Genomic DNA, 115,343 nt, shown 5'->3' with positions numbered 1-115,343 from the left:
CCCGGCTTGCCCGGACGTCCGCCGCCGCCTGGTACCCCGTGTTCGAGGAAGAAGGCATGGTCATGGACGTCGGTGTGCCGGAGCATCCCGTATACTGGAAGGCCGATCCCCAGTGGATGAACCGGATTCTGGACAATCTGTTCCAGAATGTGCTCCGGCATGCCAAGTCGGGCGGGTATATCGGCCTGCGTACCGAAGAAAGGGACGGCCGGACCGCGCTGGTGATCGAGGACAAGGGCCCTGGCATGAAGGCGCCGTCGGCGGAGAAAGGGGCGGGAATCGGCCTCACGATCGTCGCGCTGATGGTGAAAGACATGCATCTGGGCTGGGATGTCGTCAGCTCGCCGGAAGGAACGGCAATCTATTTATTCCCGCGCGACCGGTGATTTTAAACGAATCTTAAACTATCCGCACCCTGGGATTAACCTTCGCTCTTTAACATAAGGAGCGAGGTGATTTTCCATGAACGAAATGATTATTCAAACCTTCGGGTTGTCCAAACAATACAAATTGAGATCTGCCGTGGACAACGTGAATCTCCAAATCCGCAAAGGAGATATTTACGGCTTTCTGGGACCCAACGGCGCCGGGAAAACGACGACCATCCGGATGCTGCTCGGCCTGATCCGCCCGACGAAAGGGACGGTTCAGCTGTTCGGCAAAGATCTGCGCAAGGAAAAGCTGGCGATCCTGCGCAAGGTCGGCTCCTTGGTAGAGTACCCTTCCTATTACGGCCATCTGACGGCTTACGAAAATCTGGAGGCTATCCGCCGCATTCTCGACGTGCCGAAACAGCGGATCGACGAAGTGCTGGCGATTGTCCGCCTGACGAAGGAAGCGAAACGCCCGGTGAAGGGTTACTCGCTCGGCATGAAGCAGCGTCTGGGCATCGCCGCCGCGCTGCTGGGCAGCCCGGAGCTGCTCGTGCTCGACGAGCCCACGAACGGGCTCGACCCGTCCGGCATCCTGGAGATCCGGGAGCTGATCAAAAGCATGCCGCAGCAGTACGGCGTGACGGTTCTCGTATCGAGCCACCTGCTGAGCGAGGTGGATCAGATGGCCAGCCGCGTGGGCATTATCCGCGGCGGTTCGATGATCTTCGAAGACACGATCGAGAGTCTTCGAAGAAAGGCGGGCGGCCAGATCCGCATTGCGGTGGACGCGCCCCAGCAGGCGCTGCGCACCGCCGCCTCGGCCGGCTGCTTCGCGGTGGCCGACGAGTCTTCGCTTCTTCTCGAAGAAGCTCCCGACGAGAAGATCGCGCAGGTTGTGGCCGGTCTGGTCCAGGCGGGACACTCCGTCTACCGGGTGGAAGAGAAGAAGAAATCGCTGGAAGATTTCTTCCTGGACCTGGTAGGGGAGGGAGACAGCTTATGATCGGCAGAGTACTGGCCGCGGATTTCCTGAAAATCCGCCGGACGCTTGTCTGGTTCCTCGTGCTGCTGGGTCCCGTGGGCGTGGTCGGCCTCCAGGCCGTCAACTTCGGGCTGCGTTACGATTATCTGATCAAGCAGTACGCGAACGATCTCTGGTACGGGCTGCTCTCGAACGTCCAGTTCCTTGCGGCCCCGGCCCTGCTGCTCGGCATGACGCTGCTGACGTCGATGATCGCGGGCTACGAGCATCAGAGAAATTCCTGGAAGCAGCTGCTGGCCCTGCCGGTTTCCCGCTTCAGCGTCTTCACGTCGAAGCTGCTCCTTGTGCTCATCCTGCTGCTGGTGTCGTGCCTCTTGCTGGCGGCGGGGTCCGTGCTTCTCGGCTTCCTGCTCGGCTTCGGGATGAACGTTCCCGTTCTGCAGGTCATCCGCATCAGCCTGTTCCCGCTTCTAGCCGGCACACCCATCCTGGCCGTCCAGCTGTGGCTGTCGGTAGCGGTCCGGAATCAGGCCATCCCGCTGACGGCCGGAATTTTGGGAACCGTCCTGAGCCTCTTTTCGATCCGGCTGCCGGACTGGTTCCTGTGGAAATGGCCCCTGCTCGTGAACGAGGCCGGACGGCCCGAGCTTAACGTATGGCTTGGGATCGCCGCGGGCATCGTCGTGTTCCTGATCGGGCTGACTCACTTTACAAGACAGGATGTGAACTGAGATGGCCGCTTTCTTTAACATACTGGGTGCCGAATGGCTGAAGCTGCGCAAAACGAACATTTGGCTGCTGATTTTCATCTCTCCGCTGCTCGCTTTCGCGGCCGGGCTGGCCATGACCGTGCCGGCGAATGAACCCTTGATCGCATGGGCGCTTCTGCTTAGCACGATGGCCGTTATTCATGCGATGCTGTTTCTCCCGCTGCTCACCGGCGTCTTCGCGGCTTTCGTGTGCCGCTACGAGCACACGGGCGGAGGCTGGAAGCAGGTGCTGGCGCTGCCGGTGTCGCGTTCCCACCTGTTCATAGCCAAGTTCCTGCTCGTCACCGGGCTGCTCGCCGTCACTCAGCTGCTGTTCCTCGGCGGCTTGCTCGGAGCTGGCTTTATCAAAGGACTCGGCGCAAGCATCCCCTGGAGCCACCTGCTGTGGCCCGTCTTGGGAGGCTGGCTCGCTACTCTGCCGCTGGCGGCTCTGCAGCTCTCGGTATCCGTAGCCTGGGTGAGCTTCGCCGCCCCGCTTGCGCTCAACGTTATCTTCACGCTGCCGAACATTCTCGTAGCCAATTCCGAGACGTACGGCCCGTTCTACCCGTGGGCGCAGCCATTCCTGGCGATGCTTCCGGCGACGGAAGACAGCTTCGGATCTCTCCACGTTTCTTTCGAAACGCTCATTTACGTCATTCTGGGAGGTTTCGTCGTTTTCTTCCTGTCAGGACTGAGTTATTTTAAAAGAAAAGAAATTTGATGAGTTTTTACGGATTTCTTCCCATTTTCTGGATAAATGATAGAATGAGAGAAGGTGCCTCGAAGGTGCATCTTCTCTTTTTTTCGTTAAGGAAAGCGGAGGCGCACGAGGTAGAAAATTTTCGGAAAAGCTCCGCAAGGTGTGATTCGATTAAAGAGGTGTTGGCAGTTGAACGGGTTAATCGGACTTTTATGCCTCATTTGGGGCTACAACTGGGTGATCATGAAGCTCGCGAACGGCGTATTTCCTCCGGTGCTGTTCGCCGGGTACCGTTTCGGAGTAGGGGCGGCCGCTCTGCTGCTGTTCTGTCTGTTCAAAAAGGTCCCAGTTCCGTCACGGAAGGATTTGAAATGGTTTATCCTGTGCGGAATTCTTCAGACGGCTTATTTCAATCTCGCGATCCAGATTTCGCTGGAGGATATCAGTGCGGGGCTTACCTCCGTGCTGACGTACAGTATGCCGCTCTGGCTGACGCTGATGGCGCACTTTCTCATTCCGGGGGAAAAGCTTACGACCCGCAAAACGATCGGGCTGATCGCGGGAATCATCGGCATGTTCTTCGCTTTGGACGTGCGTCTCGGAGGCAGCTTCTGGGCCATGCTGCTGGCTCTGTCGTCGGGACTTGCCTGGGCCGTCTCCAACGTGATCATCAAGCGCAAGCTGGCCCACTGCGACAACCTGCAGTTTACGACCTGGCAGATGGTAGCGGGAGCGGCGGGTCTGTTTCTGTATTCGGCCGTTTTTGAACACGGGGAGAGCCACTGGGGACTTATGCCCGCGGTTTATGTCGGCTTTGCCGGGATTGTCGCTTCCGCGTTCGCTTTCGTCCTGTGGTTCCATATTTTATCGCGGGCCGAAGCGGGCAAAGCGTCCGTTTCCCTGCTGCTGGTGCCGGTCATAGGCGTTCTGTCGGGCGTTCTTTTTCTCGGGGAAACTTTGAGGGCGGGCACTGTGACGGGCATCGTTTTCGTGCTGATCGGCATCTGGTTTGTCAATTCAAAAAAGCCGGTCTCCCGGGAAAGACGTGCGGCCGGATAAGGGACTGCGTGCAAACGGAGCGAATGCGGGGAAAGCGGGATGGGGAAACCGGAGCGGGTTTTCCGGAAAAGGTGACTTGAATTTCCGCAGCGGGGTAAGTACAGGCTAGAGATGGAAATTGGCGTAAGCGGAGGAGGCGGAGAGCATGTTCAAAAAAGCGATTCTGATTCATAACGGCAGCGCCGGACAGGCGGAGACGGGCAGCAGGCTGGAAGCGGTGATCGGTCCGCTTGCGGCGGAGATTGATGAACTCACGCTGATGCAGACGAAGGAACCGGGAGATGCGGAGCGGATCTGCAGGGAACGCGGCGGGGAGACGGATCTTCTCCTCGTGCTGGGCGGCGACGGAACTGTCCATGAATGCGTGAACGGGCTGGCCCCGCTGGAAGATCCGCCTGTCGTCGGCATTCTGCCCGGCGGGACATGCAACGACTTCTCCCGGGCGCTTCATATTCCCCAAGAGCTGGAGCGGGCCGCGGAGACCCTTATGCGGGGGAAGACACAGCCGGTAGATATCGGACGGGCGAATGACCGGTATTTCTCGAATTTCTTCGGTATCGGCCTTATTACCGACGCTTCGGTCAACATCAATCCGCAGCTGAAAGGAACGATCGGCAAGCTGAGTTATTTTATCAGCACGCTCCAGACGGTAACGTCCGCCAATCCTTTCCGGTTTACGCTGGAACACGACAGCGGGCGGACGGGCGGGGAAGCGGTGATGCTCTTCGTCGCCAACGGCCGGTTTCTCGGCACAAGGCCGCTGCCGCTGGCTTCGGATGCTCTTTACGACGGTGTTCTGGATGTGGCGATTATCCGTGAAGGAGGTCTGCCGCTTCTGAAGGAGCTGTTCAAAATCAAAAACTTCCAGGAATGGGATTCGGAGAAAAGCAGCTTCGAGTTCGTCCGCACGACTTCTTTGAAGCTGACTACGGATCAGCCTATGCAGGCGGATATGGACGGGGAAATTTATGTGCAGACTCCGGCGGATATCTCGGTTCTAGGGAAAAAGCTGACGTTCCTCGTCGGGGAAGAACAGCCGTAAAAACAAGCGGCATCCGGAAGAAAAAACGCCTGTATCTCCTCCAAGAGACGGGCGTTTTCCCTTTTTTCAATGGGCATCCGGAAACTTCTTCGTTCCGTTTCGTATGAATGGTGTATAAGAAAGAAATCTCATGATTACGGAGGCTGCCATGGAATCGAAGAAGAAGTCCGGTACAGGTTCTACACTGCTGAGCAGTCTGGGCGTTCTGATGCTTGTCGGGAGCTACCTGATTTCGGAGAGCCCTGCGGGTGACGAGTCGGCGGGCATTCGGCTGCTTTTTTATACCGCCATCGGTTCGCTTGCCGCCAGCCTTGTGCTGGGTTATGCGGGCATGCTGAAAGAGAAGCCGGGCTTTCTGAAATTTGCCGCAGCGGGGAGCATCTTCCTGGTCGCCGGGGCTCTGATCGGGGCTCTGCTGCTGACGGTTTTCGCCGGGGTCCGGGAGCCCTAGTGCAGTTTGCTATTCTCCGGGGTTCCCTGCTGTCCCGCTGCTGAATAGCTTTTTCCCGGCCCAAAATGCGAAGGTAGCCCTCCGCCGGAAGAGCGGCCAAGAGCCCGCTTCTTTTATTCCGGTTGTATATGACTCAGATGCCGGAGTTTATCCGGATTGATTACGATATAGATAGCCGCGATATGGTCCTCTTCACAATGAAAAGAGACGACGGACGACAGCTTCCCGTTCGAATAGCTTGCCAATCCCGGCAGTCCGTTTACGTGTACGATGTCGAGCCGGGAGAACTCCCGGCCGAATTTCTGAATAAGACCGGCGAAGAAACGGGCTATCCGGTCCGCGCCGATAATGGGTCGCACGGCCGCCGAGACTTTACCGCCGCCGTCGGAATAAAGCACGGCTTCATCCGCCAGCGCTGCCAGCAGTCCCGCCGTGTCTCCGGCTTTCAGCGCGTTCACGAACCTGTCGACCAGGCGTCCGGTTTGCTGCCGGAAGGCAAGCAGGTTCGGAACGCCCGGCACTGCCGGTTCCTCCGGCGGAAGGGCGTGGCTTCCCAGGCTGCGTTTCGCCCGGTGAAAAATCTGGCGGCAGTTCGTGCTGCTCTTGCCGACGATGGAGGCGATCTCGTCGTAGTCGTACTGCAGCGACTCGCGAAGGAGGAATACGACTCTCTCCACCCAGGTAAGCTGATGCAGCAAAAGCAGGTAAGCGGTGGAGAGAGACTCGCGGAGCACGAGGCTCTCCGCCGGGTCGTCCGCTCCGGGGGCTCCTTCCACGAGGGGCTCCGGCAGCCACGGCCCGATATACGCTTCCCGCCTGTAACTTGGGGAGCGGAGGCGGTCGATGCAGAGGTTCGTGGCGATTTTGCACAAGTACGCTTTGGGATTCTCGATCGGTTTGGCGGCGGACGCTCCGTTCATGGAAAGAAAGGCTTCCTGCACGATATCCTCCGCGTCCATGACGCTTCCCAGCAGCCGGTACGCCAATGAAAAGAGAAGGGGCTTGTAAGCCGTGTACAGCTGTTCGGTCGATAATCTCTCCGTTTCCATAGAAGCAAGGCACCTCTCTTTTTTTCTTTCCCGATAGAACGGGAAGGATAATAACCGCTGGATATCCAAGCCGGCATACCTTCATAACCCCAGTGTATACCGGCTCTTCTTTTATGAACATAAGCAAATCGGGAAGAGCTTCCCGGCAATAGACAGGCTCAAAACGCGACGGTTTCCCGGGCGCCGTTTACGAATTGTTCGGCACGAAGCGCTTCAAGCACGGCGGAAGCTGCCCTGACGGCACTAGCCGCCGAAGCGTCGGCCAGCATTTCACGATGGCCCGCCCAGTCGCCGGCCGCGTAAAGTCCGCTCAGTCCGGGAACGGCAGGGCCCGCGCAGGCGGAAGACCGGCCTGTATGGAACGTATCGGGCACGACCGTAATGTTCGGCAGGAACTGCCGGCCGGCAAGCTCTTTCCGCCAGCCGGGATGAATCAGGTCCATCGTTTCTTCGAGTATACGTTCGTCGGCGCGGGGGCTGCTTTCGCCGGGCCCGTTATACTTGATCAGATGGACCACTTGTTTGCCGTCTTCACTCAGGCTCGCGACCCTCGAATGATGCGAGAAAAAGACCGGCCGGTCCAGCCCCATCACAAAATGACGGCCTTCCACCGGCAGGCGGTTCAGGCTCAGATCCAGGCAAGCCGTCATGGCGGGACGGGCTTCTTCTTTCCAGCTCCGCAGTACGGTCCTCTCCGCCCCGGGAACAAGGCGGAAAAGATCGGCGGGTGCGGACGTGGCGATCACATGGGATACGTCCAGGCGATCCCCGTCCGCTAACCGCAGCCCTTGTATCCGGGAACCGTCATGGATAATTTCGGCGGCCGCTTTGCCCGTCCGTATATCCGCGCCCGCCCGCACCGCCAGATCCCGCAGCTGATCGACCAGTGTCTGCCAGCCTCCGTGAAGATACCGCACACCCTTCAGGGAAGTGTGCACCTGACGGAGCACCGGGCCCGCAAGCTGGCTGTCCGGGTCTGCGGCATATGTGGCCGTCCGGCAGAGGGCATAGAAGAAATGACGGACCATCGGATCGCTTATTTCCCGCTCGGTCCATTCCCGGAGGCTGATGCCGGGGAGAGAGCCGCCGTCATATTTGCGGAGAGCCGTCATCAGACGGACGAGCTGAATTTTTCCTGTCCAGCCAAGGAGCTTGGAGGAGAGGAGTTTCATCGGTTCGACGGGCAGCGGAACGAGCCGGTTGTTCCAAATGCCGTACCCGTTGATCGGCGGCGATCCTCCCTCCATCTTGACACCCATTTCCTTCATGACGGAATAAGCTTCTCCGCCCAGGTATAAGGCATGCCCGCCCAGGTTGAAAAGACTTCCGTTCTTGAGGTTCGTTATGGCCCGGCCCCCGAGCCGGTGCGATTTTTCCAGGACAACGACCGATTTCCCTGCCTGAGCGAGCTTTGCCGCGGCAATCAGCCCTGCCAGACCGGCGCCGATTACGGCTGCATCATAGGTTTTTTCCATCTTTCTCATCCTCCGTTTGGGTGTGATGCCATCAAGACGGGGAAGGGTCCGTTTTTGTGACAGAGCGGCGGCGCGAATTGCATCCGATTATGGTACAATACAGGCATATAAATCGGTGGGTACTCACAACCTAACAGGCAAAAGAAGGGGACAGCAGCTTCATGCGGATCAATAAATTCATTAGCGAAACGGGCATTTGCTCCAGACGAAAAGCGGACGAGCTTGTTCAAGCCGGACGTGTGACCATCAACGGTGCTCCGGCGGAGCTGGGCAGTACGGCCGAGCCGGGGGACGATGTGAGAATCGACGGCAAACCGCTGGGGACCAAGAAGAAGTCCGTCTATATAGCGTTGAACAAACCGGTTGGCATCACGTGCACGACGGAGCGCCACATTCAAGGCAATATCGTCGATTTTGTGCGGCACCCGGAGAGAATTTTCCCAATCGGCCGTCTGGATAAGGACTCGGAAGGACTTATCCTCATGACCAATGACGGGGATATCGTCAATAAAATTTTGCGTGCGGAAAATAACCATGAGAAGGAATATATCGTCACCGTGAACCAGCCGATTACGAACTCTTTCGTGCAGGGCATGTCCACGGGCGTCCGCATTATGGGAACGAAGACGAAACCGTGCAAAGTGACCCGGATCAACGACCATACTTTCCGGATCATCCTGACGCAGGGACTGAACCGGCAAATCCGGCGCATGTGTCAGGCGTTCGGGTATCAGGTGCACCGGCTGCAGCGGGTGCGCATCATGAATATCAAGCTGGACGGACTCCCCAAAGGAAAATGGAGAGACCTGAGCGAATCCGAGTTCAGGCGGCTGATGGAGCTGCTGGATTGAGAACGGCGGCAGTGAAGGGCAGCATCTTATCTACACCACAGGAAGAGGTGCGCAATGGAACAGGCGTCCAGTCCCGGTCAGACCTATAAAATCGTAGATGTGTGCCTGCTTGCGGGAAAAATCATGCTCCAGAACGGAGCGGAAACGTATCGGGTGGAAGATACGATGGCCCGCATCGCGGCCTCTTACGGCCTTCATCATACCCACAGCTTCGTGACCCCGACGGGCATCATCTTCTCCGTAGACGGCAGCGACCCGACCAAGCTGGTCCGGATCTCCACGCGGTCCACCGATTTGCACAAAGTGACGCTGGTCAACGGGCTCTCCCGCAAAATCAGCGACGGACAGCTTGATCTTCAGGAAGCCCACCGGCTGCTTCTCAAGGTGGATAAAGCCAATCTGGCCTATCCCGTGGCCCTCCAGATTGCGGCGGCGGCCGTGTCCAGCGGCTGTTTTACGATCATGTTTAACGGCGGGTGGCCCGATTTTATTCCGGCCGTCGTCACGGGGGGGCTTGGTTTTATCGGGTTTCTTATTTTTCACCGCTATGTGCTGTTCAAGTTCGTAGCCGAGTTTCTGGCTTCTTTCATTATCGGCATGCTGGCTTCTCTGTTTATATGGACAGGACTCGGACAGGAGCTCGACAAAATTATTATCGGCTCCGTCATGCCGCTTGTACCGGGTCTGCTGATCACGAATGCCGTGAGGGATTTGATAGCGGGGCATCTCGTATCCGGCTTGTCCAAGGGCGCGGAAGCTTTTTTGACGGCGTTCGCCATCGGAGCCGGTATCGCGGTCGTCTTTTCATTTTATTAACGGAGGAGTCCCTCAATGATTGCACAGCTCGTGACGAGTTATATCGCCTCCGCCGCTTTCGGCATTATTTTTAACGTTCCCCGGAACACCTTGATCCAGTGCGGCTTCGTCGGGATGATGGGCTGGCTCGTGTACGTCGCTCTCGTGCGGAACGATACCAACGCCATCGTGGCCACTTTGGCCGCGGCGTTCTTCGTGACGGTCATTTCCCGCGTATTCGCCCGTGTCTACAAGACCCCCATTATCGTTTTCAGCGTAGCGGGGATCATCCCCCTCGTTCCGGGAGGCATGGCCTACGACGCGATGCGTTCTTTCGTGGAAAACGACTACAATCTTGCCGTCCAGCTCGCGGCCAAAGCGTTTATGATTTCCGGTTCGATTGCCGCCGGTCTTATTTTCTCCGAGGTGATGAACCAGCTTTTTAAAAGGCCGCCCAGGGCATAGCCTTGTCATAAAATACAAAGATACGGCACTTTTGACGCCGCTGCCACGACCATCCGCCGAGTCCACGCGGGTGGTTTTTTAATTGCCGGATGAGGGATCGGAAAAAAGCCGTTTTCGGACGAACACTCCGTTACGGGGGCCGCTTGTCTCACTATGAGCTTGCCGGCGGTTTGCAGCCGTAAACTTGGACGGTGAAACGGGTAGTAAAGCAAGAAGGGCAGGGCCATACTACTTCCAAAACCGAGTGAAAGGACGGTGCGGTCCCATGGCGATTTTTACCCCCTCCATCCTGCCGGAAGAAAAAGCCCCGGTCCATGCGGCCGAATGCAGGTTGTGCGAGCTGGCGGATCAGCGGCAGCGGGTCGTCTGGGGAGAAGGAGACCCGGCTGCGAAAATCGTGCTGATCCTGGACAATCCGGGTGCCCGGGAGAACCGGGAAGGCGATCCGTTCCTCTGCGGAACGAGGGAAACTCTGCAGGCCGGCCTGCATGAAGCCGGGCTGGATATCCGCTCCGTGTATGTCACGTATCTGCTCAAGTGCCGTCCGGTCAGAGCGTATGACAAGCCTGCGGCAAGGGCCGCGTGTTTTCCTCATCTAAAGGCCCAGCTCGGAGCCAAAAATCCGCGAATTTTGTTCGGATTTGGCAACACGGTCGTCCAAACCTTGTTCGCGGACGAAGAGAAAGACGTCAAAGGATTGAGGGGCGGATGGCATACCGTACTGGGGCTGCCGATAGCTTTTTCCTATCATCCTTTAGCGGTCCGGCGGAGGCCGGTTTTGATGAAGTATTTTATCGAAGACTTGATGCTGCTGGCAATAAAATCCGAGGAAGTACTGGAATAAACAAGCATGTATCCCTGCTTTAGGTGCGGGGGTGAAAAAAGTAGTGATTTTTGTCACAAATTATTCACATGTGTAAAAAATTGTTTTTCTCTTGTCCGCAAGACGGAGGTATAATAGAGGTACATAGGGTTCCGTTTCGACCTGTTCGACATTTTTCCCGAACTTGCAAGTAATGGACACGCAGCCAAGAAAAACCTTCTTCCTTTTATGTGAAAAATGTTACAATCTTATCAGGCCGCGCGGTTTCATTTATCACGAATAGGGAAACTTATGCGAAGACAGAAGACGTCTCGATGGCTAGGCAGGGATCGAAAAATAAACGGGCTTCTATTTCAAAGCAAAGGAGGACGTTAGCTTATGTCAGAAACATCCAATCCAACCCCAAGCACTACCGAAAAAAGGGAACCCCAGGATGTCCTTGATCAGTTGATGAAGCCAGAGGTTCAGGAGTCTTTAACCGTTCTCGTGGAGAATCTGCCGAAATTGGCGGAAATGGTTACGATTCTTACCAAAGCTTATGATTTGGCTCAAAGCGTTGCGAGCGACCAAGTTCTGATCGACGACCTCAAAGGCGGTATGAACGAATTCGTTAAACCGATCACCGAGAAAGCGAAAGGCGTGGCTGCTTCCGTAATCGAAGCAAACGACCGCGCTCAAGCGGAGCACTCCACAATCGGTCTGTTCGGACTGCTCAAAATGCTGAAAGACCCGCAAGTACAAAAGACATTCCGTTTCGTACAGGCATTCTTGGATGTTCAAGCCGAACGGCAGCAACAGCGTTAATCATAAGGTAAGCTGAAACAAGAATGGAGGATGAGTATGTCCAAGCATATTTTGATCTTAGGTGGCGGTTACGGCGGCTTGCTCAGCGCACTGACGGCCCGTCAACACTTGACTGCGGAAGAAGCTACGATTACGGTTGTCAACCGTTTTCCTACGCACCAAATCATTACCGAGCTGCACAGACTGGCCGTAGGTAACCTGCACGAGAAAGCAGTTGCCCTGCCTCTGGAGAAGCTCCTGCGCGGCAAAGACATCAACCTGGAAATCGGCACGGTCGAAACGATTTCCGCGGACAGCAAGCGCGTCATCCTGTCGAACGGCAAATCGTTCGATTACGATAAGCTCGTCGTTGCCCTGGGCAGCGAAACGGCGTTCTTCGGCATTCCCGGCCTCCAGGAGCACAGCTTCACGCTGAAATCCGTTAACGACGCCAACCGCATCCGCGAGCACGTGGAAGCACGCATCGAAGCTTACAGCCAGACCAAGAACAAAGCGGACGCGACATTCGTGGTCGGCGGCGGCGGTCTGACCGGCATCGAGCTTGTGGGCGAACTCGCCGACATGCTTCCGGGCCTGTGCCGCAGCAAAGGCGTCGATTTCAACGACGTCTCCCTGTACTGCGTAGAGGCGGCTCCTTCGATCCTGATGGGCTTCCATCCGGAACTGATCGAGCGCGCTACGACAAGCCTGCAGAAGCGCGGCGTAACGTTCCTGACGGGCGTTGCCATCACCGAAATGCAGGAATCCGTCGTTTCCCTGAAAGACGGAAGCACAATCGAAACGAGCACGCTCGTCTGGACAGGCGGCGTACAAGGTACGCCGGTTGTCGCTAACTCCGGCATCGAAGTGAACCGCGGCCGCGCGACGGTCAACGAGTTCATGCAGTCCACGTCCCACCCGGACGTATTCCTCGCAGGCGACTGCGCGGTTGTATTCCCGGCCGGCGCAGAGCGTCCGTATCCGCCGACCGCACAACTGGCTTGGCAGATGGGCGAAGTGGTCGGTTACAACCTCTTCGCGGCACTGAAAGGCGCTCCGATGGATGTCTTCACACCTGTATTCTCCGGTACGCTCGGAAGTCTGGGCCGCAAAGACGGAATCGGTTCGATCGGCGGCAACCAAACCCGCCTGAAAGGCCTGCCTGCAACGCTCATGAAAGAAGCAAGTAACATCCGTTACCTGTCTCATATTCACGGCCTGTTTGCACTGGCTTACTAATAGCGGTCCGGAATCCTTTTCGGAATCAACCGGTCTAATCCTAAGTCCCGGCATTCTCCTTCGGGGGAGTGGCGGGGCTTTTTTATGTCCTTTTAAGGGAAAGAGACAGACCGGCCGCGCAAAAAAGCCCGCTTAAAGAGCGAAACCGCTTCTTTAAACAGGCTATAAAGGGAATTTAGATGATCCGGGTCCGGCTGCCGTGAAGGCCCGCCCGCTTTATTTGATTACAAGCTGATCGCCGTCTACGGTTACGTCGGCCTTCAGCACCTTTGAGAAGAAAGAGGCCGGCACGTACATGTTGCCGTCTTCTTTAATGACAGCCGCTTCGCCAAGTGAGAAAGGCGCCATTTTATTGATGGTGTACGCATCCTTTCCCTTGTAGACGCTTGTCCATACCGCGCCTTTGGACAGCTCGGCTGCCCATTGCTCCTGGTTCCATTTTAGCTGGAAGCCCAGCTTCTCTGCCGTAATGCGGAGAGGAACCATGGTGGTGCCTGCCGCTGTAGTGTAGAGAGCACCCTGCTTCTCTGACAGCACTTCGCCGCCCACTACGAGACTGGTAGGTGCGGAGGAACTGCCTCCTTGGGAGATAGGGATGGAGAACTCCTGGATGCCTGCGGCATAAGGAGCGATTTCGTAAGGCGAGAACACGATTACCGCTTTACCGTCCTTGATCTGGAAAGACTGCGTGTCGGTAATGCCGGAGAACGCGTCTTCGAAGAAATCATCCGGATGTTTGGCGATTTCCTGACCGATCTGCTTGTCGATAATCGCTTTATAATTGTCCCCGAATAAATCTTTCAGCTCAACTAGCTGAGCTTCCTCCTCATTCAGGACATTATAGGTATCCACACGCGGCATTCCGTGAGCGCCTCCCGTAAAAACGGAAGTTACCACCCGCAGCGACAGGCGGTTCGCGTCTTTCTGACCACCCGATGCGCTTACTTCAAATACCGAATCGACCGAATAAGGCATGGCCAGCTCGCTTGCGGAACCGTTGGCGGCTGCCAGGTCACCTTGAGCTTGTTTGCGTACGGCCTCGACATCTTTCATGGCATGCCGGTAAATAATATCGTTAAGCTCGTCCTGATACTGTTTATCTTTCATTCCCTCAATAACGGGAATCTGGAGATTGACGCTTAGTTCAGGGGATTCTTCCTTGATTTCTTTGGTTGTTACCTGCACAGTTCCGTTTATAACCGGAGCGGCTGCGGGTTCCGCCGCGGCGGAGACGGAAGCGGCTGCAGACGGCTGTACCGCGCTATTCGCATAAGAAGTTCCGGCTGAGGCCGCAAGCAGACAGGAGCCTGCCAGGCCGAGTGTCAGAAGCTTGAATGATTTTTTCATAATAAGTATCCCTCCTAGGTTGTCCGGTTTTATTATAGGCACCCTTTGCATCAAGGTGGGTTACAGAGAGGTAACATTACCCATCCCGGGCCAAACTGTAACCGGATTTTAACTTTTTAAATTCCAGAACAAGCGAAAAAACCACCGCTAAGTAGGTTGGGAGACCTCATCGGTGGTTTTCGCTTGCATTACATTTAGTTGTGCTTGCGCGCCGTGGTGTTCCACAGCCTTTCGGGTCCTAAAGAGTTTTCACCGCGCCAACGGTGAAGGCTCTTTTTTAGTATAGATAGCAAGAAGTAACTTCATACGATAAACCTAAATGAGAATACTACATATACGTGTTCTTATACGTAGTATAGCATAATTTTTGGAACGGGAGAAGTTGGTCAGGTGTATCGTTCGTCTAAAATATTGTCCTATGGAGGGCATGAAGTATCTTGAGCGAGATGTTTAATATCCCCCGCCATTGCGGATTTCGAAAAGAGCCGGTTCAAGCCGCAGTTGACAAAACCGACATCCTGTAACTATAATGGTTACATGTAAGAGACAAACTAATTCGAAATTATCATCCGGGAGGAATCCGTTATGAAAATAGCTATTATCGGGGCAAGCGGCAAAGCCGGCAGCCGAATTTTGAAAGAAGCGCAGGACAGAGGACATGAAGTTACGGCAATCGTGAGAGACGCGTCTAAAGTAAGCGCGGAAGGCACGGCCCTTTTGGAAAAGGACGTTTTCTCTCTGACCGCGTCCGATCTGAAAGCTTTCGATATCGTCGTCAACGCTTTCGGAGCGGCTCCGGGACAGGAGCATCTCCATGTTGACGCGGGCAACGTGCTGATCGAAGCGCTGAAAGGCGCACCGGAGACGAAACTGATCGTCGTCGGGGGAGCGGGCAGCCTGTTCGTGGATGAAGCGAAAACGACGCGTGTGCTGGAAACGCCGGATTTCCCGGCCGCCTATTTTGCAACCGCATCGAATCAGGGCAAAAACCTGGAAATCCTGCAAAGCACCGAGGGGATCAGATGGACGTTCGTCAGCCCGTCCGCGATTTTCGCGCTCGGCGAGAGAACAGGGCAGTACCGTACGGGCAAAGATAACCTGCTCGTTAACTCCACAGGTAAAAGTTACGTGAGCTATGAAGATTTTGCAGCCGCCGTTTTGGACGAGATCGAACAGCCGAAGCATGAAAATGAGCGTTTTACCGTCGTTTCCGAATCTTAATGGTACGGAAGAGCCGCCAGTGCCCCGCGCACCGGCGGTTCTTTTTGCTTTTGCCGGATATCGCGTAAAAAAGAGAAGCTCGTGACTTTTGAAAAGGAGCGGAGTATGGTGGATAATAGAACTATTCCATAGCGGTTTACTTACAGTTTACGAGGACGGACAGGTGAGACAGGATGCCCATTTCGCGAAAATACATAAGGAAATACTGGAAGCCCTTTAGCGCCGCTGTCGCTTTTCTGACGCTGGAAGCCTTGTGCGACCTCATGCTGCCCACGCTGATGTCCAAAATCATTGATGTGGGCGTAGCCGGGAAACAGATGGACTACGTCTGGCGGGTCGGGGGGATCATGCTGCTGGTGACGGCGCTGGGGGCCCTGTCGGCATCGGTCCGCAACGTGATTTCGAGCCATGTTTCGCAGAAATTCGGAGCCGAGCTGAGATCGGATTTGTTCCGGAAAATCCAGTCCCTGTCTTTTGAAAATATCGACCGGTTCGACCGCGCCTCGCTGGTCACCCGGTTAACCAATGACGTTACGCAGGTTCAGATGTTCGTGAACGGCCTGATGCGCGTATTCGTCAAAGCGCCGCTGCTCTGCATCGGAAGCTTGATTATGGCGGCCCGTCTGAACCCGCCTCTCTCCGTTATCCTGGCCGTTGTCGTTCCCGTCGTCGGTATTCTTATCGCGATCAATATGAAGGTCGGTTTTCCTTATTTCATCAAGGTGCAGCAGGCACTTGACCGGGTTAACGGGATTATGCGGGAATATTTGTCCGGAGTCCGGGTCGTTAAAGCGTTCAACCGGTTCGATTACGAAGTCGGCAAATTCGGCGGGGCGAACGAGGAGTATCGTTCCCGGTCGGTTAAGGCGATGAGGATTATGTCGGCCTTCAACCCGGGCATTACGCTCACGGTCAATTTCGGGATTGTGGCGGTGCTGTGGCTCGGCGGGCTCCGTGTAGACCAAGGCCAGATGCAGGCCGGCCATATTATCGCTTTCGTCAATTACATGACGCAGATTTTGTTCTCGCTTATGCTGATTTCCATGGTGTTCAACATGTTTGTGCGTGCGCGGGCTTCCGCGGGCAGGATCGGCGAAATTTTCGCGGAGGACAACACGATGACGGTGCAAATTCCGGCCTCCGCTGCAGCCGGCAGTGCCACGGCAAGCTCCGCGGATGAGCCGGTATCCGGTACGCAACCGGGTACCCGGTCCGGAGGCGCGCATTCGGGGGCGCAGCCAAGCCCCCAACCCGGCACGCAGTCCGGCACGATAACGGCCGGGCAGGATGCCGCACCGTCCGGGGCCTTCGCCGACCCGGCGGCTTGTCCGGGAGGCTTCACGGCCGTCGGTACGAACCCGGATGCGGCAGCTTCGTCCGCCCCGCCTGCCGGAGGCAGCGTCGAGTTCGAGAACGTCACGTTCTCGTACGAGGGAACATCGGGTGAGCCCGTGCTCAAAGGGATCACCTTCTCCTGCGGGCCGGGCCAGACGGTCGGCATTATCGGCTCCACGGGCTCCGGCAAAAGCACGCTCGTCAGCCTCATTCCCCGGTTCTACGACGCGGTGTCCGGAACCGTCCGGGTGAACGGCGCCGATGTCCGCGAGCTGGAGCCGAGCCGTCTGCGCGAGAAGATCGCCGTCGTGCCCCAGAAAACCGTGCTGTTCACCGGCACGGTGGCCGACAATCTCCGCTGGGGCAAAGAAGACGCCTCGCCGGAGGAGATGGAGCAAGCGTCCCGGACGGCCGAGGCCCACGAGTTCATAGCCGCTTCGCCCGAAGGCTATGAAACCAGGCTCGGGCAGGGAGGCGTGAACTTCTCCGGCGGCCAGAAACAACGGCTTTCGATTGCGCGGGCCATCGTGAGAAAGCCGGAGATCCTTATTCTCGACGACTGCACCAGCGCCGTCGATGCCGCAACGGAAGCGCGGATCAAGGACGCGCTCAAGAAATACGCCGAGGGGCTCACCTGTCTGCTGATCGCCCAGCGGATCACGTCCGTCATGGACGCGGACAAAATCGTCGTGCTGGATCACGGCGAGATTGTAGGTTCCGGCACGCATGACGAGCTGCTCGGAGAGCTGCCGGGTCTACCGGGAGATTTTCCAGTCGCAAATGGGAAAGGAGGTAGGCTGACATGGCAGCTTCCCAAGAACGGCCGGGCGGGCAGACTCCTCCCGGCCGCCCCGTGACGGTTTCGCCCAGAGGAGGGCCGGGACACGGGGGAATGCGCGGCCGGGGACCGGTCGTGAAGCCGAAGAACTTCAAAGGAACACTGCGAAGGCTGTGGGCTTATTTCGGCAGCGAGCGGAAGCTGCTGACGGTCATTTTCGGCCTGATTCTGGCCGGGGCGGCGCTCACTCTGGTGGGGCCCTATCTGATCGGGGTCTCTGTGGATGCGATGTCTCATCCGGAACAAGGCGTCGATTTCGGCCTTCTGCGGACGATGGTACTCGTACTCCTTCTGGCGTATCTCATTGACGCGGTGTTCACCTTCCTGCAGAGCTGGCTTATGGCCGGCGTATCCCAGCGGATTGTGATGCGGCTGCGGGGAGCGCTTTTCGCCAAGCTTCAGAAACTGCCGGTCGCTTACTTCGATACCCGGCCTCACGGGGAAGTGATGAGCCGTCTCTCCAACGACATCGACAATGTGAGCAGCACGATATCACAGTCCACCACGCAGCTTATGAGCGGTGTCATCGCGATTGCCGGCTCTCTGGTCATGATGCTCGTACTCAGTCCCACGCTGACGCTGGCCAGCCTGGTTACCGTGCCGATCCTGTTCGTGCTGACGAGGACCATTACGAAGAAAACGAGCGTACTGTTCAAAAACCAGCAGATCCAGCTCGGCAAACTGAACGGACATATCGAAGAGACCATTTCGGGTCTCCAGGTCGTCAAAGCGTTCAATCACGAAGAAAAGGCAATCGCCGAGTTCGAAAAGGTCAATGCCGAACTGTGCGAGGTGGGGCTTAAGGCGCAAATCCGTTCGGGTTTCCTTATGCCGCTGCTTAACGTCATTAATAATATCGGTTTTGCCGCCGTGGCCCTCGTCGGAGGGATTCTCGCCGTGCGCGGAGATATTACCGTCGGGGTTATCGCCAGTTTTCTAAGCTATTCGCGGCAGTTCGTCCGGCCGCTGAACGACCTCGCCAACATCTTCAACATTCTCCAGTCGGGTGTGGCGGGGGCGGAGCGGGTGTTCGAGGTCATCGACGAGAAAGAGGAGCCGTCCGATTCCCCTGAGGCCGCCGAGCTTCTTCATCCGAAGGGACACGTCGTTTTTGAAAATGTAAGCTTCGGCTACCGTCCGGATGTGCCCATTCTGAAAAACGTAAGCTTCGACTCCGCTCAAGGCAGCTCCACGGCGCTTGTCGGCCCTACGGGGGCGGGCAAAACGACCATCGTCAACCTGCTGACGAGGTTTTACGACGTGACAGAGGGCCGTATTCTGATCGACGGGCGAGATATACGGGAGTATACGCGCGACAGTCTGCGTAAAACGTTCGGAATCGTGCTTCAGGATACGTACCTGTTTTCCGGAACAATTAAGGAAAATATCAAATACGGCAGGCCGGACGCTTCGGATGCCGAGGTTGAAGCCGCAGCGGCCATGGCTAACGCGGATGTGTTCATTAACCGCCTGCCGGCGAAATACGAGACTATGCTGACGGAGAACGGCGGCAACCTCAGCCAGGGCCAGCGGCAGCTTTTGGCGATTGCCCGGGTTATTCTGGCAAAGCCGTCTATCCTCATCCTGGACGAAGCCACAAGCAGCATCGACACGCGAACGGAACTTCACATCCAGGATGCGCTGCTCAAGGTTATGCAGGACCGGACCAGCTTTATTATCGCGCACAGGCTGAACACGATTCGTGATGCCGATACGATTATGGTTATCGACCATGGCGAAATAGTGGAGAAAGGCGCCCACGATTTCCTGATCGGACAGCAGGGCGTCTATTACCGGATGTTCTACAATCAGTTTAAAAATATAGAAGGCGCCGTTTAATACGATGCCTGAATCCATGGTCTGAAACGATCGAGGGACGGTGAAATTGTTCCTTGTGGAACAATTTATGCCATTAACCATCCCGAAAGCTTGCCGTACGGAAAGGAGAGAGCTGCTATGCTGTTTTATTTCACCGCCGCCTTGGTTGCAGTTGTCGACCAGTTTGCCAAAGCTTTGATCCGCGCCACGATGGCGGTCGGGGAATCCGTCCCGTTTTGGGGGGATATGGCGCTTACGCATTACGAAAACAGCGGGATGGCCGGAAGCAGGTTTCAAGGGTACGCGCGCGTATTTGCCGTCCTGGCCGTCGTGTTCATCGCTATTGTGCTCTATTATCGCCGGAAAGGGGAAGTCCAAGGGCCGCTGATGAATATGAGCATGGGATTCCTGACGGGCGGTGCCGCCGGCAATGCCATCGACCGCTTCCGGTTCGGTAAAGTGACCGACTTTCTTGAATTCCGTCCTGGCGGGGGCATTCTGAATTTGGCCGATATCGCTATCAACATCGGTGTTATTCTTTTCCTGATCGCGGGCGTTCTGGACTATTGCCGCAAAAAGCAGAACCCGGTGGCGGCCGGGGAAGAACAGGGGTAGCATGGTCTGCCCTCGGTCCGGCTTTGACGGTAAGGTGTATAAGTGGCCGTCTTCATGCGATGCCAAACGGGTTCAGGAGCTGCGTGCGGTGACAAAGTATCCTACAAAAGCGGGGTCAGTAAAACGGTGACCGGCAGGTGGTGTCCCCGTTCTTTTCAGGCAGGTTAATCGTCTCAGATGATCAGGGTCACTTTCCGCGAGAAAATGAAGCTTTCCCGCACCGCACCTGCACGAAGCTCCCGGCGCGGTGCCCGGCGTCACATGACGTTGGGCAATGTGGAGAACCGAGACTTTCAGACTTTTCCGATCCCCGGAGGAGTCTTTTTTTTGCGGCCGGTCCGGTGTCATGATTGAAGGTCCTTACTCCGGCGGTTCCGGCAAAGTCAAGATTCGTGGAGCAGGCGGTTTGACGGTTATTAGGGCCGTTAAAGCTGAAGTCTCTCGGCGCTATCGGGTTTCCTCTGGTTGGGAAATAACCTCGTGAATGATATAATCGTAGGATAGAACGAACGTTCGCGATCGGGTATTGAAAAAAGGGCGGTGAATGTATGACCGGTGAAGTGAAAATTTCAGTCCGTGCCCTGGTGGAATATGCTTACCGGAGCGGAAGTATCGAATCCGGTTTCCGGACCGCCACGGCTTTAACCGAAGGGACCAAGGCTCACCAGAAAGTGCAGAAAACTTACGGGGACAGCGACCAGAAGGAGGTTTTCCTGCAAACGGAGATTCTCCGGGACGGGATCGTGTTTGTGTTGGAGGGCCGCTGCGACGGGCTGCTTTTCGGCCCTGACGGCGACGAGGTTACGATCGACGAGATCAAGTCTTCGACGGGCGACCCCCGGCTAGTGGAGGAGAACCGCCACCCCGTCCACTGGGCCCAGGCGGTCTGTTACGCCTATATATACGCGAAGCAGAACTCGCGGAGCCGCATGAAAGTGCAGCTTACGTACGTCCAGGTCGGAACGGAGGAGCAGCAGAGGTACGTCAGGGAATACACCTATGAAGAACTGGAGGCCGCCGTGCTGGAAGCCGTCCGGCTTTATGCTCCTTATGCGGTGATGCAGCTTCATAACCGCCGGGAACGGGACGCCAGCATCAGGGAGCTGCCTTTTCCGTATCCGGCCTACCGGGAAGGACAGCGGCAGTTCGCCGGATCGGTTTACAAAACGATCAAAGACGGCCACAAGCTGTTCGCGAATGCGCCTACCGGTACAGGAAAAACCATTTCGACTCTGTTTCCGTCCGTCAAAGCGGTAGGCGAAGGGCTCCTTCAACGTATTTTCTACCTGACGGCGAAGACGCTGACGCGCACGGCCGCGGAGGAAGCTTTTTCCCTTATGATCGAGCGGGGGCTTCATATGCGCACCGTCACGCTGACGGCGAAAGATAAGATTTGCTTCCGTGAAGAAGTGGACTGCAGGAAGGAAATGTGCGAGTATGCCGACGGGTATTACGACCGGGTGAACGGAGCGGTTTTGGACATGCTGTCGCATGAAAAGCTGATGAACCGGAGTGTCATCGAGACATACGCGCGCAAGCATAAGGTCTGTCCGTTCGAGTTTTCGCTCGATGCCGCTTATGCGGCCGACGCCGTGATCTGTGACTATAATTATATTTTCGATCCGAAGGTATACCTCAAACGGCTGCCGGAGGAAGTGAAAAAGGGGACGGCGCTCCTGATCGACGAGGCGCACAATCTGGTGGACCGCGGCAGAGAAATGTTTTCCGCGGAGCTGACGAAAGCCCCTTTTTTGCAGCTGAAAAGGGATTTCAAGGGGCGGAACTCCGCCGTGGAAGCCGCTGCGAAGGCCGTGAACGACTATTTTATTGCCTTCCGCAAGGAGCAAGGCGGAGCAGGCAGCTTCGTGCTGCGGGAAGTGCCGGAAGAGCTGCCGGTCCTGCTGGAGGCGTTCACGCAGCAGGCGGAACGGGAGCTCTCCGTTCCCGGACAAGGCGGCGGGGAGCAGCAGCTTCTGCTCGACACCTACTTCGCGGCGCAGAGCTTCCTGCGCACGGCGAAGTACTACGACGAGCGGTATGTCACTTTCGCCGAGGTACAGCGCAGCGATGTGCGGCTCAAGCTGCTCTGTCTGGACCCTTCCGCCCTGCTGGCGCAGATGGGGAAAGGTTACCGCGCGCATGTGTTTTTTTCCGCGACGCTCTCGCCCTTTTCCTATTACATGGATATGCTGGGCGGCGGCGAAGACGATTTCACGGTGTCGATCCCGTGGCCTTTCCGGCAGGAGCAGCTCGACGTATGGATCGAGCCGCTTTCTACCCGCTACAAGGACCGGAACAAGACGAAGCGGCCCATCGCCCGGCTTCTGGGAAAGCTTGTCCGCGAGAAACCGGGCAATTATCTCGTCTTCTTTCCTTCTTACGAATACATGCGGGAAGTAGCTTCTCTTTTCCTGGAACAGGAGAGGGGGCCGCAATCGGCCGCTCCGGTCGACGGAGGAGCGGAAGGCACGGAAACGGCTGCGGCGGCAGCCGAGGATGTCGATGCCCGGCCTAGCGAAGCGGCACCAGAAGAGCTAGCCGCTAATACTGCCGGTGGAGCCGCTGCAGACACGGCGGGACAAGGCCTTTTCGAAGCGGTGGAAGTCGCGCTTCGAGACCGGCTGCCCGCTGGGGATGAGAATCAAGACGCTGGCAGCCTCGCGGAGACGCCGGGTTCCGGCCGCTCCGTCAATAAAGCCGGAACCTGGGAGCAAGGCAGCCGGATGCTTCGCATTCTGGTCCAGCAGCCGTCGATGCCGGAGGAGGAGAGGGAATCTTTCCTCGCTTCCTTCCGGGCGGACTCTCCCCATACGCTTATCGGCTTTGCCGTCATGGGCGGGATTTTTTCCGAGGGAATCGATCTGAGGGGGGACCGCCTTACGGGCGTGGTCGTGGTGGGTGTCGGACTGCCCCAGGTGGGACCGGAACGGAATATCATCAAAGACCACTTTGACCGGGATGGCCGCAGCGGCTTCGATTACGCGTATGTGTTTCCCGGCATCAACAAAGTCATGCAGGCCGGCGGCCGTCTCATCCGGACGGAGAACGATTACGGGACGCTGGTCCTTATCGACGACCGGTTCCTGCAAAGACGCTATCAGTCTCTGCTCCCGCCGGAATGGCGCCATTTTACGATTCCCGGACAGGATGAAGCAAGGAATCTTTAATCTTCCGGAGACTGCCTTTTGTCTTCTTTCTCATATTTATTCTGGTGTTCTTTCTTCATGCGGAGATATTCCTCGTCCGTTTTTGCGATTTCCCACTGGGCCTTGAATATAGCGGCGGACTCCGCTTTTACGGGATCGTTCTGGTAGGGCAGGATCGAACCGTCTTCTTTGGAATATTTCCGGCCGCCCTTGTGGTTCGTATAACGCCTGGCGCGCGTGTAACCCATCTGGAGAAACTTTCTCGCCATATCCATCCCGATGAAATCACCTGATTTTTTATAATCCAGAAACATGGCATATATTTTTTCGGAGGATTCCTTCGCGATTTCCGGCGTCTTGAACCGCCAATGCGGCAAAATTTCGCCCTTGTAGGGCTCGACGAGCAGGACGCCTTGTTCTCCGCGGCCCACCGTGTACAGTTCCGGTTGTTTACGGAGATCCAGATGTTCATAATCCAGCGAATAGTCGAACTTTTTAGCCAAGAGTAACAGCCTCCTTCTCGTCTTCGGACAGATTGGGGATATGTCTTATCCTTACCCCGACAGCCGCATATTGCCGCGAAAAAATCCCCTTCAAGTAAACTTTCGGCGCCGCGTTTCTCGGCACTGTTCACTTGAAGGGGATAAATTCATTCAGCCGGAAGGCTCAAGTCTTCCATTCATTTTCGAGGCTTAATTCAATTCGAACCTACTTGGCGGGCTCGGCGGAATTAAGCTTAACTTTGACGGATTTATAGCCGGTGAGATCGCCTTTGCCCGCCGTTTCGAACGTGGTAGCCGAGACGCTGTCTCCCGTGGCTCCGGTGCCCGTGCCTTTTACAGCGGCAGTGCCCAGTCTCCCGGCCTTCCGCATCATAAAACTGGAGAGTCGCGTCGAAGCGGAGCGTGCCCGGTTTCTTCACGCCGATCCAGCCGCTGACTTTGGTGAAATCGTCTTGTTTGATCAGCTTCAGCGTTCCGATTCCCAGTGTGCCGCTCTCGTCGGAAACCGATAAATTCGGAGGAACGGGGAGCGGATGCGGCACGGGACCGGCTTGAAGAGAAGCGAAGGCATAGCCGCTTACGTTGTGATCGGCAACCGCTTTGAAGGGTTTGATTTGATCGCCTTCAGCCGTAAACTTGGTCTTAAGCGGGGCTTGGCCCAGCGGTTTTCCTTGAGCGTCAAAAAACAGAATAGTTCCCTCCACGTCCACTTCCGAGCCCGGCTCAATGCTGTTCCGTGCTTGCGCCATACGGTCCCAGTGGTCCTGACCTATGTAAAGCTGTCCTTCCACCGTGCTGGCGGCGGCATCGGATACTTTCAAATGGCCGGCGCGGATAGTGCTGTCCATAGTGGTCACGTTGAACCCGTTATCGATGGAAATGGTGTTTGTTTTGCCTTCATAAGCCACTACGGCGCCCAGGCTTTCCGCCGCGAAGCGGATCGGCACGTAAGCGTGTCCGTCTACGTTTAATGTTTTATAGTCGTCCGGTAATGTTTTCGACTCGCCGTTTACCTGATATTTTGCGGGAAAAAGTACGGCTTGAATCGTGTTGCCCGCGTAAGCCACCGTAGAGGCGGACACAATTGCTCCGACGGCAAAACCGATTACATATTTTTTCATGAAAGTCAGCTCTCCTTATGGTCTCATTTGGAATATTTATCTATATTTACAACGTATGAGAATTTCTGAATGTTGCAGAAGGCCGCAAAAAACGCTCAAAAATCAAAATGCGCAAGCAGCAAACGGGTTCAAACCTGTCCAACCACCAAACTATTGGCGATTTATGTGCGGCACAGTTAGGATACACGCAAAAAAAGACCACGCGAATGTTTCGCGTGGTCTTTTTTATCCTGGAATACAGGTTAGCTTACGGTTATGCCCGTTTGCTTCCCATGGAACGCAGGATGAGGCTCACGATGAATACCAGTACGATACCACCGATCAAAGCAGGGAAGAAGTAGAAACCTCCGACTTCAGGACCCCAGTTGCCAAGCAGCAGTCCGCCGAGCCATGCGCCCAGGAAACCTGCGATAATGTTGCCGATAATGCCGCCGGGAATATCTTTACCGATAATCATGCCGGCTAACCAACCGATAATACCACCGATAATTAAGGACCATAAGAAACTCATCTAGATTACCTCCTAAATGTTTATGTTTTAGTTTGTGTTACGTGGTTGCTTAGTATTAACCTCATTGCTTTTTCTTTAATCAGGTTTGCAAAAGTTACCTCAAAAAATGTTTTCCGAAAAGAATTGGAAAATAACTTGCACTTGGAAATTGCCTATGGTAAGATGAAGTCAATCGAGTATTTGAAACCTGGAATTCACTTATTATAAAGGGTTATCATTTGTGAGATGGAGCCTTTTATAATATGTGAATTTTTATTTGCTTCAAGAGTAAAAAGAACATGTTAAATTTAAATTTCTAGGAGGTACCACACATGCAAACTGGTACAGTTAAATGGTTCAACGCTGAAAAAGGCTTTGGTTTTATCGAAGTTGAAGGCGGCAACGATGTATTCGTACACTTCTCCGCAATCCAAGGCGAAGGCTTCAAGTCCCTGGACGAAGGCCAACGCGTTGAGTTCAACGTAGTTCAAGGCAACCGCGGACCGCAAGCTGAGAACGTTGTTAAGCTGTAATTTCAGCTAAACGAGAGAAGCTGTTCACAACCTTATGTTGTGAACAGCTTCTTTGTTTTATCCAGACAATTGCTGGGACATTATTTGATTTTGCCGATGGATAAGCTGACTTTATAATTGCCGTATTTGAGTAAATCGTCGAGGAAGGCATTGAGATCCTCGTTGTTTCCGACCTGCACACGCAGCCAGTAACAGCCTTCTCCGCTTACGCGGTGGGCTTCCAGAATGCGGGAGTCCCGGGAGACGAACGTTTGCAGATCGCCGTGTGCGTTCTGGGATTTCAGAAATACCGTGATCATGGCGTGCACCGCAAGGCCGAGCTTCTCCGGATTCCACTTGAGGGTCCGCCCTTCGATAACGCCCCAATCCTCCAGCTTCCGGATTCTTGCGCCTACCGCCTGGCCGGTCAAATGAACTTTGAGGCCGATCTCTTTATTCGAGCGGGTCGCGTCTTCCAGCAGATACTGCAAAATCTTGTGATCCGTCTCATCAATGCTGAACATGTCCATCCGCCCTCCGAATACTTTCATGGTGAAAAAGGGATGACCTCCGATCTTTCACGGGGTCCTTTCCGGAGCCGCTCCTCTTTTTATAAAATTGTATCAAATGCTCCTATAAAAAGATATTGGCGATTACGGAGGCGATTCGATGAAGATCCGATTGATACGCAACGCAACGCTGTGGCTGGAATACGCAGGCCGGCACATTCTCGTGGATCCGATGCTGAGTGCGGCCGAGGCCAACCCGGCCATCCCGAACACGGCCAACGGCCGGCGCAATCCGCTCGTGCCGCTCCCGGTACCGGCGGAAGAGCTGCTGAAGCCGGATCTGGTGCTGGTCACGCATCTGCACCGCGATCACTGGGACGGGGAAGCTGCCGAGAGGCTGCCCAAAGATACGCCCGTCCTCTGCCAGCCGGGGGATGCAAAGACGCTTGCGGAGCAGGGCTTCACGGCTGCGGCGGCCGTGGAAGAAGAGACGGCCTGGGGCGGCCTGCATATCGCGCGCACATCTGGCCGGCACGGAACGGGCGACATCGGCGCGGCGATGGGTCCCGTGTCGGGCTTCGTGCTCCGCGCGGAAGGGGAGCCGGCGGTATATATCGCCGGCGATACGATCTACTGCGCCGAAGTGGCGGAGGCGCTGGAGAGACACCGGCCTGCGGTAACGGTCGTGAACGCGGGCGGAGCCGTTTTTACGGCCGGCGATCCGATCACGATGACGGCCGACGATGTGGTCTCCGTTTGCCGCAAGGCGCAGCAAACGCGGGTGATCGCCGTGCACATGGAGGCGATCAACCACTGTCTCCTGACGCGCGAGGCTCTTCTCGCGCGCCTGGAGCAGGAGGGGTTGTCGGAACGGACGGACGTTCCGGCGGACGGGCAGTGGCTTGAATTCGCGGCGGCGCACTAAAAAGAAGGTTCCGGTCTATAGGCCGGAACCTTCTTTGGCTTTTGCCGCTTTCGCGAATAAGGCGAGCAGCCTGCGATAGTCGTGACGCCGTGACAAACGGCACATGGGCGTTTTTCTTTTCCGGTGATGCCTTTATAAATGCGGCAAGATGATGCCTGAGACGTGACCGCATGGCTGTGTCTAATAGGTTACAATCCCAAAGCGGGGCGCAGGGAAGCCCTTATTGAAGGGCTGTAGAACCGCGGAAGTTCAACTCACCCTTCAAGCCCCTTATAGTGCGGTGAAGGTATACCGGTACGTGGAGAATGTGCTCGATGTGTAGTAGTTGTCGAGCTTTTTTTTCTCGCCCGGTACAAGGATGACGTTGTCATAGGATTTTTCATGAACGATTCTTCCCTGGGCATCATAGGTAGTGACGGTCAGACTGCCCTGGAACGTGTACGAGGAACTATAGTTCCCGGCATAGACCCGGATATCGTAGGTATTGTCATCTTCAAAAGCGCCTGCGGCAACGGCCAAGCGGTCGATATCTTCCCGGACCTCGGATTTATTCACCCGCTCCTGATAATGCCGGTCGAGATCCAAACGCATCGATTCGTCGATTTTATGAGCTCCATGGGTGATGGCAGCGATCGGAATGGTCGAAACGATATACAAAAGAAGCATGGCTCCGCCGCCGCTGCGGAGGATCGTCCGCCTGTCGTAACCGCCCGCGAAGAGGGCAATCCAGGCGATGAGAATAAGAGCGAGTGTAATCAAATGCCACTTTGAAATAAACATATCGGCATACAGGCTCATAAGGTGACCTCCTCTTCTTCGTTAAGACCGAACTGTCTACGGAGCCACCAGACCATGCCGAAGGGAAGCCAGATCGTCAGAGGCAGCAGGATCGTCGCGCCGATAGCCGTGGTGTAAAACTCTCCTCCGGCCCCCGTATCCGTCAGAGGCATGAAAGCACCGACTAGCACCCACCCGATAAAGGCGGTAAGCGTAAACCGGACGGTATGCCAGAAGGTCAGGCGGTCGGCCATGACGAAGTAGGAAGCCGCAGCGGCCAAGAAGCAGCCGATGCAGAGCCACATGTTATCCTGGGATACCCGGCCGTCGACAACGAAACCGGTCAGCACATACAGGGCGGCGAAAAGCAGCGCGAAGATCACGACGGTAGACATGCGCGGTTTCTTGGAGCTTTCCCGCCCCGGCCCTTGACCGGAGCCGTTTTCTCTGACGGTCATTGCTCCCGCTCCTCCGCGATAAAAAGGCCGCTGAGGCTGAAGCCGGGTGCTTGCGGACCGCGGAGCTTTTGAGCCTCCCGGGTTCACCGCAGCGGACTCCTGCCCCGCGCGTTCCCGCTCGCCGCGCTTGCGGCCGAGCTCGTAAAGCAGGTTGTCGAGCCGCTTCTTGAAGCCCTTTCTTTCGATGTCGAAAGGAGCGGTATCAAGTGGCTCGCCCAGGGCGGAGAGCAGCTCGGCTTCGGTTTTCTGCTCCAGCAGAAGATCCGTTACCCAAATTTCAACAGCCCCCCGCTGTTTGAGGTGCTTCAGCCATTTTTTTATTTCCGACAGTTCGTAGAAAGGAACTTTCAATATCCGCTCCCGTGCATCTCTCCGGTAACGGACATACAGCATGGGGAGGAGGTGGAAGACGGACTGGCGTTCGAACCATTTCGTTTTTTTGTAAGCGTAATGGTATTGAGCGACGTAGTACGCTATGTATACCCGGTCGGCTTCATCCAAGCGGACGGAGCCTTCTTCTTTTTCACCATGCTCATAATGCAGATAGCGGATTTCGTCTTTATACAGGCTGTAGCGGTCCAGGTGCCGGTTTTTCCAGATATAAGCCCTTAACGTGAGGATGGAAAACCGGATGAGCCACAGGCCCGGAGCAATAAGAAGGAGTGACACATAGGCCCAGAAATGACGGAAAGTGACGGCCAGGTACACCGGACCGGCCGCGAGGGCAAGAGCGAGCAGCAGGAGCAGAGTCAGAGCCTCGAAAGTAAGAATCCAGTAAAAAGGCTCCATGCGCCGGCCGGAACGTTCATGAATCAAAGACGGATTTGAAAAATGTTCGTCTGTTCGCACAGGTGTAAACCTCCTCGATGGCAGGTATGGGGTGGAGTCATGTAAAGTTCTAGTACGGGGAAGTGTTTTTTACGGTTTCATTTGGAAAAAATATTCCAGTGTATAGACTTCTGAGTTGCCATACCCTCTCTATTAAAGTTTGAAACAGGATAATATAGGAATTTTTCTGAATAAACCGCGAAGGGGAAATTTCAATGGCTGTTTTAAGACCTTATTTGTACAGTGAAAATGCAAGAGAGCAGGGAGAGTTTTATGCCCGGGCCCTGAAGGGGGAAATTGTGAGCATCCAAACTTTCGGGGAGGCACCCGCCCAATACGGGCAGGACAGCGACCGGGTGATGCATCTGGTGCTGAAAGCCTGCGGGCTAACGTTCTACATGGCGGACAGTGACCGGGTAGAGAGGGGCGGCGGTCTGGACCTTACGCTTGAATTCGGCACCGATGCCGAAGCGGAGCAAGTCTTCTCCGCATTGTCGGAGGGCGGCAAAGTCCTGATGCCACTGCAGCGGATGTTCTGGGGAACGATGTTCGGCAGGATCGAGGATGCCTACGGCGTTCGTTGGCAGATTGCGACGGAGTCCGCGGTTCATCAGGCCGAGGCTTGACAGGAAAACTAAAGTCAGCTAGACTAACTTATATAACAAGGTAGTTATCGGACTATAACACCTTGTTTTCTTATTAGATAACTATATTGCAATACAATATAGTCGTGCAAATGAATAGGTACCTGTTGAGGGGATGATTTACATTTCTACGTATACGCAGATGTTAAAAGGGATCTTGGAGGGGTGTATTCTCGCTATCATCTCGCAGAATGAAGTCTACGGTTACGAACTGTCCCGGAAGCTTCAGGAAAGCGGATTCGACTATGTCAGCGAAGGAAGCATCTATCCGCTGCTGCTCCGTATGCAGAAGGAAAAATGGATCGAGGGTTATATGAAGGCCGACTCACGCTCCGGAGGACCCCCAAGGAAATATTACCGGCTTACGGAGGACGGCGGGGAGGTGCTGACTCAGTTCCACGACAACTGGAGCGCCATGAAGCGGAGTGTGGACCATATTTTAGAAGGGGGCAATTCCGATGAATACAAGTCAAATGAGTGCTGAAAATGCCAAGCTGCAGCAGCAGCTCAATGAGGAAAATAAAAAGTACTACGGAGGCATGCTTGTTTATATCCGCACGAGCGATATCGATGAGAGACAGGGGGAAGAGCTGCTCCTTGAAATACTGCAGCACTTGCTGCAGGCGCAGAAGGAAGGACGCAGCGCCCGCGTCGTATTCGGACCCGATCCTCTCGCATACTGTAAGGATCTTGTTTCCCAGCTTCCTTCCCGGGGCCGCGCGGAGCGGTTCCGCACGGTTGTTATGATCCCCTGGATCACCCTTACCTGGATGTTCCTGGCCTACGCCGTTACCGGCTTTCTGACGATAATGTGGGGTGCCGGGAACGGACGGATGAACGAAGTCAGCCCGGCTTTTCTGCTTGCTGCCGCCGTTGACTCCGTCCTTGTGGTAAAGTTGGTTCTCGCTCTGATGAATAAAACCGCCTTTAACGAGAGCGAGCGTAAATTTCGTCTGCTTTTCCTGCTGCTGTACATCGTAAGTATCGGAGCCGTGATTGCCGGCGGGATCCTGTTAAAGCCGTACCTGCCTGTCTTTACGGTATCGCCGTGGATTTCCTTGCTGATTTTTGCGGCGGGATATGCCGGACAGAAGGTGATGTTTGAGGGCGGAGGAAAACGGGGAGCGGGGGCTGCGGGATAAATTCCGTTCCCTGGATGAAATAAACCATAACGGAGTTACCTGTCTCAAGGACGATTTCGTTATTTCTTTAGTAAAAAAATGGTCTGTAAGCGTTGACATAACCCATTCCAGCCTTTATGATATGAAATAAGTTAATAATTTGTGACGGAGATGTGGAGATTCACGTAAGTTGCAAGGTCCCGGCGGCCTTGCAATTTATGTGAATCTTTTTTCTGTCGAATTATAACGGCTATCCGCCGCTTTGCCTGGTGCGTTCTTCCTGAGAATGCCGACGGTGAAACCGGGAACCAGTTCAAGCTGCAGATGAACCTCCGGACGGGTAGGGTATAAAGCACGATTGAGAGAGAGGGGTATGCCGCTTGCCAAGTCATGAAAGCGTTTTATCAAAAAAGAAAAGATGGCGGGAAAACGCGCTTGCGTATTTCTTTCTGGCGCCGTCCCTGATTATTTTCGCCACTTTTTTGTTCTATCCGATGCTGAGATCGGTTTACCTGAGTATGACGCTCACCGATCCGAGAGGGCGTGTCGCTGAATTTGTATGGTTTGATAACTTCGTCGAATTGTTCCAGTCGGGCCAGTTTTATTCGGATCTTAAAGTGACGCTGCTCTTTATTTTATATACCGTACCGACGAGTATTATCTGGGCCCTGCTCCTGGCGGCCATTACACACAACAAGCTGAAAGGGATGAAGATTTTCCAGTTCGTGTTTTCCCTGCCCCTCGTCATTTCGGTAGGTACGGGCTCGATCATCTGGCTGCTCCTGTTCCACCCTACGGCCGGCATGCTTAACTATTTCCTGAGCCTGGTTCACATCCAGGCCATTCCGTGGCTTACCGATCCCGCGTGGGCGCTGATCTCCGTTTCCCTCATGACCGTCTGGATGAACATGGGCTTCCTGTTTATCGTTCTGTCCAGCGGTATGCAAGGAGTACCGGAGGAAATTTACGAGAGCGCCAAAATCGACGGATCGGGTCCGGTGCGCACCTTCCTCCAGATCGTTCTGCCGCTGTTGTCGCCGACGCTGTTCTTCGCTCTTATCGTGTCGGTGATCGGAGCTTTCCAGGCGTTCGGACAGATCAACATTCTGACTAAAGGCGGACCGATGGACTCGACGAATGTGGTCGTTTACTCCATCTACCAGGAAGCTTTCGTCAACTTCCGTTTCGGAACGGGAAGCGCCGAGGCGCTCATTCTCTTCTTTATCATTCTGATATTGACCGTTCTGCAGTTTACGGTTCTGGAAAAGAAGGTGCATTATCAATGATCGCACGGAGACTGAACAATACGCTGCTCTATCTGCTTCTTATCGTGCTTGCCCTGGTGGTCCTGTACCCGCTGCTGTTTACGGTGTTCTCTTCGTTCATGACGGAGCAGGAGGTTTCCAAATTTCCGCCGGCGATTGTGCCGAGCCAGCTTTACTGGGGGAATTTTAAAGCCGCTATCGACAACGTTCCCGTCTTTCAGTTCATCCTGAACAGCTTTATCGTATCGTCCGCGATTATGGTCAGCCAGGTGATTACATCCGCCATGGCGGCCTACGCGTTCTCTTTCTTGAATTTCACCGGTAAAAACGCCCTGTTCATGGTTTTCCTGGCGACCATGATGATCCCTTGGGAAGTCACCATCATCCCGAACTATCTGACGATTAAGTCCTGGGGATGGATGGACAGTTATCCGGGGCTGATCGTGCCTTTCATGGCGGCGGCTTTCGGCGTGTTCCTGCTCCGCCAGTTTTTCCTTCAAGCTGCCGCACGAATTGTTCGATGCGGCGAAGATTGACGGATGCGGACACTGGCGGAACTTCTTCTCCATCGTGCTGCCGCTTTCCAAGCCGGCCTTGTCCACGCTTGCCGTCTATGAGTTCCTGACGCACTGGAACAGTTACCTCTGGCCTTTGCTCATCACGAACAAGGTGTCCATGCGGACCGTTCAAATCGGCGTCGCCATGCTCCAGCATGCGGAAGTCATGTCATGGAACATGATTCTCGCGGGTATCACCATCGTCCTTCTGCCGTCCTTCCTGCTGCTTGCGCTGGGCGTCAAACAGCTCGTAAGAGGCATTACGGCGGGTGCGGTCAAAGGCTGACATAAGCTTTACTCTGATGTTTGATCTGCCGCCGGTCTCCGGCGGCGGATGATTCATAAATAAAAACCAACCAATCTTGTTTAACTAGGGGGAAGAAATAGCTATGAATAAAAAGGGAATGGCTGCTTCTTTATTGACGGCTGTTATGCTCGTCTCCGCCGGCTGCGGCGCATCGGATACCGGTACGGGAGACAAAGGAAGCGCGGACGGCGGCTCCGGCAGCGGACCGAAGAAAGTCGTCTTCTGGCACGCCATGGGCGGAGCCAACACGAAAGTCGTCGACCAGCTCGTGGCCGACTACAACGCTTCCCAAGACAAAATTAAAGTGGAAGCGGTATTCCAAGGCTCCTACGACGATCTGCTCAGCAAGCTGAAAGCTTCGATGGGCACGAAAGAGGGTCCGTCCGTCGTGCAAATGTACGAAATCGGAAGCCGCTTTATGATCGACTCCAAGATGGTCACCCCTATGCAAAATTTCATAGATGCGGACAAATACGATCTGACGCAGCTGGAGCCGAACATTACCGGCTACTACACGTTTAACGACAAGCTGTTCTCCATGCCGTTCAACACGTCCAATCCGGTTCTCTACTATAATAAGGACTTGTTTAAAGCGGCCGGACTCGATCCGGAAAAACCGCCGGCCACCTACGAGGAATTCCAGAAAGCGGCCGAGGCTATTTCGAAGACGGGCAAGGCGACAGGCGGCAACTTCGCGATTTACGGCTGGTTTATGGAGCAGTTTTTCGCCAATCAAGGGGCGGAATACATCAACAACGGCAACGGCCGCAAAGAGCTGGCGACCCAGTCGCTCGTCAATTCCGAAGCGGGCGTCCAGACGCTCACCTGGTGGAAGAACATGGTCGACAGCAAAGCGATGAACAACCTCGGCCGCAAAACGGACGATTCGAAGAAAGCTTTCTCCGCCGGTCAAGTCGGCATGATTCTCGATTCCACGGCAGCCCTGAAGGGCCTTGTGGACAGCTCCAAAGGCAAGTTCGAAGTCGGAACCGGCTTCCTGCCGAAACCGGCTAACGCCAAAGACGGAGGCGTCGTTGTAGGCGGAGCGAGCCTGTGGATCATGAACGACCGTGCGGACGACGAGCAGAAAGCGACCTGGGACTTCATCAAGTTCCTGACTTCGCCCAAAGAGCAGGCGTACTGGCACATCAACACGGGCTACTTCCCGATCACGAAGAAGGCGTACGACGAGCAGAGCGTCAAGGACAACATGAAAAACTTCCCGCAGTTCCAGACCGCTGTCGATCAGCTGCACCAGACGAAGCTGAACACGGCTACCCAGGGCGCCGTTATGGGCGTATTCCCGGAAGCCAGACAGATTGTCGAGGGAGCGATTGAAGAAGTGCTCAACAACAAGAAGTCTCCGCAGGAGGCCTTGGATGCGGCCGCGAAGGACATTACATCGAAGATCGAGAAGTATAACAAAACCGTCAAGTAAAAGACGGGATAAAGTCCGGACGATTTCCAATTGTTTGTTAAAAATAGGCCGGAATTCCGTTGACAGATGCAGCGGACCGAACTATGATAGGGTACAAGTTAATACTATGTGACGGAGAACAGGAGACTCACATAAGTTGCTTGTCTAGCGACAGGTGGCTTATGTGTTTTTTCTATTCGGCGCCGGCAGTTTAACGATTTTGTAAAACCGTATGGAAACGCCTGTGAAAGGATATTTTATCCGGGAAAGAGAAGTACACTTAGGAAGACGGCCGGATTACGTCCGGGATTCACCACAACGACGCTTCGGAGGGAGTAGGGAATTTATCATGACAGCTAACAAACCGATGATTATCGCGCATCGGGGTGCCAAAGGGATGGCGCCCGAAAATACGCTCGGCGCTTTTAAGCTGGGGCTTGAGCAGGGCTGCGAGGGCATTGAGCTTGACGTCCATCTGTCCGCCGACGGTGAATTGATCGTGATCCATGACCATACGCTGGACCGGACCACGGACAGACAGGGAGCCATCGCGGAGAAAACGCTGGCCGAGATTAAGGAAGCCGATGCCGGCTCCTGGTACTCGGAAGCCTACAAAGGGGAGAAAGTTCCCACTTTGGGGGAAGTTTTCGATCTCGTGCCCGACTCGATCATGATCAATGTCGAGATCAAGGCGCCCGGCAGCGGCATGGAACAGAAGCTGGCGGATTTTCTGAACGAACGCGGGCGGATCGACAACGTGGTGACTTCTTCTTTCGATCATAAAAGCCTCAGACGCCTTAAATTGATCGAGCCCAAGGCGAAAATCGGCCTGCTCTATGCCAACAACCTGCTGGACCCGACCGCTTACGCGCGCAGCTTCGATGTGGAAGTCTATTCCCTGCATCCCCATTACAAGGCGATTGACGCGGAAGACGTCGTGAAGGCGGCGGAGAACGGACTCCAAGTGTATCCGTACACGGCGAACGAAATCCAAGATTTAAAGGAATTGACGGACAAAGGGGTGTCGGGTATCATCACCAACTATCCCGGCCGACTGAAAGATTTGCTCCAAGGCGGAGCGGCGGAGTGAGCACAGCATGAGTTACGTATTTCTTCAAAAGCTTTTTATGGCGCTGATTCTCGGAGCCTTTATCGGGATCGACCGCCAGCTCAAGCATAAACCGCTGGGCCTCAAGACAAGTATGGTCATCTCGGTGGCCAGCTGTCTTATCACCATCGTGTCCATCGAATCCGTCCATAAGTACGCCATTCCCGGCACGACGACTATGGACCCGATGCGTCTGGCCGCGCAGATCATCAGCGGCGTCGGTTTTATCGGCGCGGGGGTTATTCTGCGGCGCAGCAACGAGATCATCTCCGGCCTGACAACCGCGGCGATGGTATGGGCGGCTTCGGCGCTCGGCATCGCCGCGGGCGCGGGCTTTTACAAGGAAGCGGCGACGGCGGTCGTGCTGATCATTATGGCGATCAACCTGATCCCGCTCTTCTTCAAATGGTTCGGACCCCGCAAGCTGAGCGAGCGGAACCTGGCCATTCTCATCATTGTAAGCCCCGGCGCCGACTTGTCCTATGTTATCGATGAGCTTCATCAGGAATTCCTGAAAGTGAAGCACATCAAGATCAAGGACTTGAAGGACGAACTGAGGCAAATCCAGCTGGTCGTTTCCGCGCCGGAAAAGCACCGGACCACGGTCATTTACTCGAAGATCAAGCACATCACGGACGTGGTGGCCGTCGAGGTCGAAACGATCAGCTCGTAAGTCCGCAGCAAAGGAGTTAAGCCCATGTCGTTTAACAACCAGAGGGTACTGCCCGCTGTTCGCAAAATCAAGGATCTGGAGAAGCTGCTGACGTCTCCGTTCCAGTACGTCGTGCTGCTCGACTGCCATATCGGCATGCTGAAAAGCCTTGTGGACCTGGCGAAATCCCACGGCAAAAAGCCGCTTCTGCACGTGGATCTTGTGGAGGGGCTGAAAAACGACGAGTACGCGACGGAATACCTCTGCCAATACATCAAGCCCACCGGCCTGATCTCAACGCGTGCGAGCGTTATCATGAAGACGAAGGAGAACGGCCTGCTGGCGATCCAGCGGCTCTTTCTCCTCGACTCCAGCGCCCTGCGCAAAAGCTACACGCTTCTGGAGAGGACGAAGCCGGATTACATCGAGGTCCTACCGGGAGTCATGCCCCATATTATCAAGGAGGTCGGGGAGGCTACGGGCATTCCGATCGTTGCAGGGGGCTTGATCCGGACCGTAAGCGATGTCGAAAACGCGCTGGAGGCGGGAGCCACGGCCGTGACGACCTCGGACAGCTCGCTCTGGAAACACTATCAGGCGTGAGCCCGTTTTGTTCCTCTTTGCTTTCAAGTTTATAAGACATATGGTAAAATGATTGTATAAGTTCATACATTTGGTTGGAGATCAGGAGAAACCACGACAGCCGTTACGTTCAGACGTAGCCGGCATGTTTGTGGTTTTTTTGTTTATCTCAGAGGGGAGAGCAACATGGACACAGCTTTTTCGGGAGATACAAGAAAAGAAAGCCTATGGAGAATGGAAGACCGGATATTTGACGTTCTCGTGATCGGAGGAGGCATTACGGGGGCGGGGATCGCACTGGATGCCCAGTCCCGCGGACTGAAAACGGCGCTGGTCGATATGCAGGACTTCGCGCAGGGCACATCGAGCCGCTCGACCAAGCTTGTCCACGGAGGGCTGCGTTACCTGAAGCAGCTGGAAGTCAAGGTTGTGGCGGAGGTCGGCAAGGAGCGGGCCATCGTATACGAGAACGGCCCGCACGTGACGACACCCGAATGGATGCTGCTGCCCTTCTATCAGGGCGGAACGTTCGGAGCCTTCTCGACGTCCATCGGCCTGCGGGTATACGATTTCCTGGCCGGCGTGAAAAAGAGCGAGCGCCGCAGCATGCTGAGCCCGCAGGAGACGCTGGATAAAGAGCCGCTGCTCAAGGAGAAACACCTGAAAGGCGGCGGCTACTATGTCGAATACCGCACGGACGATGCGCGGCTGACGATCGAAGTGATGAAGAAAGCCGTCGAGTTCGGCGTGCAGGCCGTGTCTTATGCGAAAGTCGAAGCTTTCGAGTACGAGAACGGACGGGTCACCGGCGTGCGCGTAGCCGATCAGCTCTCCGGCGAAACGCACCTGATCCGGGCAAAACGGATCGTCAACGCGGCCGGACCGTGGGTGGACACTCTCCGCGAGCGCGACGGCTCGAAGAAAGGGAAGACGCTCCGTCTGACGAAGGGCGTCCACCTTGTCTTCGACGGGGAGCGGTTCCCGCTGCGGCAGGCGATTTACTTCGATACGCCGGACGGCCGGATGCTGTTTGCCATTCCGAGAGACGGCAAAACGTACATCGGCACGACCGATACGAACTATAAGGAGGATATCGCTCATCCGGTCATGACAACGGAAGACCGGACGTATATCATCCGTGCGGCCAACGAGATGTTCCCGAGCCTACGGCTGACGGAGCAGGATGTCGAGTCCAGACTGGGCGGGGCTTCGTCCGCTCATTCATCAGGAGGGCAAGGACCCTTCGGAGATCTCGCGCAAAGACGAGATATTCGTTTCGGACTCCGGCCTGATCTCCATTGCGGGCGGCAAACTGACCGGATACCGGAAAATGGCCGAAACCGTCGTGGACCTGGTCGTCCGCCAGCTTCAGGAAGCGGGGGGCATCCAGGTGTCCGAATGCCAGACGAGAACGCTCCCCATCTCGGGCGGTGATGTGGGCGGCTCTGCCCGCTACCCGCAGTTTGTGGAGCAGAAAGTCGCGGACGGGCAGAAGATCGGCCTGACGGTAATGGAAGCCCGTCTGCTTGCCCAGCGCTACGGCTCCAACATCGATAAAGTTTATCGTCTGATCGAAACGAAGCGGGGAGAAGCGGAAACGTTCCGCATGCCGGCCTCGCTGTTCGGTTCGCTCGTGTATTCGATCGAGCAGGAAATGACCGTCAAGCCCTCGGACTTCTTCGTCCGCCGGACGGGCGCGGTGTTTTTCAACATCAAGTGGGTGAGAACGTGGAAAGAGCCTGTAATCCATTACATGGCGTCCCGGTTCAACTGGACGGAGGAGCAGCGCGCCGCTTATACGGCGGAGCTGGAGCGGGATCTGCATGACGCGGTCGTGCCGGTTGACGAGAAAACCCCTGAGCTTGTGCGCTGATAGTACGTATGAGTACGTATGGATTGGAAACGATGATAGGGATCAATTGTAGAGAGCAATACTAGAGAGCATTGATAGAAAGCATTGATAGAAAACATTGATAGAAAACATTGATAGAAAACATTGATAGAAAGCACTGATAGAACTATCAACAGAATTACTAGTAGAATATAGGTCTGCGCATTGTGGAAAATCAACGGAACGGATTGCCCCTGTGAAATAAAGGTGGGATAGAGACTCTTTGCCCGGAAAAGGACTGTCGAACAGATGCCTTTCGGGTGAAGGGTCTTTTTTTTCGCCGGCTAAAATAAGGAGGATACCCCGGCAGCCCCTCGCCCGGGCTTTTGTTGACGGGGCAGGCAATATTTGTTATAGTTCTTTCATCAAATAATTCTACAGGTGAACTATATGATTGTAGAACTATGTAGGATACAGCGTAGACATACGGGAAAGGGGTTATTATGGACGAAACATTGCTGGCACAAATTATCGACAGATATGAGAGCACGTCCTTCACGGTAAACCGCCGGCTTAACGCCATGATCAAGGACCGGATGCCGGAAGAGCTGACTCAGGAGCAGTACTCTACCCTCCGTTATATGCAGAGCCGGGATAAATGCACGTCCTCCGAGCTGGCGGACATTTTTTGTGTGGGCAAAAGCTCCATTACGGCGATTATCACCCGGCTTGTCGACAAGGAACTTATTACCCGGCTGCCGGACGAAAAGGACCGCAGAGTGACTTATTTGGCGCTCACCGATAAAGGAACGGCGGCCGTCAACGAAATGCGGCTCCGCATTCAGGAACTGCTGGCGGGCGTTATCAAACATTTTGACGGGCAGGAAGCAATAGTGTTTATAGAGACCTTTGAAAAACTTGCGAACGTCTTGATGCAGACGGATGAGGGGAGCAGACACAAGGGATGAGAACCGTATTGAAGCTCAGATGGCTCATATTGGTGCTGTGGATCGCCGTGGCGGCGGGGCTGATGCTCACTGCGCCGAACATGGAATCGCTGGTCCGGGAGAAAGGCCAGATTACCGTACCGGAAGGGTATTCCTCCACGAAGGCGTCCAAACTGATCGAGGAAATGAAGAAAGGATCTCCCGAAGCGGAGGGGGAAGAATCGTCCGTGCTGGTATTTCACGGCACGGAGAAACTGACGCAAGCTCAGCTTGACGAAGTCAAGCGCGGAGTCGACAAACTCAAGAACGCCAAGGATTCCGCGGGCGTTACGAGCGTGATGACGCATTTTGACAATAAGGAACTGGAAAAGCAGATGGTATCCGCGGACGGGAAAACCGTGCTCGTGCTCGTGAATACGGCCAAAGACGGCCGGGAAGCCAAAGAAATCCGCGATGCGTTGTATAGTACCGTTTCCGACATTAAAGTGGAGCACTATTACACCGGAAACTGGCTGATCCAGGAGGATGTGATGGCAAGCTCGCAGGACGGGCTCAAGAAAACGGAGTATATCACCGTTATTTTCATTCTGGCCATCCTGTTCATCGTATTCCGCTCGGCGGTTGCGCCTTTTATTCCGCTTCTGACGGTGGGCTTCAGCTATCTGGTCTCGCAATCCGTCGTGGCTTTTCTCGTGAAGTATGCGGATTTTCCGCTGTCGAACTTTACGCAGATCTTCCTCGTCGCCGTCTTATTCGGGATCGGGACCGACTACTGCATCCTGCTGATCTCCCGGTTCAAGGAAGAGCTTGCCCGTTCGGGTGATAAAACGGAGGCGATCCTCGCCACGTACCGTACGGCGGGACGGACCGTATTCTTCTCGGGACTGGCGGTTCTGGTCGGATTCGCTTCCATCGGTCTCTCGACCTTCGTCTTGTACCGTTCGGCGGTTGCCGTAGCGGTCGGCGTAGCCGTCATGCTGCTTGCGCTGGTTACGCTCGTGCCGTTCTTTATGGCCGTTCTGGGCAAGGTGATTTTCTGGCCGGCCAAAGGCTCTCTGGAGCACAAACCGAGCCGTCTGTGGGGCGCCGTAGGATCTTTTTCGTTGAAAAAGCCGCTCTGGTCCCTGGTGATCCTCGCGGTCATTATCGTTCCTTTCCTGGTCGCGTACAAGGGATCGACCTCGTTCAACTCCCTGGATGAAATCGGGGAAAAATACGATTCGGTCAAAGCGTTTAACCTGATCTCCTCCAGCTTCGGCCCCGGAGATACGCTGCCTTCGACGGTCGTCGTGAAAACCGACAAGGCGCTCGACAATTCGGAAGGGCTGGCGGCTGTCGAGCAGATCACGCGCGAGCTGGCGAAGGTCGACGGCGTGAAGAGCGTCCGCAGCGTAACCCGTCCGACGGGAGAGACGCTTGACGATCTGCAGGTAGCCAATCAGGTCGACAAGCTTGAAGGCGGCATCGGCCAAAGCGGCGACGGTCTCGGAGAGATCGGCAAAGGCCTCTCCGAAGCAAGCAGTGCGCTCAGCGCCAATGCGCCGAAGCTGAACCAGGCCGCGGACGGCGCGAAGCAGCTGGTCGACGGCACGAACGCCCTCAAGACGGGCGTTGTTCAGCTCGGCGACGGGCTGGAGCGCCTGGAGGCGGGCCTGCGCAGCGGCTCCGCAGGTGCGGGAGAGCTCCGCGCGGGGCTCGCGCAGGCCAAGGCAAGCGCAGATCAGCTCGCCGCGGCGAGCAATGACCTGCTTGCCGGTTACAAGCAGGTCGGCGGCGGCATCGGCCAGCTGACCAAAGCTTACGGCGACGTCGCCTCGCAGGCTTCCGGGCTCGCCCAAGGGCTCGGCGACGTCGGCCAGGGGCTGGGCGGACTCGCGCAGAAGTACCCCGAGCTGAAGTCGGACCCCGACTTCCTTAAGACGCAGGGCGCGGTGACCCAGCTCCAGACGGGCGCGGCGCAGCTCGGCGAAGGGCTGAAGCAGCTCAACCAGCAGCTTGCCGGAGCGAATCAGGGTCTCCAGCAGGCGAACGCCGGCTTCGAGAAGGCCGCAGGCGGCCAGACCGCGCTGGCGCAGGGGCTGGCTCAGCTCTCCGACGGCATCGCCAAGCTGCAGGCAGGCATCGATCAAGCGGCCGACGGCCAAGGCCAGATCGTGGCGAAGCTGCCCGAGCTGACCAAGGGCTTCGACAAGCTGAGCAGCGGGCAGAAGGAGCTGCAGCAGGGCTTCGCCCAACTGAACGGCCAGCTCGGCGAGCTGACGGGCGGCCTCGACAAGAGCGTAAACGGCTTGTCGCAAGTGTCCGGCGGCCTGAAATCCGCGCAGGACTACCTGAAAGAACTTTCGGCTGCGCCGAATAAACAGATCAGCGGCTGGTTTATGCCGCAGGACGTTATCTCGGGGGCGGACTTCCAGCCTTCGCTGGATGCGTATATGTCCAAGGACCGCAAAATCGCGAAGTTCGAAGTCATCTTCGAGGGCAACCCGTACGAAGTCGAAACGCTCGAACAGTCCGGAGAGCTTACGGCCGCGGTAGATCGCGCCGTCAAAGGCACTCCGCTCCAGAATGCGACTTATGCCGTTGACGGCGTCACGAGCATGAACAACGATTTGAAAAACATCTCCGCAGCGGATTATTCGCGTACCGCGATGCTCATGCTGATCGGAATCGCGCTTATCCTGATCGTCTTGTTCCGTTCGGTTGTCATTCCGATTTATCTGATTCTATCGCTTCTTCTGACGTACTACACGTCAATGGCGATTACGGAAGTGATTTTCGTTCGGATGCTCGGGTACTCGGGTATCTCCTGGGCCGTTCCGTTCTTCGGTTTCGTGATGCTGATGGCGCTCGGAATCGACTACAGCATTTTCCTCATGGACCGGTTCAAGGAATACCGCCATCTGTCTCCGCAGCAGGCGATTCTGGAAGCGATGAAAAACATGGGGACGGTCATTATGTCTGCCGCCCTCATTCTGGGCGGAACGTTCGCGGCAATGCTGCCGTCGGGCGTCATGTCTCTGCTGCAGATTGCGACAATTGTATTGTGCGGACTTTTCCTGTACGCGCTCATCATGCTGCCGCTGTTTATTCCGGTCATGGTGCGGATGTTCGGTCCGGCCAACTGGTGGCCGTTTATGGGCCGCAAAGAACGTGGAGAAGACGCTTCTTACAGCGCCGACTCGGCTTCGCGCAGCCTGCATTAAACAGACGGAAAATTGAAAAGAACCTCCGGATTCGCTCTATTTGAAGCGGTCCGGAGGTTCTTTTATTCATTTAAACCACGTACCACTAGGTTGTAGTCGAGAGTCGATCCGTCATCGTTGTACATGTACACGATGTAAGCCCCGTGTACTCCAGGTAAGTCGGGACTGATTTTCCGATAGGTAAAAGAATGGGATTCTCCGGGTTGAAGAATCGTCTTCTCTACCTGAGTTTGCCCACTTGGGTATTTCACGCGATAAAACAGTCGTCGGTCGCCTTTGTTCTCCAGATAAAACCGGAATCCGTCTCCCGTTTTGAAGTCGAAAGGAAACCCGCCCTCCCCGGCTGCTGAGCCGCTTTGGTCGGCTAGTCTGACGGAAGCTTTCTTTTCCTCCTCGGTCGGAGGCTTTGACGGAATGGAAGATACCGGGGTGACGATTGGAAGCTCCGTGGATGCTGGAGTGCGCCTTTCAATATATTGGCGAAAAAAATCCGTTTTTTTATGCCCAGGAAATGAAACCATAAGGCAAGAGTCCACGTAATGAATGGTTATCTTTATATTAAGGGAGTAGATTACCGAAATGGAAAGTGACAGTTATTTGTTAAACCTTTTTATGATTGCTTTATTGATTGGACTCTCCGCGTTTTTCGTGGCAGTGGAATTCGCCGTTGTACGGCTCCGGGGCAGCCGGGTGGATCAGTTGATCGCCGAAGGCAAAAGCAACGCGAGAGCCGTGAAGCAGGTGCTTGCCAATCTGGACGGATATTTGTCCGCGTGTCAGCTCGGCATTACCATTACGTCTCTGGGTTTAGGCTGGTTGGGTGAACCGACGGTCGAGAAAATTTTGCATCCCGTTTTCGAATCCCTGCATCTGCACGAATCGTTAACCGGACTGCTTTCGTTTCTTATCGCGTTCATTATTATTACCTTCCTTCACGTCGTAATCGGGGAATTGGCTCCGAAAACGATCGCTATCCGCAAAACGGAGGCCGTGGCGCTGTTGACCGCTCGTCCGATCATCTGGTTTAACAAAGTCATGTATCCTTTCATCTGGGTGCTGAACGGTTCCGCCAACCAGCTTGTGAAGCTTTTCGGCATTAAGCCGGCATCGGAGCATGAAGAAGCGCACTCGGAAGAAGAGCTTCAGATTATTATTAACGAAAGTTTTGAAAGCGGTAAAATTAACCAGGCCGAGTACGGTTATGTCAGCCGTATCTTCGCTTTTGACAATATGCTGGCCAAAGATATTATGGTGCCCCGTACCGATATGATCTGCCTGTACGCGAACAAGTCCAGAGAAGAAAATCTGGCGATTATCAAAGAACAGCAGTATACCCGTTTTCCCGTTGTCGAAGAGAGCAAGGATAACGTGATCGGGATTGTGAATACGAAGAAATTTTTCCTGGCTTACGAGGATGACGAGGAGCTTGATGTCACCACGCTCATCCAGCCGGTTATGGCGGTTTCCGAAGTCATTCCCGTGAATGCACTCCTCAAAAGGATGCAGAAAGAAGGCACGCACATCGCCATTCTTATCGATGAATACGGCGGCACCTCGGGTATGGTTACGATTGAGGACATTTTGGAGGAAATCGTCGGCGAAATTCGGGATGAATTCGATATGAAAGAAGAGCCGGAAATTCTTGTAAAAGGCGAGGGTCATCTCGTTTTGGACGGCAAAGTATCCGTGCCTATCGTAAACGACCGCTTGCTTGTGGACCTGGAAACCGAAAGGTGGGATACGATCGGAGGGTGGCTGTACGGTCACCGGGACGATCTTTCCGAAGGGGAATCCCTGACTTACGAGAACGTGAAATTTACCGTGCTGGAACGGGAGAAAAACCGGTACCTGAAGCTCGAAGTGATGCGTATCGACGATTAACGGCAGCCATCGGACAAAAAGCGGGCAGACGGCCCGTGACCGGAGTGAGCGGATACAACCGAAGAAGCTCTACCCGTTACCGGAGTGATGTTTAGAAGCAATTCTCATCTCTGCGGCTGGAAATATAGGAAACCCCCGGGCTCGTTCTTAAGAGCGAACCCGGGGGTTTTTGTTGTTTTGACGTGCTCGCGGTTATCCCACTTCGCGGAATTGGCTGCTGTACAGCTCGTAATAAAATCCTCCGGCGGCCAAAAGTTCTTCATGCGTTCCGCGCTCAAGGATCTTACCGCCGTTCAGGACGAGGATAAGATCGGCGTCGCGTATCGTGCTGAGGCGGTGCGCAATGACGAAGCTGGTCCGCCCTTTCATGAGCAGATTCATGGCTTCCTGGATATGCATCTCCGTCCGGGTATCGACGCTGCTGGTAGCTTCGTCGAGAACGAGGACGGCCGGATCGGCGAGAATGGCGCGGGCAATCGTGATCAGCTGCCGCTGACCGTGGCTTAGATTGCCGCCTTCGGAGGACATCGGCGTGTCGTAGCCGTGAGGAAGCTTGCGGATGAAACCGTCCGCGTTCGCCAGTCTGGCCGCGGCCTCCACTTCCTCGTCGGTGGCGTCGAGCCGGCCGTACCGGATGTTCTCGCGGAGCGTGTCCGAGAACAGGTAGGCGTCCTGGAGAACGATGCCGAGCTGTCCGCGGAGGCTGTCCTTGTCGAGCTCCCGGATATCGGTTCCGTCGATCCGGATAGCTCCTCCGTCAATCTCGTAGAACCGGGTGAGCAGGTTGACGATGGTCGTTTTACCGGCTCCGGTCGGTCCTACGAGAGCGATCGTATCCCCCGGCTTCGCGGTAAAGGAGATATCCGAAAGAATCGGGGAACCCGGCTTGTAAGAGAAGGAAACATCTTCGAAAATGACCTCACCCGCAACTTTCAGAGGACGACTGTCAGCGTCATTGTCCTTTTTCGAATGAGGGATGTCGGGATATTCCGTTTTGGCATCAAGTACTTCGAATACCCGTTCGGCGCCGGCAATTCCGGACTGGATCAGGTTGTACTGATTCGCCAGATCGTTGATCGGGCGGGTGAACTGCTTGGAATAATTCAGGAAGCTGACGATGACCCCGAGAGTTGTCCATCCTCTGATTACGAGCCATCCGCCGATTGCGGCGATAAGAGCGAAGCTGAAGTTATTGACCACGTTGTTGAATGGGCCAACCATGCCGGAGTAAATCTGGGCCTTCGCTCCGGCTTCACGCAGCTCGCCGTTGATTTCCTTGAAACGGTCGGCTGTCTGGCGCTCCCGGCGGAGCACTTGAACGACTTTCTGGCCCGATATCGTCTCCTGGATAAATCCGTTCAGCTCTCCCAGGCTTTTCTGCTGGCCCTTGAAATGAGTGCGGGTCCTCCGGGAGATTTGTCCGGTTAAATAAATGGTCACCGGCACGGAAAGCAGCGTGACCAGCGTGAGCCAGATGTTCATGGTCAACATAAGCACAAGGGAGCCTGCAATTGTGACCACGCTGGTCATAAGCTGAATGACACTTTGATTCAACGTGTTCGAGACGTTCTCGATATCATTGGTCGTGCGGCTCATCAGCTCTCCATGCGTCCGGCTGTCGAAAAAATTCAGCGGAAGCTTCTGAAGATGGGCGAACAAGTCATGCCGCAGGTTCTGCACGGTGCGCTGTGAGACGGCAGCCATCACGTAGGCCTGAAACCAGTTCATCACGGAGCTGAACAGATAGATGCCGAGCAGAAGCAGGCAGAGCCTCAGAAGACCGCCGTAATCCCGGGGCAGAATGTAGTCGTCCACAGCCCGTCCGAGCAGGTAAGGGGCGATCAGCCCGGCACCGGCACTGAGCACGGTCAGGATGACGACAGCCGCCAGTCCCTTGCGCTGGCGTCCGAGATACCGGCTCAGCCTGCCGAGTGTGGCGCCCGTGTTCTTGGCACGTACTTTCTGCGTCATGGGCGGGCCTCCGGGACCCGGCCCCCGGCCGGCAGGTCCGCCTAAGCCCATCGGGGGTTGCGGTGCGGAGGAACCGCTGTTTTGGGGCTTATCCGCCATGGATGACTTCCTCCCTTCCCTGTTGGGATTTGTAAATGTCGCGGTAAACCGGGCTGCCGGCGAGAAGCTCGGCGTGGGTGCCGCTTGCGGCGATACGGCCGTCTTCCAGCACGAGAATCTGATCGGCGTCGACGACCGATGAGATGCGCTGTGCGATCAGCAGGCGCGTACTGTGCGCCATCCGCTCCTTCAGCGCCTGCTGGATACGGGCCTCGGTCGCCAGGTCCACCGCGCTCGTAGAATCGTCGAGGATGAGGACCGCCGGCCGGACCAGCAGGGCGCGGGCGATCGAGATGCGCTGCTTCTGGCCCCCGGAGAGATTGACGCCTCTCTGGCCGAGCAGGGTGTCATAGCCTTCCGGCAGACCGGCGATGAAGGCGTGAATTTCGGCCGCGCGGGCTGCCGCTTCGATTTCTTCCTGCGTGGCGTCCGGCTTGCCGTAGGAAATATTTTCGCGGATGGTGCCGCTGAACAGGATGGCCTGCTGGAGTACCATGCCTACACGGCTGCGCAGGTGCTCCAGAGCGATGTCCTTGACGTCCGTTCCGTCAATAAGGACACGTCCGGCCGTCGGGTCGTACAGCCGCGGAATGAGATGGACGAGGGAAGTCTTGCCCGAGCCCGTCGCTCCCAGAATGGCCAGCGTCCGGCCGGGTTCGACCGTGAAACTGATGTCGCTGAGGGCGAGCTCCCGGCCGTCTTCGTCGTAAGCGAAAGAAACCCGGTCGAAGACGACACGGCCCGCAACGACCGCATCGGTGGAAGCGTCCGGCTTGTCCGCGATTTCCGGCTGCGCCTCGAACACTTCATTGATCCGCCCGGCGGAAGCTCTCGCTCTCGTGACAAACATCATCATCATGCCCACGGTAAGCAGGGAAGTGAGAACCTGGGTCACATAGTTGAGGAAAGCGATAAGGTCTCCCACGGGAAAAGAAAGATTCCACGTCTGGGCGCCGCCGTACCAGAGCACGGCTACCAGACTGACGTTCATGATGAACGTCATAACGGGGGCGTTCAAAGCGATCGTCCGCGCCGCTTTCAGGGCGATTTCCGTGAAATCCCGGTTCGCTTCGCCGAAGCGTTTGCGCTCGAAATCCGACCGCACGAAAGCTTTCACCACACGGATGCCGCCAAGATTTTCCTGGAGAACCGTGTTCACCCGGTCGAGCTTCTCCTGTACCTTCAAGAAGAGGGGCTGGGATACGCGGATGAGCAAGTACAGCACGAGAAAAAGAACGGGAATGGCGGCAGCGAGGATCAAAGCAAGCCGCGGATTCAGCATAAACGACATAATGACCCCGCCTATGGCGAGGAAAGGCGCTCTGACGAGGACTCGCAGGGTCATCTGAACCAGGGTCTGAACTTGCACGATGTCTCCCGTCAGACGCGTAATGAGCGACCCCGATGTGAACTTGTCGAGATTCCGGAAAGAGAATGTCTGGGTTTTCCTGAATAGTTCGTCCCTCAGATCGGCCCCGAAATTTTGCGAAGCGATGCTGGAGTATACGGTGCATCCGGCACCGCCGATCAGACCGATCAAGGCCACGCCGAGCATAAGCAGCCCTTTGTCTCTTATCGTGGCAAGATCTCCGGCCGCCACGCCTTGATTGACGATGTCGGCCATCAGCTTGGGCTGGAGCAGATCCATGTATACTTCAAGAAGCATGAGAAGCGGAGCGAGTACGGCCGCTTTCCAGTAAGGTTTTAAGTATCGGCTCAAAGCAAACAGGACAGTCACCTCCTTTTAATTTGCCGGCTAATCGATTTGTTCCTCGATATCTTTCAAGTTTTCATACATTTGGAGCAGGAGACGTCGGAAAAGAAGCTTCTCTTCCGTCAGAAAGCCCTTCAGGCACGTTTCCTCGATTTCGCGGAGGGCCTGCTTGACGGCGGTCGTTGCCCGGTGCCCCTTATCCGTCAGATACACACGCGATACCCGCTGATCCCTGCTGTCGGTTCCCCGCCGGAGAAGTCCGGTTTTCTCCATCCGTGTAATCATGACGGTAAGCGTGGCAGGCTTTACGCGCATTTGAGCGGCCAGTTCGTGCTGGCTCTGGCCGTCTTTCTCGGACAAGCGGATGAGCAGAGGCGGCTGCCCCGGATAGACCTCGTACTCTTGAAGCAGCTCATGCAGGTGGCGGCGGTGCAGCTTGAAAACCCGTGACAGGATCTGCAAGACGGAATCCGATTGGTAAATATCCATACAGGCTTCTGGCTCCCTCCTTTATTAGTTAGTCGGCTAATGATTAGTGTACGGGCATTTCCGGGACGGGTCAATGGACAGAATCCTTCAAAATAAACTGCCCGGGGCACACATACATGAAAAATGTGCTACCGTAGCATACATGAAAAGTCCTGTCAGGTGCATACGTCCGGAGCATGCATGAAAAAAGACCTGCCCGGAGGCAGGTCCCGCTTCTAATGGATAAGCTTACTTTCTTTGGCGCGGCTTATGAATTTGGCGCTGGATTTATTGATGACTTTCTTAAGCGCCAGTCCGATAAGCAGGGTAATGCCGATATACACGGCCATCATGACCAAATCTTCCATAATAATATCCCAGAGGATGCCGCCGACGGCTTCCCGCATCATGCTGATTCCGTACGTGAAGGGCAGATACGGATGGATCGCCTGAAAGAACGGAGGAGTCACCTGGATCGGGAACGTCCCTCCGGAGCCTGCCAGCTGCAGCACGAGAAGCACGATAGCCATCGCTTTGCCTACATTGCCGAATACGGAGACGAGCGTGTACACGATGAGCATGAACACCGCGCTGAGCACCATTCCGAACAGGACGAACCACAATTTGTCGACGACATAGGTTTTCAGGATGAACATGTCGCCCAGCGTGACCATCAGCGACTGCATAACGGCCAGCGTGCCGAACGTCAAATAACGGCCGAAAAACACCTGATAGCTCTTGTAGCCCGGCTCGTGCACTTCTACCGTCAGCAGGGACACGAGAAGCAGAGCGCCGACCCACAGGGAAAGCGTCGTGAAGAACGGTGACATGGCCGACCCGTAATTCGGAATCGGGAACAGCTTGTTTTCTTTGAGCTGCACCGGCTCGGAGAAGAACTCGCTTTCCTTCTCGAAGTTGTTTTTGAGAAGGTCGATCAGCTCCGTCAGGTTGCCTTCTTTCTCGAAGGCACGGATTTTATCGGCCAAATCCTTGATTTTCGTCTCTACCTCCGGCAGGCGGGCCTGGATCTCTTTGAGCTCTTTGTCACCGAGAGCCAGTCCCTTCGCCGCGTCTCCGAGAATTTTTTGAAGATCCGGGATGCTTTTGACAGCTTCGCTCAGTACGGTATGGGCATTCTGGGCGGTCTTCTTCGCCTTGGCGATTCCCTGGAGAATCTGCGGCTGAATTTCGCTGTCGTACCGGCCCAGAATATCGCCGATGAATCCGGCCGCTTCCTTCGAGAGGCGATTCAGGTTGTCGATCAGCTCCTGCGCGGGTTTCTCGCCTTTGTCGATCGCATCCCTGATCTTGCCGACCGTCGTCAGCTGCTGCTGGAAGCGGTCCTTGACGGACTTCAGCCGGTCGATCACGAACGGCATCACTTTGCCGCCCGTGTACTTATTCAATTGTTCGAACAAGCCGATCATCCGGTCCGTCACCTCAACGGCAACCGTGAGACGCTGCGAGGCCCGGTCGAGAGCGGCCTTGGCGACGGCGGGGTCGAAGTTGGCGTCCTGCAGAATGCCGGTCAGCTCCTGCGTAGCCGTCGCCGTCTGCTGGAGCAGCAAGAGGTCCTGCTTGATGTTCGGACCGAGCGCTTCGACGGCCTCCGAGCCTTTGCCCAGGAAGTCGCCCAGCTTGTTGGTGAATGTTTCCCCGTCTTTGGCGAGCTGGGTCACGATCGGCAGGTTGTCCTGTGCCTTTTTTACAATGTCATTCGACTTATGTACATCGTCCAGTGCGACACCGACGGCCTGATTGAGCTCGGGAAACACCGTTTCCAGTTTGAAAACGAGTGTTTTCACTTTCTCGATCGTCGGCAGTTCGTTCTCAAGCTCGACGCCGACCTCGTTGAAGATCTGGAAGATCGTTCCGTTTGCCACCTTGATAAAATTGCGGCTGACTTCGTCGATGACGCCTGTGGCTCCCTTGGACGTGATTTTCGGCGAGACGGCGTTGATTTTCTCGTTCACGAAGTAGAGAATGTCCGCTTTTTGCGGATCATCGGTCAGCACGGTGGCGATTTTGGCGGAGAAATCGGCGGGAATGACGATACTGGCGTAATAATCCCCGTGGTTGACGCCTTTCATCGCTTCTTTCTCGTCGACGAAAGTCCAGCCGATCTTTTCATTTTTTTTGAGGGAGGCTACAATCTCTTCCCCCAGGTTCAGCTGCTTGCCGCGCAGGGCGGCTCCTTCGTCGTTGTTGGCGACCGCGATAGCGATGCCTCCGGTCTGGCCGTACGGATCCCAGGAAGCCTCGATATTAAACCACGCGTAAAGCGAGGGAAGGAATACAAGGCCTAGAATAATGACAGCGGCCACCCAATTGGTCGCGATGTTCCGGATATCACGGGCGTAAATGGACCCAATTTTTCTCATAAGCGTTTCTGTGTCTCCTGTCTCCATACAGAGTTGATGTTAGTATTGCTTAGCTGCCTCCCAGACATACCCATTATCGGTCGCAGGCTCCCTCATTTGTATATTTAAACAGGGAATCACGATGTTAACAACACCGGGCGGTTTTGGCAAGCAGGGAATGGGAACAGAGGCGGGGACAAAAAAAGCGGCCGGATGCAGGCCGGTCCTCTCCCGGTTTCATGCGGTACAGGCAAATAAAAAAGAGCAGACCGGAGTCTGCCCTTTTTAACGTCCCGCTTAGGACGGGTTCAATTCCAATTCATCCTCTTCGTCGCGGTCAAAGGACGCGCGGTCGAATTCGCCTTCGGAGTTGGCCACGATCAGCGTGGACACCGTGGTGCCCGTAGCGTTGATGGCCGTACGGCCCATATCGACGATCGCGTCGATCGCGAGAGTCAGGCCGAGACCTTCGAGCGGCAGACCGAGAGCGGTCAGAACGACCGTCGTCGAGATGGCAGCCGGTCCGGGTACGCCGGCAACGCCGACGGAGGAAATCATGCTGACGAGCACGATCAGAATGTAATCGGACACGCTCAGCGGAATGTGATAGACGCCTGCGACGAAGATCGCAACGACAGCGGGCCATACGCCGCCGCAGCCGTTCATGTTGATCGTCGCGCCGAGCGGAGCCACGAAGCTGGCGATACGCGGAGATACGCGCAGTCTTTTCGTCAGGACTTCCAGGTTAACCGGGAGTGTCGCGTAGCTGCTGCGGGTGGTGAAAGCAACGGCGATCGTCGGGTAAGCCTTGCGGAAGAACTTGAACGGGTTAACCTTGGCCACGAACGTAACCAGACCGCCGAACGTGATGATGAAGTGAAGCAGAAGCGCCGTGTACGTGGCCAGAATGAGCATGATCAGCGGCTTCAGAGTATCCACGCCGTACTTGGCGGACATAGCTGCGATCAGTGCGTATACGCCGTATGGAGTGAGGCGGATAACGTACTTGATCACCTGGTGAAGCACTTGAGCCAGCGAAGCGATCAGGTCTTTCACGGGTTTGACGGCATCGGGCTTCTTGGAACCGATATGAACGATGGCAACCGCCACGAAGATCGCGAAGATCAGAACCGGAACGACTTTGCCGGTCGCCATTTCATTGAAAGGATTCGACGGGACGAGATCCAGGATAACCTGGGAGAACGTCGGGATTTCTTTCGGTTTGAAATCTTTAAGCGTGCCTTGCGGAATACCGGAACCCGGATCGAACACGAGGGCGACAAGCAGCCCGATCAAGGCGGCGATACCGGTTGTCGCCAGGAACAGCCCGATCGTTTTCAGCCCGATTTTGCGGAGCTGTCCGAGGTTGGAAAGACCGGCGATACTGTTGATGACGAGCACGACTACGAGCGGAATCACCATCATTTTGATGAGATTGACGTAGATCGTACCGATCGTGCTGACGCTTTTTGCGTCGATTTTGTAGGTGTTGAAAATAAATCCTACGATAAGGCCGATACCGAGACCGATCAGGACGCGGTAGCCGAAGCTAACGCGTTTTTTGGCCAGGAAATGAAGAAAGACGATAATAACCAGAGAAACAACCAGGGAAATCCAGTTGGTCTCGAAAGCTTTGATCAAGTTGTTATTCATGAAGCCTGTTCCCCCTTAATGCTCATAAGTTTAGTCGGGATTAATGATATGTATCGTACTACCGGAACTCCTAAACGTCAAGCGGCAATTTTCAAGTTATTTTTCAAATCTATGTAAAGGATCGCCGGAATAGAAGAGCGGAAAGAGGGGCGGGCGTGAGAAAATATTCAGCCTGGGGTTGAGGGTGTTTTGGAACCGCGCATAGAAAGACTAGATTTCATTTCATCTTTTGTAAATAAATTCTAGCATCCATTATAATGAAGAAAAGAGTTCAAAGGAGACGATAAGGATGTCCTTTACAGGAGTCGATAAATGGAGAAAAAGCGCGCTGCTCGGCCTGCTCGTCCTCGCGCTGGGAGCGTCCGCTTGCGAATCGGCCGGTTCCCCGGATGGGGCTGCAAAGAAGGCTGCCGAAGAGGCCGGCAAGGAACGGGCTGCAGCCGCAAAGAACGCCGCCATCGTACTGCCCGAAGGCGCCACTTTACAGGAGCGGTTCAAAGTGCCGAAAGGATTCGAACGCACGGAGGCCGGGCCGGGAAGTTTTGCCGCCTTTTTACGGGGACTGAAGCTGAAGCCGGACGGTTCGGTCGTTCATCTGTTCGACGGACGCGAGAAAAACAAGCCGGGGGTCTATGAGGCGGTGGTCGATATTCCGATCGGCAGCCGCGATCTGCATCAGTGCGCCGATGCGGTCATGCTGCTGCGTGCCCAATATTTATTCGAGCGGAAGCAGTACGGGGAGATTCATTTTAACTTTGTGAACGGGTTTAAAGCCGAGTATTCAAAATGGATGAACGGATATCGGATTAAGATGAATGGAAATCAGGCGTCGTGGGTAAAAAATGCTGGAGCCGATAACAGCCAGGAGGGATTCCGCAAGTTTATGGATGTGGTTTTTGCCTATGCGGGAACGTTATCGCTGGAAAAAGAGCTGATACCGGTCAAGAAAAGCGGTGTGAAGCCGGGAGATGTGTTTATTATCGGGGGATCGCCGGGACATGCGGTCATTGTCGTGGATACGGCGGTGAATAAGACGACGGGGGAGACGCTGTTTATGCTGGCTCAAAGCTACACGCCCGCCCAGGAGACGCAAATTTTGGCGAATCCGGAGAATCCCGCTCAGAGCCCTTGGTACACGCTTAAAGAAGGAGGCGGTCTGAAAACGCCGGAGTGGGAATTCGGCGAAAACAGTTTAAGGAGATTTCAGGGGAATTAGGAAGTAAAAACCGTTTTCAAACCTGAAATCCTCAATAAAATGAAATTTTATCCTTAAAGGTTGTAAACTAGAACGTTTATTAAGTAAGATAGACGTAAATCCATCCATTATGTGACATAGGGAGCGCTTGTCATGCAAAACTTTTGTTCGAAATGCTTCGTTGGGGAGCGCGGCTACACGGTCTATTTTGGCGGAAGGGAATCTTCCGTTTTTCTGGATGCCTATTTGCCGGAATACCCGGCGGATCAGTGGGATAAAATCGATTCACGGCTGTATTGGATGCACGAATCCCTGTTCAACGCCATGCTCGATTATGTGACCGCCCATCTGGAATATGCCAATATCCGGGCCGTGCGTGCGGACAAGCATGATCCCTTGCAGGGACTGGACAAGCTCAAGCCCGTCCAATTTTTCAAGGAAGAAAGAGATGCCCATTGGATTGACGATGTCATCACTAACCGTTCTATCCGGACATTTTACCAGCCTATCGTTTCTTTCGACGGGGTGGACAGTTCCATTATCGGCTACGAGCTGCTTTCGCGGGGAACCGCGCAGGACGGCGGGCTGATTCCGCCGGTTCAGCTGTTTCAGGCCGCTAAAGCGAGAGACCGCCTGTTCGCGCTGGACCGCACGTGCCGTCTGGAAGCGGTCCGGAACGCGGGCGGCCTGGATGACGGGCTGATTTTCATCAACTTCCTCCCAACGTCCATCTACAATCCCGTTCATTGTCTTCAATCGACGGTTGAGATGGTGGAGAGAACGGGCGTAAATCCCGAATCGATCGTTTTCGAAGTGGTGGAGAGCGAAGAAATCAACAATATGGATCACCTGAGAAGCATCTTGGCTTTTTACAAAAAACATGGCTTCCGCTATGCACTGGATGATGTCGGAACGGGTTTTAACAGCCTGCAGGTCCTTTCCGAGCTGGAACCGGACGTTGTGAAGCTGGCGCTTGAATTTTGCCGGGGCGTCAGTAAGGACAAAGGAAAACAGCGCGTCGCACGCGCTGTGGCAAGAATGACTCAGGAGCTTAATTCCCGTGCGCTCGCGGAAGGAATCGAGGACCGCGACGATCTGGAATGTCTCCGGGATCTGGGGTACGAATGGTTTCAGGGCTACTACTTCGGCAAGCCGGAGCCGCAGCCGCTGAGGGTTCTGCCGTCCAGGCCTGCATAAATATACAGTCTTTCGTCTAAATAAGCGGGACGACCGCTTAGTCCATCTCGTAAATCGAACCGGATTTGCTCGCGTAGAGCTCGGCGGCGACTTTCTCCGCATAGGCATCGGTCATGCCGGAGATATAGTCGGCGACCAGACGGGGCCAAGACCAGACGGAGCGGTGGCGCTCATAGTTCTCGATCCAGTCGGGGGGAATAATAAGCTGCCCGTGATCGGGAACCTTAAAGCTGTCCCACAGCCGGCGGATGATGATTTCGCTGCGCTTCTGGAGCCGCTGGACGCGGAAGTCCTTGACCAGCGTGACCCAGGCGAGCTTCTTGATGATCTCCATCGTGCGGAGAAGATCAAGGTCCTGACGGCCTTCGCGCACGAACGTGACGCGCTTCCAGCCTTTATCCGGGTCGTCGATGATGCCGACTCTGCCGGCGAAGGAGCTGACCCAGCGGGCTTTCATCTCTCGGCGCGTGCGCGAGGCTTCCCGGTCGCATTGGGCGTAGATGAGCTCCCACTGCTCCAGATACGAGGCGAGCACCTGCTTCACCATCGCGGCGATGTCCACCTGCTCCCAGCCGACTTCAAGGTTGCCCTGATCGTTCACGATTTCCTGGACGAGGTGCCCGATCAGCCGGTCGTCTTCGAAGAAGGAGCGGTTCATCTGGATTTTGCCGGCGCGGATGCCGTCCTCGATATCGTGCGTGGAATAGGCGATATCGTCGCACAAATCCATGAGCTGGGCTTCCAGCGTCGGGCAGCCTTCCGGCATGTTCCACATGTCCCGGAGCTGCCGGATGCCCTCCCATTCCATCCCGTACACGCCCTTGAGCCGTCCCGGCTCTTCCAGGCTGTACGGGTATTTGTTGATGGCCAACAGCACGGCGGCCGTCAAATCGAGGCCGCTGTCGCTGCCGGCGCGCTTCTCCAGAAACGTCAAAATCCTGAAGTTCTGCGCGTTTCCTTCGTAGGAGAGACCGTGCTCCTCCCCAAGGAGATGATTAAGCACTTCCTCGCCTTTATGGCCGAACGGAGGATGTCCCAAATCGTGCGCGAGCGAGGCGCATTCCACGACCGCAGGATCGATCATCAGGCCGGGATGCTCCCCGCCGATGCAAAACGCGTATTGTTTTCTCATACGCCGGGCAACCTCGCGGGCAATCTGCGAAACCTCGATGGAATGAGTGAGCCGCGTCCGGTAATAGTCACCGGTCCCTGCACCGAATACCTGCGATTTGCCCTGCAGCCGGCGGAACACCGGAGACTGGATAAGACGGGCGTAATCGCGCTCGTATTCGTCCCGTTCTTCGCTGAATGTCCCCAGAGCGGGTTCATCCAAACGGTACTTGCGCATATCCATCCACTGCTTCCCCCTTCCTGCTTTCTCTATATGTGAGTAATTCTTACACGTGAAGACGTTTTGCAAATTGTAGCACATCCGCTCCCCGCGGGAAAAGAGGACAAAGATTCAGGGAACCTTCGTCCAGACCGCAGCGGGCGGGGGGAAGGGAGTTATCGGCCGGAATTTCGGGGAAATACCGGGCCCGGCCCGCATCCGTTTTATTTATAAAGGATATCGCCTTTCAGGGATCCCACTTTATCCGTGATTTGACGGATATCGTCCTCCGTAACTCCGAAATGCCGCAAAGAGGCCTGCAGATGACGGACAATGCTGTCGAAATGCTCCGGCTGCAGATTAAGTCCCGTATGGGCTGCGGCCATCGATCTTCCCGTGTAGGGAGCGCCGCCGAGCGCGTAGCTGATGAAAGCCGTCTGATGACGCAGCTGTTTCGCCATATCCGTATCCCTGAAGAAATGATTGACGGATTCGTCCTCCATGACGCGCTTGTAAAAATCCTCCACAACCTTGCCGATTACGTCTTTTCCGCCAAGTTTTTCGTATAAACTGGTTTCCATTATTTATCGCCTCCTAGGTAGGGTCTTGCTCTCTTATATTACCCTCCTGAACATTAAAATCTCAAAAAATCCTGTCCTTCATTGACGGACTCTATCCCCTTGTAACGGAACACGAAAAAGCAGCCCCGTTTCAGAGGCTGCCGTTCAACCCGTACCGTGCGGATTCTGACTAGGTAACGTCTACCGACAAGATGTCCAGAGGCCCCCCTTCTGCCGCAATGGGAAGCAGATCATATACCGAGACAGGGAACATGGGGAAACCGACGTAATAGGGAGTGATTTCAAGAAGATCGAAATAGAGCACCAGCGCTTTGTCCGCCAAATAAAAGTTTTGATCGGGCCAGACGGATTTGAACGGAGGATGGAGCAGGGGCAGTTTCCGCCGTTGAAGCTGGACCCTTACGTGCTGCGAAAGCAGTTCCACGTAGCCGCTTCCGGGCTTGAAAAGCTGTGAGAGGGTGAAAAAACGGCCGGAATTTACATCGCATGTAAGAGATTCCGCAACGGTATAGCCATGGGCCATGGGAGCCGAATAGGCATAATTAGTGGCGATCAGGCTGAGCAGCCCTCTCTCGTTCGTCTTCACCTCATAATGCCCCATCATTTCCCGAAGGGTACCAGTCTGATATTTTTTCTGTTCGTAAACGAGGGAAGACGTAAGATCGGAGAACGCGGCGTTCAATTTTTTCTGCGCGGCGGCATTCGGGAGACCCGAAAGTCTCGGCGTATAGATCGTCACACCCGGGGATACGTCGGTTTCGGTTTCTACCTGCACGGGAAGCTGGAATAAGGAGGTCATGCTCTTCTTCCTTTCCGGATATCGTCTCATGCTAAACCTATTGCGGAAAAAAGGTTTTTAGACGTCCGGTCATGCAAACCGCCTTGAAAGAGGTTCCGCCCGGTTTACGGCGGTACTGGGCAGGGTGTCGGCGATTGCGATGTGGCTATCGGCTAGTTATATGGTGTTTTCTTTTTAATGTTCGTGTTTTGGTCGTTTAATTGAGCTGTTTCTATGTAAAATCGTCTTTTACAAAAAATAAACCGAATATTTAATGGGATTTAGGTTGACTTCGGACATGAATTTCGTTAACCTGTTTAAGGGGCAATTGTCCCGTAAACAACTTAATTTACGTTTTACCTATTCGTATATCTTTGGCAATACGGGCCAGAGGTCTCTACAAGGAACCGGAAATTCCTGGCTACGAATGGACGGTTTTTCCGTACCATTCGAAGGCCGGGATTTTTTTGTGCGCCCGGCTTAAAACCTGATACCTTTCATAACTGACTGGGGGATACGATCATGAGCAACCGTTACGACGTCATTATTGTAGGGGCCGGACCGGCCGGGATATTCGCTGCCTATGAATTTTCATTAAAATCACCGCACCTTAAAGTGCTGCTAGTAGATAAAGGGCATGACATCGACAGCCGCCGCTGTCCGATCCTTGAAGAGAAGATCAAACTGTGTCCGCCTGCCGCGGGACGGAAGGAATTCGCGGGCTGTCTGCCCGCATGCTCGATTACCGCAGGTTTCGGCGGAGCGGGAGCTTACAGTGACGGCAAGTTCAATATCACGACGGAATTCGGAGGCTGGCTGACGGACTATCTGCCGCCTTCCCGCGTGCTGGATCTCATCCGGTATGTGGATGACATCAACCTGAAACACGGCGCCCAGCAGACGCTGACGGACCCGCTAACGGACGTCGTGTCCTCCATTGAGAACCGCGCCTATGCGGCGGGACTCAAGCTTCTCCGGGCGCAAGTCCGCCATCTCGGAACGGAGCAGAATCTTGAAATTCTCCGCTCGATCAATACGTACCTGAAAACGAAAGTGGACATGCGTTTCAAAACAGAAGTAGCCGATCTGCTGACGAGCAAAACGGCCGAAGGCCATAAGATCCGGGGCATTGTGCTCAGCGGCGGGGAAGAGATCGAAGCCGATTCCGTGATCGTGGCGCCCGGCCGGGACGGTTCTGCCTGGCTGACGACCGTTTTGCGCAAGCGCCGCCTGAAAATGTACAACAACCAGGTCGACGTCGGTGTCCGCGTGGAAACGTCCGATGTGGTGATGCAGGAAATCAACAAGCATCTTTACGAAGGCAAATTCATTTTCAACACGTCGGTCGGCACCCGTGTCCGCACCTTCTGCAGCAATCCTTCGGGACATGTTGTCGTGGAAAATCACAGCGGCGTCATGGCGGCCAACGGCCACGCATACAAAGATCCGGCGCTCGGTTCGCGGAACACGAACTTCGCCCTGCTGGTCTCGCATCAGTTTACGGAGCCGTTCGATAAACCGAACGAATACGCCCGGGAGATTTGCAAACGTGCCAACGATCTTTCCAACGGAGGCGTCATCGTACAGAAATACGGCGATATTATCCGCGGCCGCCGCTCTACCGAAGGCCGGATCAAGGAAGGATTCCTGGAGCCTACGTTGAAAGAGGCCGTTCCCGGCGATCTGGGACTCGTTCTTCCTTACAATACGATGAAGAGTCTGGTCGAAATGGTAGAAGCGCTGGAAAAAGTAACGCCCGGCATCGCGTCCGAGCATACGCTGTTTTACGGCGTAGAGGCGAAATTCTATTCCGCCCGTCCGAAGCTCACCGAACAGCTCGAAACCGAAATCGCCGGCTTGTACTGCGGCGGGGACGGAGCGGGCGTAACGCGGGGACTGGCCCAGGCGGGTGCGGCGGGCGTATGGATCGCCCGTGCCGTAGCGGAACGGGCTCAAGGCTAAGCCTGAGCGGGCTTTAAGCGGGGTGAAGATCGCCGGGCTGACCTGCCGCCGGCATACCCTGTGCTGCGATGCGAATCGTACGAGCGGACGCGGGGCGCGTCCTTCGGGTTGCGCGGCTTTCTGGGAATGAGGTAAGCCCTGTAGACGGAATATCGTCTGCAGGGCTTTTTTGGTGCGCATGCCGCCGGCCGGATGGGATAGGAGAGGGCTGTCATAGGGGAGCCGCTCATGTGGGGCACTCTTCTGGAAACAGCCAGCGAAAACAGCGTGCTATAAGGAATAGGCGGAGGGGGCACTGCATCAAGCGGTGCGAAAAACGTTACTCGTCTACGTACCTGCCGGCATATGCAGCCACCAGATTCCGGCGCACTCCGGGAGTGTTACCCATCCGTTGCGCACGGTTTTCGCCGCCAGCTCCTCTCCGAAGAAGAAGCGTGCCATTTCTTCGGCTTCATTCAGGGAGGCAAAGGAGTAGTCCAGGCGGAACGTCTCGTGGGCAAAGCCGTATTTCTGCGTCAGCAGCGCATAGTAAGGCTTCAGGAACGCGGGAGGGTCCGGAACCTCAGTGCCGGTGCCCATCGTTTCCAGCAGAATGAGAGTTCCTCCGGGACGCAGCACCCTTCTCATCTCGGCAAGAGCTTGCGCCACGTTTGCTTCCCAGTCCGGGACGTCCGAGCCTGCAAGGTAGCAGAGGCTCCAGCCGCAGACGAGAAGATCGGCGGAGTCATCCGCCAGAGGGAGGCTGCGGTGGTCGGCGGCCGTGCAGCGCCAGTTCGTCAGCCCTGCCTGCCGGAGCTTGGAGGCGGTGATCTCCAGCATGCCGGAAGAAGCGTCCAGGGCGGTGACCGATGCGGCCTTCGGCGCCAAAACGGCCGTCAGGCGGCCCGTTCCCGCCCCAAGGTCCACGATATCCAGCCCTTCATACGGCCGGATACGTTCTATCCTTTCCGCCAAGCCGGGCTGTCTGGAGATCATCCGGTCGTACAGATGAGTCTGATTGAGGTAAATGTCGGTATGGTCGGGCATGCGGTTCGTTCCTCCATTGCGTAATAAGAATGTGGAATGAGATTCCTACTACACCCTAAGCTTTAACGCAGCGGTAAGGTCAAGGGGGGAGTAGGGAAAATGGAGCATGACGGAGTATAACATAGCATGACATAGCATTGGTGAGAATAAGCGAGCATAAGTGAGCATAAGTGAGCATGACTGTACAAGACGGAAAGCCGCCCGGCCCCCGGTCCTTTCCGGTGAAGCCCCTGTACTACATAAACCCGCGCCGGGCCGCCGCCAGATAAAGCTCGGGTGAAAGCTTGAGACATTTGCTTTCAAACCCGTTTGGAGCAAACCAGTCCAAAAAATCCAATTCACACGCCGTCGAATCCAAACGATCTTGGCCTGCCGGAACTTTTCCGCCGGGACTCCTGGTTATGAATCCCGTGATCGCTAGGCGGCCCTGCGGCTTCAGCACCCTGGCCATTTCGCTCAGCGCCAGTAGCTGCTGCCTGCCGGACAAATGGTGAAACGCAAAGCTGCTTACCACAAAATCGAACTGCCCTTCCGTATAGGGAATAGCGAGGAAATTACCGATTTTGGCCGCCATGTCCGGAAATTTGGAGCGGCAAATACGAAGCATTTCCTTGGATTGGTCGATTCCGTTCATGACCGCTCCGCGTTCCATCAACAATCCGGCGAGATTGCCGGTCCCGGTGCCCAGATCAAGCCCCGTTTCTCCGGGTACCGGATTGATTTCCTCCACGGTCCGTTCCAGTGCCTCCCGGTAACCGGGATAGGCCGAATCTCCGCTCCATACCCGCTTGTCGTGGGAAGAAGCCAGCTCGTCGAAGTTCCAGCGGTCCTCCCAGTTGCGGAGCTCCCGGACTTCGCGGGAATCCTGGGCCAGCCGGTAAAATTCCTCCAGGGGAAGCCCCCGGCTCCGCTGCAAGAGCCCGATCATATGATCGGTCGTCTGCAGGGTTTGCCTGGTCTCCAGCATGCGGGCGTACAGGACCGAGCGCTGCAGCTCCAGATAATGGAGCAGTTCCTCGTGCCCGCCCCGTTCCACCTGCACCAGAGCGGCTTGAATACCGCTTACGGACATGCCGGATTCGCGCAGAGCGACGATCGTCTGCAGCCTCCAGATTTCTTGTTCGGTAAAAGAGCGGTAACCGCTGGAGAGTTCCTTGCGGGGTGCGACCAACCCCTTTTCTTCATAAAAGCGGATAGCCCGAGCCGATATTCCCAGTCGTTTGGCGGCTTCCTTGATATGCATACCGGTTTCCTCCCGTATTTCAACCGGCCGAGCGCCGGAATTTGACCTTTCTCTTCCTCCATCGTAAACCTTCCCGTAACGTTAAAGTAAACCTTTTTTAAAGGAGCAGTCCGTGAAACTGTCAGAAAGTTTAATTTTGCGAGTCGGCCTTTTATACTGTTTAGTAGAGGATTAAATAGAATAAAAGAGTAGACGGGATTTTCTTCCGAACCGAACACACCGTCTAAGGAGGTCCGAGCGATGCGAATCGTATCAGGCGAAGAAATGTATGAAATCGACCGTCAAGCCGTAAACCTTATCGGATTAAGCGCCGACACGCTCATGGAAAGCGCGGGCCGGGCGGCCGCTTCCCTTCTGCTGGAACGGATTCCGCCGGAGGCGAAGGTTGTCGTGCTTTCCGGGGCGGGAAGCAACGGCGGAGACGGAATCGTGATTGCCAGAGTTCTGAAGGCGCACGGCCGGACCGTCTCTCTGTGGCTGATTCCGCCAAGAGACAAAATCAGAGGGGCCGCTGCGGCCGCTTTGTCCGTTTACGAAAAATCAGGCTACGCCGCTTCCGATTACAGAGGCTCCGAGGCCGAGCTGCAACGCGAGCTTGAGCGGGCGGACGCCATTGTCGACGCCCTGCTCGGCATCGGGGTGAACGGCCCTCTCCGCGAGCCGTACGGGAAGCTCATCGGGAAGATCAACGGGCAGCGCGCGGAGATCTACGCGATCGATCTCCCGAGCGGTGTTCCCGCGGACGGCGGGCCCGTCGAAGCGGCCGTCCGGGCGGATGCCACCGTGACCATCCAGTACCCGAAGCTCGGGGCGTTCACGAACCCGTCGGCTTCTTACGTCGGAGAGCTGCTCGTCGCCGACATCGGCATCCCGCCTGCCGCGGCCGCGGGCCTGCCCCGCCGCGCCCTGTGGACGCTGGCGGACGTGCGGCGGACTCTGCCGCGCCGGGAAGCGTCCTCCCACAAGGGGACGCACGGCAGGCTGCTGGTGGCCGGCGGGTCCCTGCCGATGCCCGGAGCCGTCGTGCTTGCTTCACGCGCGGCTCTTCGAAGCGGAGCCGGTCTCGTGACGGCGGCCGTGCCGGACTGCATCCACGCGATTGCGGCAGGGCATTACCCGGAGGCGATGTACCTGCCTTCACCGTCGGAGGACGGTTACTTCCGGGGCGGGCTGCCGCTGGGCGGCGCCTCCTTCGGCCTCATCGCCGCGGGCCCCGGCCTCGGCCGCACGGCGGGCGGCCGGGCTGTCGTGGAAGAGGTGCTGCGCCAGGACGTGCCGGTCCTGCTGGATGCGGACGCCCTGTTCCACGCCGCAGAGCTTCTGCCGCTGCTGCGGAAGCGCACCAGGCCGACGGTGCTGACGCCCCATCCGGGCGAAATGGCCCGGCTCACAGGCAGCACCGCCGCGGCGGTAGAGGACGACAGGTTCGGCGTGTCCGCCCGCTTTGCGGCCGAGACCGGCGCCTATGTCGTCCTGAAGGGGCCGCATACGATCGTGGCGGCCCCGGACGGCACGCAGCACGTCAACACGACGGGCAGCGCCACACTGGCCAAGGGCGGCTCCGGCGATGTGCTCACCGGCATAGCGGCCGCGTTTCTTCTTCAGCACGAGGACGTTCTGGAGGCCGTCAGCAATGCGGTGTTTATCCACGGGCTCGCTGCCAGTCTGCTGACGGAGGAACGCCACTCCCTTGCCGATGTGCTGGCCAGCGACGTAATCGAAAGCATCCCGGGAGCATTCCGGCATATTTACGGTGATGAGGGGGGCGCGGAAGGAAAACGGAAGAGATCCGGTGTCCGCTTCTTTTAGGCGGTATCCGCAGCTTTCGGGGACTTCTCTGCTGCGGATACGTATGCCTCTGATCCGGATGGGCGGCTGAAATAGGCCCAACTGCCGGTTCGAAGGCTGTTTGGTTGCCGGCGTTGTCATGAGTGATCGGCGTACGAGGGGGTGCAGTATGCGTTCCGCGCCGGCTTGCATGACCGCCATGATACGCCGCTACACTGTGTCCTGCCGGTACTGCACAGGTAACAACCGTATGCCGCACCGCACCGCTCTCCGGAAACCGCACTCGACATGAAAGGCGGCGTGTAAGACGAAAACGGGCCGGTGCCGGCCGTTTATCTCGTGCGCCGGAAGATAGGGAAGAACTTTTCATGCAGGATATAATGTGTCTTCGGGAGAATAGCTCCATAATGAGTTCCTGCAACAATTTGCATGTCTTAGAGCGAGATGAAAGAAGAATTCCTTTTCATATATTCCGTTTATTTACAAAAGTGGGGATGAGGCAGGAATTCCGGGACCGGAAGCGAATGCCTATTAAGGATCGCGATGTGAGGTTTGGAGGTTTTTTTGTATGCGAAAAATAAGTCTGCTGGCGCTTGCCGTGTTGTTGGCCCTAAGTCTGTATGTCCCGGCATTCGGAGCGGAGTCCCAACCCGGCTTGAAAAAAAGCGGATCGACTCCCCGTTACGAAAGACCGCAGGCTTTGAAGGAAGCGCTGCCCGGCCAGGTTATCGTCAAATACAAAGAAAAAGCGGATACGATGAGTATGCAAGGTTTGATGGGGCCCGAAAAGAAAGCGGACCTTCCCGATCCGCCGAGTTCGAAATACAAGCAGCGTGCAGGACCGAAAGGTCTGGTCACGATGGAATTTCCCAAATCGGAGCCGGTTTCGGACGTGCTTGAGGAACTGGAGAACGATCCCGAAGTTGATTTCGTCGAACCCGTTTATCCCGTATGGGCCGCCGAAACGAAAACCTCCGGAACGAACGGGGGAGAAGGGCGGGGCGCTGCGTCACGGTCAACGACGGGTTCCGCAAGTGCGGCGGATTCGCCCGCTAAAGCGGCTTTCGTACCGAACGATCCTTATGTGGAGCAGCAGTGGTGGTACCGGGCGATCCAGTCGGATCTCGCGGATACCGGTGCGGCGGAGGCCAAGCTGTCCGGTGTTGTGATCGCTGTTGTCGATACGGGCGTTGACCCGTCCCATGACGATCTGAAAGGCAGTCTCGTGGAAGGATACAATTTCGTCAACAACACGCCGAATACACGGGACGATAACGGTCACGGCACGAATGTGGCGGGGATTGCCGCCGCACCGAAGGACAATGATGTCGGAATTGCCGGAGTGGCCGCCGGGGCCAAAATTATGCCGGTTAAGGTGCTCGACAGCGAGGGATACGGAAGAACGGACGTCATTACCGAGGGCATTTATTGGGCCGTAGATCACGGAGCGGATGTAGTCAATCTCAGCCTGACTTCGGGGAGCTCCTCCCGGGTTATGGAAGAGGCGGTACAATATGCCCTGCAGAGAGGCGTGATCGTCGTTTCCGCCGCAGGCAACGAAAGCAATCACTGGACGGGCAGCGACACGGGAGAACTGGACCAGGTAAAAGGCAGCGAGGATCCGCTGGCCCACCGGTTCGTGAAGGATGTGGCCTTTCCGGCCAAGCTGCCGGGAGTCATTGCGGTAGGTGCCGTCGACTGGTATCCCCAAACGGAATTTATCGTGGCGGATTTCTCCAACTCCGGCAGCAGCCTAAGCGTGACCGCACCGGGCGTGGACATCTACAGCACGGATAAAGGCAACGGCTACACGGGGCGCAACGGCACTTCGATGGCGGCTCCGATGGTGTCCGGACTTGCCGCTCTCATCCTCGCAGGGGATGCCGGTCTGGATGATCTCTCCACTTCCGAAAGGGTGGAGCGCGTAGGCCGTATTATTTCCGAAACGGCCCAGGATCTGGGGCCCCCGGGCTTTGACGATGAATACGGGGCCGGGCTTATCGACGTCAAGAAAGCTATGGAAACACCCCGTGTAAGCATCCAGGCGGTTGACGGAAGCACGAATCTGACCGAAACGGGCGAGCTTAGGGCCGATATCCGGCTTCTTAACAAAGACGGTTCTCTTGCGGCAGGCGCGGGAGGGGCGGGCAAGGCGGATTTGTTCGCTTACACGTCGAACGGCACGGAGCCCCAGTTCGTCAAAACGTTAACGTTTCAAGCCAGTCAAGGAAAAGCTTCTCTTACATACAAGCCGGATAAAGCCGGCAAATATTTGCTTGTTGCTTATAACGATGAGAAGAGTCCGCTCTGGGTGAGCGGCGAGCTTACGTTCCGGAAGAACCCTCAAGCTCCCCAGGCCAGTCTTCGGAGCGGGAGCTACACGGGTACACAGAAAGTCACGCTGACCGCAGCCGATCCCGGCGCCAAAATCTATTACACCCTGACGGGAGCGGCCCCCACCGTGCAGTCAGCCGTTTATACCGGTCCGATCGAGATTTCCCGGACACAAACGCTGAGAGTCATCTCGGCGGCAGGCGGAGCCGTGAGCGAAGTCCGGACCTACCGCTATGATATCGCGATAAGCGGGGGGAATACCGGCGGAGGGGACGGAACCGGACAGCCTTCGCAGGAAACCGCCACGGCTGTGAAGACGGACTCCACCGTGATCCAGGAAAAAGGCTATGCCATGCTGGATGTGAAGGTCGCCGACGAGAATTTGCAGCCGCTGCTTAAAAATCCCGATGTAACTCTAATCGGGGTGGGGGCTCTCTCTTCCGGGAAGGACAACACCGCGGGTGCGAAGGTTCATCTCCCGGCATCCTTCTTCGGAAGCGGCCAGTCCAAAGGGCTGCTCATTACGACCGGCGAAGGAACGCTGAGGATGGACCCGGGTTCTCTGCAAGCGGACGGCAGCGAGGACGTGGTTATTTCACTCCGCCGGACACACGCGACCGAGAGCCTGACAGCGGCTTACCCCGAAGACGCATCGCCTATGTCTTCCATCCTGGAGATTAAAATAACGGCCGGTACCCGGTTGATCGGGAATCTCCAAAAGCCCGCGACCGTCACGCTCGCTCACGCTGCGGCGTCCGATTTGGGGGCCGATCCGGAGAAGATGGGCGCCTTCGTTTACACGGACGACGATTCCGAGTGGAAGTATGTCAAAGGGGCCGACAACGAGAACAGCATGACGTTTGCTGTTGAAGGCCCTTCGTACGCGGCCGTTTTCGCGGTCAGCCGCACGTTTGCGGACATGAGCGCTCATTGGGCGAAAAGACCCGTGGAGGTCCTCGCCGCCCGGCAGATCGTGGACGGAATGGACGCCAGCCGCTTCGTCCCGCAGGCGGGCGTGACACGCGCCCAGTTCGCGGCGATGCTGGCCCGTCTGCTACAGCTCCCCGGAGGCTCCGGAAGGCAAGCAGCAGTTCCGTGACGTCGCGAAAGGCGCCTGGTACGCCGACGTTATCGCCCGCTCTTACAGCGCGGGACTCGTCTCCGGCGTCACGGACGACCGCTTCATGCCGGACGAGCCCATCACGCGCGAGCAGATGGCCGCCATGCTGGTGCGGGCCTTCGCTTACGGCAGCGGCATAGCGCCGGAGGAGCTTCCCGTACCGAAGACGGCGTCTTTCGCGGACGAAAGCACGGCGGGGACCTGGGCGGTGCCGTTTATGCGGAAGGCCGCCGGGCTCGGCCTGATCGACGGCTACGAGGACGGCACCTTCAAGCCGTTGAACGGCGCTACGCGTGCGGAATCGGCAAGCGTGATTTACAAGCTGAGCGCGCGGGAATACTGATTTTTTTGACGAACGCTGAAAGTTTTAACGAACGTTAAAAGTATTACGGAGTTCTCCTTTCTTCCAAAACCGTCCCGGGCTTCGGCTCCGGGCGGTTTTTGGTTTTGGCGCACAAGCGGAAAGCCGGTGCGGTCCGGGTGGCATTTTAAAAAATAAGCGATATTTAAACCGGGGGCAGGCGATACTGATCGGCATAGGAAAAAACGCGGAATATACACGGTACGGTCGTGACAGGGATTGAAAAGAGCTAAAGAGCCCGCAGCGGGATAAATCGTGGACTCTTAGGAGCGCCGGTCGTCTTTTGCAGGTTGAACTCTCCCTTTGTTATGGGTATGATGGAATACAAATACCGAATTGGACTGCGGCAGCGATTTCCGATAAGAAAGAAAGGTTGATCCGGATGGAGAACAAAAGCGGCACTACAAATACAACCAACACCAATTTCATTAAAAACATCGTGATCGAAGATCTTAACGAGGGCCGTGTGGATACGGTCGTTACGCGTTTTCCGCCCGAACCTAACGGGTATCTGCATATCGGGCACGCCAAGTCGATCTGCCTGAACTTCGAGCTCGCGGACGAATTCAAAGGCAAGACAAACCTGCGTTTCGACGATACGAATCCGGCCAAGGAAGACGACGAGTTTGTCCGGGCGATCAAGGAAGACGTGCAGTGGCTGGGCTTCGATTGGGACGGACTCTTTTTCGCCTCCGATTATTTCGATTACATGTATGAAAAAGCGCAACTCCTGATCCGCAAAGGAAAAGCGTACGTGTGCCAGCTTAATGCGGAACAAATCCGCGAAGGCCGCGGAACGCTTACGGAGCCGGGCAAGGAAAGCCCGTACCGGGACCGCCCGGCGGAAGAAAGCCTGGATTTGTTCGAGCGCATGCGTAAAGGCGAGTTTAAGGACGGGGAAATGGTCCTTCGGGCGAAAATCAACATGGCATCGCCGAATATCAATCTGCGCGATCCGGTCATTTACCGCATTTCGCACGCGCATCACCACCGTACGGGAGATGCCTGGTGCATCTATCCGATGTACGCTTTCGCGCATCCGCTGGAGGATGCCCGCGAAGCGGTTACCCACTCCATCTGTACTCTGGAGTTCGAGGACCAGCGTCCCCTTTACGACTGGGTCATCCAGGAGTGCGAGACGGAACATGTGCCTCATCAATACGAATTCGCCAAGCTGAAGCTGACGGATACGATTATGGGCAAGCGCTACCTGAAGCAGATGGTGGACGAAGGAGTTGTGGACGGCTGGGACGATCCCCGTATGCCGACGGTTTCCGGCCTGCGCCGCCGGGGCTTTACGCCGGAATCGATCCGCAATTTCTGCCGCGAAATCGGCGTGACGAAGAGCGACAGCACGGTCGACGTGAAATACCTGGACCATTTTATCCGGGAAGATCTGAAACTGAAGGCTCCGCGGACGATGGGCATTTTGAAACCGCTCAAGGTTGTGATCACGAATTATCCCGAGGGCCAAGTGGAAATGCTGGATGCCGAAATCAACTCGGAGAACCCGGAGATGGGCGTCCGTCAAATTCCGTTTTCACGGGAGATTTATATCGAGCAGGACGATTTTATGGAAAATCCGCCGAGCAAATATTTCCGCTTATTTCCCGGCAACGAAGTGCGCCTGAAGCACGCCTACTTCATCAAATGCGAAGAAGCGGTTAAGGATGAAGCGGGCAACGTGATCGAGCTCCGCTGCACTTACGATCCCGAAACGAAGAGCGGAAGCGGATTTACCGGCCGCAAAGTGAAGGGAACGATTCACTGGGTGGAAGCGAGCCGCGCCGTGCCGGCCGAATTCCGGCTTTACGAGCCGCTGGTCCTGCCGGAACAGGAAGAGAAGGAAGAGGGAAGCACGTTCCTCGACCGGATCAACCCGAATTCCCTGGAGGTTCTGAACGGCTTTGTGGAAGAGAACATGAAGGATGCCGAAGGCGGCGATAAATTCCAGTTCTTCCGCCACGGGTACTTCAATGTCGATCCTAAAGCCTCCACGAAGGATCATCTGGTCTTCAATCTGACCGTATCGCTGAAAAGCTCTTTCGATATCAAGCAGGCTTAAGCCCTGCCGGATGGATAGGGAGCGGGGCCTGCTTAAGGCCCCTTCGCTCTTATGCGCCTCATCTCGCCGGTTGCGGTTTGCGGCCCCATACAAAAAGCAGGTTCAGGAGAGATTCCTGACCTGCTTTTTTTTGTGCCGGCGCAACAAGGCTAGCTCCCGGCGGCCGCCGCTTGAAGCCGGGCCGTGAGCAGCTCGCCGAAGGCGTCGGCGCTCCTCGGCGGTTCGGCGCCTTCCCGCAGCGCGCGGGGAAGGGACTGCCACAGCCGGAGGAGCAGGGGCAGTTCCAGCCCGATGCGTCCGATGGTCTCCGTCTCCGCGAAAACCTGCGCGGGCGGCCCCTGAAGCAGACAAGCGCCCTTGTCCATGACCAGCACCCGGTCCGCCCATGTGTAGGCCAGGTCCATGTCGTGGGTCGCCATGACCACGGTGACGCCGCTCCGCCGGATGTCCGCCAGCTCATCCAGCAGCAGCCGTTCCGACGCGCGGTCGAGATACGCCGTCGGCTCGTCGAGCAGCAGCAGGCTCGGCTCCAGCACGAGAACGCCGGCCAGGGTGACGCGCTTCTTCTGCCCGAGGCTGAGGTGATGGACAGGGGTATGGGCTAGATGTTCCAGGCCCAATCTTTCCAGCACCGCCCCGGTCCGGGCGCGGATTTCCGGCTCGGGAACGCCGGCGTTCCGCAAGCCGTAGGAGACGTCCTCGTACGGCGTACCGAGAATGAGCTGCTGCTCGGGGTCCTGGAAGACGAGTCCCACCTGTCTGCGCAGCTCCTGCAAATCTTTGCGCTTGTAGGACACAGGGATGCCTTTCCAGCGCACGGTCCCCGATTGCGGCCGGTGAATGCCGACGGCATGCAGGAAGAACGTCGATTTGCCGGAGCCGTTATGTCCGCAAAGCGCGATTTGCTGGCCGGCCGGAAGCGTCAGACTAAGTCCGTCCAAGGCTTTAGTACCGGTGCCGGGATAGCTGTAGACGACGTCCGCCAGTTCCAGAATCGGATTCGGATTCTGATTCGGATTCATGCGAATCCCCTCCATTTCAGCCAAATCTGTGCTGCCGTCAGCATGAGGATTCCCGTCACGCCTTCGGCTTTGTAGCGCCGCGGTACGGGGATCGCTTCATAGGGGGCGAGTTCGATCCGTTCCGTGAAGCCGCGGGAAGTAAGCCCGTAGGCCAGTCCCCGGTAACGCTGCATCGTCCGGCCGAACAGATGGACGATCAGCAGCGCGGTATCCCGCAGGCCGCCCGCGAATCCCTTCTGCCCGCCCCGGCAGCGCTGGGCGGTCCGCATGGCGTGAGCCGTATCGGCCAGCAAAAAAATAAAGCGGTACATAATCAGAGTCAGCTCGATCACGATCTGAGGAACGCGGATTTTTTTCATCACTTGAAGAATTTCCAGCAAAGGCGTCGTGAACAGAACAAATTGCAGACAAGCCAGGCAGGCGGAAACCCGCATAAACAGCTCGGCTGTGCGGGTTAAAGATTCCTTCGTGACGTATACGGTCCACGGACCGGCCGTTCCGATGATCCAACCCGAAGCAAGGGCAGTCCGGGGTTCCGCATGTGCTGAGAATTCGAGCAGGAGAGCCGGGAGGCTGGCCGCGAAGAAGAGCAGGGAACCGCCGTAAACGAGCCAGTAAAGATTGGCCGGGACACGCGCGTAAAGCAGAGACCAAAGTGTCATCCATCCGAACACGGCGGCTTGAACAGGCGGTGCCCCGGCATAGGAAAGCAAAAAGAGGCAGGCGGCAAATCCGCACTTCCAGACGGGAGAGACTCCCCGGAATGCGTTGGCGTAAGAAATCGTGTCAATCCGCTTGAGCATCATGCTTTCGGTTTCGGTTTGGAAGCTCTCCCCTTATACAGGCCGATTACATATCCGATAAAACCGGCCCCGAGCGCGGCCTGCAGCGCGAAAAGCATGCTTTCGGTTTCAGCCGGAGGTTCCATCAGCGATGCGAACCAAGGCTCGTAATCGGGAGCGATTTCTTGAATCGCTTCTTCCGCGGCCCCGTCGGCTCCACCGAACTCTCCTTGGACGAAAACGAGCGGCAGGACGGCAAGGAGGACGACTGCGGCCAGAATCCACACATTCTTTTTCCACGTTTTCATGAACGGTCAGCTCCTTTCAAATTTCGCTGCAGAGCGGAAATTTCATGCGGCGTATAGGCCTGCAGCCAGCTCAGAACCAGTACGGTCAGCAGTCCTTCGCTAATCGCGAGCGGAATCTGAGTAACGGCGAAGATTCCCGCAAATTTGGCAAAAGACGCGAGGATGCCGCCTTCAGCCGCGGGGAATGCCACCGCAAGCTGTACGGAAGTGACCAGATAGGTGGTCAGGTCGGCAAGCGCGGCGCCCGTAAAGACGGAGAGCTTCTGTCTGCCCGTCGATTTGATCATGAGCTTGTACACGGCATAGCCGACGAAAGGGCCCGCTACGGCCATCGAGAATGCGTTGGCGCCCAGTGTCGTAAGACCGCCGTGGGCGAGCAGGAGGGCTTGGAAGAGAAGGACGACGGAGCCGAGCACGCTCATGGGCAGCGGTCCGAACAGGATAGCTCCGAGTCCGGTGCCCGTCGGGTGGGAGCTGCTCCCCGTAACGGAAGGAATTTTCAGGGCGGACAAGACGAATGTAAAGGCGCCGGCCAGGCCGAGCATAAGCTTAAGCTCCGGCGTTTCTTTCGTAATCCGGACCAGAGCGCGGACGCCCAGGATGAAGAAAGGCAGGAAGACGACCCACCAGAATAAGGCCCAGAAGGGCGGCAAAAAGCCCTCCATGATATGCATGGCGTAAGCCGATTCGGGCTCGTTTATCAGGAAAAAGCAGACGAATCCGGCTATGAGCAGGAAAGACGCCAGGGGTTTACGGATGTTCATCGGAAATCCTCCTTTATGATGGGGGCCGCCTTAATGGGCGGTGATGCGGCAGCAGGGGTTCTTGCCCCTGCCGCGTTTTCGGACGCTGATTGTTTACACCGGCGGTCAGGCTGCCGGCTCCGCAAGCTCTTTCCGGTGATTCCGATCCGGCGGTTTCCGGTCCATTTTTCCGCACACAAAAAAAGACATCTTTCCCTTCGTAGGGGAACACGATGCCTTATGCACGCAACAAAAAAAGTTTGCGATCTCAAACACCTCCCTATTCCTCGTAGGTCGTATCAGTGCTGTCAAAACAGGCAGGTCTCCTGGCTCGGGGCTTCCATACCGGCGCCTTCCCGGAACGTTCTGGTTCCAGTGGCTTCTTGCCGGATGTGAATGAGAGTGTTTCCCCTTACAGTGGCGGGACCGCGACGGCATTTCACCGTTCTTCCCTTTTAAATTTTAGAGTGTCTCTAAAATACCCGTTTCCACAAATATGCGGTTTTCCGTGATAATACTACAGGATGTCCCAGACCTTGTCAATCGCGGAAAAGGCAAGATTTTCAAGGCCGGAACGCTGCGGAGAGCGGCTTCGCCAGGCTGTTTTTCCGCGGGATTTGAAATCGCTGTCTTTTAATCGGGCAAAAGAAAAACGAGAGGGGGTAGGCCCGCCCTCTCGCGTATAAGCATTTCTATAAAATTGGATCAAAGTCCGAGCGCCAAAATGGTCGGGCTTATAGAACGAAAATGCCGATCACGCCGGTTAAGATGCCCGTCAGGGCGACCATACCGGCCGTGAACCAGAGCACACGCGCGGGAAAAGCCTTGCGCACCATAATCAGGGAAGGCAGGCTGACGGCGGGCAGCGTCATTATAAGCGCGGCTGCCGGTCCCGTGCCGAGCCCCAGGGCCATCATCGTTTTGGCGATCGGAATTTCCGCGGCGGTCGGGATGACGAACAGGGTGCCGGCCAAAGCCAATCCGATCAAAGCGGCAAGGCTGTTGCCGATCGCGGGGTCAAGAGCCGGGAACAGCCAGGCGCGAAGGGCGCCGAGAATAAACACGGCGATGAAGTAGACGGGCACTACGGTCCAGAACATCGTCCAGAGCGCTTTCAGCCAGCGGACGGCCAATGGACCGGATTGCGGCTGCACAGCCTGTGTTTGTGGAAGCTCGCCTGTCACGGCATCATCCTGCTTAACGAGGCGTTCCGCCCAGTAAGAGACGCCGAACACGAGCACGATTCCCGCGGCAATTCTCAGGATGGCGAATTTCCAGCCGAGCACGAAGCCCATGAAGATGATCGTCGCGGGGTTCAATACCGGGTTGCCGATCCAGAAAGCGAGAGCCGACCCGATGGAGCCCGACTGCTTGCGCATGCCGACCGCTACCGGAGCGGCGCAGCAGGAGCACATCATGCCGGGCATGGCGCTGAGGCCGCCGGCTACCGTGCTGCCGAAGGTGCGCTTGCCGAACACCCGCTTCAGCCAGTCCTGCGGGATGAGCACCTGATGGAGAGACCCGAGGACGATGCCGAGAATAGCGGCTTTCCAGACGGCTTTGAAATAGACCACGGAGTAGTCCCAAGCCGCGGCCAGCGAAGGCTCGGCGGTGCCGGCGAGAATCGACTTTCCGATATCATGCTTGGCGGCCGCGGTAAGCGCTTTGTGGAAGTACGGCTCCCACTTTACGTAAAACAGTCCGCCTATGAGAATGGCGATAAATAAAAAAGGCTTCCAGTAAGCAGTGCGCGGTCTGCTTTTGGTGGAAGCCGGAATTGGAGATGTATTCATGTGAGGTCCCACCTTTCTGAATCCACTTGCAACTATATCATAGTCCCCGTGGAAAAAGAATGGCTTTCTTCTGTCAAAACTCCCAATCCAAGTAGAGAGATAAGGTCTCAGTAAGTCGTAAATCCGAACATATCCTGCAAATGGTAAACGACCCGCTTGAAGCCGACCAGCTTATCTTTATAGGCCGGATAGTCCAAGGAATATTCGGCATCCCGGTTATTCCACAGACGGTCCCAATAACGGTCGAGGTCCTCCGTAATTTTGCTGCCGGCCGGAGCCGTTATTTCCACGTTCGTTTCCAGATTAAGATCGTCGAGATTACGCGGCGTGAAATTGGCGGAGCCCCCGTTAATGACGGCATTGCCTTCCGGATCACGGATATCTATCACCTTCGTATGAAACTGCTCCTGAGCCGTGTTGTACCATTTAACGGCGATTTTGCCGCCGGATTTCTTCCTCAGCTCCGCGGCGACCGGACGGTTCGGAATTCCGGTTTTGCTGTGCCCGAACGCATTCTGGTTCGGATCGAGCAGCAGCTGGATGGATACGCCCCGGGCCGAGGCGTCCAGCAGGGCGTCGATAACCTTGCGGTCGGCGAGATAGAACATGCCCATGCGAATCCGGCTGCCCTCGGGTGCGGCCGAGATAGCGGCGAGGAGGCGGGAGTAGATCTTGCCTTCCGTAAGCAGCCGTACGGTCACGGCGTCCTTAGAGGAAGCCGCCTTTTCTTGCGTGCCGTTTCCGGACGCCTCTTCCGAACGGGCGGATTCTCCGGGTTTATCGCCGCTCTTCGGCTGAAGAAGCCCTGGCCCGCCGGACATCAGGGAAGCGGCCTGCTCCGTGCCGACGACTTCGGAGATGAAGCCCTTGCTTCCCGTTATCTGAAACCCGATATTCGAGTTGTTGAAGCTGGCGTCATGCGGGTTGGCGGACAGCACGAGCGCCGTATTTTCGGTGGCGACGACTTTGCGGTGATTGGCTTTGACATTGAAAAGTTTCAAATAAGAGCGCAGCGTCACCTTGGGAGCGGAATCCGCCAAAGGATTGGGCAGCCAGCCCTTCCCCGACTGTCCGAACCACTGGAGCCCCATGCGCCAGACGGCGGAGTACAGCGGGACGGAGTCTCTGAGCGGGTCCGTGTCCGTAAGTACAACCGCGATACCGGCTGCCTTGAGCCGTTCGAGCTCCGGAGACGGGTGCGAGCCGTAGGTCGTGTTCACTTCGTCGGAAATGACCGTGATCGGCATGGCCGGATGCCTCCGCTTGGCGTCCAGCAGGCTTTCCGTCAACTGTCCGCTCAAAGGAGGAAAGGACTGATCGTTGTCATAGTACCCGCTGTACAGGAACATGTCGATCACGATAAATTCCTTCGCTTCCGCGATAGCATGTTTGACCCGGTCGAAAATCATCTGTTCCTGATGATAGCCGCCGTCTTTTTTATATGAAAGATCATAGAGAAAATCGACGCTCTCCGCCCGGTAGGCTTTTCCCTCGAACGACAGGCCGGCAGGCAGCGCTTTATGTGTATGAACGGCGGCCACAATACCCGCCCAGACGAAAAAGACGAGAAGCAGGATACCGACTTTCAGCCAGTTAGAAGACAGCCAGCTTTTTTCGGTTTGCTTTCGTGTGACTAACGAAGAGCGGCCCCGGGGCCAAGTATTCCGTTCGGTTCGTTTTAAGGGCTCCATACGCATTCTCCCGTACTTGTAGTGGACGTAACGGGGACTGTCTTTGCCGCGGGGGACGAAAATCGTCTATAGACTCCCGGCAGGGGGCAGTCAGACCGTTACAGGCTACCGACTATTTAACGCCGGGAAGGGTTATGTGAAGCAGGGGAGTTTTTGGAATACCAAAAACGCAAAGGAGACTGCGTCGGCAGACAGGCTGCTCCTGGGGAACGCAACACCCGAAACCTCCGGTGCGCGGTGCTCGGCATCACGTGAGGAGGTCAACCGCGGACAGAATCCGGTAAGGGTCCGGAGGGACCGGGAAACTGCATGGCCTCATGGGCGCCGCGGACTTTCTGGACGAAGATTTCAAGCGCCTTCGAATTCTCGCCGGCGGATCTGCGCACCATCGTCAGCGTCCGGGTCAAGCGGCGTCCGTCCGCCCCCAGATGGACGATTTCCCCCGATTCGAGCTCCTTGCGCACAATCCATCTCGATAAGATAGCGATCCCGAGCCCGGCGGACACCGCTTCCTTCACGCTCTGGGAGCTGCTGAACATAAAGGAGCGCTTTACGCCCAGCTGCCATTCGGCGATCAGCCTGTCGCTGTAATCGCGCGTTCCCGAACCGGGTTCCCGCCAAACCCAGGTCTGATTCTGAAGGGCCTGGAGCTTGAACGGTTCCCGGGTCAGGGGATGATCGCGCGGGGCGATGAGAATCATCTCATCCTCCATAAAAGGCTCGATCTCCACGTCGGGAGCGTCCGCGGCACCCTCGATCAGCCCGATATGAAAATGATCGCGGCGCACGCCCTGGACGACTTCGACGGTGTTCGCGATGGTGGAATGGATGTCTACCTTCGGGTAATGCCTGGCGTAATCGGCCAGGAGACGGGGAAGAATATATTCGCCGATCGTAAAGCTGGCACCGATTTTGAGAGACCCCGTCACCACATGCTGCAAAGCATCGATTTCCTGCCGGGCCTCTTCATACAGGCGCAAAATTTTTTTGGCTCTCGCATAAAGAAGCTCCCCGGCTTCCGTCAATTTGACCTGCTTGGGCGAGCGGATCATGAGCTTGGCACCGAACTCCTGCTCCAGATTGCGGATATGCTGGCTGACGCCGGGCTGGGAAATATTCAGGGCTTCCGCCGCCCGGGAAAAATGGCGCTGTTCCGCTACGGCTGCAAACACGCGCAAATGATCGACGATCATCGTAAATTCCTCCGTAATCGAGTGGTATACAAACTATAGCGTATGAGAGCGGTTAAAAGACCGGCGACCAAAAGCCCTTTTTAGAGAACGTAAAGAGCGTGCAGCCTTTGGCATCATTGTATCATAAGTATTTGTAATGATTGATATCGCGTATTCGTATTTCCGTTCCTTTACACGCCCTTTTATAGTGAAAATAAAGAACGCGTTCGAAAGCCGATGATACGAACAAGAAAACGGGAGGGGTCGACAGATGAAAACTTTTACACAGCGATTAGGAACCCCGGCTTTACGAAAAACGGGAAAAGCAAAAACGGAGTCGCATGAGAAGCACTCCCCGACCAACGAAAAATTAAGCACCGTTTCTATAAATGGAAAAGAATCTTCTGTTCTAAAAGAAGAAGCACGGCCGGAGGAGACGCAAGCAAAGCCACCGTCATGTGACTCCGAGCACCGCGCGCTGGGAGCTTCGCGTCGTGCGGAGGGAGCGAGCAAGAATGCCGCCTCCGGTTTCACGGCCGAGCCCGCGAATCGTGCTTCCGGTTGCGGCGGAGCGGACAGCGCGCCGGCCATCCCGGCAGAGGCCGCTGTCCTTGGCAGCGCAGCCGCTGGAGCCCCTGCCGGCGCAGTGGCTCCAGCCTCCGCAGGCGACGCCGCTCAAGCGGCTGCCGCAGCGGGAACGCCCGCGGTGCTGGCTTTTACAGCGGCGGAAGCGCCGAGCTCTTCCGCCGCCTCGGCAGAGGCGAAGCCCGCGTCCGGGCTCGGCAGAGGCCCCGCCCGGCTCGCCACAGGCCTCGGAATGACGCTTGCGCTGGCCCTTGCGGCCAAAGCGCTCGCTCTCATTCCGGGCCTGAACGTCGTCGGGCAGCTCGTGCTCGCCCTGCTGCTCGGCATCGCCTGGCGGGCGCTCGCTCCCGTTCCGGCATCCGCTCCGGCAGGGCTGGCCTTCGCCAGCAAAAAGCTGCTCCGCGCGGGCATCATCCTGCTCGGCATGCGCCTCAGCCTGATGGATGTGGTGCATGCCGGTCCGGCGGTGTTCGCCGCGGCGGCGGGCAACATCCTCTTCGCGACCGTCGTCGTGTACGCCATTGCCCGGCGGATGAACGTAGGCCCGCGCCTCGCGATGCTGAGCGCCTGCGGCACCGGGATTTGCGGGGCGGCGGCTATCGCCGGCATCTCTCCGCAAATCAAGGCGGACGACGACGAAACGGCCGTCGGCGTCACGGTTATCGCGCTGCTCGGCACCCTGTTTACCGTGGCCTACACGCTGGTCTACCCGCTGCTCGGCTTCTCGTCCGCCGAGTACGGCTTCTTCTCGGGCGCGACGCTGCACGAGATCGCGCACGTCATCGCAGCGGCCGCTCCCGGCGGCAGTGCCGCGGTAGACAGCGCGCTCGTCGCGAAGCTCACGCGCGTGGCCCTTCTCGCGCCGGTCGCCCTGGCGCTCGGCATCTGGACGGCGCGGCGGGAACGCCGGAGCGCCGGCGAAGGCGCCCCCGGCTCCGCGGCTTCGAACGCAGCCGGGAGTGCGGCCCGCAGGGCGGGCGTGCCGGTCCCGTGGTTCATCGTGGGCTTCCTGGCGGCAGCCGCTCTGAACACGATGGGGATCGTCCCGCAGCCCGCCGCGTCGGCCGCCGTTCAAGGCGCCTACCTGCTGATCGCGATGGCGATGGCCGGGCTCGGCTTGAACGTGAACCTGGCCGTGTTCCGGCGCCACGGCCTCCGGGCCTCCGCGGCCGTGCTGCTCGGCTCGGTGCTGCTCTCGCTGCTTGGCATCGCGGAAGTCTACGTGATGCGCCTGGTGGGCTGAGTCCGCTATAGACGATGAGGATGAATCGGCCAATCGGAATACAAGCTCCTTTAAGCCCATTGTAGCGGTCGGACACTTGATGATTCGGCCGTACTGCCCGCGCAAGCGGGCTTTTTGCTTATCCGAAAAGTTGTATTCGCCTTCACGTTTGGGGTTTAATAGAGACAGGGAGCGGAAAATCCCTGTTTGAACCGACGTTCCGCTGGGCACACTTCCATTGGAAGGTCTGCTCGCAGGCCGGCATTTTATACATACACCTACCGGGTTAAACGGATGTTTCGAAAGCCCGCAAGACGGGTAATGAACAAGTTGAAACTTAAAGGAGGCGCTCATATGCAAATTACTTACCACGGGCATTCGTGTTTTTTGGTAGAAAACGAAGGATACCGGGTACTATTGGACCCTTTTCTAAGCGGAAATGCACTGGCTGTTGCCGATCCGGGAGAAATTCAAGTGGACGCCATCCTGCTTACACACGGCCACAGTGACCATATCGTGGATGCCGAGGAAATCGCCCGCAAAAACGACTGCGTCATTATCGCGAATTATGAAATCGCTTCTTATTACGCATCCAAGGGACTCAAAACTTTTGCTATGAACATCGGCGGCAGCGCCAAGTTCGAATGGGGCACCGTTAAATTTACGTTAGCTTTCCATTCCTCCAGTATTGAAGTGGAGCCGGGCAAATTTGTGGACGGGGGACAACCCGCGGGCATTCTTCTGACCATGGGCGGCAAAACGTTCTATCATGCGGGCGACACGGCCCTTTTCGGAGATATGAAGCTGTACGGAGAAATGTACAACATCGATGTGGCCGCGCTGCCGATCGGAGACGTGTTTACGATGGGACCGGATGAAGCGGTGCTTGCGGCGACATGGCTGCGGGCGAAAAAATACATTCCGACTCATTACAATACGTTCGACGCGATCAAACAGGACGCGAGCGAATGGATTCAAAAGCTGAAGCAGGCGTACCAGGAAGGCGTCCGGCTCGCTCCGGGCGAGACCCTGGACGTGTAGGGGGCAGGACCTATGAGGGGCCTGCCTGGTCCAAGATAGGAAAACGAAATGAAGGGGGCTGTCTGCGTACATACGTACAAGGGCAGCCCCGCTTCGGTATCGGGGGGCATCGGATTACGCATCCTCTGGAGTTCATGGGAAAAATCGGCGATAATGCTGTTAACGATAAAAACCAGGAAACCGGTAGCATCCGTTTGCCCATCCGGTTATGCCCTGTCGGAGGGATTCATCTATGCAGGAACTTCAGGAACTTGAATCGAGAGAAAAAAAACCAAAACAGACCAAACATATCGCGACGGTTTCGCTCGGTGTGATGGGCGCGGGCTTCCTGGCCACGCTCCCTTTCGCTCCGCATACTGCGGGCGCCTTTCTGCAAAGCGGCTTTGAAGCGGGGCTCGTCGGGGGACTTGCCGACTGGTTTGCGGTCACGGCCCTGTTCCGGCATCCGCTGGGGATCAAGATCCCGCACACGGCGCTGCTTCCGAACAACCGTGCCCAGTTGACCAAAGCGGTCGTTTCCGCGGTGGAGGACAACCTGCTGGGCAAGGAAAGCATCGCGCTGCGGATCGGCCAGATGCGTCTTGTCGAGACCATGCTCGCCAAAGCGGAAGAGGCGCTTGGCTCGGAAGGCGCCCGCGAAGCGGTGCGCAGCGCGTGCCGATACGCGCTGGAGCGTCTGCCGGCCGAGCAGATCGCCGCTTTCGCCTCGCAGCAGATCCGGCAGGCGGCGGGCAGGATAGACCCGGCCGCTGCCGTCGGGCTGATGGTCGATCAGGTGCTGACGCACGGCTATGAGGAGCCGGCCGTTGATTTCCTGATCGACCGTGCCGAGCGCTGGGCCGTGCGGGCCGAGACGCGCCGCCTCCTCGGGGAGATTGCCGAGGGGGTTATCCAGGGGATCGAGATGAACGGGCTGATGGCATTCGCCAAGAACGCTTTACTCGGATTCCTGTCCGGGGACAAGCTTGGCGGCATGCTTCAGCATGCGCTTCTCGATAACCTGGCCGCCCTGCGGCTTCCCGGCCACCGCAACCGTGCCGGACTGCTTGACCTCGTCCGGCGGGAGCTGGCCGGCCTCAAAGACAACGAGCGGCTGCACGAAGCCGTCGGCAGCCTGACGCAGCAGTTGCCGGACCGGCTCCGGCTGGAGGAGCGGCTTGCCGCTCTGATCGAAAGCTGGCGCGACCGGCTTCTGGAGCAGCTGCAGGAGGGGCCGCTCCTGGATGAGACGGTCATGCCGCTGCTCCAGGAGGGCGTCCGGCGCCTGCGCAGCGACGAAGATACTGTGCGCAGGCTTGAGGAATGGCTGAAGACGCAGATTACGGAATTCGTCGAGCGCAACCATTCCAAGATCGGCGCTCTTGTCCGGGAGAATATCGACAAGATGGACAATGCCGCCTTGATCGATTTCATCGAGAACAAGGTCGGCAAAGACCTTCAGTGGATCCGGGTCAACGGCGCCGTCTGCGGATTTATTATCGGGATTGCTCTCGAAGGGGTGCGTATGCTCTTCGGACAATAATTCCGGCCGCTCGGGATGGCGGCCTCCCGGAGATGCCGCCGGATGAATGCGGGCGCGTGCTTGCTTTCCGTTAAGGGACCCTCGTTTCATCTGCCCTATAAGGACTGCGTCCGAATATGGATAAGCCCCTGAGGCAGGAGCGGAAAAAAGTATCTGCCCGATAGGCAAGTGAACAGGCATAAATGTCTCTCCTTTCGTATGCTGAATTAGAAATAACCGAAAGGAGAGGTTCAAATATGAGTCATCATCACCACCATCATAAACACTGTCTTTGCCCGGAGAAGCAGGTATTTGATCCGCCGACACGCGTCTACAGAGATTTTTACCACCCGCAAATCGTGGAAGTCGTTCATCCGATCGAAATCGTCAACCGTCATCACTGTGTTCCCGTGCCTAAGCACGTTTACTGTTACACGGTGAAAGACGAATTCTGCCCTTCTCCCGTCCGTTAATTGTTCCAGCCAGACAGTGGCGTGAAGACGCCGGAGAATCGTTCTCCGGTGTTTTTTGCGCTGCTTTTTTCATCTTTTTCGTGCCGCGCGCCGCTATGTTCAGGGCTTTGACGCATGCTCTTGCTGCCCGTAAGAATCGTCAAGAGGGAAGTTTGAATCGTGCTGGGACAAACCGGGAAAATTCGGGTAATCGTACCTATGTGTTAAAATGGAAAAAAGCGGCCGGTTACAGCCGCATAAAAGATGCTGCCGGAGGAGGGATTGGCATGATACGGATCGGATTGGCAGGCTGGGGAGATCATGACGATCTTTACACGACTCCTGCGGACAAGAAAGAAAAGCTGAAAGTGTATTCCTCACACTTTCCGGTTGTGGAGCTGGACAGCTCCTTCTACGCCGTCCAGCCTTTGCGCAATACCCAGAAGTGGGTGAGGGAGACGCCGCCCGGTTTCGGATTTGTCGTTAAAGCCTACCAAGGCATGACGGGGCACCTGCGCGGGAAAAACCCCTTCGACAGCACGGAGGAGATGTTCCGGGCTTTCGCCGAATCCATCGAACCGATGCGCGAGGCGGGCAAACTGACGGCGGTGCTGCTCCAGTATCCGCCCTGGTTTGACTGTGTCCGCGAAAATGTGGACACGCTCCGTGAAGCGAGGAGCCTCCTGGACGGACTGCCGCTTGCGGTGGAATTCCGGCACCGCAACTGGTACGCGCCGGAAGTGCGGGAGCGCACGCTTGGCTTCCTGGAACAGGAGGGCTGGATCCACACGGTCTGCGACGAACCCCAGGTCGGCAGCGGGTCCGTGCCGATCGTGCTGCGCGCAGCCAATCCGGACCTGACGCTGGTCCGGTTCCACGGGCGCAACGACGGCGGATGGGTCGGAGCTCCTCCGGGCAAGAGCTGGCGTGACGTGCGGTACCTGTACCGCTACAGCCGGGCCGAGCTCCTGGAGTGGAGGGAGCGCCTGAAGGTACTGGAGCGGAGCAGCCGTGAAGTCACGGTTATTTTCAACAACAACTCCGGCGGGGACGCGGCAGCCAATGCCAAGGAGATGATGGAGCTGCTCGGTATCGGGGACGACCAGGGACTCGCTCCGAGACAGCTGGATTTATTCTGATTTTTGATCCCTACGAAAAGCCAGGATGCCTTTTGCGGCAATTGGCTTTTTTTGTCGTTTTAAAGAGGAATCCGAAAACGCGGGAAAGAATGTGACTCGTCATATTGGGAAGGATCGGTCAAGCTCCTGTAAGGGCGGAAATCTCCGTAACTTTATCGCCTTGAAATGCCGATAAATTTAAGGCAAAGTCCAAATCTGAGCCGGATCATTCAACTAAGAAAATTCAACCAAAGCGGAGATGAAAGATGAGAAAGATACGAAAAATTCCACAAGTATTATCTGTACTGATGGCAGGCGCTCTGGCGGCTTCCGCCGGAACGGCGGGAGGTTCGCCCGTAAGCGCCGCTTCCGCGGCCCGGAAAGCGGGTTTTACCGATCTTTCGGGCATAGCGGGAAATCCGCTGCAGAATATTCAACGCGCAGTCGAGTTGGGGCTTTTCGACGGGGCTGCCGAGGTTTTCCGGCCTAAAGATCATCTGACCCGCGTGGAGATGGCGGTTCTCCTTACACACGCTTTGGAGCTTCCGCTCGGCGCTTCGTCCTCGTCTTTTAAGGATATTTCCGCCGGCAGCTTGGGGAAGCCCGTATATTGAAGCGATCCGCAGGGCCGATATCGTCCAAGGCGACGGTGAAGGCAACTATCGCCCTCAGGAACCCGTCACCCGCCAGGAAATGGCGGCCATGCTGATGCGTGCCGCCAAGCTCTCTCCCGAAGGGACCGGCTTGTCCGGTTTGCCTGCAGATTGGGATAAGACCGCCCCGTGGGCGCAATCCTACGTCCGGGCCAGTCTGGAGCAAGGTTCCATGAAGCTCGCCGGAGGCTCCTTTCTCCCGGCGGGCACCGTCTCCCGCGGCGAAGCGGCTGAAATGCTGCTGGCTACCTTTTTTTCCGTCGAACATGACATGATCCTCCAGGAAATCAGAGATTCCCGCCACATTAAATTGAACGGTGTCGTATACGAACTGTCCGAAGAGACGGCGGCCCTTTTTACGGAGAAGAACAAGGCGGTACTTTCTAATGCCAAGCTGAAATTCCATGCGGACGGGCGTAAAATCGACGAGATCCGTTCACTTGAACTGCGCGAATCCGGAAGTCCGGCGGGGGAAGGGGAAGAGGAATTTTCCCGCAATCTGGTGCTGGACGGAAACGGGGCTGTTCTGAACGGGGATCTGATCGTATCGAATAACTATTTGTCCGTGACGGGCCTGCAAATCAACGGAGATTTGACCGTTGCGAAGGGGCTGGAAAACGATTTTTACGCAAACGGTATCAAGGTGAAAGGGCATACGAGAGTAGCCGGAGGAGACGACAATACGGTCGTTTTTGAAAATTCCGAGCTGAACGGCGTGACGGTTCTTAAAGAAAACGTGCGGATTGTGGCATCGGGTAAAACCGTTGTCGGGCAAATGGACATCCGGTCTTCGGCCCAGTTGGAAGTCGGCGTGGAAGCCCGGGTGCCGGAGCTTACCCTTTCGGACGGTTCGGCCAAGGTGGATCTTCACGGATCGCTCGGACAGGTTACGGTACAAAGCTCGCAGGCTGCGCAGATTACAGGAAGCGCATCGATCAGGCAGTTGAACGTGACGGGTTCCGCATCCGTAAGCATCGCCGGCACGGGAACGATCGACCGGCTACAGGTGTCGAATGCGGCCTCACAAGTGGTGGTCGGAGCGTCGGCCCAAGTGACGACGGTTTCGCTGGGTCAGGGTGTGCCTGACTCGGCCGTTACGAGAAGCCAGGCTCCTTCCGGCGGCACAGGGGGCTCCTCCTCTTCGGGTTCGTCCAACGGCGCACCGGTCCAAGTGACTCCGTTCGCCGACTATATCTTCATGGAGAGAGGCACGGGAACCTCGATCGACCTGTCGGCATTCTTTACGGATCCTGACGGAGACACCCTGAAAATTTCGGCCATCTCCAGCAGCAACAGGGTCGTTACGGTGTCAACGAGCGGCAGTACGGCAACTTTGACGCCGGCGGCAAGCGGGACCGCAACGATTCGGGTTTCCGTCGACGATCAGCACGGCAATAAAATCAGCGGTTCCGTCAAGGTTACCGTTTATGCGCTGCCGGCTGCCCGGACCATTCCCGATCAGCTCGTCCAGTTGAACGGAACCGCCGGTGCTGTAAAGCTGAGCGATTATTTCAGCGACAAAGCGCTGCGGAATCTGACGTATACCGCTTCCTCGACAGATCCGGCCATCGCGGATGTGCCGGTAAACGGGGACGGGCTGACGCTGACTCCTCTCCGTTCCGGGCACACGTCAGTCACCGTGAGGGCCCAGAACGATATCGTGGCGTTTGACGGAACGCGAGGCGAAGCGTCGGTTACGTTCAGGCTCACGGTAAATACGCCTCCGGGGGCATCGCAAAATCCGGCCGACGTGTACCTGGCTCCGGGAGCCGTGAGTTCGTCTCTCGATCTTTCGCGGCTGTTCACAGATGGAGATGGAGACGCGCTCACTTACGAGGCGGAACCGGGCGATCCGGCCATTGCCGCAGCAAGTGTCCAGTCCGGCCTGCTGACCATCCGGGCCGGCCAGCCCGGCACAACGGTGATCAAGCTGCGGGCGAAGGACGGTAAAGGCGGAGAAGGGACAGCGGATCTGACCGTTCACGTCAGCCCCTACAACCAGTCTCCCGTTGTGAGCCGGCAGCCTGCCGACAAATTGCTTGCCGTAGGGCAGACGGATACCGCTCTGGACCTGGCGCAAGTATTTGACGATCCGGATCAGGATGCGCTTGTTTACGAATATACCGTATCGGATCCTTCTGTCATTGGGGCGGTCCGCCAGGGCGATTCCCTGCTGCTGACGGCGCTCCAGGGCGGGCAGGCGGTGATTAAGCTGACGGCCAAGGACGGCAAGGGCGGAGAGGTGAGCGCTTCTTTCACCGTATCCGTTAACCGTGCTCCGGCGGCTGTCCGGAATCCGGACGATGTGTACCTCGTTGCGGGCAGAGCGGACGGCGAACTGGATCTTTCGCAGCTGTTTACGGATGGAGATCAGGACCCTCTGGCCTATGAAGTCCAGTCATCGGTTCCGGGCACGGCGTCCTGGGAGGTAGCCGGGCAGAAGCTGAAGCTGCACGCCCTTCAGGTCGGCACGTCCGCCTTCCGGGTCACGGCCAAAGACGGACGGGGCGGCGAGGCCTCAGTGACTTTTAACGTCAACGTGCGTATGCCGAATATGCTGGGCACGATCCCGGATCAGACGGTGGAGCTCGGAACGCCTAAACTGCTGGATCTGACCGCCCTTCTGGCAGGCTTCGATTCCGCTGCTACGGTAACCGCCAGCACATACGATACTTCCGTTGCGACGGTTCTGTTGTCGGACAGAAAACTGACCATGACACCGGTTAGCGAAGGGACGGCTACGGTTACCCTAAGCGTCTATCACCCGATCGAAGGCGATCAGAGCACGCAATTCGCCATCCGTGTCGTCCAGCGTATGAACAGCGCGCCGACGGTGGCGAAAACCATTCCCGATCAGCTCCTTACACCGGGCGTTACGAACGTGCGGACGTTCGATCTCGCTTCGTACTTCGCGGACGCGGAAGGAGATGCGCTGTCGTACACGGTGTCGGGCTTTTCTCCGGCCGTCGTTTCGGCTGCCGTATCGGGCAGCATCTTGACGCTGAACCCGGGCATGGGAAGCGCGGACGGACAGGTGACGGTTACGGCGGACGACGGTAAGGGCGGGACCGCCGAGCTGCGGATCAACGTGCGCACGGCTCAGCTCGTAAACAGCGAAATCGTTACGGTACGGACCAAACAGGGCATAAGGGACCCGCTCATTTACGGGTTGGCCGAGCTGTTTCCGGGCGAGAACTCGTTCCGCGTTTATAAAGGCACGGCAGATATGATTGTCGGCGGCCCGACCACTTTTAACGGGACGCAAATCATGCTGGGCAGCGAAACCCCTTATATGTGGGTAATCGGCGCTCAAGGCAAAGCGGCCGTATTCCGGGTCGTTACCGAAGCGCAGGGCGCCCCTCAAATCTTCTTCTCGGAATATTTGGACGCGGGGAACGGGGAGGTCGCGGTCGAACTCTTTTACAGCGGGGATATGGATCCAAGCAAGAAACCGACCGGGTATACGCTTGAAGTGCATCAATATATGAAGAAAACCGGAAAAATGAACGTGGTCAGCAAGCCGCTTCTTGATCAGGGACCGGGCAAGCCGCTCATTACTCCTTACATCTTTATTGACACTACTTTCTACTCTTACTTTGATAAAACGACGGCTGCCTATTATAACGACGACGAAATCAGATTTTACAATCCCACTGAATTAAATACGGTGGCTCTGGTATTGAAAAAAGACGGCCAGGTCGTCGATGTGCTCGGAGACCCGGCTTCGACGGCGCAGTTCCTGCCTAGCGGAGGAACGCTCGTAAGAAAATCCGGCGTTTCTACCGGATCAAAGCAGTTTTCCAAGTACGGGGAATGGAACGTGTATCCGATAGGGTCGTACCAGTTCATGGGTCGGCACACTCCGTAAAAACGAAAAGGACTTTGGAGGCGAATGCGCTCCAAAGTCCTTTTTGCGCTGCGGTGACCCCGATCTAGCGCTCCAGCTTGGTAACCCGCTGCTCCAGCCGATCCAGCCGCTGATCAAGCCGGTTGACTTCCCGCGTGAGTCTGCCCAGCTCCCGGTTAAGCTGGTTGAATTCACGTTCCAGCCGGTTTACGCGCTGCTCCAGGTTTCCGAAGCCGGGTCCTGGCCCCGGTCCCGGTCCTGGTGCAGGCCCCGGCCCTGGACCCGGGCCAGGCCAAGGTCCTGGACCAGGCACCGGTCCCGGAGCGGGAATATAGAGCGTCTGCCCCACATAGACATAAGGGGTGGACAAGTTGTTGGCACGGAGCAGAGCTTCCACCGTGGTGTTGTAGCGGTTAGCGATCAGATACAGCGTGTCGCCGGGCTGCACGACATAAGTAATCATATACGTTCCTCCCATGGTCGGAGTCAGGATAGTAACTGACGTATTGTATGTGCCGGCTGGGCATTCGGTGCGGGACGTGAGCCTGGAGAGAGATGTTTTGACATGAAAAAATTCCATTGCCGACCCCGGAGGAATGTGCTAGATTTGAAGCGGAATATACATATTGCCAAATTTTTCATGGGGAATGGGGTCAACCAATGCTAAACCGTAATACCTTCCGGCTGTGCGGAATTATGCTGGCGATCATGCTGGCGGCCGCTTCCGGCTTCGGATTCGGCACGCCTGTGCGGGCTGCGGCCGATTCGGACGAGCTGCCGCAAATTATCGCGCGCACATCGCCTTCCGTAGTGGCCATCATCGGCAAGCCGACCGGCGGCAAGACCGATAAAGGCACAGATAAAGACCGCTACGATCTGGCGCACGGCACGGGAGTGATCATTAAATCGAACGGAGTCATCGTGACGAACGCGCATGTCGTGAAGAGCATGAGCAACCTCGTCATCGTGACATCCGACGGCAAGTCTCATACCGGCAAAGTGACCAATCTGGACGAACAGAGCGATCTGGCTCTGGTCAAGATCGAAGCGTCCGGCCTTCAGACGGCTTCGTTCGCCGATCCGAAAAGCCTTCGCGTCGGTGAGACCGTCGTCGCGATCGGTACGCCGGTTTCGTTCGCGCTGCGCAACTCCGTAACCGTGGGGATCGTGAGCGGCATCGACCGCTCGGTGAACGATCAATACCGGCTTATCCAGACGGATGCGGCGATCAACCCGGGCAACAGCGGGGGCGCTCTCGTGAACATGAAGGGCGAAGTGGTCGGCATCAATACGCTTAAATATTCGGAGTACGGAGTCGACAATCTCGGGTTTGCCATTCCCGTGGACACCGTAGACTACGTGCTCAAACATTTCGAAGCTTACGGCAAAGTGAAGCGCCCGTTTCTGGGGCTGAAACTGGAAGAAAGCTGGGAAGCGGCCGTGGGCCTTCCTTCCGATGACGGCCTGACGGTTTCGCGTGTCGAACCGGGCTCGCCGGCCGAAAAGGCGGGTATCGAAGAGGGAGACACCCTGGTATCTATCGGTGACAAGGCGGTAGACACGACTGTCCAATACAACGAAGTTCTGAAGCAGTACTTGCCCGGACAGAGCGTAAAGCTGATCATGCAGGCGGGAGGCAAGACGGTAACCCGTGAGGTCGTGCTGGGTGAAGAGAAGTCCGAGGATACCCGTCAGACCGATAATACCGATAACACGGGACTGAATACGGACCGGGGTAAGACGAAAATCGGAGACAGCAGCCTGGGCTGGTCGATGAAATATCCGAGCGGGCTGATCAAACAGTCCCAGAGCGCGGACGGTACGGAAGTCCGGTTTGCCGACGCCAAAGGCGACTTCACGCTCTCCGTCTCCGTCGAAGACCAGGATGACGAGCTTTCGCCCGCCATGCTGCTTAAAACCGCTGCGGAGCTGAAAATGGGCACGATTCTGGAGAAGCAGTATGTAAAGAGCGGCCCGCAGCCTTACGCCAAAGTAACCGGCAAGCTGGGAGGCATGGTTTACCAGATCCGGCTTTATCAGGACCATGACAAGCTGTACGGGCTGACCTTGACTTACAGCGAGGACAAAGAAAACGGCACGAAAGCGGGGCCGAACAGCTACGGCGATCTGCTCGACAGCTTCCGGACCGCTTTCGACCGTCAAGATGCCAAGCTCAAGGACATTGCCAAGACGAAAAGCGGCGGCGGAGAGGAAATATCGAACGAGTACGGGCTTACCTTTGCTCTGCCCGACAAATGGAACGAGTCCCCTTACCGGACCGATATCCAGTATTCGAACGACAGCATGACCCAAGGCATCTCCATCGAAGTGACTTCCCAGGCACAGGGAGATACGCTCGATGCCTGGGTGAAACGGGACAAAACGGCTTTCGAAGAAACTTTCGTGCCTTCTTTCAGGGAAACTTCGGAAATAAAACAGGGAACACTGGACGGTACGGAGTCGCGGGAGGTCACGTTTTCTTCGACGATGGGCGACAAGTGGGGAAGTATCCACCATGTTTACCTGGTGAAAGAAGGATACAAATACAAGTTTTCGATTCATTACCCGAAAGAACTGAAGGCCGGTGAAGCAGATAAGCTTCTAGGAACCGTAATCTCATCCATTCGTCTGGATGTTAAAAAAATGGACGCCGGCGTAGGCTTCATTCAGGACGAGCAGGAAATGCTGGATAAGAACCGTACGATCCGGTACGCCGATGAGGACTACGGATATTCCGTGAAAATACCGGAAACGTGGACCCGCGAATACGGGGAAGACTACGGGTACCCGGAGTTTGAGAAGGGCGGCGCTTCTCTATTTAGCTTCACCGGCGGTTACTTTGCCGTAGGCGTGGAGGAAGGGGAAGATTGGCAGGAGAAGGCCGTGGAAATAAACGCCGGCCACGAGGAAAGCGCCGAGGCCGATGCGGATTACAAGGTCAAAGCGGAGGATGTCAGCCTGCTGGGAACGACAGCCCGCAAATTTACCGTTCATTACTCGGTGAAGAAAGTCGGCTACGAGGAAACCGAGTATGTGCTTTCGAGAAACGGGAAGGTCTACGTAATCACGGCGAGGCTGAACGACGCGGTGCATACCGAGGCCAACGCGGAGCGTTTGAATAAGGCGGTCCGTTCGATGGTTTTCGGAAAATAGTCGGATTTGTGTGACGGGAACGATTGCATGTCCATCCGGCATCTCTTACAATGGGCATAACAGGAACAGACGGCCGGGAGACGCGTTCTCCTGACCGTCTGTTTTCGTAACCGGAAGAGGAGAGGACACAGCAGATGCGTACATTAGGAGCAATTGAAGCAGGCGGAACCAAGTTTGTCTGTGCGATAGGCAATGAGGACGGAACGGTACTGGAGCGGGCAAGTTTCCCGACGACCACGCCGGAAGAGACAATGGGCAGCGTCCGTGCGTTCTTCGAGGGCAAAGGGATCGAGGCGCTCGGCGTAGGCTCGTTCGGGCCGGTAGATCCGAATAAGAAGAGTCCGACTTACGGCTATATTACAACGACCCCCAAGCCGCATTGGGGTAACTATAACATTTTGGGTGAATTGAAAAAGCATTTCGACGTACCGATGGAATTCGATACGGACGTGAACGGCGCGGCGCTCGGGGAAGCGACCTGGGGAGCGGCCAAGGGGCTGGAGAGCTGCCTCTATATTACGGTGGGAACCGGGATCGGAGCGGGAGCGGTCGTAGGCGGCAAGCTCGTTCACGGGCTCACGCATCCGGAAATGGGCCACATCTTCGTCCGCCGCAATGCGGAAGACGCTTATGAAGGAAAATGTCCGTACCATAAAGACTGCCTGGAAGGACTGGCGGCAGGCCCGGCCATCGAGGCGCGCTGGGGAGTGAAGGGAACCGGGCTGGGCACGGACCACAAGGCTTGGGAACTCGAAGCCGACTACCTGGCCCAGGCGCTGATGAACTACATTCTGATCCTGTCGCCGGAGAAGATCATCATGGGCGGAGGCGTGATGAAACAGCAGCAGCTGTTTCCGCTGATCCACGCCCGCCTGCAGGAGCTTCTGAACGGTTACGTTCAGAAAGAAGAAGTTATGGCGGGGATCGCCGACTACGTCGTGTACCCGCAGCTCGGCGACAACGCCGGAATTTGCGGCGCGCTCGCGCTGGCCGCCCGCGCGCTCGGATCGGAAATCCGATAGCGGATTCGTAAAGACCGTACCCATTCTCCCGATACCGGGGGGATGGGTATTTTTTCTTAGATAAGAATAAGTATAATCGTCCCGGAAATCGTCACGTTTAGGTGTGATAATGATTATCAACTTCATTGACATTGAGCCGGGCGTATCTTACACTAAAGGGAGAATAGGGATAGGGCGTAAAGGGTTTGTACGTATGCCCGTTACTCGCAAAAGGGGTTTGCCGATTTTGCCTCTAAGAACGAACACATTCAAAACCATAGGACTTCTGGCCGGTGCCGCTTTGCTTATACTCGCTATGGGATGCAGCATCGTTTACGGATATACGGGCACAAGCTGGCATACCGCCTGGGATGCCTACCGTGCTTTCAACGGCTCCAACGAGCATCTGATCATCCGCGAAGCGCGGATGCCCAGGGCGCTGATTGCGGCCGCCGTGGGTTCGAGCCTCGCCATTGCGGGTGTGCTCATGCAGGCGCTTACGAAGAATCCGCTCGCTTCGCCGGGGCTTCTCGGCATTAATGCGGGCGCGGGCCTGCTCATCGTGATCGCGATGTCGCTGCTGTCGGTCAGCTCGCTGTCCACGCTGGCGTGGATCGCTTTTCTGGGCGCGGCAATCGCGTCGGCGGTCGTGTACATGCTCGGCTCCGTCGGACGCGAAGGGCTTACGCCCATGAAGCTGACGCTTGCGGGCGCGGCGGTCGCCGCCTTGGCGAACTCGCTGACGCAGGGCGTGCTGCTCTCCAACGAGACGCGCATCCAGGACGTTCTGTACTGGCTGGCCGGGTCGGTCGAGGGGCGCAAGCTGGACATTTTGCTCCCGGTGCTGCCTTATCTTGGAGCGGCCTGGATCGCCGCGCTGCTGCTGTCGAGCCAGATCAACGTCCTGATGATGGGCGACGACGTGGCTGTCGGGCTGGGCCAGCGAACGGTTTACATCAAGCTGATCGCGGCCGTCGTCGTCGTTTTCCTGGCGGGAGGCTCCGTCGCCGTGGCGGGCCCGATCGGATTCGTCGGCATTATCGTGCCGCATCTCGTCCGGTCGCTCGTCGGCTTCGATCACCGCTGGGTCATCCCGTATGCGGGAATCTGCGGGGCGCTGCTGCTGGTGGCGGCCGATACGCTGTCGCGTTTCATCATCATGCCGCAGGAAGTGCCGGTCGGTGTGATGACGGCCTTTATCGGAACGCCGTTTTTCGTCTATATCGCGCGGAGGGGGTTTAAGACTTCCTCATGAGCCGTTACAAACATATTCGTCTAAAATGGCCGTCCGTTTCATTCGTACTGGATAAACGGGCCCTGCTCGTCACCGCGGTTCTCGCGGTGCTGCTCTTCCTCCTCATGCTCGTCTCGACGGGCACGGGAGAGATCAAAATCAGCCCGCTGCAGGTGCTCCGCACGCTGTTCGGGACAGGAACGCCGCAGGATGAGCTCGTCATCCGCACGTTCCGGCTGCCGCGGGTTCTCGTGGCGGTTATGGTAGGTGCGGCTCTGTCTATGGCCGGAGCGATCCTGCAGGGCGTCAGCCGCAATCCGCTGGCGTCCCCGGATATTATCGGCATCACCGACGGTGCCGGCGTGTTCGTCGTCGCCTTCATCGTGATGACGACCGGCACGAGCAGCACGTTCCTTTCCCAGGCCCAGTGGCTGCCGCTTGCGGCCTTCGTCGGCGCCTCGCTGACGGCGCTGGTCATCATGGCCCTGGCCTGGAAGAACGGGCTGCCGCCGGTAAGGCTCGTGCTGATCGGCATCGGAATCGCGGCTTCACTGTCCGCGGTGAACACGATGCTGATCCTGCTAGCTCCGCCGGTGCTGACCACCCAGGCCGTCACCTGGAAGGTGGGAAGCGTGTACGGCTCGAACTGGAGCCATGTCGGAGCGCTGGCCTTATGGCTGGCCGTGCTGATTCCGATTCTCGCTTATATGGCGCGCAGCCTCAACGTGCAGGCCTTGGGCGATTCGGTCGCCACCAGCGTGGGCAGCCGGGTGAACCGCCAGCGCGTCGTGCTGATTCTGCTCAGCACCGCCCTTGCCGGTTCGGCCGTAGCCTTCGGCGGGGGCATCACCTTCGTCGGGCTGATCGCGCCGCATATGGCGCGGCGGCTTGTCGGAAGCGCGTACGGCGCTTTGCTGCCCGCATCGGGGCTGTTCGGCGCTCTGGTCGTGCTGGTATCCGATTATATCGGCCGCACGGCGTTTCCGCCGCACGATTATCCGGCGGGGATATTTACCGCCTGCGTCGGCGCCCCGTACTTTATTTATTTGCTGTATAAATCCCGGAACACGTAAAAGAACGAGCCGGTATATAGATAGTAAGACGCTGCGCCCGGAGACGGCCTGCCGTCATCCGCATGGGCGGCGGACAGCCCTTTCGTGCGGAAGCTAACAAGCGCCTGCTGCCGTACGAAACGTTTAGACGCCTCTCGTCATCTGGATGAACACCACTTTTTCTTGGCAAAGGAGATTGAGCGTATGTATGGGATCGAAACCAAGTCGCTGACGCTTTCTTACAATCAAACGGATATTATCGAGGATCTCGATCTGGAGATTCCGAAAGGTCAGATTACCGTCTTGATCGGCTGCAACGGCTGCGGTAAATCGACGCTGCTGCGCTCCATGGCCCGGCTGATGAAGCCGAAGAACGGAGCCGTGCTGCTGAACGGACAGGAGATCGCGAAGCAGTCCACCAAGGAAGTGGCCCGTCAGATGGCGATTCTGCCGCAGGGTCCTACCGCTCCCGAAGGAATGACTGTCTTCGAGCTCGTGAAACAGGGCCGCTACCCGCACCAGAACTGGCTTAAACAGTGGACCCGGGAAGACGAGGCTGCGGTAACGAAAGCGCTGGAAGCGACGGGCATGGCTCCGCTGGCCGAGCGCCAGGTGGATTCGCTGTCGGGCGGGCAGAGACAGCGGGCCTGGATCGCCATGACGCTCGCGCAGGGAACCAATACGATCCTGCTCGACGAGCCGACGACGTATCTCGACATGACGCATCAGATCGAAATTCTCGATCTTCTGTGGGAGCTGAACGAGAAGGAGAACACGACGATTGTCATGGTTCTCCACGATCTGAACCTGGCCTGCCGGTACGCGCACCATATCGTCGCAATTTGCGACAAGAAGGTCTATGCCGCGGGCAAGCCTGAGGAAGTCGTGACGGAGGAACTGGTCCGCCATGTGTTCGGCCTGAACTGCCGTCTGGTCCGCGATCCTATTTTCGGAACGCCTACGTGTGTGCCTTTCGGTAAAGGGCGCAGACTTCCGGGCTGTGAGGAAATGGTGAATTACGTGAACGCCAAAACCGCGACGTCCCCGGAATCGCCTTTGTCCGATCCGGCGCCTTTGCCGGTTTAACCGAATAGATCGCGACGCGGCGGCCCCTTGCGGGCGGCCGTTTTTTATTGCGTGACGTAGTCCTCAAGAACTTATATTGTTTTATTGAACATAGGTCAATAATAACTGGACACGCCCTCTCCTTTCCGATAGAATAAACCTCTGTTTATATACAGACTTATATATAGACCGTTAAAATCCTAGACTAATACAAGCGGGTGACAGCATTGAGCAAACAAGATTTAAACGGGGGAACTTCAGGACCGGCAGCCGGTGAAAAGAGCGGGGAGCGCTTCTCTTCTCTCGGTTTCATCATGTCGGCGATCGGGAGTGCGATCGGTCTCGGCAACCTTTGGAAATTTCCGTATATAACGGGGATATATGGAGGAGCGGCTTTTGTGCTCCTGTTCATCATCTGTCTTATCATCGTCGGTATGCCGGTCTTGCTGGCCGAAATGGCGATAGGACGGGCGGGACGGGGGAACGCTTCCACCTCTTTTCTTAATTTGTCGGGTTCCAAACGCTGGAGCTTCTTCGGTTTTCTCGGAGTGTTCGGTTCCTTTATGATCACGTCCTTCTATTCCGTTATTGCGGGCTGGACGCTGCATTACGCGCTTAGTTCCTTTACGGGAGCCTTGTACAAAGGAACGGATTATGCCGTTCAGTTTCAAACCTTCACGTCCGGCTACAGCCCGATTGCGTGGCAGTTCCTCATCCTGGGATTGTCCGGCTGGGTCATTGCGCGCGGAGTATCCGGCGGTATCGAAAAATTCAACAAGGTGCTCATACCCGCGCTTGCGGTTGTGCTGCTCATTCTGATGGCACGCGCCATGACGCTTCCGGGAGCCGGAGCGGGCATCGAATTTTTCCTGAAGCCGGATTTCAGCAAACTGACGGGTGAATCCGCACTCGTTGCCCTCGGGCAGGCCTTCTTCTCGATGTCGATCGGGATGGGTGTCATGATCACGTACGGCTCTTACGTGCAGAAAGAGCAGTCTCTCGGCAAGGCGACCGTAGCGGTTACGGGCGGCAATCTGCTGTACGCCCTTATCGCGGGTCTCATCGTCTTCCCGACGACATTCTCCTTCGGACTGGAGCCGGCTCAAGGGCCCGGACTTGTGTTCGTCGTGCTGCCCGCGGCATTCTCTTCGATGCCTCTGGGCGCGGCCTTCGGCGGACTGTTCTTCGTCCTGCTGGCAATTGCTGCCTTCACCTCGATCCTGTCGCTGCTGGAAGTGCCGGTGGCCTTCGCGATGGACCGCTGGAAATGGTCCCGGCTCAAGGCGACGTCCTGGACGACCGCGGTTTGTTTTATCGTCGGAGTGCCGTCCGCCTTGTCTGTCGGCGGTGTTCTGAGCGGCTTTAAAATCGGCGGCAAGACGGTGTTCGATACCTTGGACTTCGTCACTTCCAACGTCCTGCTTCCTGTCGGCGGACTGGTCGTTACGCTCTTTATCGCGTACGCCTCGAAACGCGCCATGGAAGAAGCCGGTCTCAAAGGCACGCTGCTGAGTGTATGGACGTTCCTGCTCCGCATCGTGATTCCGCCGCTGATCGTCCTTATTTTCCTGTACTCGGTCGGAATCATTTCTTAGTCCGCAGACTGCCTGCGAGCATAAACACCGCAGGGTTGCCTCATCCTATAGGAGTCTGAAATTCCTATCGAGATGAGGAGGCTTCAATCATGACCGAGCGCGATTCCAGTCTGCAGTCGCAAAACCCGATTTCCCAGGCGCAAAATTCCCTGGAAAAGGTTCACAACGCCGTCTCTCAAGCGCTGTCCCACCCGACGGCCAAGCTTGAAGAGCAGGCGAATCAGGCCATTCGCCATGCCGAACGCGCCGTCGAAGACGCTTCGCTGAGTCATAATCAGCCTGCATTCGAGGAAGTTCAAACCGGCCTGCGGCAGGAGATCGAAGACCTGCATAACGGTACGCGTTCCTGAAGTTTTCCTGCCCCGGCAGGTTCAGGCGGCTCCTTTCCCTTCAGCCCAGGCTGCTGGGGATGGGGCCTTTTTTTGTGCTTTAACGGGGACAGCGAAACCTTGCAGGCCGTTCTTCCCGTGCCGGATTTTAGTTCGTCCGTTCTTTTGTGCTATGATAAATAAGAAGTAAGCAGACATGATATGCCTTTTAAACCTATATGGATAATGCAAAATGATGGAGGTTAGTCAACATGCCGAAACAATTAAACGATACAACCGTTCTGAATAACGATGTCCGGATGCCTTGGTTCGGGCTTGGGGTGTGGAAAGCCGCGGAAGGCGGAGATGTCGAGCGCGCTGTGCGCACCGCCATCGAAGTGGGTTACCGCAGCATCGACACGGCGGCAGTTTACGGGAACGAAGCGGGCGTGGGCCAGGCGATCAGAGACAGCGGCGCCAAGCGTGAGGACCTCTTTATCACCACAAAGGTGTGGAACGCCAATCAAGGCTATGAAACGACCCTTCAGGCTTTCGAAGAAAGCCGCGGCAAGCTTGGTCTGGATTACATAGATCTGTATCTCATTCACTGGCCGGTTAAGGGCAAGTACAAGGAAACATGGAAAGCGCTGGAGAAGCTGTACCGTGACGGAAGCGTGCGTGCTATCGGCGTGAGCAACTTCCATGTTCATCATCTGGAGGATCTCCTGAAAGACAGCGAGATCGTTCCGGCCGTGAACCAGGTGGAATTCCACCCGCGCTTGACGCAGCAGCCTCTCCGGGATTTCTGCCGCAAGAACGGTATCCAACTGGAGGCGTGGAGCCCGCTTATGCAGGGCCAGCTGCTGGATAACCCGGTGCTGATCGAGATCGGCGAGAAATACGGCAAAAGCCCGGCTCAGACCGTGCTGCGCTGGGACGTCCAAAGCGGGATCGTCACCATTCCGAAGTCCATCACGCCCGAGCGTATCGCGCAAAACGCCGATATTTTCGACTTCGAGCTTACGGCTGAGGAGATCAAGCGTATCGATGCTTTGAATCTGGATCAGCGTGTGGGTCCGGATCCGGACAATTTCGACTTTTAAATTGGGAGTAAGATTAAGCTGCCTTGGCTATCCGCCGGGGCGGCTTTTTTTGTGTAGGAAGAATACTAATATCAAGATTTAAAAGGGCTATCCCAGTCATTAACAAATAAACAAATTAGCTGCTTTTTTGCTCTTTCTACACGTTTACTCAGAACTGTCTCTGAAATATTTAATTTTCCCGCTATTACTTTATAAGGCATTTCATCCAAGTAGCGCATTTTAATTAAAATTCGATATTCGTCTCGAAGTTCATTTATATTCTTTAATAGGCATGCGTCTCTTAATAAAATTTCTACGGATTCCTCAGTAGACTGGCTGCGAAGGTTATTTATTAATTTATCGTGACGCAGCGAATAATCATATTTTTTATTTTTCCTTATTATGTCGTATGCGGAATTACGGGCGACTTGTCTAATCCAAGACTTAATATTATCATCATGTTTTAAATTAGGTCCATGTTCAAGAACTTTTATTAGTGTATCGTGTGCTGCATCTTCTGCTAAAGAACAGTCTTTTAAAATTAATATTGCACTTTGATACGCTAATTGATAGAAAGTGGTAATTATTAGTTTTTGGTACTCGGGATTTAGATTTCTGAGATTCAAGGGAAATATCGAATACTCTAGTATGTTCAAAATAACCTCCTCCATATTTTTTGGATAACAATGTCATAATGTAGGTTCTTAACACGTTATGTATAAGACAAAGTTGGGTGTAATTACCAAATAGTAAATACATTGTATATCTTATTACAATGAAAGTAAAATTTGGGTTTATATTCATGGAGAAATTTTATTTAAACTTTGTCAAAACATAAAGGGAGAGATTAAATTGAAAAAGAGCGGATCACTGGTTTTAGCATTAACGTTAGCTTTTGGTGTTTTTTCATCTGTAACTTCAGCAAAGGTAGATGACGGTTCAACGGAGGTAGAGATAACTGTTCATAAATTTTATAAATCAATAAAAAATTATAGTGATTATGATACTTATTTAGCGGTTTCGAAAGACTTGCGCTATAGTGAAGAGGGGAGAAAACAAATCGCCGGCAGTACTTTTTCAAATCCTAAAAATGCGAACACTCTTATTGATTATAAGATCGAAAAATTAAGCAAGGTTTCTGAGAGTGAGTATAGAGCCCTTGTTTCTCAAAAATTTAGTTCTACGGGTCAAGTTCCAGCTTATGAAGTTCCTGTTATCAAAGAAAATGGAAAATGGTATTTAATAATTGAACCTATTGATTTCATTAAGAATAATGATATACAAAATAAAAATTCCCTTTCCGCTAACAGTTCAGCAAAAGAAATTATTGCTAAAGATGATTTAGTGACAGTAGTAAAACACAAAGGTGAAGTAGTGAAAAGTGATAGTAGTAATAATTCGGTAATTAGCCCGATGGCTTCCGGAGTACTTTATTATGAGGCTAAACCTATTAACGGAAGTGGTTATAAGCCCGGTACTACAACTTTTTCGGTAGCATACAATAGTGGAACTTTTGTGAAAGGCTGGCAATTGTCCCGTGATTCAAGCGTTAAAGCATGGATTGGTTATTATTTAAAAGAATATAGTCCATCTGGGAACACTCCAGTGAGTAATATAACTATTTGGGGAGATTATAAACAGACTGCAGATTGGTATAATGTTAATTTTAACAACGTTCCAACAAGCAAACCTCTTGTTTTAGATTTAGAAAACCTTACTGGTTACAGCACAGATTTGGCCGGAAATGTATATAATTAAAGATGAAAAGCAAAGCAGGCGCTTGTTTAATGCGCCTGCTTTGCTTTTCATCATTCTTTGGGCATAACGCATAAAAAAAGTTGACTAATATCGACTACAAGTGTAGTCTGTATATGACTACACTTGTAGTCGATATTAAAGTGAAAGGATTTGAACTATGAATCCAAACTTACGAATTTCCGATGCAGAGTGGGAAATAATGAAGGTGCTTTGGTCCGTAAAAAAATCTCTAACAGCAAGTGAAATTATCGAATCGATAAATCATCCAGAGTGGAGTTCAAAAACCGTCAGAACCCTAATTGCACGATTAGTTCAAAAGAATGCAATCAAGGCAGACATGAGTAGTCGCACTTATCAGTATTACGCGCTGTATGAAGAGAAAGATTGCATATTGGCAGAAACTCAATCGTTTTTGCACAAAGTAAGAGGAAATCTTTTTAAGCCTGTAATAGTTGAATTTTTAAACAGACGGTCTTTATCCAAAGAGGATATCGAAGAGTTGAGATCTCTTTTGGATAAAAGGAGTGGCGACTAATATGCTCCTAAATTTTCAGCCTGTTTTTTTATTTATTTTTAACATTTCTTTTAAGGCTGGGGTTATGGTTATATTAATTCTTATGCTGAAATTCTTCCTTAAAGATCGCTTGCCAGCTTCTTGGAATTACTACTTATGGCTCCTTCTTATACTCCGTTTGCTTCTTCCCGATTCTTTGGGAAGTCAACTTAGTGTTTTTAACTATGTGGATATAAACCCGCATGGGGCAGTGACCTTACAACCGAGTAGTTTACAGCCGGACACTACAATGATGATCTCCAGTAACAACATGGATGTTAATATTAATGATACAAACATCGGCAGTTTACAGAGCTTCGATAGTCATTCAAGAAAAAGCAATTTTTATTTATGGAGCTGGTTTTCTTTTATCTGGGCTGCCGGAGTAATCTTGATGAGTATTGCTATATACAGGGCAAACAGAAAGTTTGCTATAGCTTTGAAAAATGATTCTACACCATGTATGAATCCATCACTGCTGGAACAATTGGAAACATGCAAACAAATAATAGGGATTAATCGTAGAATTCCATTGTTGACCACGAACACCGTTTGTGTACCGTCTTTATATGGATTCTGGAAACCCAGAATACTTATTCCGCAGAAGGGATTTGAAAATGTCCCCACTAAGGAATGGAAGCATGTTTTTCTGCATGAGCTTGCCCATCTTAAACGTAAGGACATAGGGATAAATTGGATAGTTACTATATTGGTTGTTATTCACTGGTTTAATCCGCTTTTATGGTTAGCCCTTAGGAAAATGCGTGAAGATCAGGAAATCGCAAGTGATTACTTAGCAATATCCAGAATGAACAAACAACAAAGTCAAGAGTATGCGGCTGTGTTAATTAAATGGATGGAATATTTTCAAAAAGCTCCCCTAACCGTTCACTCTGTGAGCATGATAGACAACAAAAGATATTTAAAAAGGAGAATTCAAATGATTATCAAAAAACGGGTTTCATATAAATGGTCACTAGTTGGGATGCTAGCCCTTGCTCTTCTAGCTGCTGTATCTTTAACTAGTGCAAAAGCGGAGGAAGAGGCGAAGTCAGAAGATGTTCAGGTCAAAGAAGTGGTTACTCAAACTTTTGAAGCACTGCGGCATTTTCAAGATGCAGATACTTTTTTATCTCATACAATTGATGTTAGATACAGCAAGCCGGAGGCTAACAAGCTGGCTGTATCTATTTTTGCGAACAAAGAGCTTAACCCCAATACATTAATTGATTTCAAAATTGAGAAGATAGAGAAGTTAAATGTAGGTGAGTATAAAGCATATCTTACGAAGACATACAGTGATCTAGGCAAACTTCCGATTTATGGAGTACCGGTTGTCAAAAGTGATGGTGAATGGCGAGTCGTTATTGAAAATATCGAGTTTGTTCCTAACCAATTCTGGTTAAGAAACAAGGATACTCTAACTAATTCGGATAAAGTTGAAGTTCTAGCGGTGAACGAAAATGCAGCTGTTATTAAAAGAAAGTAACCAACAGTCGTCGCCTTGATCATCTGGTCAGGGCGCCTTTTTTTATATGGACCTATCTTATTCTACGTTGAGCTGAAAGCCGGACGCTCTTTTACTTTGAAATAAAAGAATGCGGATGAAAGATCGTTGGTTCTGTACCTATATATCAGATGAGGTTTTTCTATAACAGGTTCCGATTGTCCGAGATAGATTAAACGCAATTGAGTGCCTTTGAATTTACCTAAATTTATATTAGGCGATCTACGCTTATGGGCATGCTTCCTCAGGGTGACTTCTCTTAAGCTGATTCATCTCTCCTCACCGTCCAAACGCATAATTTCTTCCTTTTCGACCCATATTACAGGAAGGAATTGGGCCGGGTGGCTACAAAGGAGTGTGGATCTATGGATACCGTCGTGATGGCGCGGGCGCTGTTCGGCACGTCAATGGCGTTTCATATTATTTTTGCGACTCTCGGGGTCGGGGTTCCGATGATGATCGTGTTTGCGGAAATTATGTATCATGTCAAAAAAGACCGGGATTACGTGGTGCTCGCCAGAAGGTGGACGAAAGCTTCGGGTATTCTGCTCGGCGTAGGCATCCCGTCGGGAACGATCGTCGGCGTGATGCTCTCTCTGCTCTGGCCGGGCTTCATGCGGATCGTCGGCCAGGTGATCGCCCTGCCGTTTCAGATCGAAATGTGGGCCTTTTTCTTCGAGGCCCTCTTTATGTCGATCTATTTGTACGCGGCCGACCGGCTGCCTCCGATCGCCCGGATCGTCAGCGTCATCTTCGTGGCGATCGGGGCAAGCGCCTCGGCGGTGATGATCACGGATGCGCACGCGTTTATGAACACGCCGCGGGGGTTCACCATCAACGCGAACGGAGACTTCGTCGACATCCGTCCGTGGGAGGCCGTGTTCAACCCGAGCTTTGGGTCGACGGCCCTGCACGTGCTGTCAACCGCGTATATGACGGGAGCCTTCGCCGTGGCTTCGGTAGCGGCCTATAAGCTGCTGAAGGCGCGCAAAGCTCCCCGCGAAGCGGATTACCACCGCAAGGGGCTTTTCCTCGCGCTCATCTTCGGCGGCATCATGACGGCCTTCACGGCGGTCAACGGACATGCGACGGCCCAGATGCTGCATCATCACATCCCCGAAAAGCTCGCCGCCGCCGAAGGACTGTTCGAGACGCAGTCTCACGCTCCGCTTGCCATTTTCGGCAAAGTCGACGAAGAGACGCAGTCCATCAAGGGCGCGATCGAGCTGCCGGGCTTTCTCAGCCTGCTGGCAGGCAACCGTTTCGACACGGTGGTCCGGGGTCTCAACGAATTTCCGCGGGAAAACTGGCCGCCGCTGTACATTCACACCCTCTTTAACCTGATGGTGTTCATCGGCATGTTCCTGCTTGCGCTGGCCTTCCTGGGCCTGCTCATCCGCATCTGGTTCAAAAAGCCCTACCCGCGCTGGCTGCTGACCGTCCTTGTCGCTTCGGGGCCGCTCTCCATGCTGGGCATCGAGATCGGCTGGATCTTCAGCTGCACGGGCCGGCAGCCCTGGACGGTTTACCACGTACAGCGCACCAGCGAAGCCGCCCTGCAGTCCCAGGGCATCGGAACCCTGTTCGTGATGTTCATATCCGTCTACGCATTCCTGCTTGTCGTGACATCCATCGTCATGCACGTCTACTTCAAGCGGCATCCCGTCTCGGAAGCGCTCGGACTCGCCGGCGCCAACGGAGACCAGACCCAGGCCGCCAAGGGGGCGATTACATGAGCGACGTAACTTTGGCGGTCAGCGTACTGTGGGTATTCCTGTTCACGTATTCGATTCTCGGCTCCATCGACTTCGGCGCGGGGTTCTGGGCGATGTACTTCAGCGGTCAGCATCATACGAAGGCGGGGGCCCTCGCGAACCGGTATTTGTCGCCGACGTGGGAAGTGACGAACGTGTTTCTCGTCCTGTTCGTCGTGGCGCTTGCGGGTTTCTTCCCGAAGGCGACCCACATGCTGGGCGCGGCCCTGCTCGTGCCGGTCTCGCTCGTTCTTCTGCTGCTGCTCATCCGCAGCACGTTCATGGTTTACGCCTATTCCGTGGCTAAGCACGGCCGCCTGCTGCGGATCGTTTCCGGGATAACGGGCCTCCTTATTCCGGGACTTCTGGTCAGCGTGCTGCCGATCACGCTGGGGGGATTCGTCACCGTTGAAGACGGCGTGCCGGTCCTTCACCTCGGTGATCTGTTCACCAGTTTGACGGAGTACGCGCATCTCGGCTTCGGGCTGTCGACCGAGCTGTTCATGTCCGCGCTCTTCCTGGCGGACTACTCCCGCGAGGCGGGGGACGAGGAGACGTACCGCGATTACCGCAGGCTTGCGATTATCTGGGGGCCGATTAACCTTCTGATGGCCCTGCTCACCGTGAGCACTTTTTCCGAGCATGCGCCGTGGATGGTGGAGGGCTTCAAGCGTTATGCCCCCTGGTTTGGCCTTTCCGTGGCTGCCTTTATCGCGGCCTACATTTTGCTCCTAAAAAGAAGGCCGGACGGCCGCAGCGGTTACCCGCGGGCTTCGATCATCACGGTCATCATCCAGTACGGACTGGCGAGCTATGCGTATTTTTCCGCCCACATGCCTTACCTGGTATATCCTCACTTAACGTTCGACGAAGGGATTACGAACCCGACGATGTTCCGTTCGCTTTTTATCGGGTATATCGCCAGCTCGGCTATTCTGGTCCCGGTGTTTTATTTGTTCTGGAGACTTTTTCTCAAGGACAAGCGTTACCTTCAAAAGGAATAAAGCGCAGAAGGCCTCTTCCGGCTCAAGCGAATCCGGATGCGAATCGAAGTATGGCGCGAAGCCGGTCGGACCCTGCGGAGGCCTTTGTTCCAGTTTGGTTATAACGATTTTCTCCGGCTTGTTCGGGTTGACATTCCTTTCCAACGGGTGATACAATCACACCTAGTTGACGCGAAAGCGCAGAAAAATGACCGGAGAAGAAAGGGTGGTATCGATGTTTAGAATGTTGCCTGTGCATGGACTGCATCCGCATGCGATGAATATGGGAACAGCTGAATATTCGGTACACCCGTTAAACCGAACATCGGGATAGCGGCGTTCAGACGCCCGCATTTTCCCGAACAAGGGCTGCCAGCAGCCGGTTTAATGAAGCGCAGGCTTTGCCGCGTTTTTTGAGGACGTACCGTTTGTTTGTTGAACGGTGCGTCCTTTTTTCGTGGTCCCGTAAGGAGACCGCCCTCATTTTTCTACATAGAAACGAACACGGAGACGGAGAAAAAGAGCGTTTTTCGTGGATTAAGAAAGAAGGTGACCTGTTTGTTCAGTATTTTGCAGAAGCTGGGCTGGTTTTTCAAAAAGCATTGGATCCGCTACACCGTAGCGATTACGCTGCTGATCGTGGCCGGTATCGCGGAAATCATTCCTCCCAAGATTCTCGGTTACGCGGTCGACGAGATCCATATGGGCTCGATTACGGCGGACCGGCTGTTCTCCATGATCGCGTGGACGCTGGGGATTACGGCTATTATTTATTTGATGACCTATGTTTGGATGTACCAGCTGTTCGGAGGCGCTTTTCTGGTAGAACGCGTGCTGCGTTCGAGATTTATGCGGCATCTGCTGAAGATGACTCCGACCTTTTTCGAAAAGTACCGGACGGGCGATCTGATGGCCCGCGCCACCAATGATCTCCGGTCCGTCTCCGCTACGGCGGGCTTCGGTATTTTGACGCTGGTCGATTCCAGCGCGTTTATGCTCGTGATTCTTTTTACGATGGGCGTTACGATCTCCTGGAAGCTTACGTTTGCGGCCCTGCTGCCGCTTCCGTTCATCGCGCTGGCCATGAAGTTTTACGGCAAAACGATTCACGAACGGTACACGATCGCTCAGGATGCCTTCGGTCAGATGAACGACCAGGTGCTGGAAGCGACGGCGGGCGTCCGGGTTCTGCGGGCATACGTCCAGGAAGCCAACGAGCAGGAACGCTTCCGCGAGCTGACGGAGGATGTGTACAACAAAAATATCGCGGTCGCCAAAATCGACGCTTTGTTCGATCCGACCATCAAGCTGCTCGTCGGCGCGAGTTATTTGATCGGCCTGGGCTATGGCGCGTATCTCGTGTTTCAGACCGAGCTTACGCTCGGGCAGTTCCTGTCCTTTAACATTTACCTCGGAATGCTGATCTGGCCGATGTTCGCGATAGGCGAGCTCATCAACATCATGCAGCGGGGCAACGCTTCTCTGGACCGGGTCAACGAAACGCTGGGCTACCGGCCCGATGTGCAGGATGTCCCGCAGCCGGAGGGAGATGCGAAGCCGGGAACGATCGGCTTCCGGGAAGCCGCGTTCAAATACCCGTCCTCCGGTACTCCCAATCTGGAGGACATTAACTTCACGCTGCGCCAAGGGGAGACCCTCGGCGTGGTCGGCCGGACCGGCAGCGGGAAATCCACGCTGCTCAAGCAGCTGCTGCGGCAGTACCCGGCCGGCGGCGGCTCGATCACCATCGACGGCGTGCCCATCCAGCAGATTCCGCTGGAGAAGCTGCAGTCGTGGATCGGCTATGTGCCGCAGGAGCAGATTCTGTTCTCCAAGACCGTGCGGGAGAACATCAAGTTCGGCAAGTCCGACGCCAGCGAGGATGAAGTGCTGCAGGCAATCGAGCGGGCGGCTTTCACGCAGGACATCGGGACGCTGGCGAACGGGCTCGACACGCTTGTCGGGGAGAAGGGCGTAGCCCTGTCCGGCGGCCAGAAGCAGCGCGTCTCGCTGGCGAGGGCCTTGATCGCCGACCCGGAAATCCTGCTGCTCGATGATGCGATGTCGGCCGTCGATGCACGGACCGAAGCGAGAATCATCGAGAATATCCGGCGGGAGCGTGCCGGCAAAACGACGCTCATCTCCACGCATCGGCTGTCCGCCATCGAGCACGCGGACCGGATCCTCGTCCTCGACGAAGGCCGGATTGTCGAAGCGGGAACCCACGAAGAGCTGCTGGCGCTGGGCGGCTGGTACAAGGAGCAGTACGAGCGTCAGCAGGTCGAATCCAATCTGACGGAAGCGGGGTGATCGGCCTTGCACACAGGCAAACGTTTGGTGCAGTACGCACTTCATCATAAAAAATTGTTTATTCTTGCCCTTCTTATGCTTACGGTCGCGGTAGCGGCGGAGCTGTCGGGTCCTTTTATCGCCAAGCGGATGATCGATACGCATATTCTCGGGATCGAGCAGCCCTGGTACAAAATCCGGCAGGAAGCCGGCAGTGCCGGAAATGCCGGCGCTAACGGGGAGAGCGGAGACACCGTAACCTACGGAGGCGGCGTCTACAAACGCGGAGACCGTTTCGCGGAAGGCGAAGCGCGCGGTGACGAAGCGAGGCTGCTTCAGGTCGGCACACGGTTTGTTTTCGTTAACGGGCCGATCGCTTTCGACGGCCAGCGGTCCTGGCAGGACGGCAAGCTGACGGTCACGCGAGGCGGAGAGAACGCCGTATACGAGGCGAAGGCGCTGACCAAAGGCGAGCTGTACGTCTTTTACCGGCCGGAACTGGACAAATTAATCCGGCTCGCCCTGCTTTATCTCGGGCTGCTGGCCGTAGCGGCTGTCTTCACTTTCGGGGAACGGTATATGCTCCAGGTTTCCGCGAACCGCGTGATCCAGAAGCTGCGGCTGGATGTGTACGGGCAGATTCAACGCCTGCCCATCCATTATTTCGATAATCTTCCGGCCGGAAAAGTCGTATCCAGAGTGACCAACGATACGGAAGCCGTCCGCGACTTGTTCGTGACGGTTCTGGCGAACTTTTTCACCGGTTTCGTTTATATCACGGGAATCTTTATCGCCTTGTTCCTTCTGGATGTGAAGCTGGGCGCGATCTGTCTTCTGATCGTCCCGCTGCTGGTCGTCTGGATCATCGTGTACCGCAAATACGCTTCGCGGTATAACAAAATCATCCGTTCGCGCTTAAGTGACATTAACGGAATGATCAATGAAGCGATCCAGGGGATGACGATCATCCGTGCGTTCCGCCGCCAGAAAGAGACGATGGAAGAGTTTGAAACGCTCAACGAGGATTACCTCAAACACCAGCAGAAGCTGCAAAGCTTGAACGCCTTCACCTCCCACAACCTGGTCGGGGTGCTGCGGAACATCTCTTTCGCGCTGCTGCTCTGGCATTTCGGGGGCGCCGCAATGGTGTCAGGAGCCGAATCCGTCATCTCCTTCGGGGTGCTGTATGCCTTCATCGACTACTTGAACAGACTCTTCCAGCCGATCACGGGAATCGTGAATCAGCTTGCGACGCTCGACCAATCCATCATTTCGGCGGGGCGCGTATTCGAGTTGATGGATGAGCCCGGCGAAGACGTGGCCGAGGGCCGTCTGCCCCGCTACAAAGGCAACGTCAGCTTTGAGCAGGTTTCCTTTGCTTACAAGGAAGATTATGTGCTCAAGAACATCTCCTTCGAGGCGAAGCAGGGTCAGACAGTGGCACTGGTGGGTCATACCGGTTCGGGCAAAAGCTCCATTATGAATCTGTTGTTCCGGTTCTATGATCCGCAAAAAGGAACGATCCGGGTGGACGGCCAGGATATCACGGCCATGCCCAAGCAGCTTCTGCGCCAGCACATGGGAATCGTGCTGCAGGACCCGTTCCTCTTCACGGGTACGATCGCGAGCAATGTCAGCCTCGGAGACGGCACGATTTCGCGGGAGAAGGCGGATGCGGCCCTTCGCGATGTCGGCGGCGAGCGCATATTCGCCAACCTGCCGGGTGGCTTCGACGAACCTGTGCTTGAAAAAGGGAGCACGCTCTCCGCAGGCCAGCGGCAGCTGATCTCGTTCGCGCGTGCGCTTGCTTTCGATCCGGCGATTTTGATCCTGGACGAAGCGACAGCCAACATCGATACGGAGACGGAAGCCGTGATTCAGGCCGCGCTCGATGTCGTCAAGAAAGGACGGACCACTTTCATTATCGCGCACCGGTTGTCTACGATCCGCAGCGCGGATCTGATTCTGGTCCTGCACCGCGGAGAGATTGTGGAGCGGGGGAATCACGAAGAGCTGCTGGAGCTTGGCGGCAGGTACTCCCAGATGTACCGCCTGCAGCAGGGAGGCGGCGCTGCGCCGGCCGGCGTCACAACCGGAGGGATCGCGGCTTCTACATAAAAGCCGCCAAGACCGAGGAGGCCCCGCCCGCTGCCGATATCCGTCCGGTTTACGCGGCAGAACATCCCGCGCTATGGTTCGTGACTGCGCGAAGCTTGCCGCGGATTTTCGGGGGAGGGCTACCTTTCTTCACTATTATCTGTCGGGCCCGGATAAGTCCGGGTCCTTTTTTTAGAAAATTTGAGGTATAATTAGGTAGAAAGAGGGCGGACGCATGAAACGCGAAGACGTCTTCATACGTAAATTAAAGGAAAGGTCACAGAATTCCGGGTAAAACAGCTTGCATGATTCGCGGACTGCTCCCGCGTTTATGTAGGGTTGTCCGGCCCGAGAACTGCACCCATCCGGGTGGAAAATCATATTGGACGGGCGTTTTCATTCATACGCCGCAGTCCTGCGAAAAGAGGGATTTATCGTGAGTTCGGAAACGAAACGCGTTTTGAATGTGGTTCAGCTAATTGTGGAAATCGGAATTATTATCGGTTACGTTGTCGGCCTTATCCCGTTCGGATTCTTATGGTCCGGCGGTTGGGTGGTGCCTCTCGTATTCGTGAGCGCCGTGATCGGCCTGATCAACGGCAACCGGACACTGCTTCCGGCTGTCGTCAATATCGTGCTGGCGTTCCTCAGCTTCATCCCGCTCGTCGGTTATGTCACGAGAATCGTCGGTCTGCTGGTGTCCGCGTACAACATTTCCCTGATCAGACGCGATCAGTACTAAGCTTAGCCCCCTTCTGGGACGCTTAAGCGCCGTGCACGAAAGAAAACCCGTAAATCTTAACGATTTACGGGTTTTTTCTGTTGGGGGAAGAAGAGGACCTTCGGGGCTTTTCCGCACCGCGAGAAGCTCCCAGCGCGCGGTGCTCGGCGTCACATGACGGTGGTCAACCACTAACCCCGCTGCTCCTCCCCTATTGAATTCCTTCGGATTAAAATGTCCGAGCCTTTTCCTGTGCGCTTTTGATGGCGTCTTGTTTAATCTGCTCGGCGCGGTCGGGGAACTGAGCCATGCCTTCCACATAAAGCGTTTCGAAAGACGGTATGCCGAAGAAAGACATGATCGTTTTCAAATACGGGCTTCCGAAATCCGAGCCGGCTGTCGGGCCTTCCGAATAGACGCCGCCGCATGCGTAGATGTGCAGCGCTTTTTTGCCGGTAAGCAGGCCGACCGCTCCGTTCTCCGTATATTTGAACGTTTTGCCCGCCGTGCAGATCGTATCGATATAGGCTTTCATAAGGGGAGGAAAGGAGAAGTTCCACATCGGTGTGACGAAAACATATTTGTCGCCTGCCACAAACTGATCCGTCAGTTCGCCGAAACGCGTCACTTTTTTCTTTTCTTCTTCCGAAAGCTGGTCAAAGGAGCTGCCCGAGCGCAGCTTGCCCCAGCCGCTGAAGACGTCCGTATCGATTTGCGGAATGTACGCCTTGTACAAGTCCAGGGTCACGATATCGTCTCCGGGATGATTTTCGCGGTAAGCGTCGAGAAACGCTTTGCCGACGGCCATGCTGTAAGAAGTCCGGTCGTCATGCGGGTGTGCCGTAATATAGAGAAGCGTAGACATGAAGGAACCCTCCTAGCGGATATGCGGTAGATTTGTCGGTTTGAGGCGTCCGATTCCGAACGCTTCTGCCGCTCACCATACGGGGATAATATCTGCCTCCCGCCGAGGGGGTATGCCTGCCAAATTCGCACAGCCTTTCATTCGGAGGTACGACCCGGAAGCTCTGGGGTAAAAAGCTTAAGCACGGGAAACCTGAAGAAGAGGTGAGAAGCTTGGAAGTTCGCATCGGCTATGTATCGCAGGCGTTGGCTATTTATCACAATACACCGAGCTCCACATTTACGTATAAACGGTTCAAAGAAGAGCCTTACGATGAATCGCTGGAAAAGGCGGTCGAGGTGGGACGCCGCAATCTGGAAGCTACGCGCAGAATTCTTTATTATAATGCGGCGCACGGAATCCGCCTGTACCGGCTCAGTTCTTCGCTGATTCCGCTCGCGACCCATCCCGATGTCCATATCGGAGTCAAAGAGGCGTACGGGGAGGAGCTTGCCGAGCTGGGAGCTTTTGCCCGCCGCCACGATATCCGGTTGTCCATGCATCCCAACCAGTTTACCCTGTTGAACGGTTCGGACGCGGTAGTGGATGCCGCGCTGCGCGATCTGGAGTATCATGCGGACATACTCGATGGCATGGGAACGGGCGGCGACTGCATCATTAATATCCATGTGGGAGGAGCCTACGGGGACAAGAAGGCTTCGGCCGAACGTCTCATTTCGAACCTGCCGCGGGTTCCCGAGCGTATTTTGCAGAGGCTCACTTTGGAAAATGACGATAAAACCTACACGGCCGAAGAAACGCTGTCCGTATGCCGGCGGGCCGGGGTTCCGATGATGTTCGATCTTCATCACGACTGGTGCAATCCCTCTTCCCGGTCCGGCATCAGACTGCTTCCGCAAATAGCGGAGACATGGAAGGGCCGCCCGATGAAAGTTCATGTTTCCTCGCCGAAGAACGATAAAGACTTCCGCTCCCATGCCGATTATGTGGAAGCGGGACCGCTGCTTGTTTTTCTGAAAGCGTGCAAGGAGGAAGGGATGGACCGGCTGGACGTGATGGTGGAGGCCAAACGCAAAGATTTCGCCTGTCTGAAACTTGCCGAAGATCTTTCGTCAGTCAGGGGGATCAAGCGGCTGGACGGCGGCATTTTATCGATGTGAAGAGTGAAGAAAACGGCGCTTGGCCCTGCCGCAAACCGCAGAGAAATGACAAAAAAGTAACAGGTTGCGGAATGGGAGATTCTTCCGCAACCTTTGCCCGGATTTGTCCGTCTCAGATGGTGAGAACTGGAATCCAGTATGTTCCATTCCACCTATTCGAAGGAGGCAGGTCCGTTTGAAAATTATTCTGAAAGCAGGTACGGCGGTGGTCACTTCCGCACTGCTGTTCGGCACGGTTACGCCGGTTATGGCGAGCAAGGCGGTTACGGGGGCGTCCGCGACTGTTGCGAATCCGGTTTCGGATCAAGGGAAAGAGCAGGTCGACATTTCCCGGGAAGAGGTAAAAATAACCAAAGAGCAGGCTGTCGAGCTGGCTAAAAAATACGTTGCCCTGCCGGAAGGCTTCTCTTTGCAGGGGGCTAATTTAAGCGTGTCCCGCGGCTTCGGCGGCAAGCCTGCTAAAGCCTGGAATTTGAATTTCAGCCATAAAGAGAAGAAAGACTATTATTCTTATTTGTCCTATAGCCTGGATGCGGATTCCGGCGCTTTGCTCGGATACAATTTCAGCAGCAAGAATCCCGACAGCAAGCCCGTTTACCCGCCGAAAACAAGCTTGGATCAAGCTAAAACCATCGCATCCGATTACATAGCAAAATTAAGTCCCGAACTTCAAAAGCAGGTAAAATACAACGACCTGCGCGAATCTTCACGCAAAACACCGCTGACCGTATACGAAGATTACCGCTTTAGTTTCGAAAGAGTGGTGGACGGGGTTCCGTTCCCTCAAAACAATATCACGGTGGCCGTAGACAGCGAAGGCCGTCTCTCCGATTACCGTGTGTATTGGGATAAAGACGCGGCTTTCGATAAAAAGGAAGGCGTCATCACTCCGGAGCAGGCTGACAAGGCATTCCACAATCAAGCGGAACCGGTGCTTCAATACCTCATTCCTTACCAGTCGAAGGAGCTCAAACCGGCGATTTCCTACAGCATGGCGGCGCTTCAGATTGACGCCAAAACAGGCAAGCCGCTGTATGAGAGCAAAGCTCCCGCCGCCGTCAAGGCACTGACCGAACAGCCTCAGAGTACGGGAACAGCGGTGACGACGAAGGAAGCGGCGCTTAAACGGGCCCAGCAGACTGGTGAAAATCCCGGCGGATGCCAAGCTTGAAGAAGCGAACTATGGTGAATACGAGAACGAATCCACGAAACAGACGGAAGCTAACTGGAATTTCCACTGGGCGCTTCCTGGTTTAGACGGAGCGAAGGATAACAGAGGTTACGTGTCTTTGGCTATCGACGCCAAAACCGGTGAACTGACGAACTTCTCCTATTACGACTATAGTTCCGGCCGTACGGTTAAGCCGGAGGAAATTAAAGTTTCTTTTGAAGAAGCGAAAGGGAAGGCGGTTGATTTCGTCAAGAAAACGACCCCTTCCTATACACATCAGCTTGTACTGGAAACGACGGAAGCTCCCAAAACGGACGGCAAAATCGTCGGGATCGACCAGGATAACACGTATACCTTCCTGTTTTCCCGTTTTATTGACGGAGTTCGGGTAGAGAACGACAATATCCATGTAGCCGTGGACAAACGTACGGGCGAAGTCCAGAACAGCTACATCAATATAAGCAAGCTGGCGTTCCCGGCCAAGAAACCGGCCGTTCTGGACAAAGACAAGGCGAAAGAGCTTCTGCTCTCCCAATATCAGCTTCGTCTCGTTTACCAGAGCGTCGGCATCGAGGGCCAAATTCCGCCGGGAATTCCTATTGAGCGCTACAATGTTCTCGTAGCTTCCGGCAAATATCCGGTGGACAGCCAGAATCAGAAGGCACAGCTTGTATATACGCTGGAGAACAAATACGAAAATTCCGCTTATTTCCTTGATGCGGAGAGCGGCAAATGGCGCAGCCGGGATAACGGCGAAGTCATTTCTCTGGAGCCGGTGAAAGTGGACGATATCGCCGGCCACTGGGCGCAAAACGAGCTTCAGCTGATGCTTGATTATCAAGCCCTTGAAGTGAAGGACGGCAAGGTCAAGCCGGACCAGTCCATCAAGCGCGGAGAGCTTATCAAGATGCTCGTCATCGCCGACAGCGGCGGCGGGTATTATCCGGCGGGGGCGATGGACGGCCGCAGCAATTCGTTCAAGGACGTAGAGAAAAGCAGCGCGTACTTCTCCTACGTGGAAACGGCTCTGGACCGCAAATGGATCGACCGTACGTCCGACGAGTTCAATCCGGACCAGCCGATCACCCGTGAGGAAATGGCTTCTTTGATCGTCCGGGCACTGAACTACAAGAAGCTGACGGAGTTCGATAACGTCTTTAACCGCAACTTTGCGGATGCTTCCGAGCTGAAAAACATCGGGAACGCCGCAATCGTGACCGGAATGGGCATCATGAGCGCGGACGGCGGCAAGTTCAGTCCGAAGCTGGAAGTGACACGCGCTCAGGCGGCGACAGCATTCTACCGTTATTTACAGAAGCGTTAACCTTCGTTGTGCACAACCGAATAAAAATTTAAGGGACTGCCGGGTTCGGCAGTCTTTTTTTTGGGAAAAAAGGAGAGTAGGCAGGAGACCTCCGTAACTTGAGAATTGAGCCGGCTTTATTTGCTCAGGGAGATTCGCAGGGTTACCCTTATGTAAGGAGTCACTGTTTTTACAGCACATATCAGACGACAGACAGGAGTGAAAATGGTGAGAGGGATTATCCGGTATTCTCTGAACAATAAGCTGGTTATTTGGCTGTTGACGATTCTTGTTACGGCTGCTGGTATTTACGCGGGTCTCAGTATGAAGCAGGAGACGCTGCCGAATCTGGAAGTTCCCGTGCTAACGGTCACGACGGTCTATCCGGGGGCCGCGCCGGAAGAGGTGGCCGACCGGATTACAGGCCCTCTTGAGCAGAAAGTCAGGAGCCTGGACGGTGTAGACGTGGTCAGTTCGACATCCATGGAAAACGTCTCTTCTATCGTAATGGAATATTCCTACAAGAAGGATATGGATAAGGCAGCCTCCGAAGTAAAAGAAGCGGTTGCCGATTTTGTGCTTCCCGGCGGGGCGCAGGAAACGAAAGTATCCAAAATCAATATAAATGCATTTCCGGTCGTATCGCTAAGCGTGGCGGGAGACAAACAGTCGCTGGACGAGCTGACCTGGCAGATCGAAAGCGATCTGATTCCGGCGCT

93 protein-coding genes, 3 pseudogenes and 2 riboswitches (2 of these 98 cut by a window edge) are annotated in these 115,343 nt (G+C 55.6%); of the genes and pseudogenes, 67 read left to right on the top strand and 29 right to left on the bottom strand.

From position 1 onward, the window contains the following. From ABC395_RS25320 to ABC395_RS25290, 7 genes are all read left to right on the top strand, one after another. Positions 1–386, top strand: the end of a protein-coding gene (locus ABC395_RS25320) for a sensor histidine kinase (RefSeq protein WP_413006474.1). Its footprint begins 976 nt before the window's first position; only the last 386 of its 1,362 coding nucleotides appear in the window; its start codon lies beyond the left edge, outside the window; it ends in the stop codon at positions 384–386. Between the two features lie 76 nt (positions 387–462). Then, complete coding sequence (locus tag ABC395_RS25315) at positions 463–1,377, top strand: ABC transporter ATP-binding protein (RefSeq protein ID WP_413006473.1); 915 nt, start codon at positions 463–465, stop codon at positions 1,375–1,377. Continuing rightward, positions 1,374–2,087: an ABC transporter permease gene (locus tag ABC395_RS25310; RefSeq protein ID WP_413006472.1), complete on the top strand. Its 714-nt coding sequence runs from the start codon at positions 1,374–1,376 to the stop codon at positions 2,085–2,087. The genes ABC395_RS25315 and ABC395_RS25310 overlap by 4 nt, the downstream gene beginning before the upstream one ends. Before the next feature lies 1 nt (position 2,088). Further along, on the top strand, positions 2,089–2,829 hold the full coding sequence (locus ABC395_RS25305; RefSeq protein WP_413006471.1) for an ABC transporter permease: 741 nt from the start codon (positions 2,089–2,091) through the stop codon (positions 2,827–2,829). 168 nt (positions 2,830–2,997) lie between these two features. Next, positions 2,998–3,867, top strand: a complete 870-nt coding sequence (locus ABC395_RS25300) for a DMT family transporter (protein ID WP_413006470.1) — start codon at positions 2,998–3,000, stop codon at positions 3,865–3,867. A 145-nt stretch (positions 3,868–4,012) separates the two neighbouring features. After that, positions 4,013–4,909, top strand: a complete 897-nt coding sequence (locus tag ABC395_RS25295) for a diacylglycerol/lipid kinase family protein (RefSeq protein WP_413006469.1) — start codon at positions 4,013–4,015, stop codon at positions 4,907–4,909. Positions 4,910–5,057: 148 nt separating this feature from the next. Then, a complete protein-coding gene (locus tag ABC395_RS25290; RefSeq protein ID WP_413006468.1) occupies positions 5,058–5,360 on the top strand; it encodes a hypothetical protein in 303 nt (100 codons plus the stop codon). A gap of 113 nt (positions 5,361–5,473) precedes the next feature. On the opposite strand, the gene ABC395_RS25285 is transcribed toward ABC395_RS25290, so the two are convergent. Both ABC395_RS25285 and ABC395_RS25280 read right to left on the bottom strand, forming a co-directional pair. After that, positions 5,474–6,409 (bottom strand): RNA polymerase sigma-70 factor, encoded by a 936-nt coding sequence (locus ABC395_RS25285; protein WP_413006467.1) that lies wholly within the window; start codon positions 6,407–6,409, stop codon positions 5,474–5,476. Positions 6,410–6,567: 158 nt separating this feature from the next. After that, positions 6,568–7,884 carry a phytoene desaturase family protein gene (locus ABC395_RS25280; RefSeq protein ID WP_413006466.1) on the bottom strand — a complete coding sequence of 439 codons (1,317 nt, stop codon included), beginning with the start codon at positions 7,882–7,884 and terminating at the stop codon, positions 6,568–6,570. 161 nt (positions 7,885–8,045) lie between these two features. Between ABC395_RS25280 and rluF the strand changes: the two genes are divergently transcribed. The 6 genes from rluF to ABC395_RS25250 all read left to right on the top strand — a co-directional run bounded on the left by rluF (position 8,046) and on the right by ABC395_RS25250 (position 12,840). Then, complete coding sequence (gene rluF, locus ABC395_RS25275) at positions 8,046–8,735, top strand: 23S rRNA pseudouridine(2604) synthase RluF (RefSeq protein ID WP_413006465.1); 690 nt, start codon at positions 8,046–8,048, stop codon at positions 8,733–8,735. 54 nt (positions 8,736–8,789) lie between these two features. Continuing rightward, positions 8,790–9,551, top strand: a complete 762-nt coding sequence (locus ABC395_RS25270) for a threonine/serine exporter family protein (RefSeq protein WP_413006464.1) — start codon at positions 8,790–8,792, stop codon at positions 9,549–9,551. Between the two features lie 15 nt (positions 9,552–9,566). After that, on the top strand, positions 9,567–9,995 hold the full coding sequence (locus tag ABC395_RS25265; protein ID WP_413006463.1) for a threonine/serine exporter family protein: 429 nt from the start codon (positions 9,567–9,569) through the stop codon (positions 9,993–9,995). Positions 9,996–10,260: 265 nt separating this feature from the next. Beyond that, complete coding sequence (locus ABC395_RS25260) at positions 10,261–10,839, top strand: uracil-DNA glycosylase (protein WP_413006462.1); 579 nt, start codon at positions 10,261–10,263, stop codon at positions 10,837–10,839. A 357-nt stretch (positions 10,840–11,196) separates the two neighbouring features. Next, a complete protein-coding gene (locus tag ABC395_RS25255; RefSeq protein WP_103995560.1) occupies positions 11,197–11,622 on the top strand; it encodes a DUF1641 domain-containing protein in 426 nt (141 codons plus the stop codon). 36 nt (positions 11,623–11,658) lie between these two features. Further along, complete coding sequence (locus tag ABC395_RS25250) at positions 11,659–12,840, top strand: NAD(P)/FAD-dependent oxidoreductase (RefSeq protein ID WP_103995561.1); 1,182 nt, start codon at positions 11,659–11,661, stop codon at positions 12,838–12,840. Between the two features lie 216 nt (positions 12,841–13,056). Here the strand turns inward: ABC395_RS25250 and ABC395_RS25245 are convergent, their stop codons facing one another. Next, positions 13,057–14,187, bottom strand: coding sequence for a stalk domain-containing protein (locus tag ABC395_RS25245; RefSeq protein WP_413006461.1), 1,131 nt, complete (start codon positions 14,185–14,187; stop codon positions 13,057–13,059). A gap of 585 nt (positions 14,188–14,772) precedes the next feature. On the opposite strand from ABC395_RS25245, the gene ABC395_RS25240 reads away from it, so the two are divergent. The 5 genes and pseudogenes from ABC395_RS25240 to ABC395_RS25220 all read left to right on the top strand — a co-directional run bounded on the left by ABC395_RS25240 (position 14,773) and on the right by ABC395_RS25220 (position 23,181). After that, the gene (locus tag ABC395_RS25240; RefSeq protein WP_413006460.1) at positions 14,773–15,408 is read left to right on the top strand and encodes an NAD(P)-dependent oxidoreductase; all 636 of its coding nucleotides are present in this window, start codon (positions 14,773–14,775) and stop codon (positions 15,406–15,408) included. 173 nt (positions 15,409–15,581) lie between these two features. Next, positions 15,582–17,544 (top strand): annotated as a pseudogene (locus ABC395_RS25235) (ABC transporter ATP-binding protein). Position 17,545: 1 nt separating this feature from the next. Next, a complete protein-coding gene (locus ABC395_RS25230; RefSeq protein WP_413006459.1) occupies positions 17,546–19,420 on the top strand; it encodes an ABC transporter ATP-binding protein in 1,875 nt (624 codons plus the stop codon). 117 nt (positions 19,421–19,537) lie between these two features. After that, entirely contained in the window at positions 19,538–20,014 is a 477-nt protein-coding gene (gene lspA / locus ABC395_RS25225; protein WP_413006458.1) for a signal peptidase II, read from the top strand. A gap of 548 nt (positions 20,015–20,562) precedes the next feature. Then, a complete protein-coding gene (locus ABC395_RS25220) occupies positions 20,563–23,181 on the top strand; it encodes an ATP-dependent DNA helicase (protein WP_413006457.1) in 2,619 nt (872 codons plus the stop codon). On the opposite strand, the gene ABC395_RS25215 is transcribed toward ABC395_RS25220, so the two are convergent. From ABC395_RS25215 to ABC395_RS25205, 3 genes are all read right to left on the bottom strand, one after another. Then, positions 23,178–23,663: a DUF4385 domain-containing protein gene (locus ABC395_RS25215; protein ID WP_413006456.1), complete on the bottom strand. Its 486-nt coding sequence runs from the start codon at positions 23,661–23,663 to the stop codon at positions 23,178–23,180. The two genes, ABC395_RS25220 and ABC395_RS25215, sit on opposite strands and share 4 nt — an antisense overlap. A gap of 248 nt (positions 23,664–23,911) precedes the next feature. Then, on the bottom strand, positions 23,912–24,784 hold the full coding sequence (locus ABC395_RS25210; RefSeq protein WP_413006455.1) for a stalk domain-containing protein: 873 nt from the start codon (positions 24,782–24,784) through the stop codon (positions 23,912–23,914). Between the two features lie 253 nt (positions 24,785–25,037). Further along, a complete protein-coding gene (locus ABC395_RS25205) occupies positions 25,038–25,295 on the bottom strand; it encodes a GlsB/YeaQ/YmgE family stress response membrane protein (RefSeq protein WP_009675854.1) in 258 nt (85 codons plus the stop codon). Between the two features lie 311 nt (positions 25,296–25,606). Here ABC395_RS25205 and ABC395_RS25200 point away from each other — a divergent pair, with 311 nt between their 5' ends. After that, complete coding sequence (locus tag ABC395_RS25200) at positions 25,607–25,807, top strand: cold-shock protein (protein ID WP_016423690.1); 201 nt, start codon at positions 25,607–25,609, stop codon at positions 25,805–25,807. An 80-nt stretch (positions 25,808–25,887) separates the two neighbouring features. On the opposite strand, the gene ABC395_RS25195 is transcribed toward ABC395_RS25200, so the two are convergent. Beyond that, positions 25,888–26,310 (bottom strand): Lrp/AsnC family transcriptional regulator, encoded by a 423-nt coding sequence (locus tag ABC395_RS25195; RefSeq protein WP_413006454.1) that lies wholly within the window; start codon positions 26,308–26,310, stop codon positions 25,888–25,890. A 145-nt stretch (positions 26,311–26,455) separates the two neighbouring features. Here ABC395_RS25195 and ABC395_RS25190 point away from each other — a divergent pair, with 145 nt between their 5' ends. After that, the gene (locus tag ABC395_RS25190) at positions 26,456–27,220 is read left to right on the top strand and encodes an MBL fold metallo-hydrolase (protein WP_413006453.1); all 765 of its coding nucleotides are present in this window, start codon (positions 26,456–26,458) and stop codon (positions 27,218–27,220) included. A 270-nt stretch (positions 27,221–27,490) separates the two neighbouring features. Here ABC395_RS25190 and ABC395_RS25185 read toward each other — a convergent pair whose 3' ends face one another. Continuing rightward, positions 27,491–28,018: a hypothetical protein gene (locus ABC395_RS25185; RefSeq protein WP_413006452.1), complete on the bottom strand. Its 528-nt coding sequence runs from the start codon at positions 28,016–28,018 to the stop codon at positions 27,491–27,493. Beyond that, positions 28,015–29,304, bottom strand: coding sequence for a hypothetical protein (locus ABC395_RS25180; protein WP_413006451.1), 1,290 nt, complete (start codon positions 29,302–29,304; stop codon positions 28,015–28,017). The genes ABC395_RS25185 and ABC395_RS25180 overlap by 4 nt, the downstream gene beginning before the upstream one ends. Before the next feature lie 194 nt (positions 29,305–29,498). Between ABC395_RS25180 and ABC395_RS25175 the strand changes: the two genes are divergently transcribed. The 13 genes and pseudogenes from ABC395_RS25175 (at position 29,499) to ABC395_RS25115 (ending at position 44,798) form a co-directional block, all read left to right on the top strand. Beyond that, positions 29,499–29,909, top strand: coding sequence for a VOC family protein (locus ABC395_RS25175; protein ID WP_413006450.1), 411 nt, complete (start codon positions 29,499–29,501; stop codon positions 29,907–29,909). 133 nt (positions 29,910–30,042) lie between these two features. After that, positions 30,043–30,411: a PadR family transcriptional regulator gene (locus tag ABC395_RS25170; protein ID WP_413006449.1), complete on the top strand. Its 369-nt coding sequence runs from the start codon at positions 30,043–30,045 to the stop codon at positions 30,409–30,411. After that, positions 30,386–31,069, top strand: a complete 684-nt coding sequence (locus ABC395_RS25165; protein WP_413006448.1) for a DUF1129 family protein — start codon at positions 30,386–30,388, stop codon at positions 31,067–31,069. Before ABC395_RS25170 ends, ABC395_RS25165 begins: the two co-directional genes overlap by 26 nt. A gap of 359 nt (positions 31,070–31,428) precedes the next feature. Then, on the top strand, positions 31,429–32,334 hold the full coding sequence (locus ABC395_RS25160; protein WP_413006447.1) for a carbohydrate ABC transporter permease: 906 nt from the start codon (positions 31,429–31,431) through the stop codon (positions 32,332–32,334). Continuing rightward, positions 32,331–33,156: pseudogene (locus ABC395_RS25155) on the top strand (carbohydrate ABC transporter permease). The gene ABC395_RS25160 and the pseudogene ABC395_RS25155 overlap by 4 nt, the downstream one beginning before the upstream one ends. Before the next feature lie 103 nt (positions 33,157–33,259). Beyond that, the gene (locus ABC395_RS25150) at positions 33,260–34,615 is read left to right on the top strand and encodes an ABC transporter substrate-binding protein (RefSeq protein ID WP_413006446.1); all 1,356 of its coding nucleotides are present in this window, start codon (positions 33,260–33,262) and stop codon (positions 34,613–34,615) included. 328 nt (positions 34,616–34,943) lie between these two features. Then, positions 34,944–35,684 (top strand): glycerophosphodiester phosphodiesterase, encoded by a 741-nt coding sequence (locus ABC395_RS25145; protein ID WP_413006445.1) that lies wholly within the window; start codon positions 34,944–34,946, stop codon positions 35,682–35,684. A gap of 7 nt (positions 35,685–35,691) precedes the next feature. Further along, entirely contained in the window at positions 35,692–36,375 is a 684-nt protein-coding gene (locus ABC395_RS25140; RefSeq protein WP_103995579.1) for an MgtC/SapB family protein, read from the top strand. Between the two features lie 24 nt (positions 36,376–36,399). Beyond that, positions 36,400–36,957 (top strand): glycerol-3-phosphate responsive antiterminator, encoded by a 558-nt coding sequence (locus ABC395_RS25135; RefSeq protein ID WP_413006444.1) that lies wholly within the window; start codon positions 36,400–36,402, stop codon positions 36,955–36,957. A gap of 165 nt (positions 36,958–37,122) precedes the next feature. After that, positions 37,123–38,809 (top strand): annotated as a pseudogene (locus ABC395_RS25130) (glycerol-3-phosphate dehydrogenase/oxidase). A 461-nt stretch (positions 38,810–39,270) separates the two neighbouring features. Then, the gene (locus ABC395_RS25125; protein ID WP_413006443.1) at positions 39,271–39,735 is read left to right on the top strand and encodes a MarR family winged helix-turn-helix transcriptional regulator; all 465 of its coding nucleotides are present in this window, start codon (positions 39,271–39,273) and stop codon (positions 39,733–39,735) included. After that, positions 39,732–42,917, top strand: a complete 3,186-nt coding sequence (locus tag ABC395_RS25120; RefSeq protein WP_413006442.1) for an efflux RND transporter permease subunit — start codon at positions 39,732–39,734, stop codon at positions 42,915–42,917. Before ABC395_RS25125 ends, ABC395_RS25120 begins: the two co-directional genes overlap by 4 nt. A gap of 579 nt (positions 42,918–43,496) precedes the next feature. Beyond that, a complete protein-coding gene (locus ABC395_RS25115) occupies positions 43,497–44,798 on the top strand; it encodes a hemolysin family protein (RefSeq protein ID WP_413006441.1) in 1,302 nt (433 codons plus the stop codon). Between the two features lie 192 nt (positions 44,799–44,990). Here the strand turns inward: ABC395_RS25115 and ABC395_RS25110 are convergent, their stop codons facing one another. From ABC395_RS25110 to ABC395_RS25090, 5 genes are all read right to left on the bottom strand, one after another. After that, positions 44,991–46,868 (bottom strand): ABC transporter ATP-binding protein, encoded by a 1,878-nt coding sequence (locus ABC395_RS25110; protein ID WP_413006440.1) that lies wholly within the window; start codon positions 46,866–46,868, stop codon positions 44,991–44,993. Then, a complete protein-coding gene (locus ABC395_RS25105; RefSeq protein WP_413006802.1) occupies positions 46,858–48,597 on the bottom strand; it encodes an ABC transporter ATP-binding protein in 1,740 nt (579 codons plus the stop codon). Before ABC395_RS25105 ends, ABC395_RS25110 begins: the two co-directional genes overlap by 11 nt. Positions 48,598–48,624: 27 nt before the next feature. Beyond that, entirely contained in the window at positions 48,625–49,071 is a 447-nt protein-coding gene (locus tag ABC395_RS25100; RefSeq protein WP_413006439.1) for a MarR family winged helix-turn-helix transcriptional regulator, read from the bottom strand. 215 nt (positions 49,072–49,286) lie between these two features. After that, positions 49,287–51,431, bottom strand: coding sequence for a YhgE/Pip domain-containing protein (locus ABC395_RS25095; RefSeq protein WP_413006438.1), 2,145 nt, complete (start codon positions 51,429–51,431; stop codon positions 49,287–49,289). 276 nt (positions 51,432–51,707) lie between these two features. Then, positions 51,708–53,063 (bottom strand): dicarboxylate/amino acid:cation symporter, encoded by a 1,356-nt coding sequence (locus ABC395_RS25090; RefSeq protein WP_103995589.1) that lies wholly within the window; start codon positions 53,061–53,063, stop codon positions 51,708–51,710. Between the two features lie 289 nt (positions 53,064–53,352). Here ABC395_RS25090 and ABC395_RS25085 point away from each other — a divergent pair, with 289 nt between their 5' ends. Further along, positions 53,353–54,279: a DUF4846 domain-containing protein gene (locus ABC395_RS25085; protein WP_413006437.1), complete on the top strand. Its 927-nt coding sequence runs from the start codon at positions 53,353–53,355 to the stop codon at positions 54,277–54,279. 132 nt (positions 54,280–54,411) lie between these two features. Further along, entirely contained in the window at positions 54,412–55,455 is a 1,044-nt protein-coding gene (locus ABC395_RS25080) for an EAL domain-containing protein (protein ID WP_413006436.1), read from the top strand. 37 nt (positions 55,456–55,492) lie between these two features. Here the strand turns inward: ABC395_RS25080 and ABC395_RS25075 are convergent, their stop codons facing one another. From ABC395_RS25075 to ABC395_RS25065, 3 genes are all read right to left on the bottom strand, one after another. Further along, complete coding sequence (locus ABC395_RS25075) at positions 55,493–56,809, bottom strand: deoxyguanosinetriphosphate triphosphohydrolase family protein (protein WP_413006435.1); 1,317 nt, start codon at positions 56,807–56,809, stop codon at positions 55,493–55,495. Between the two features lie 200 nt (positions 56,810–57,009). After that, positions 57,010–57,366, bottom strand: a complete 357-nt coding sequence (locus ABC395_RS25070; RefSeq protein ID WP_413006434.1) for a group I truncated hemoglobin — start codon at positions 57,364–57,366, stop codon at positions 57,010–57,012. 169 nt (positions 57,367–57,535) lie between these two features. Beyond that, complete coding sequence (locus tag ABC395_RS25065) at positions 57,536–58,165, bottom strand: DUF3298 and DUF4163 domain-containing protein (protein ID WP_413006433.1); 630 nt, start codon at positions 58,163–58,165, stop codon at positions 57,536–57,538. Positions 58,166–58,488: 323 nt separating this feature from the next. Then, positions 58,489–58,588: riboswitch (purine riboswitch) on the top strand. 78 nt (positions 58,589–58,666) lie between these two features. Between ABC395_RS25065 and ABC395_RS25060 the strand changes: the two genes are divergently transcribed. Next, positions 58,667–60,106, top strand: a complete 1,440-nt coding sequence (locus tag ABC395_RS25060; RefSeq protein ID WP_413006432.1) for an NAD(P)/FAD-dependent oxidoreductase — start codon at positions 58,667–58,669, stop codon at positions 60,104–60,106. Between the two features lie 327 nt (positions 60,107–60,433). Here ABC395_RS25060 and ABC395_RS25055 read toward each other — a convergent pair whose 3' ends face one another. Both ABC395_RS25055 and ABC395_RS25050 read right to left on the bottom strand, forming a co-directional pair. Further along, positions 60,434–61,132: a class I SAM-dependent methyltransferase gene (locus ABC395_RS25055; protein ID WP_413006431.1), complete on the bottom strand. Its 699-nt coding sequence runs from the start codon at positions 61,130–61,132 to the stop codon at positions 60,434–60,436. A gap of 235 nt (positions 61,133–61,367) precedes the next feature. Then, positions 61,368–62,375, bottom strand: coding sequence for a methyltransferase domain-containing protein (locus tag ABC395_RS25050; protein ID WP_413006430.1), 1,008 nt, complete (start codon positions 62,373–62,375; stop codon positions 61,368–61,370). Between the two features lie 240 nt (positions 62,376–62,615). On the opposite strand from ABC395_RS25050, the gene ABC395_RS25045 reads away from it, so the two are divergent. From ABC395_RS25045 to ABC395_RS25030, 4 genes are all read left to right on the top strand, one after another. Then, positions 62,616–64,184, top strand: a complete 1,569-nt coding sequence (locus ABC395_RS25045) for an NAD(P)H-hydrate dehydratase (protein ID WP_413006429.1) — start codon at positions 62,616–62,618, stop codon at positions 64,182–64,184. Positions 64,185–64,731: 547 nt separating this feature from the next. Then, a complete protein-coding gene (locus ABC395_RS25040) occupies positions 64,732–67,596 on the top strand; it encodes a S8 family serine peptidase (RefSeq protein ID WP_413006428.1) in 2,865 nt (954 codons plus the stop codon). 85 nt (positions 67,597–67,681) lie between these two features. Continuing rightward, a complete protein-coding gene (locus ABC395_RS25035; RefSeq protein WP_413006427.1) occupies positions 67,682–67,960 on the top strand; it encodes an S-layer homology domain-containing protein in 279 nt (92 codons plus the stop codon). Positions 67,961–68,360: 400 nt separating this feature from the next. After that, on the top strand, positions 68,361–70,043 hold the full coding sequence (locus ABC395_RS25030; protein WP_413006426.1) for a glutamine--tRNA ligase/YqeY domain fusion protein: 1,683 nt from the start codon (positions 68,361–68,363) through the stop codon (positions 70,041–70,043). Between the two features lie 149 nt (positions 70,044–70,192). Here ABC395_RS25030 and ABC395_RS25025 read toward each other — a convergent pair whose 3' ends face one another. The 7 genes from ABC395_RS25025 to ABC395_RS24995 form a co-directional block, all read right to left on the bottom strand. Continuing rightward, entirely contained in the window at positions 70,193–71,065 is an 873-nt protein-coding gene (locus ABC395_RS25025) for an energy-coupling factor ABC transporter ATP-binding protein (protein WP_413006425.1), read from the bottom strand. Then, positions 71,062–71,871 carry a cobalt ECF transporter T component CbiQ gene (gene cbiQ / locus ABC395_RS25020; RefSeq protein WP_413006424.1) on the bottom strand — a complete coding sequence of 270 codons (810 nt, stop codon included), beginning with the start codon at positions 71,869–71,871 and terminating at the stop codon, positions 71,062–71,064. Before cbiQ ends, ABC395_RS25025 begins: the two co-directional genes overlap by 4 nt. Beyond that, the gene (locus ABC395_RS25015) at positions 71,868–72,155 is read right to left on the bottom strand and encodes an energy-coupling factor ABC transporter substrate-binding protein (RefSeq protein WP_103995604.1); all 288 of its coding nucleotides are present in this window, start codon (positions 72,153–72,155) and stop codon (positions 71,868–71,870) included. Before ABC395_RS25015 ends, cbiQ begins: the two co-directional genes overlap by 4 nt. Beyond that, a complete protein-coding gene (locus tag ABC395_RS25010; protein ID WP_413006423.1) occupies positions 72,152–72,919 on the bottom strand; it encodes an energy-coupling factor ABC transporter permease in 768 nt (255 codons plus the stop codon). The genes ABC395_RS25015 and ABC395_RS25010 overlap by 4 nt, the downstream gene beginning before the upstream one ends. Before the next feature lie 278 nt (positions 72,920–73,197). Further along, positions 73,198–73,399: riboswitch (cobalamin riboswitch) on the bottom strand. A 233-nt stretch (positions 73,400–73,632) separates the two neighbouring features. After that, complete coding sequence (locus ABC395_RS25005; protein WP_413006422.1) at positions 73,633–74,691, bottom strand: permease; 1,059 nt, start codon at positions 74,689–74,691, stop codon at positions 73,633–73,635. A 107-nt stretch (positions 74,692–74,798) separates the two neighbouring features. Then, positions 74,799–76,382, bottom strand: coding sequence for a phospholipase D family protein (locus tag ABC395_RS25000; RefSeq protein ID WP_413006421.1), 1,584 nt, complete (start codon positions 76,380–76,382; stop codon positions 74,799–74,801). A gap of 260 nt (positions 76,383–76,642) precedes the next feature. After that, on the bottom strand, positions 76,643–77,575 hold the full coding sequence (locus tag ABC395_RS24995) for a LysR family transcriptional regulator (protein ID WP_413006420.1): 933 nt from the start codon (positions 77,573–77,575) through the stop codon (positions 76,643–76,645). A gap of 250 nt (positions 77,576–77,825) precedes the next feature. Between ABC395_RS24995 and ABC395_RS24990 the strand changes: the two genes are divergently transcribed. From ABC395_RS24990 to ABC395_RS24960, 7 genes are all read left to right on the top strand, one after another. Beyond that, positions 77,826–79,382, top strand: a complete 1,557-nt coding sequence (locus tag ABC395_RS24990) for a YeiH family protein (protein ID WP_413006419.1) — start codon at positions 77,826–77,828, stop codon at positions 79,380–79,382. 333 nt (positions 79,383–79,715) lie between these two features. Next, positions 79,716–80,402: a metal-dependent hydrolase gene (locus ABC395_RS24985; RefSeq protein ID WP_413006418.1), complete on the top strand. Its 687-nt coding sequence runs from the start codon at positions 79,716–79,718 to the stop codon at positions 80,400–80,402. A 232-nt stretch (positions 80,403–80,634) separates the two neighbouring features. Further along, positions 80,635–81,924: a DUF445 domain-containing protein gene (locus ABC395_RS24980; protein WP_413006417.1), complete on the top strand. Its 1,290-nt coding sequence runs from the start codon at positions 80,635–80,637 to the stop codon at positions 81,922–81,924. Between the two features lie 236 nt (positions 81,925–82,160). After that, complete coding sequence (locus tag ABC395_RS24975) at positions 82,161–82,376, top strand: hypothetical protein (protein WP_413006416.1); 216 nt, start codon at positions 82,161–82,163, stop codon at positions 82,374–82,376. Positions 82,377–82,642: 266 nt separating this feature from the next. Next, positions 82,643–83,494, top strand: coding sequence for a DUF72 domain-containing protein (locus ABC395_RS24970; RefSeq protein WP_413006415.1), 852 nt, complete (start codon positions 82,643–82,645; stop codon positions 83,492–83,494). A 245-nt stretch (positions 83,495–83,739) separates the two neighbouring features. Next, entirely contained in the window at positions 83,740–84,087 is a 348-nt protein-coding gene (locus ABC395_RS24965) for an S-layer homology domain-containing protein (protein WP_413006414.1), read from the top strand. 88 nt (positions 84,088–84,175) lie between these two features. After that, a complete protein-coding gene (locus ABC395_RS24960; RefSeq protein ID WP_413006413.1) occupies positions 84,176–87,994 on the top strand; it encodes an Ig-like domain-containing protein in 3,819 nt (1,272 codons plus the stop codon). Positions 87,995–88,058: 64 nt separating this feature from the next. Here the strand turns inward: ABC395_RS24960 and ABC395_RS24955 are convergent, their stop codons facing one another. Then, the gene (locus ABC395_RS24955) at positions 88,059–88,436 is read right to left on the bottom strand and encodes a LysM peptidoglycan-binding domain-containing protein (RefSeq protein WP_413006412.1); all 378 of its coding nucleotides are present in this window, start codon (positions 88,434–88,436) and stop codon (positions 88,059–88,061) included. A 197-nt stretch (positions 88,437–88,633) separates the two neighbouring features. Between ABC395_RS24955 and ABC395_RS24950 the strand changes: the two genes are divergently transcribed. The 8 genes from ABC395_RS24950 to ABC395_RS24915 all read left to right on the top strand — a co-directional run bounded on the left by ABC395_RS24950 (position 88,634) and on the right by ABC395_RS24915 (position 98,484). Next, positions 88,634–91,126 carry a S1C family serine protease gene (locus ABC395_RS24950; protein ID WP_413006411.1) on the top strand — a complete coding sequence of 831 codons (2,493 nt, stop codon included), beginning with the start codon at positions 88,634–88,636 and terminating at the stop codon, positions 91,124–91,126. A 134-nt stretch (positions 91,127–91,260) separates the two neighbouring features. Continuing rightward, the gene (locus ABC395_RS24945; RefSeq protein WP_413006410.1) at positions 91,261–92,148 is read left to right on the top strand and encodes an ROK family protein; all 888 of its coding nucleotides are present in this window, start codon (positions 91,261–91,263) and stop codon (positions 92,146–92,148) included. 226 nt (positions 92,149–92,374) lie between these two features. Next, positions 92,375–93,382 (top strand): FecCD family ABC transporter permease, encoded by a 1,008-nt coding sequence (locus tag ABC395_RS24940; RefSeq protein WP_413006409.1) that lies wholly within the window; start codon positions 92,375–92,377, stop codon positions 93,380–93,382. After that, positions 93,379–94,434, top strand: coding sequence for a FecCD family ABC transporter permease (locus ABC395_RS24935; protein ID WP_413006408.1), 1,056 nt, complete (start codon positions 93,379–93,381; stop codon positions 94,432–94,434). Before ABC395_RS24940 ends, ABC395_RS24935 begins: the two co-directional genes overlap by 4 nt. A 183-nt stretch (positions 94,435–94,617) precedes the next feature. Then, a complete protein-coding gene (locus tag ABC395_RS24930) occupies positions 94,618–95,499 on the top strand; it encodes an ABC transporter ATP-binding protein (protein WP_413006407.1) in 882 nt (293 codons plus the stop codon). Positions 95,500–95,705: 206 nt separating this feature from the next. Then, positions 95,706–97,073, top strand: coding sequence for a sodium-dependent transporter (locus ABC395_RS24925; RefSeq protein WP_413006406.1), 1,368 nt, complete (start codon positions 95,706–95,708; stop codon positions 97,071–97,073). 89 nt (positions 97,074–97,162) lie between these two features. Then, complete coding sequence (locus ABC395_RS24920) at positions 97,163–97,423, top strand: hypothetical protein (RefSeq protein ID WP_413006405.1); 261 nt, start codon at positions 97,163–97,165, stop codon at positions 97,421–97,423. Positions 97,424–97,653: 230 nt separating this feature from the next. After that, complete coding sequence (locus tag ABC395_RS24915) at positions 97,654–98,484, top strand: aldo/keto reductase (RefSeq protein WP_413006404.1); 831 nt, start codon at positions 97,654–97,656, stop codon at positions 98,482–98,484. Between the two features lie 71 nt (positions 98,485–98,555). Here the strand turns inward: ABC395_RS24915 and ABC395_RS24910 are convergent, their stop codons facing one another. Continuing rightward, the gene (locus ABC395_RS24910) at positions 98,556–99,119 is read right to left on the bottom strand and encodes an RNA polymerase sigma factor (RefSeq protein WP_413006403.1); all 564 of its coding nucleotides are present in this window, start codon (positions 99,117–99,119) and stop codon (positions 98,556–98,558) included. Positions 99,120–99,315: 196 nt separating this feature from the next. Between ABC395_RS24910 and ABC395_RS24905 the strand changes: the two genes are divergently transcribed. From ABC395_RS24905 to ABC395_RS24870, 8 genes are all read left to right on the top strand, one after another. Continuing rightward, the gene (locus ABC395_RS24905) at positions 99,316–100,221 is read left to right on the top strand and encodes a hypothetical protein (RefSeq protein WP_413006402.1); all 906 of its coding nucleotides are present in this window, start codon (positions 99,316–99,318) and stop codon (positions 100,219–100,221) included. 157 nt (positions 100,222–100,378) lie between these two features. Next, on the top strand, positions 100,379–100,756 hold the full coding sequence (locus ABC395_RS24900) for a BlaI/MecI/CopY family transcriptional regulator (RefSeq protein ID WP_413006401.1): 378 nt from the start codon (positions 100,379–100,381) through the stop codon (positions 100,754–100,756). 1 nt (position 100,757) lies between these two features. Then, complete coding sequence (locus tag ABC395_RS24895) at positions 100,758–102,263, top strand: M56 family metallopeptidase (protein ID WP_413006400.1); 1,506 nt, start codon at positions 100,758–100,760, stop codon at positions 102,261–102,263. Between the two features lie 383 nt (positions 102,264–102,646). Continuing rightward, positions 102,647–104,017 carry a cytochrome ubiquinol oxidase subunit I gene (locus ABC395_RS24890; protein WP_413006399.1) on the top strand — a complete coding sequence of 457 codons (1,371 nt, stop codon included), beginning with the start codon at positions 102,647–102,649 and terminating at the stop codon, positions 104,015–104,017. Beyond that, positions 104,014–105,039, top strand: coding sequence for a cytochrome d ubiquinol oxidase subunit II (locus ABC395_RS24885; protein ID WP_413006398.1), 1,026 nt, complete (start codon positions 104,014–104,016; stop codon positions 105,037–105,039). The genes ABC395_RS24890 and ABC395_RS24885 overlap by 4 nt, the downstream gene beginning before the upstream one ends. A gap of 537 nt (positions 105,040–105,576) precedes the next feature. After that, complete coding sequence (locus ABC395_RS24880) at positions 105,577–107,328, top strand: ABC transporter ATP-binding protein (protein ID WP_413006397.1); 1,752 nt, start codon at positions 105,577–105,579, stop codon at positions 107,326–107,328. Between the two features lie 6 nt (positions 107,329–107,334). Next, a complete protein-coding gene (locus ABC395_RS24875) occupies positions 107,335–109,425 on the top strand; it encodes an ABC transporter ATP-binding protein (protein ID WP_413006396.1) in 2,091 nt (696 codons plus the stop codon). A 415-nt stretch (positions 109,426–109,840) separates the two neighbouring features. After that, a complete protein-coding gene (locus ABC395_RS24870; protein WP_103995629.1) occupies positions 109,841–110,146 on the top strand; it encodes a hypothetical protein in 306 nt (101 codons plus the stop codon). Between the two features lie 208 nt (positions 110,147–110,354). On the opposite strand, the gene ABC395_RS24865 is transcribed toward ABC395_RS24870, so the two are convergent. Then, the gene (locus ABC395_RS24865) at positions 110,355–110,990 is read right to left on the bottom strand and encodes an FMN-dependent NADH-azoreductase (protein WP_413006395.1); all 636 of its coding nucleotides are present in this window, start codon (positions 110,988–110,990) and stop codon (positions 110,355–110,357) included. Positions 110,991–111,202: 212 nt separating this feature from the next. Here ABC395_RS24865 and uvsE point away from each other — a divergent pair, with 212 nt between their 5' ends. From uvsE to ABC395_RS24845, 4 genes are all read left to right on the top strand, one after another. Then, the gene (gene uvsE, locus ABC395_RS24860; protein ID WP_413006394.1) at positions 111,203–112,150 is read left to right on the top strand and encodes a UV DNA damage repair endonuclease UvsE; all 948 of its coding nucleotides are present in this window, start codon (positions 111,203–111,205) and stop codon (positions 112,148–112,150) included. A 175-nt stretch (positions 112,151–112,325) separates the two neighbouring features. Continuing rightward, entirely contained in the window at positions 112,326–113,321 is a 996-nt protein-coding gene (locus ABC395_RS24855; RefSeq protein ID WP_413006393.1) for a YcdB/YcdC domain-containing protein, read from the top strand. Further along, positions 113,293–114,645 (top strand): S-layer homology domain-containing protein, encoded by a 1,353-nt coding sequence (locus ABC395_RS24850; RefSeq protein WP_413006392.1) that lies wholly within the window; start codon positions 113,293–113,295, stop codon positions 114,643–114,645. Before ABC395_RS24855 ends, ABC395_RS24850 begins: the two co-directional genes overlap by 29 nt. Before the next feature lie 207 nt (positions 114,646–114,852). Next, a protein-coding gene (locus ABC395_RS24845; RefSeq protein WP_413006801.1) for an efflux RND transporter permease subunit crosses the window boundary here: on the top strand, positions 114,853–115,343 show its start. Its footprint extends 2,869 nt past the window's final position; 491 of the gene's 3,360 nt are visible here — the first part of the coding sequence; the start codon lies at positions 114,853–114,855; its stop codon lies off the right edge, out of view.

The organism is Paenibacillus canaveralius (genome assembly GCF_047238265.1).
In the GTDB taxonomy this organism is placed as follows: Bacteria; Bacillota; Bacilli; order Paenibacillales; family NBRC-103111; genus Paenibacillus_F.
The sequence above is the reverse complement of the archived record's forward strand: the minus strand, read 5'-3'. Positions and strand labels throughout refer to the sequence as shown.

What these genes read in the sequence shown, in the direction of transcription:
- ABC395_RS24980 (WP_413006417.1), top strand. Translation starts at nt 80,635, where the DNA reads ATGCAGGAACTTCAGGAACTTGAATCGAGAGAAAAAAAACCAAAACAG.
- ABC395_RS25120 (WP_413006442.1), top strand. Translation starts at nt 39,732, where the DNA reads ATGAGAACCGTATTGAAGCTCAGATGGCTCATATTGGTGCTGTGGATC.
- ABC395_RS25055 (WP_413006431.1), bottom strand. Translation starts at nt 61,132, where the DNA reads ATGCCCGACCATACCGACATTTACCTCAATCAGACTCATCTGTACGAC.
- ABC395_RS24970 (WP_413006415.1), top strand. Translation starts at nt 82,643, where the DNA reads ATGATACGGATCGGATTGGCAGGCTGGGGAGATCATGACGATCTTTAC.
- ABC395_RS25315 (WP_413006473.1), top strand. Translation starts at nt 463, where the DNA reads ATGAACGAAATGATTATTCAAACCTTCGGGTTGTCCAAACAATACAAA.
- ABC395_RS25100 (WP_413006439.1), bottom strand. Translation starts at nt 49,071, where the DNA reads ATGGATATTTACCAATCGGATTCCGTCTTGCAGATCCTGTCACGGGTT.
- ABC395_RS25140 (WP_103995579.1), top strand. Translation starts at nt 35,692, where the DNA reads ATGAGTTACGTATTTCTTCAAAAGCTTTTTATGGCGCTGATTCTCGGA.
- ABC395_RS25280 (WP_413006466.1), bottom strand. Translation starts at nt 7,884, where the DNA reads ATGGAAAAAACCTATGATGCAGCCGTAATCGGCGCCGGTCTGGCAGGG.
- ABC395_RS25135 (WP_413006444.1), top strand. Translation starts at nt 36,400, where the DNA reads ATGTCGTTTAACAACCAGAGGGTACTGCCCGCTGTTCGCAAAATCAAG.
- ABC395_RS25270 (WP_413006464.1), top strand. Translation starts at nt 8,790, where the DNA reads ATGGAACAGGCGTCCAGTCCCGGTCAGACCTATAAAATCGTAGATGTG.
- ABC395_RS25285 (WP_413006467.1), bottom strand. Translation starts at nt 6,409, where the DNA reads ATGGAAACGGAGAGATTATCGACCGAACAGCTGTACACGGCTTACAAG.
- ABC395_RS25175 (WP_413006450.1), top strand. Translation starts at nt 29,499, where the DNA reads ATGGCTGTTTTAAGACCTTATTTGTACAGTGAAAATGCAAGAGAGCAG.
- ABC395_RS25115 (WP_413006441.1), top strand. Translation starts at nt 43,497, where the DNA reads ATGGAAAGTGACAGTTATTTGTTAAACCTTTTTATGATTGCTTTATTG.
- ABC395_RS25205 (WP_009675854.1), bottom strand. Translation starts at nt 25,295, where the DNA reads ATGAGTTTCTTATGGTCCTTAATTATCGGTGGTATTATCGGTTGGTTA.
- ABC395_RS24960 (WP_413006413.1), top strand. Translation starts at nt 84,176, where the DNA reads ATGCTGATGCGTGCCGCCAAGCTCTCTCCCGAAGGGACCGGCTTGTCC.
- lspA (WP_413006458.1), top strand. Translation starts at nt 19,538, where the DNA reads ATGCTGTTTTATTTCACCGCCGCCTTGGTTGCAGTTGTCGACCAGTTT.
- ABC395_RS25290 (WP_413006468.1), top strand. Translation starts at nt 5,058, where the DNA reads ATGGAATCGAAGAAGAAGTCCGGTACAGGTTCTACACTGCTGAGCAGT.
- ABC395_RS25085 (WP_413006437.1), top strand. Translation starts at nt 53,353, where the DNA reads ATGTCCTTTACAGGAGTCGATAAATGGAGAAAAAGCGCGCTGCTCGGC.
- ABC395_RS25035 (WP_413006427.1), top strand. Translation starts at nt 67,682, where the DNA reads ATGCCGGACGAGCCCATCACGCGCGAGCAGATGGCCGCCATGCTGGTG.
- ABC395_RS25220 (WP_413006457.1), top strand. Translation starts at nt 20,563, where the DNA reads ATGACCGGTGAAGTGAAAATTTCAGTCCGTGCCCTGGTGGAATATGCT.
- ABC395_RS25195 (WP_413006454.1), bottom strand. Translation starts at nt 26,310, where the DNA reads ATGTTCAGCATTGATGAGACGGATCACAAGATTTTGCAGTATCTGCTG.
- ABC395_RS24865 (WP_413006395.1), bottom strand. Translation starts at nt 110,990, where the DNA reads ATGTCTACGCTTCTCTATATTACGGCACACCCGCATGACGACCGGACT.
- ABC395_RS25010 (WP_413006423.1), bottom strand. Translation starts at nt 72,919, where the DNA reads ATGAACATCCGTAAACCCCTGGCGTCTTTCCTGCTCATAGCCGGATTC.
- ABC395_RS24895 (WP_413006400.1), top strand. Translation starts at nt 100,758, where the DNA reads ATGCTCCTAAATTTTCAGCCTGTTTTTTTATTTATTTTTAACATTTCT.
- ABC395_RS25040 (WP_413006428.1), top strand. Translation starts at nt 64,732, where the DNA reads ATGCGAAAAATAAGTCTGCTGGCGCTTGCCGTGTTGTTGGCCCTAAGT.
- ABC395_RS25075 (WP_413006435.1), bottom strand. Translation starts at nt 56,809, where the DNA reads ATGGATATGCGCAAGTACCGTTTGGATGAACCCGCTCTGGGGACATTC.
- ABC395_RS25150 (WP_413006446.1), top strand. Translation starts at nt 33,260, where the DNA reads ATGAATAAAAAGGGAATGGCTGCTTCTTTATTGACGGCTGTTATGCTC.
- ABC395_RS25240 (WP_413006460.1), top strand. Translation starts at nt 14,773, where the DNA reads ATGAAAATAGCTATTATCGGGGCAAGCGGCAAAGCCGGCAGCCGAATT.
- ABC395_RS25070 (WP_413006434.1), bottom strand. Translation starts at nt 57,366, where the DNA reads ATGGAAACCAGTTTATACGAAAAACTTGGCGGAAAAGACGTAATCGGC.
- ABC395_RS24930 (WP_413006407.1), top strand. Translation starts at nt 94,618, where the DNA reads ATGTATGGGATCGAAACCAAGTCGCTGACGCTTTCTTACAATCAAACG.
- ABC395_RS25185 (WP_413006452.1), bottom strand. Translation starts at nt 28,018, where the DNA reads ATGAGCCTGTATGCCGATATGTTTATTTCAAAGTGGCATTTGATTACA.
- ABC395_RS25305 (WP_413006471.1), top strand. Translation starts at nt 2,089, where the DNA reads ATGGCCGCTTTCTTTAACATACTGGGTGCCGAATGGCTGAAGCTGCGC.
- ABC395_RS25265 (WP_413006463.1), top strand. Translation starts at nt 9,567, where the DNA reads ATGATTGCACAGCTCGTGACGAGTTATATCGCCTCCGCCGCTTTCGGC.
- ABC395_RS24955 (WP_413006412.1), bottom strand. Translation starts at nt 88,436, where the DNA reads ATGATTACTTATGTCGTGCAGCCCGGCGACACGCTGTATCTGATCGCT.
- ABC395_RS24935 (WP_413006408.1), top strand. Translation starts at nt 93,379, where the DNA reads ATGAGCCGTTACAAACATATTCGTCTAAAATGGCCGTCCGTTTCATTC.
- ABC395_RS25095 (WP_413006438.1), bottom strand. Translation starts at nt 51,431, where the DNA reads ATGAGAAAAATTGGGTCCATTTACGCCCGTGATATCCGGAACATCGCG.
- ABC395_RS25050 (WP_413006430.1), bottom strand. Translation starts at nt 62,375, where the DNA reads ATGCATATCAAGGAAGCCGCCAAACGACTGGGAATATCGGCTCGGGCT.
- ABC395_RS24985 (WP_413006418.1), top strand. Translation starts at nt 79,716, where the DNA reads ATGCAAATTACTTACCACGGGCATTCGTGTTTTTTGGTAGAAAACGAA.
- ABC395_RS24995 (WP_413006420.1), bottom strand. Translation starts at nt 77,575, where the DNA reads ATGATCGTCGATCATTTGCGCGTGTTTGCAGCCGTAGCGGAACAGCGC.
- rluF (WP_413006465.1), top strand. Translation starts at nt 8,046, where the DNA reads ATGCGGATCAATAAATTCATTAGCGAAACGGGCATTTGCTCCAGACGA.
- ABC395_RS25110 (WP_413006440.1), bottom strand. Translation starts at nt 46,868, where the DNA reads ATGGCGGATAAGCCCCAAAACAGCGGTTCCTCCGCACCGCAACCCCCG.
- ABC395_RS25190 (WP_413006453.1), top strand. Translation starts at nt 26,456, where the DNA reads ATGAAGATCCGATTGATACGCAACGCAACGCTGTGGCTGGAATACGCA.
- ABC395_RS25060 (WP_413006432.1), top strand. Translation starts at nt 58,667, where the DNA reads ATGAGCAACCGTTACGACGTCATTATTGTAGGGGCCGGACCGGCCGGG.
- ABC395_RS25170 (WP_413006449.1), top strand. Translation starts at nt 30,043, where the DNA reads ATGATTTACATTTCTACGTATACGCAGATGTTAAAAGGGATCTTGGAG.
- ABC395_RS24975 (WP_413006416.1), top strand. Translation starts at nt 82,161, where the DNA reads ATGAGTCATCATCACCACCATCATAAACACTGTCTTTGCCCGGAGAAG.
- ABC395_RS25090 (WP_103995589.1), bottom strand. Translation starts at nt 53,063, where the DNA reads ATGAATAACAACTTGATCAAAGCTTTCGAGACCAACTGGATTTCCCTG.
- ABC395_RS25000 (WP_413006421.1), bottom strand. Translation starts at nt 76,382, where the DNA reads ATGGAGCCCTTAAAACGAACCGAACGGAATACTTGGCCCCGGGGCCGC.
- ABC395_RS25310 (WP_413006472.1), top strand. Translation starts at nt 1,374, where the DNA reads ATGATCGGCAGAGTACTGGCCGCGGATTTCCTGAAAATCCGCCGGACG.
- ABC395_RS25045 (WP_413006429.1), top strand. Translation starts at nt 62,616, where the DNA reads ATGCGAATCGTATCAGGCGAAGAAATGTATGAAATCGACCGTCAAGCC.
- ABC395_RS24945 (WP_413006410.1), top strand. Translation starts at nt 91,261, where the DNA reads ATGCGTACATTAGGAGCAATTGAAGCAGGCGGAACCAAGTTTGTCTGT.
- ABC395_RS25015 (WP_103995604.1), bottom strand. Translation starts at nt 72,155, where the DNA reads ATGAAAACGTGGAAAAAGAATGTGTGGATTCTGGCCGCAGTCGTCCTC.
- ABC395_RS24885 (WP_413006398.1), top strand. Translation starts at nt 104,014, where the DNA reads ATGAGCGACGTAACTTTGGCGGTCAGCGTACTGTGGGTATTCCTGTTC.
- ABC395_RS25250 (WP_103995561.1), top strand. Translation starts at nt 11,659, where the DNA reads ATGTCCAAGCATATTTTGATCTTAGGTGGCGGTTACGGCGGCTTGCTC.
- ABC395_RS24915 (WP_413006404.1), top strand. Translation starts at nt 97,654, where the DNA reads ATGCCGAAACAATTAAACGATACAACCGTTCTGAATAACGATGTCCGG.
- ABC395_RS25125 (WP_413006443.1), top strand. Translation starts at nt 39,271, where the DNA reads ATGGACGAAACATTGCTGGCACAAATTATCGACAGATATGAGAGCACG.
- ABC395_RS24920 (WP_413006405.1), top strand. Translation starts at nt 97,163, where the DNA reads ATGACCGAGCGCGATTCCAGTCTGCAGTCGCAAAACCCGATTTCCCAG.
- ABC395_RS25005 (WP_413006422.1), bottom strand. Translation starts at nt 74,691, where the DNA reads ATGAATACATCTCCAATTCCGGCTTCCACCAAAAGCAGACCGCGCACT.
- ABC395_RS25200 (WP_016423690.1), top strand. Translation starts at nt 25,607, where the DNA reads ATGCAAACTGGTACAGTTAAATGGTTCAACGCTGAAAAAGGCTTTGGT.
- ABC395_RS25295 (WP_413006469.1), top strand. Translation starts at nt 4,013, where the DNA reads ATGTTCAAAAAAGCGATTCTGATTCATAACGGCAGCGCCGGACAGGCG.
- ABC395_RS25230 (WP_413006459.1), top strand. Translation starts at nt 17,546, where the DNA reads ATGGCAGCTTCCCAAGAACGGCCGGGCGGGCAGACTCCTCCCGGCCGC.
- ABC395_RS25210 (WP_413006455.1), bottom strand. Translation starts at nt 24,784, where the DNA reads ATGAAAAAATATGTAATCGGTTTTGCCGTCGGAGCAATTGTGTCCGCC.
- ABC395_RS24990 (WP_413006419.1), top strand. Translation starts at nt 77,826, where the DNA reads ATGAAAACTTTTACACAGCGATTAGGAACCCCGGCTTTACGAAAAACG.
- ABC395_RS25245 (WP_413006461.1), bottom strand. Translation starts at nt 14,187, where the DNA reads ATGAAAAAATCATTCAAGCTTCTGACACTCGGCCTGGCAGGCTCCTGT.
- cbiQ (WP_413006424.1), bottom strand. Translation starts at nt 71,871, where the DNA reads ATGATGCTCAAGCGGATTGACACGATTTCTTACGCCAACGCATTCCGG.
- ABC395_RS24890 (WP_413006399.1), top strand. Translation starts at nt 102,647, where the DNA reads ATGGATACCGTCGTGATGGCGCGGGCGCTGTTCGGCACGTCAATGGCG.
- ABC395_RS25030 (WP_413006426.1), top strand. Translation starts at nt 68,361, where the DNA reads ATGGAGAACAAAAGCGGCACTACAAATACAACCAACACCAATTTCATT.
- ABC395_RS24965 (WP_413006414.1), top strand. Translation starts at nt 83,740, where the DNA reads ATGAGAAAGATACGAAAAATTCCACAAGTATTATCTGTACTGATGGCA.
- ABC395_RS25255 (WP_103995560.1), top strand. Translation starts at nt 11,197, where the DNA reads ATGTCAGAAACATCCAATCCAACCCCAAGCACTACCGAAAAAAGGGAA.
- ABC395_RS25145 (WP_413006445.1), top strand. Translation starts at nt 34,944, where the DNA reads ATGACAGCTAACAAACCGATGATTATCGCGCATCGGGGTGCCAAAGGG.
- ABC395_RS25165 (WP_413006448.1), top strand. Translation starts at nt 30,386, where the DNA reads ATGAATACAAGTCAAATGAGTGCTGAAAATGCCAAGCTGCAGCAGCAG.
- ABC395_RS24900 (WP_413006401.1), top strand. Translation starts at nt 100,379, where the DNA reads ATGAATCCAAACTTACGAATTTCCGATGCAGAGTGGGAAATAATGAAG.
- ABC395_RS25025 (WP_413006425.1), bottom strand. Translation starts at nt 71,065, where the DNA reads ATGAATCCGAATCAGAATCCGAATCCGATTCTGGAACTGGCGGACGTC.
- ABC395_RS25260 (WP_413006462.1), top strand. Translation starts at nt 10,261, where the DNA reads ATGGCGATTTTTACCCCCTCCATCCTGCCGGAAGAAAAAGCCCCGGTC.
- ABC395_RS25080 (WP_413006436.1), top strand. Translation starts at nt 54,412, where the DNA reads ATGCAAAACTTTTGTTCGAAATGCTTCGTTGGGGAGCGCGGCTACACG.
- ABC395_RS25065 (WP_413006433.1), bottom strand. Translation starts at nt 58,165, where the DNA reads ATGACCTCCTTATTCCAGCTTCCCGTGCAGGTAGAAACCGAAACCGAC.
- ABC395_RS24950 (WP_413006411.1), top strand. Translation starts at nt 88,634, where the DNA reads ATGCTAAACCGTAATACCTTCCGGCTGTGCGGAATTATGCTGGCGATC.